Origin of the sequence: Psychroserpens sp. NJDZ02, from assembly GCF_004843725.1 — a bacterium.
Taxonomy (GTDB): Bacteria; Bacteroidota; Bacteroidia; order Flavobacteriales; family Flavobacteriaceae; genus Olleya.
This window is the reverse complement of sequence record NZ_CP039451.1, coordinates 1,102,918-1,218,260: the sequence shown is the minus strand read 5'-3', so window position 1 is coordinate 1,218,260 and position 115,343 is coordinate 1,102,918. Positions and strand designations below refer to the sequence as shown.

General features: G+C 33.5%; 104 protein-coding genes, 1 tRNA gene, 1 pseudogene and 1 riboswitch (2 of these 107 only partly in view). Of the genes and pseudogenes, 44 read left to right on the top strand and 62 right to left on the bottom strand.

Features of this window, described 5'->3' with window-relative positions; all coding sequences use genetic code 11:
• Together E9099_RS05465 and E9099_RS05460 are read right to left on the bottom strand one after the other, a co-directional pair.
• Positions 1-600 carry the 5' portion of a tyrosine-type recombinase/integrase gene (locus E9099_RS05465; RefSeq protein ID WP_136582688.1) on the bottom strand. It extends 582 nt beyond the left edge of the window, so the window shows 600 of its 1,182 coding nt (coding positions 1-600); it begins with the start codon at positions 598-600; the stop codon falls past the left edge of the window.
• Positions 601-764: 164 nt separating this feature from the next.
• The gene (locus tag E9099_RS05460) at positions 765-1,169 is read right to left on the bottom strand and encodes a heavy-metal-associated domain-containing protein (RefSeq protein ID WP_136582687.1); all 405 of its coding nucleotides are present in this window, start codon (positions 1,167-1,169) and stop codon (positions 765-767) included.
• Between the two features lie 98 nt (positions 1,170-1,267).
• Between E9099_RS05460 and E9099_RS05455 the strand changes: the two genes are divergently transcribed.
• Positions 1,268-2,164 carry a DMT family transporter gene (locus tag E9099_RS05455; protein WP_136582686.1) on the top strand — a complete coding sequence of 299 codons (897 nt, stop codon included), beginning with the start codon at positions 1,268-1,270 and terminating at the stop codon, positions 2,162-2,164.
• 32 nt (positions 2,165-2,196) lie between these two features.
• Here the strand turns inward: E9099_RS05455 and E9099_RS05450 are convergent, their stop codons facing one another.
• Both E9099_RS05450 and E9099_RS05445 read right to left on the bottom strand, forming a co-directional pair.
• A complete protein-coding gene (locus E9099_RS05450; protein ID WP_136582685.1) occupies positions 2,197-4,269 on the bottom strand; it encodes a M16 family metallopeptidase in 2,073 nt (690 codons plus the stop codon).
• Between the two features lie 19 nt (positions 4,270-4,288).
• Positions 4,289-5,623, bottom strand: a complete 1,335-nt coding sequence (locus E9099_RS05445) for a M16 family metallopeptidase (protein WP_136582684.1) — start codon at positions 5,621-5,623, stop codon at positions 4,289-4,291.
• Between the two features lie 194 nt (positions 5,624-5,817).
• Here E9099_RS05445 and E9099_RS05440 point away from each other — a divergent pair, with 194 nt between their 5' ends.
• From E9099_RS05440 to E9099_RS05425, 4 genes are all read left to right on the top strand, one after another.
• On the top strand, positions 5,818-6,309 hold the full coding sequence (locus tag E9099_RS05440) for a DUF4199 domain-containing protein (RefSeq protein ID WP_136582683.1): 492 nt from the start codon (positions 5,818-5,820) through the stop codon (positions 6,307-6,309).
• Positions 6,310-6,476: 167 nt separating this feature from the next.
• Positions 6,477-7,136: a 50S ribosomal protein L21 gene (rplU, locus tag E9099_RS05435; RefSeq protein ID WP_136582682.1), complete on the top strand. Its 660-nt coding sequence runs from the start codon at positions 6,477-6,479 to the stop codon at positions 7,134-7,136.
• A gap of 42 nt (positions 7,137-7,178) precedes the next feature.
• Positions 7,179-7,439, top strand: a complete 261-nt coding sequence (rpmA, locus tag E9099_RS05430; RefSeq protein WP_136582681.1) for a 50S ribosomal protein L27 — start codon at positions 7,179-7,181, stop codon at positions 7,437-7,439.
• Between the two features lie 91 nt (positions 7,440-7,530).
• Entirely contained in the window at positions 7,531-8,298 is a 768-nt protein-coding gene (locus tag E9099_RS05425; protein ID WP_136582680.1) for a hypothetical protein, read from the top strand.
• On the opposite strand, the gene E9099_RS19450 is transcribed toward E9099_RS05425, so the two are convergent.
• A complete protein-coding gene (locus E9099_RS19450; protein ID WP_240788957.1) occupies positions 8,299-8,559 on the bottom strand; it encodes a DUF1569 domain-containing protein in 261 nt (86 codons plus the stop codon).
• 498 nt (positions 8,560-9,057) lie between these two features.
• Entirely contained in the window at positions 9,058-10,374 is a 1,317-nt protein-coding gene (ahcY, locus tag E9099_RS05415; RefSeq protein WP_136582679.1) for an adenosylhomocysteinase, read from the bottom strand.
• Between the two features lie 132 nt (positions 10,375-10,506).
• Between ahcY and E9099_RS05410 the strand changes: the two genes are divergently transcribed.
• The 8 genes from E9099_RS05410 (at position 10,507) to E9099_RS05375 (ending at position 17,798) form a co-directional block, all read left to right on the top strand.
• Positions 10,507-11,133: a 4'-phosphopantetheinyl transferase family protein gene (locus E9099_RS05410; RefSeq protein WP_136582678.1), complete on the top strand. Its 627-nt coding sequence runs from the start codon at positions 10,507-10,509 to the stop codon at positions 11,131-11,133.
• Positions 11,133-11,855: a geranylgeranylglyceryl/heptaprenylglyceryl phosphate synthase gene (locus tag E9099_RS05405; RefSeq protein WP_410523971.1), complete on the top strand. Its 723-nt coding sequence runs from the start codon at positions 11,133-11,135 to the stop codon at positions 11,853-11,855. The genes E9099_RS05410 and E9099_RS05405 overlap by 1 nt, the downstream gene beginning before the upstream one ends.
• A gap of 2 nt (positions 11,856-11,857) precedes the next feature.
• On the top strand, positions 11,858-12,118 hold the full coding sequence (locus tag E9099_RS05400) for a thiamine-binding protein (RefSeq protein ID WP_136582677.1): 261 nt from the start codon (positions 11,858-11,860) through the stop codon (positions 12,116-12,118).
• Positions 12,102-12,734, top strand: coding sequence for a nicotinamide riboside transporter PnuC (gene pnuC, locus E9099_RS05395; RefSeq protein ID WP_136582676.1), 633 nt, complete (start codon positions 12,102-12,104; stop codon positions 12,732-12,734). The genes E9099_RS05400 and pnuC overlap by 17 nt, the downstream gene beginning before the upstream one ends.
• Entirely contained in the window at positions 12,695-13,273 is a 579-nt protein-coding gene (locus E9099_RS05390) for an AAA family ATPase (RefSeq protein ID WP_136582675.1), read from the top strand. Before pnuC ends, E9099_RS05390 begins: the two co-directional genes overlap by 40 nt.
• Positions 13,263-14,816, top strand: a complete 1,554-nt coding sequence (locus tag E9099_RS05385) for a DUF4301 family protein (RefSeq protein WP_136582674.1) — start codon at positions 13,263-13,265, stop codon at positions 14,814-14,816. The genes E9099_RS05390 and E9099_RS05385 overlap by 11 nt, the downstream gene beginning before the upstream one ends.
• Before the next feature lies 1 nt (position 14,817).
• A complete protein-coding gene (gene arfB / locus E9099_RS05380; RefSeq protein WP_136582673.1) occupies positions 14,818-15,225 on the top strand; it encodes an alternative ribosome rescue aminoacyl-tRNA hydrolase ArfB in 408 nt (135 codons plus the stop codon).
• 121 nt (positions 15,226-15,346) lie between these two features.
• A riboswitch (TPP riboswitch) is annotated at positions 15,347-15,437 on the top strand.
• Positions 15,438-15,542: 105 nt separating this feature from the next.
• Positions 15,543-17,798, top strand: a complete 2,256-nt coding sequence (locus tag E9099_RS05375; protein WP_136582672.1) for a TonB-dependent receptor — start codon at positions 15,543-15,545, stop codon at positions 17,796-17,798.
• 53 nt (positions 17,799-17,851) lie between these two features.
• Here E9099_RS05375 and E9099_RS05370 read toward each other — a convergent pair whose 3' ends face one another.
• Entirely contained in the window at positions 17,852-18,295 is a 444-nt protein-coding gene (locus tag E9099_RS05370; protein WP_136582671.1) for a hypothetical protein, read from the bottom strand.
• 153 nt (positions 18,296-18,448) lie between these two features.
• Here E9099_RS05370 and greA point away from each other — a divergent pair, with 153 nt between their 5' ends.
• Both greA and E9099_RS05360 read left to right on the top strand, forming a co-directional pair.
• A complete protein-coding gene (gene greA, locus E9099_RS05365; RefSeq protein WP_136582670.1) occupies positions 18,449-18,922 on the top strand; it encodes a transcription elongation factor GreA in 474 nt (157 codons plus the stop codon).
• 134 nt (positions 18,923-19,056) lie between these two features.
• Positions 19,057-19,461, top strand: coding sequence for an HIT family protein (locus E9099_RS05360; protein WP_136582669.1), 405 nt, complete (start codon positions 19,057-19,059; stop codon positions 19,459-19,461).
• Here E9099_RS05360 and E9099_RS05355 read toward each other — a convergent pair.
• Together E9099_RS05355 and E9099_RS05350 are read right to left on the bottom strand one after the other, a co-directional pair.
• Entirely contained in the window at positions 19,453-19,803 is a 351-nt protein-coding gene (locus E9099_RS05355) for a hypothetical protein (protein WP_136582668.1), read from the bottom strand. The genes E9099_RS05360 and E9099_RS05355 overlap by 9 nt on opposite strands.
• On the bottom strand, positions 19,804-20,955 hold the full coding sequence (locus E9099_RS05350) for a sensor histidine kinase (RefSeq protein WP_136582667.1): 1,152 nt from the start codon (positions 20,953-20,955) through the stop codon (positions 19,804-19,806).
• A 121-nt stretch (positions 20,956-21,076) separates the two neighbouring features.
• Between E9099_RS05350 and E9099_RS05345 the strand changes: the two genes are divergently transcribed.
• The 3 genes from E9099_RS05345 (at position 21,077) to aat (ending at position 23,112) form a co-directional block, all read left to right on the top strand.
• Positions 21,077-21,931 carry a flavin reductase family protein gene (locus E9099_RS05345; RefSeq protein ID WP_136582666.1) on the top strand — a complete coding sequence of 285 codons (855 nt, stop codon included), beginning with the start codon at positions 21,077-21,079 and terminating at the stop codon, positions 21,929-21,931.
• A gap of 45 nt (positions 21,932-21,976) precedes the next feature.
• On the top strand, positions 21,977-22,354 hold the full coding sequence (locus E9099_RS05340; RefSeq protein ID WP_136582665.1) for a DUF3127 domain-containing protein: 378 nt from the start codon (positions 21,977-21,979) through the stop codon (positions 22,352-22,354).
• Positions 22,355-22,485: 131 nt separating this feature from the next.
• Positions 22,486-23,112 (top strand): leucyl/phenylalanyl-tRNA--protein transferase, encoded by a 627-nt coding sequence (aat, locus tag E9099_RS05335; RefSeq protein WP_136582664.1) that lies wholly within the window; start codon positions 22,486-22,488, stop codon positions 23,110-23,112.
• Here aat and E9099_RS05330 read toward each other — a convergent pair.
• Complete coding sequence (locus tag E9099_RS05330; protein ID WP_136582663.1) at positions 23,109-23,672, bottom strand: DNA-3-methyladenine glycosylase I; 564 nt, start codon at positions 23,670-23,672, stop codon at positions 23,109-23,111. The genes aat and E9099_RS05330 overlap by 4 nt on opposite strands.
• Before the next feature lie 78 nt (positions 23,673-23,750).
• Between E9099_RS05330 and E9099_RS05325 the strand changes: the two genes are divergently transcribed.
• The gene (locus tag E9099_RS05325; protein ID WP_136582662.1) at positions 23,751-24,368 is read left to right on the top strand and encodes a thioredoxin family protein; all 618 of its coding nucleotides are present in this window, start codon (positions 23,751-23,753) and stop codon (positions 24,366-24,368) included.
• A 176-nt stretch (positions 24,369-24,544) separates the two neighbouring features.
• Here E9099_RS05325 and E9099_RS05320 read toward each other — a convergent pair whose 3' ends face one another.
• The 6 genes from E9099_RS05320 to E9099_RS05300 all read right to left on the bottom strand — a co-directional run bounded on the left by E9099_RS05320 (position 24,545) and on the right by E9099_RS05300 (position 28,405).
• A complete protein-coding gene (locus E9099_RS05320; protein WP_136582661.1) occupies positions 24,545-25,282 on the bottom strand; it encodes an energy transducer TonB in 738 nt (245 codons plus the stop codon).
• An 85-nt stretch (positions 25,283-25,367) separates the two neighbouring features.
• Positions 25,368-26,063, bottom strand: a complete 696-nt coding sequence (gene truB / locus E9099_RS05315; RefSeq protein WP_136582660.1) for a tRNA pseudouridine(55) synthase TruB — start codon at positions 26,061-26,063, stop codon at positions 25,368-25,370.
• 4 nt (positions 26,064-26,067) lie between these two features.
• Positions 26,068-26,862 (bottom strand): undecaprenyl-diphosphate phosphatase, encoded by a 795-nt coding sequence (locus tag E9099_RS05310; protein WP_136582659.1) that lies wholly within the window; start codon positions 26,860-26,862, stop codon positions 26,068-26,070.
• 89 nt (positions 26,863-26,951) lie between these two features.
• On the bottom strand, positions 26,952-27,212 hold the full coding sequence (locus tag E9099_RS05305; RefSeq protein WP_136582658.1) for a DUF3098 domain-containing protein: 261 nt from the start codon (positions 27,210-27,212) through the stop codon (positions 26,952-26,954).
• 43 nt (positions 27,213-27,255) lie between these two features.
• Positions 27,256-27,399 (bottom strand): hypothetical protein, encoded by a 144-nt coding sequence (locus E9099_RS19140; RefSeq protein WP_168800718.1) that lies wholly within the window; start codon positions 27,397-27,399, stop codon positions 27,256-27,258.
• A gap of 130 nt (positions 27,400-27,529) precedes the next feature.
• Positions 27,530-28,405 carry a cell division protein FtsX gene (locus tag E9099_RS05300; protein WP_136582657.1) on the bottom strand — a complete coding sequence of 292 codons (876 nt, stop codon included), beginning with the start codon at positions 28,403-28,405 and terminating at the stop codon, positions 27,530-27,532.
• A gap of 139 nt (positions 28,406-28,544) precedes the next feature.
• Between E9099_RS05300 and E9099_RS05295 the strand changes: the two genes are divergently transcribed.
• The 3 genes from E9099_RS05295 to E9099_RS05285 all read left to right on the top strand — a co-directional run bounded on the left by E9099_RS05295 (position 28,545) and on the right by E9099_RS05285 (position 34,050).
• On the top strand, positions 28,545-31,619 hold the full coding sequence (locus E9099_RS05295; protein WP_136582656.1) for a leucine--tRNA ligase: 3,075 nt from the start codon (positions 28,545-28,547) through the stop codon (positions 31,617-31,619).
• Between the two features lie 189 nt (positions 31,620-31,808).
• Positions 31,809-32,111, top strand: coding sequence for a DUF6370 family protein (locus E9099_RS05290; RefSeq protein ID WP_136582655.1), 303 nt, complete (start codon positions 31,809-31,811; stop codon positions 32,109-32,111).
• 982 nt (positions 32,112-33,093) lie between these two features.
• On the top strand, positions 33,094-34,050 hold the full coding sequence (locus E9099_RS05285) for a hypothetical protein (RefSeq protein ID WP_136582654.1): 957 nt from the start codon (positions 33,094-33,096) through the stop codon (positions 34,048-34,050).
• A gap of 100 nt (positions 34,051-34,150) precedes the next feature.
• Here the strand turns inward: E9099_RS05285 and E9099_RS05280 are convergent, their stop codons facing one another.
• Together E9099_RS05280 and mfd are read right to left on the bottom strand one after the other, a co-directional pair.
• Positions 34,151-35,521, bottom strand: coding sequence for a TlpA family protein disulfide reductase (locus tag E9099_RS05280; protein WP_136582653.1), 1,371 nt, complete (start codon positions 35,519-35,521; stop codon positions 34,151-34,153).
• Between the two features lie 32 nt (positions 35,522-35,553).
• Positions 35,554-38,892, bottom strand: a complete 3,339-nt coding sequence (gene mfd, locus E9099_RS05275) for a transcription-repair coupling factor (protein WP_136582652.1) — start codon at positions 38,890-38,892, stop codon at positions 35,554-35,556.
• Between the two features lie 262 nt (positions 38,893-39,154).
• Here mfd and E9099_RS05270 point away from each other — a divergent pair, with 262 nt between their 5' ends.
• On the top strand, positions 39,155-39,586 hold the full coding sequence (locus tag E9099_RS05270) for a TerB family tellurite resistance protein (RefSeq protein ID WP_090838247.1): 432 nt from the start codon (positions 39,155-39,157) through the stop codon (positions 39,584-39,586).
• A 51-nt stretch (positions 39,587-39,637) separates the two neighbouring features.
• On the opposite strand, the gene E9099_RS05265 is transcribed toward E9099_RS05270, so the two are convergent.
• The 5 genes from E9099_RS05265 to fbp are packed head-to-tail and all read right to left on the bottom strand — an operon-like array spanning position 39,638 to position 43,903.
• Positions 39,638-41,164, bottom strand: a complete 1,527-nt coding sequence (locus tag E9099_RS05265; RefSeq protein ID WP_136582651.1) for an ATP-binding protein — start codon at positions 41,162-41,164, stop codon at positions 39,638-39,640.
• Between the two features lie 10 nt (positions 41,165-41,174).
• On the bottom strand, positions 41,175-41,669 hold the full coding sequence (locus tag E9099_RS05260; protein WP_136582650.1) for a Rab family GTPase: 495 nt from the start codon (positions 41,667-41,669) through the stop codon (positions 41,175-41,177).
• Positions 41,656-42,474, bottom strand: coding sequence for a cell envelope biogenesis protein OmpA (locus E9099_RS05255; protein WP_136582649.1), 819 nt, complete (start codon positions 42,472-42,474; stop codon positions 41,656-41,658). Before E9099_RS05255 ends, E9099_RS05260 begins: the two co-directional genes overlap by 14 nt.
• A 15-nt stretch (positions 42,475-42,489) precedes the next feature.
• Positions 42,490-42,846, bottom strand: coding sequence for a fructose 1,6-bisphosphatase (locus tag E9099_RS05250; RefSeq protein WP_136582648.1), 357 nt, complete (start codon positions 42,844-42,846; stop codon positions 42,490-42,492).
• 49 nt (positions 42,847-42,895) lie between these two features.
• On the bottom strand, positions 42,896-43,903 hold the full coding sequence (gene fbp, locus E9099_RS05245; RefSeq protein WP_136582647.1) for a class 1 fructose-bisphosphatase: 1,008 nt from the start codon (positions 43,901-43,903) through the stop codon (positions 42,896-42,898).
• 119 nt (positions 43,904-44,022) lie between these two features.
• Between fbp and E9099_RS05240 the strand changes: the two genes are divergently transcribed.
• From E9099_RS05240 to E9099_RS05225, 4 genes are read left to right on the top strand one after another with little or no spacing between them, the layout of a single operon-like run.
• On the top strand, positions 44,023-44,502 hold the full coding sequence (locus tag E9099_RS05240; RefSeq protein ID WP_136582646.1) for a GNAT family N-acetyltransferase: 480 nt from the start codon (positions 44,023-44,025) through the stop codon (positions 44,500-44,502).
• On the top strand, positions 44,503-45,753 hold the full coding sequence (locus tag E9099_RS05235) for an aspartate kinase (RefSeq protein WP_136582645.1): 1,251 nt from the start codon (positions 44,503-44,505) through the stop codon (positions 45,751-45,753). It abuts the gene before it with no gap.
• Between the two features lie 44 nt (positions 45,754-45,797).
• Positions 45,798-47,618, top strand: coding sequence for a GNAT family N-acyltransferase (locus tag E9099_RS05230; protein ID WP_136582644.1), 1,821 nt, complete (start codon positions 45,798-45,800; stop codon positions 47,616-47,618).
• Positions 47,608-48,645, top strand: coding sequence for a carboxypeptidase-like regulatory domain-containing protein (locus E9099_RS05225; RefSeq protein ID WP_136582643.1), 1,038 nt, complete (start codon positions 47,608-47,610; stop codon positions 48,643-48,645). Before E9099_RS05230 ends, E9099_RS05225 begins: the two co-directional genes overlap by 11 nt.
• A gap of 2 nt (positions 48,646-48,647) precedes the next feature.
• Here the strand turns inward: E9099_RS05225 and E9099_RS05220 are convergent, their stop codons facing one another.
• From E9099_RS05220 to E9099_RS05155, 15 genes are all read right to left on the bottom strand, one after another.
• Positions 48,648-48,974 carry an ArsR/SmtB family transcription factor gene (locus E9099_RS05220; protein WP_136582642.1) on the bottom strand — a complete coding sequence of 109 codons (327 nt, stop codon included), beginning with the start codon at positions 48,972-48,974 and terminating at the stop codon, positions 48,648-48,650.
• Between the two features lie 116 nt (positions 48,975-49,090).
• Positions 49,091-49,633: a hypothetical protein gene (locus E9099_RS05215; RefSeq protein ID WP_136582641.1), complete on the bottom strand. Its 543-nt coding sequence runs from the start codon at positions 49,631-49,633 to the stop codon at positions 49,091-49,093.
• Positions 49,634-49,682: 49 nt separating this feature from the next.
• Positions 49,683-50,072 carry a VOC family protein gene (locus E9099_RS05210; protein WP_136582640.1) on the bottom strand — a complete coding sequence of 130 codons (390 nt, stop codon included), beginning with the start codon at positions 50,070-50,072 and terminating at the stop codon, positions 49,683-49,685.
• A 311-nt stretch (positions 50,073-50,383) separates the two neighbouring features.
• Positions 50,384-51,322, bottom strand: a complete 939-nt coding sequence (locus tag E9099_RS05205; RefSeq protein ID WP_136582639.1) for a 2-hydroxyacid dehydrogenase — start codon at positions 51,320-51,322, stop codon at positions 50,384-50,386.
• A 20-nt stretch (positions 51,323-51,342) separates the two neighbouring features.
• Positions 51,343-51,708 carry a cupin domain-containing protein gene (locus E9099_RS05200; protein ID WP_136582638.1) on the bottom strand — a complete coding sequence of 122 codons (366 nt, stop codon included), beginning with the start codon at positions 51,706-51,708 and terminating at the stop codon, positions 51,343-51,345.
• 120 nt (positions 51,709-51,828) lie between these two features.
• Positions 51,829-53,199 (bottom strand): magnesium transporter, encoded by a 1,371-nt coding sequence (gene mgtE, locus E9099_RS05195; RefSeq protein WP_240788956.1) that lies wholly within the window; start codon positions 53,197-53,199, stop codon positions 51,829-51,831.
• A gap of 4 nt (positions 53,200-53,203) precedes the next feature.
• A complete protein-coding gene (rsmA, locus tag E9099_RS05190; protein ID WP_136582637.1) occupies positions 53,204-54,001 on the bottom strand; it encodes a 16S rRNA (adenine(1518)-N(6)/adenine(1519)-N(6))-dimethyltransferase RsmA in 798 nt (265 codons plus the stop codon).
• 29 nt (positions 54,002-54,030) lie between these two features.
• Positions 54,031-54,354 carry a DUF4286 family protein gene (locus tag E9099_RS05185; protein WP_136582636.1) on the bottom strand — a complete coding sequence of 108 codons (324 nt, stop codon included), beginning with the start codon at positions 54,352-54,354 and terminating at the stop codon, positions 54,031-54,033.
• A gap of 43 nt (positions 54,355-54,397) precedes the next feature.
• Positions 54,398-54,913 (bottom strand): GNAT family N-acetyltransferase, encoded by a 516-nt coding sequence (locus tag E9099_RS05180; protein ID WP_168800717.1) that lies wholly within the window; start codon positions 54,911-54,913, stop codon positions 54,398-54,400.
• A 6-nt stretch (positions 54,914-54,919) separates the two neighbouring features.
• Positions 54,920-56,704, bottom strand: a complete 1,785-nt coding sequence (locus tag E9099_RS05175) for a tetratricopeptide repeat protein (protein WP_240788955.1) — start codon at positions 56,702-56,704, stop codon at positions 54,920-54,922.
• A 169-nt stretch (positions 56,705-56,873) separates the two neighbouring features.
• Entirely contained in the window at positions 56,874-57,002 is a 129-nt protein-coding gene (locus E9099_RS19605) for a hypothetical protein (protein WP_262710422.1), read from the bottom strand.
• A 146-nt stretch (positions 57,003-57,148) separates the two neighbouring features.
• Positions 57,149-58,426, bottom strand: coding sequence for a serine--tRNA ligase (serS, locus tag E9099_RS05170; protein WP_136582635.1), 1,278 nt, complete (start codon positions 58,424-58,426; stop codon positions 57,149-57,151).
• 176 nt (positions 58,427-58,602) lie between these two features.
• Positions 58,603-59,922 (bottom strand): HTTM domain-containing protein, encoded by a 1,320-nt coding sequence (locus E9099_RS05165; RefSeq protein ID WP_136582634.1) that lies wholly within the window; start codon positions 59,920-59,922, stop codon positions 58,603-58,605.
• Entirely contained in the window at positions 59,915-60,826 is a 912-nt protein-coding gene (locus tag E9099_RS05160; RefSeq protein WP_136582633.1) for a bifunctional riboflavin kinase/FAD synthetase, read from the bottom strand. The genes E9099_RS05165 and E9099_RS05160 overlap by 8 nt, the downstream gene beginning before the upstream one ends.
• Before the next feature lie 81 nt (positions 60,827-60,907).
• Positions 60,908-63,739: a T9SS-dependent choice-of-anchor J family protein gene (locus E9099_RS05155; RefSeq protein WP_136582632.1), complete on the bottom strand. Its 2,832-nt coding sequence runs from the start codon at positions 63,737-63,739 to the stop codon at positions 60,908-60,910.
• Positions 63,740-63,880: 141 nt separating this feature from the next.
• On the opposite strand from E9099_RS05155, the gene E9099_RS05150 reads away from it, so the two are divergent.
• Complete coding sequence (locus E9099_RS05150; RefSeq protein WP_136582631.1) at positions 63,881-66,892, top strand: zinc-dependent metalloprotease; 3,012 nt, start codon at positions 63,881-63,883, stop codon at positions 66,890-66,892.
• A 51-nt stretch (positions 66,893-66,943) separates the two neighbouring features.
• On the opposite strand, the gene pth is transcribed toward E9099_RS05150, so the two are convergent.
• The 3 genes from pth to E9099_RS05135 all read right to left on the bottom strand — a co-directional run bounded on the left by pth (position 66,944) and on the right by E9099_RS05135 (position 69,266).
• Complete coding sequence (pth, locus tag E9099_RS05145; RefSeq protein WP_136585136.1) at positions 66,944-67,510, bottom strand: aminoacyl-tRNA hydrolase; 567 nt, start codon at positions 67,508-67,510, stop codon at positions 66,944-66,946.
• Positions 67,511-67,658: 148 nt separating this feature from the next.
• Complete coding sequence (locus E9099_RS05140; RefSeq protein WP_136582630.1) at positions 67,659-68,273, bottom strand: 50S ribosomal protein L25/general stress protein Ctc; 615 nt, start codon at positions 68,271-68,273, stop codon at positions 67,659-67,661.
• A gap of 51 nt (positions 68,274-68,324) precedes the next feature.
• The gene (locus E9099_RS05135; protein WP_136582629.1) at positions 68,325-69,266 is read right to left on the bottom strand and encodes a ribose-phosphate pyrophosphokinase; all 942 of its coding nucleotides are present in this window, start codon (positions 69,264-69,266) and stop codon (positions 68,325-68,327) included.
• A 145-nt stretch (positions 69,267-69,411) separates the two neighbouring features.
• Here E9099_RS05135 and E9099_RS05130 point away from each other — a divergent pair.
• Positions 69,412-69,491, top strand: a tRNA-Leu gene (locus E9099_RS05130).
• 50 nt (positions 69,492-69,541) lie between these two features.
• Here E9099_RS05130 and E9099_RS05125 read toward each other — a convergent pair.
• Both E9099_RS05125 and E9099_RS05120 read right to left on the bottom strand, forming a co-directional pair.
• Positions 69,542-70,552, bottom strand: coding sequence for a LacI family DNA-binding transcriptional regulator (locus E9099_RS05125; protein WP_136582628.1), 1,011 nt, complete (start codon positions 70,550-70,552; stop codon positions 69,542-69,544).
• An 8-nt stretch (positions 70,553-70,560) separates the two neighbouring features.
• A complete protein-coding gene (locus E9099_RS05120; protein WP_136585135.1) occupies positions 70,561-71,532 on the bottom strand; it encodes a type I phosphomannose isomerase catalytic subunit in 972 nt (323 codons plus the stop codon).
• Between the two features lie 152 nt (positions 71,533-71,684).
• On the opposite strand from E9099_RS05120, the gene E9099_RS05115 reads away from it, so the two are divergent.
• From E9099_RS05115 to E9099_RS05105, 3 genes are all read left to right on the top strand, one after another.
• Positions 71,685-72,275, top strand: coding sequence for a HupE/UreJ family protein (locus E9099_RS05115; protein ID WP_136582627.1), 591 nt, complete (start codon positions 71,685-71,687; stop codon positions 72,273-72,275).
• A gap of 120 nt (positions 72,276-72,395) precedes the next feature.
• Positions 72,396-72,827: a deoxycytidylate deaminase gene (locus tag E9099_RS05110; protein WP_136582626.1), complete on the top strand. Its 432-nt coding sequence runs from the start codon at positions 72,396-72,398 to the stop codon at positions 72,825-72,827.
• Positions 72,827-74,422: a S41 family peptidase gene (locus E9099_RS05105; protein ID WP_136582625.1), complete on the top strand. Its 1,596-nt coding sequence runs from the start codon at positions 72,827-72,829 to the stop codon at positions 74,420-74,422. The genes E9099_RS05110 and E9099_RS05105 overlap by 1 nt, the downstream gene beginning before the upstream one ends.
• Here E9099_RS05105 and E9099_RS05100 read toward each other — a convergent pair.
• From E9099_RS05100 to E9099_RS05090, 3 genes are read right to left on the bottom strand one after another with little or no spacing between them, the layout of a single operon-like run.
• Positions 74,419-75,024, bottom strand: coding sequence for an FAD-dependent oxidoreductase (locus E9099_RS05100; protein ID WP_136582624.1), 606 nt, complete (start codon positions 75,022-75,024; stop codon positions 74,419-74,421). The two genes, E9099_RS05105 and E9099_RS05100, sit on opposite strands and share 4 nt — an antisense overlap.
• On the bottom strand, positions 75,024-75,221 hold the full coding sequence (locus E9099_RS05095; RefSeq protein ID WP_136582623.1) for a hypothetical protein: 198 nt from the start codon (positions 75,219-75,221) through the stop codon (positions 75,024-75,026). The genes E9099_RS05100 and E9099_RS05095 overlap by 1 nt, the downstream gene beginning before the upstream one ends.
• Positions 75,222-75,250: 29 nt before the next feature.
• Entirely contained in the window at positions 75,251-75,832 is a 582-nt protein-coding gene (locus tag E9099_RS05090; RefSeq protein ID WP_101016495.1) for a MarC family protein, read from the bottom strand.
• A gap of 157 nt (positions 75,833-75,989) precedes the next feature.
• Here E9099_RS05090 and E9099_RS05085 point away from each other — a divergent pair, with 157 nt between their 5' ends.
• From E9099_RS05085 to E9099_RS05060, 6 genes are all read left to right on the top strand, one after another.
• The gene (locus tag E9099_RS05085) at positions 75,990-76,559 is read left to right on the top strand and encodes a DUF3109 family protein (RefSeq protein ID WP_136582622.1); all 570 of its coding nucleotides are present in this window, start codon (positions 75,990-75,992) and stop codon (positions 76,557-76,559) included.
• A 611-nt stretch (positions 76,560-77,170) separates the two neighbouring features.
• Positions 77,171-78,151 (top strand): ribonucleotide-diphosphate reductase subunit beta, encoded by a 981-nt coding sequence (locus E9099_RS05080; protein ID WP_136582621.1) that lies wholly within the window; start codon positions 77,171-77,173, stop codon positions 78,149-78,151.
• Positions 78,152-78,366: 215 nt separating this feature from the next.
• Positions 78,367-80,850 carry a ribonucleoside-diphosphate reductase subunit alpha gene (locus E9099_RS05075; protein ID WP_136582620.1) on the top strand — a complete coding sequence of 828 codons (2,484 nt, stop codon included), beginning with the start codon at positions 78,367-78,369 and terminating at the stop codon, positions 80,848-80,850.
• Between the two features lie 489 nt (positions 80,851-81,339).
• Positions 81,340-82,290 carry a hypothetical protein gene (locus tag E9099_RS05070; protein WP_136582619.1) on the top strand — a complete coding sequence of 317 codons (951 nt, stop codon included), beginning with the start codon at positions 81,340-81,342 and terminating at the stop codon, positions 82,288-82,290.
• Between the two features lie 83 nt (positions 82,291-82,373).
• Positions 82,374-82,880, top strand: a complete 507-nt coding sequence (locus tag E9099_RS05065; RefSeq protein WP_136582618.1) for a zinc ribbon domain-containing protein — start codon at positions 82,374-82,376, stop codon at positions 82,878-82,880.
• On the top strand, positions 82,880-83,626 hold the full coding sequence (locus E9099_RS05060; protein WP_136582617.1) for a CPBP family intramembrane glutamic endopeptidase: 747 nt from the start codon (positions 82,880-82,882) through the stop codon (positions 83,624-83,626). The genes E9099_RS05065 and E9099_RS05060 overlap by 1 nt, the downstream gene beginning before the upstream one ends.
• Before the next feature lie 51 nt (positions 83,627-83,677).
• On the opposite strand, the gene E9099_RS05055 is transcribed toward E9099_RS05060, so the two are convergent.
• From E9099_RS05055 to E9099_RS05040, 4 genes are all read right to left on the bottom strand, one after another.
• A complete protein-coding gene (locus E9099_RS05055) occupies positions 83,678-84,535 on the bottom strand; it encodes a flagellar motor protein MotB (protein WP_136582616.1) in 858 nt (285 codons plus the stop codon).
• A gap of 64 nt (positions 84,536-84,599) precedes the next feature.
• A complete protein-coding gene (locus E9099_RS05050; protein ID WP_136582615.1) occupies positions 84,600-85,325 on the bottom strand; it encodes a DUF6503 family protein in 726 nt (241 codons plus the stop codon).
• Between the two features lie 126 nt (positions 85,326-85,451).
• Positions 85,452-87,740, bottom strand: a complete 2,289-nt coding sequence (locus E9099_RS05045; protein ID WP_136582614.1) for an inorganic phosphate transporter — start codon at positions 87,738-87,740, stop codon at positions 85,452-85,454.
• Positions 87,741-87,817: 77 nt separating this feature from the next.
• Entirely contained in the window at positions 87,818-89,020 is a 1,203-nt protein-coding gene (locus tag E9099_RS05040; RefSeq protein WP_136582613.1) for a porin, read from the bottom strand.
• 397 nt (positions 89,021-89,417) lie between these two features.
• Between E9099_RS05040 and E9099_RS05035 the strand changes: the two genes are divergently transcribed.
• A complete protein-coding gene (locus tag E9099_RS05035) occupies positions 89,418-89,777 on the top strand; it encodes a toxin-antitoxin system YwqK family antitoxin (protein WP_136582612.1) in 360 nt (119 codons plus the stop codon).
• Positions 89,778-89,838: 61 nt separating this feature from the next.
• Here the strand turns inward: E9099_RS05035 and E9099_RS05030 are convergent, their stop codons facing one another.
• Both E9099_RS05030 and E9099_RS05025 read right to left on the bottom strand, forming a co-directional pair.
• Complete coding sequence (locus E9099_RS05030; protein WP_136582611.1) at positions 89,839-91,008, bottom strand: multidrug transporter; 1,170 nt, start codon at positions 91,006-91,008, stop codon at positions 89,839-89,841.
• Positions 91,009-91,053: 45 nt separating this feature from the next.
• Positions 91,054-93,858 carry a TonB-dependent receptor gene (locus E9099_RS05025; protein WP_136582610.1) on the bottom strand — a complete coding sequence of 935 codons (2,805 nt, stop codon included), beginning with the start codon at positions 93,856-93,858 and terminating at the stop codon, positions 91,054-91,056.
• Positions 93,859-94,060: 202 nt separating this feature from the next.
• Between E9099_RS05025 and E9099_RS05020 the strand changes: the two genes are divergently transcribed.
• The 3 genes from E9099_RS05020 to E9099_RS05010 all read left to right on the top strand — a co-directional run bounded on the left by E9099_RS05020 (position 94,061) and on the right by E9099_RS05010 (position 100,203).
• Entirely contained in the window at positions 94,061-95,404 is a 1,344-nt protein-coding gene (locus E9099_RS05020) for a deoxyguanosinetriphosphate triphosphohydrolase (RefSeq protein WP_136582609.1), read from the top strand.
• A 92-nt stretch (positions 95,405-95,496) separates the two neighbouring features.
• Positions 95,497-99,498: a thrombospondin type 3 repeat-containing protein gene (locus tag E9099_RS05015; RefSeq protein ID WP_136582608.1), complete on the top strand. Its 4,002-nt coding sequence runs from the start codon at positions 95,497-95,499 to the stop codon at positions 99,496-99,498.
• 6 nt (positions 99,499-99,504) lie between these two features.
• The gene (locus E9099_RS05010; RefSeq protein ID WP_136582607.1) at positions 99,505-100,203 is read left to right on the top strand and encodes a fibronectin type III domain-containing protein; all 699 of its coding nucleotides are present in this window, start codon (positions 99,505-99,507) and stop codon (positions 100,201-100,203) included.
• A gap of 40 nt (positions 100,204-100,243) precedes the next feature.
• On the opposite strand, the gene dxs is transcribed toward E9099_RS05010, so the two are convergent.
• The 3 genes from dxs to E9099_RS04995 form a co-directional block, all read right to left on the bottom strand.
• A complete protein-coding gene (dxs, locus tag E9099_RS05005; RefSeq protein WP_136582606.1) occupies positions 100,244-102,016 on the bottom strand; it encodes a 1-deoxy-D-xylulose-5-phosphate synthase in 1,773 nt (590 codons plus the stop codon).
• Between the two features lie 19 nt (positions 102,017-102,035).
• Entirely contained in the window at positions 102,036-103,034 is a 999-nt protein-coding gene (locus tag E9099_RS05000) for an energy transducer TonB (protein ID WP_136582605.1), read from the bottom strand.
• Between the two features lie 126 nt (positions 103,035-103,160).
• Complete coding sequence (locus E9099_RS04995) at positions 103,161-103,490, bottom strand: hypothetical protein (protein ID WP_136582604.1); 330 nt, start codon at positions 103,488-103,490, stop codon at positions 103,161-103,163.
• A 76-nt stretch (positions 103,491-103,566) separates the two neighbouring features.
• On the opposite strand from E9099_RS04995, the pseudogene E9099_RS04990 reads away from it, so the two are divergent.
• Positions 103,567-103,959 (top strand): annotated as a pseudogene (locus E9099_RS04990) (nucleoside deaminase).
• Positions 103,960-104,280: 321 nt separating this feature from the next.
• Here the strand turns inward: E9099_RS04990 and E9099_RS04985 are convergent.
• Positions 104,281-104,610: a hypothetical protein gene (locus tag E9099_RS04985; RefSeq protein WP_136582603.1), complete on the bottom strand. Its 330-nt coding sequence runs from the start codon at positions 104,608-104,610 to the stop codon at positions 104,281-104,283.
• Positions 104,611-104,674: 64 nt separating this feature from the next.
• Between E9099_RS04985 and E9099_RS04980 the strand changes: the two genes are divergently transcribed.
• Complete coding sequence (locus E9099_RS04980) at positions 104,675-105,124, top strand: nucleoside deaminase (protein WP_136582602.1); 450 nt, start codon at positions 104,675-104,677, stop codon at positions 105,122-105,124.
• 140 nt (positions 105,125-105,264) lie between these two features.
• Here E9099_RS04980 and E9099_RS04975 read toward each other — a convergent pair whose 3' ends face one another.
• The 6 genes from E9099_RS04975 to E9099_RS04950 form a co-directional block, all read right to left on the bottom strand.
• The gene (locus tag E9099_RS04975; protein ID WP_136582601.1) at positions 105,265-105,504 is read right to left on the bottom strand and encodes an MFS transporter; all 240 of its coding nucleotides are present in this window, start codon (positions 105,502-105,504) and stop codon (positions 105,265-105,267) included.
• Between the two features lie 50 nt (positions 105,505-105,554).
• Positions 105,555-107,345 (bottom strand): chloride channel protein, encoded by a 1,791-nt coding sequence (locus E9099_RS04970; protein WP_136582600.1) that lies wholly within the window; start codon positions 107,343-107,345, stop codon positions 105,555-105,557.
• 136 nt (positions 107,346-107,481) lie between these two features.
• A complete protein-coding gene (gene aspS, locus E9099_RS04965) occupies positions 107,482-109,230 on the bottom strand; it encodes an aspartate--tRNA ligase (protein ID WP_136582599.1) in 1,749 nt (582 codons plus the stop codon).
• A gap of 94 nt (positions 109,231-109,324) precedes the next feature.
• Positions 109,325-112,837: an efflux RND transporter permease subunit gene (locus tag E9099_RS04960; protein ID WP_136582598.1), complete on the bottom strand. Its 3,513-nt coding sequence runs from the start codon at positions 112,835-112,837 to the stop codon at positions 109,325-109,327.
• A gap of 10 nt (positions 112,838-112,847) precedes the next feature.
• The gene (locus E9099_RS04955; RefSeq protein ID WP_136582597.1) at positions 112,848-114,017 is read right to left on the bottom strand and encodes an efflux RND transporter periplasmic adaptor subunit; all 1,170 of its coding nucleotides are present in this window, start codon (positions 114,015-114,017) and stop codon (positions 112,848-112,850) included.
• A 22-nt stretch (positions 114,018-114,039) separates the two neighbouring features.
• On the bottom strand, positions 114,040-115,343 hold the 3' portion of the coding sequence (locus E9099_RS04950) for a TolC family protein (protein WP_136582596.1). It continues 7 nt past the right edge of the window; 1,304 of the gene's 1,311 nt are visible here — the last part of the coding sequence; the start codon falls outside the window, past its right edge; the stop codon is at positions 114,040-114,042.

Sequence of the window (115,343 nt, the reverse complement as noted above, 5' to 3'; positions counted from 1 at the left end):
TATTACAGGCAATTTTTTAGATTTTTTTGGTCTTGCTAATGTTATCTCGTTAATTTGTATTCTAGGATAAAATACAATAAACAGTTTTAGGGCGCTTATAAATTGACGTTGTGTGCTGATGCTATAATTCCTTTTTATGTAAATGGTTTCGATAAATAGCTCTACATCCCGATTGGTTAGTGCCTCAGTATCTTTCTCGTTATGATATTCTATAAAATCGGCTATTAATTGTGTGTAGGTGTTAATTGTGCTTACACTGTATCTTTTTCCTTTTAAGTATTTATAAAAATTATTTAAGATCAGCCTATTGTCTTTGCTTATCTTTCTAATTCTTTTATCAGGATATTGATGTAGTGGCATACTAGTGTCAAATACATCTTTAGCATTTATTGCGGTTAAATCTTCAAATTCTGAAAACAATAATTTTAAGTTTTCTGGATTATTTTTAATGTACCAGCTGTTTAATGTTTGACTCCAGTAGGCTTTGGGTATAGCGTTTAAAATAGTTTTTAATTGATCGTTGTATTTAAAACTTATTTTTATTTGATGCGTTTTTTTGAAGTAGATACGCGATAGTGTTATCTCTGGAAGCTTGGACATGTTGTTTGATTTATTTTACTAAAAATAATAAAATAAATTGGCACAAAAAAAAGCATCGACTATGCGATGCTTTTTAATTAGTTGTTTTTTGTGTTTATAAATGTTAGCATTGGGTCTGTACAACCTGTTTTACTACAATTTACTTGATGTATAGTGCTTAGTTGTTATTTTGCAGGTGTAAAAGCGTCTACAGTATGCATATCTTTTACTTTGTAAGTGTCGGCTACGTTTGTTACTGTAGTTTCTAAAGAGGCAGGTGTGACTATAGCTTCGTCATATTCTACCATAGCTAATTCGCGTTCAAAGTCTACAGTTGCAGATTTTACGCCTTCCATTTTAGCCATTTTCTTCTCGATAGTTTTTGCACAACCCATGGCGCAGGTCATCCCTTCAATTTTAAATTCGGCTTTAGCCAATTTAGCATTAGGGTTAATGGTTTTTTTTGCGACTACTTCTGTTTTGCTAGTTGCTGCTGGAGCAGTTTTAACTTCTGGTGTAGCATCGTTTTTACAACTAAGGGCAAAAACGCTTACTAAAGCTAGTGCTAGTATGTGTTTAAATGATTTCATTTTGTATGGTATTAATTTATAATATTATAGATACAAAACTACTAATTTATATGCTTTATTGCCTTTAAAAATCGATTTTTGTACCCTAAAACAATGCTATGCGGAGTAACAATACTAAAAAATGGGTGTATTTAGTGGTTTTGTCCTTGATATGGGGGACGTCTTTTATTTTAATTAAAAAGGCTTTGTTAGGGTTAAGTGCTTATCAATTAGGTGCTTTACGTACAGTGATGACTGGTTTGTTTTTATTTGCTGTTGGTTATAATAAGATAACAAGTATAAAGAAAGCGCATTGGAAATGGATCGCCATATCTGGTGTTTTTGGATCGTTTATTCCTGCTTTTTTCTTTGCAATTGCAGAAACAGAAATAGATAGTGCTGTTGTATCTGTCTTGAACAGTTTGGTACCTTTGAATACGGTCTTACTTGGTGCCGCGATTTTTAAAATTGCTAGTAGTACAAGGCAAGTTATCGGAGTAATTATTGGGTTTGTAGGGACATCAATTTTAATTTTGGAAGGAGCAGATTTAAACCCTGATCAAAATTATTTATATGCAGGTTTTGTAATTGCTTCTACTTTAATGTATGCGATTAATGTCAACATTATTAAGCGCTATTTACAAGACGTCAAACCATTAGCTATTGCAGTGGGTAATTATGTAGTTATTTTTATTCCTGCAGTATTGGTTTTAATTTTTACTGATTTTTTTAATATTGATAATTTTGATAATCCTGTTTTTAGTAAAGCGATAGGGTATGTTGTTATTCTTGCTTTTTTCGGGACAGCTTTGGCTAAAGTGTTATTTAATACGTTAGTACAGCTATCGACACCTGTTTTTGCATCTTCTGTAACTTATGTTATGCCAATTGTTGCTTTAACGTGGGGTTTATTGGATGGCGAAAGTTTTAGTTTGGCACAGGGTTTTGGTACGTTTATTATCTTAGTTGGGGTGTATTTAGCAAATAGGAAGACAAAAAAAATCCGAAGCAATTAAGCTTCGGATTTTTTTATTAATTGTAATAGATCTTAATTAAAATCTGCATCTGTAACTCCTTCGTTTACTTTTACGATTTTAATATTCATAGACATGGTTTGTGGCCCAGCTATGATTGTTTGAGCGTAAGGGAATTTAACACCGTTTACTTCAGAATAGTTGTCATATTTAACTGTTGTTGTTATTTTTTGACCTTGAGCTTCAGAGGTGCTTTCTTCTTGTACTAATAAGTTTGTTGCAACATCATAATAACGGTAAGAGCTATCGTCTCCTGTCATTACTTTTACTTTGTAGCTGTCTGCACCATCAATATCTACAATGCTTTCTAAGGTTACATTAGTGATGTCGTATTTAGTTTCTGGGAACATACCAAGGTCAGACTTTTTATCAGTTATTTCAGTATCTGATAATGTGGTTTTTTGACCGCCTTGTTCTCCATATCCAGTAGTTCCATTCCATTTAGACTTCATCATTACCATACCTTGCATAGCAACTTCCATGGACTCTTTATTATCTTTAGTTTTCTTTATTTCTACAGTTAATGCTGGAGCGCCTTGGACAACAAAATCACCATCCATTTTTACAGTATTTACATTGTTGATGTTGTTAACACCTCCAATTGCAGTGATATAGCTATCTAAAACAGATTTAGCAGTGACACCATCAGGGATAGGTTTTGAAAATTCTGGCTTAGCAACCGGATTAGCAAACTTGTCGTAATACTTGATAGGAATTCCTGTTTTTTCTAATCCAGAGATTACTTCACTACCTTTTCCAATAATGATTATTCTCGCGTTTTCTGGTTTGAAATATTTGTTAGCAACGCGTTGCACGTCCGCTGCTGTTACTGCATTTATTTTAGCTAAATACGTTTTGTAAAAATCACCTGGTAGTTTGTTTAACTTGATGTTTAAAGCATATCTAGCAATTGTTTGAGGGCTTTCTAGGGCTAAAACAAAATCACCAACATATTTAGCTTTTGCATTTGTTAATGCTTCTGCAGTTACAGGTTCGTTTTTAATTCTGTTAATTTCTTTTAAAGTTTCTATAACAGTACTGTCTGTAACCATGTTTCTAACAGCTGTACTAGCAGTAAATCTAGAGGCGCCATAACGTGATGTTCCTATGCCTGAGCGTGCACCATAAGTCCAACCGTTAGCTTCACGTAAATTCATGTTTAAATAACTACTAAATCCACCACCTAAAATTTTGTTTGCAATTAATACAGCGTGGTAGTCAGGGTTGTTCATTTCTAACTTAACATTGTTAGTTAAAGTAACGTTTGATTGTACCGCATTTGGCATGTCCACAAAGTCAATTTGTGTACTTGCAACATTAGGGTTAGGCGTTACTAAGTTTGTCGTAAAGTCAATCCCTTCGTCCCATTTTTTGAAATTCTTTTTTACTTGCTTTTCAACCGTTTTAAAATCTACATCACCAATAATTACTAAATAAGCATTATTAGGATTAAAGTATTTTTGGTAAAAAGCACGGACATTATCTAATGTAATATTGTTTATTGTTTCTTCTGTAATAAACTCTCCATATGGGTGTTTTGATCCATAAGATAAGGCACCTCCAACGCGACTTGCTACCGCATCAACACTTTTTTTGTCGTTTTTTAGTCCTTCTAAAACACGAGCTTTTTCTTTTTCAAATTCTTCAGCTGAAAATAAAGGGTTAATAGCAGCATCTGCCATTAGCTCTAAAATACGGTCTGAATATTTTGATAAGCCACTAGCGTAAGCGCCGTCAGAACTAAAACCAAGTCTAGCACCTAGAAAGTCGATTTCTTCGTTAAATACATCTTTAGTTATAGACGTTGTTCCGTTACCTAACATAGCGCCTAACATTGCAGATGTTCCTGCTTTGTCACCTTCTGTAATAGGTTGGTTGTCTATGGTTAAAGAGTAAGATACTCTTGGTAATTTATGGTTTTCTACGATTAGGACTTTAAGTCCATTTTTTAATTCAAATTCTCCAGGTATTTCCAGTGTAATTGCTGGAGCTGGACCTGGTTTTGGTTGTTTAGATCTGTCAATTTGGGCTGATGCCGAAATTGATATAAACAATACCGCTATTAAGGCTGTTATTTTTGTTTTCATATCTATTTAAAATTTCTTTTTAGTTTTCGTCTTGTTTAGGTAAGTACTCTAAAACAACACGTTGATTTGGGTTTAAATACTTTTTAGCAACTGCTTGAATGTCTTCTCTTGTTGCTGTTCTGTAAATATTAATTTCAGAATTTATTAAATCAATATCCTTGTATAACATATAGTTTGTCGCTAATGATACAGCGATACCTTCAACACTTGAATTTGAATTTACAAATTGATTTTCAAATTTGTTTTGAAGTTTCTCGAAATCTTTTTCAGAAATTAATTCTGTTTGAAGCTTTACAACTTCTTCGTCCATTTCTGCAAGTAAAGTTTCTAAAGAGGTTTCACCTAATGGTAATCCATAAATCGCATAAATACCATAATCTTGTTGTGGTATGATAAAAGCACCTGCTTGCAATGCCATTTTTTTGTCATCTACTAGTTTTTTGTATAGTTTAGACGATTTACCATCACTTAAATATGTCGAGATCATATTTAGAATATATGAGTCATGCTCTGCAAAACCAGGAGTTCTGTATCCTGTTATAATCGCAGGTATCTGTATGTTTGGATCGTAAAATTTAGCATCTTTAGCTTCGGTAATAGGGTCTTCTTTAGGGAAGTTTCTAACCGGTACTTCTCCACTTGGAATGTCTTTAAAATAAAGTTTAGCTAGTCGTTTAGCTTCTGTTACATCAATGTCTCCAGCAATAACTAAAGCAGCATTATTAGGTCTGTACCATTTTTTGAAATAGGCTTGAAATTCTTCTAAAGTAGAGTCGTCTAAGTCAGACATCTCACCAATATTTTTATTTTTGTAAGGGTGCTTTGAAAATAAATTATCGCTTACAGCAAATAAAAATTGTCCGTAAGGTGAGTTATCATAACGCAATCTTTTTTCTTCTTTAACAACTTCGTTTTGTGTGTCGACCCCAATTTGATCGATAACAGGATGCAGCATACGTTCTGATTCCATCCATAATCCTAATTCTAAATTGTTTGATGGAAACACTTCGTAATAATAAGTACGGTCTAAAGAGGTGTTCGCATTATTACTTCCTCCGTTAGAGGCTACTATTTTAAACCACTCACCGCGATCAATATTTTGTGTGCCTTCAAATAAAAGGTGCTCGAAAAAGTGAGCAAATCCGGTTCTTAGTCCTGTCTCAGGAGTACCTCCTAAATCTTTACCTCCAACGTCATACATTACGCCTACAGTTACTACTGGTGCGGAATTGTCTTGATGTAAGATAACGTGTAAACCGTTATCTAAATCAAACTCTTCGTATTTAACTTCTTGTGCGGTAGCGGAAAAACCGGCTAAAAGCAAAGCAGCTAATGAGAATAAACTTTTTTTCATGTTTTGATTATTTAATTTATCAGTTTAAGTATTAGTATACCGTTGCAAGGTTTTGTTACAACAGTTATTACAAAAATAGCAATAGAAACTAGTTTTTGATGGCTAAAGTGCTAAAAATTAACATCAAATTATAAAAACTTTGTTTTGTTTTTACGAAATTTAAAAGGATTATTAACCAATAAAATTTAGATAATATGAAAAATGTTACACTTCCAATACGTTTTGGAATAGTTATAAGTGCTTTTTTGATAGCTTACTTTTTATTTTTAGCATTGTTTAATCTCCACACCAACGCTATTTTTAGTTTAGGTAATGGGTTGATTACTGCTTTTGGTATTTATGAAGTTATTAAATATTACAAATTAAAAGTTGGTAGGCAATTTACATACGGTAATGGTTTTAAGCAGGGGGTAATTGCTGGATTTGTTGCGACTTTTATTTTTACCGCTTTTTTTCTGTTGTACGCCACCGAAGTTAATCCTTTGTTTTTAGCACAGTTATTAGAGGTTTTTGAAGGACAATATAATGTAGGTGCAGGAATGGTTAGTTTTGTAGTTGCAATAATGGGCTTTAGCACAACGGTTGTGCTGACTTTAACGTTTATGCAATTGTTTAAAGATAGCCGAAACACGCCCAATGCTGAAGGAAAAAGAGATGGAGAAATTATCTTAAAGAAGGTGGCTTAAGTCATTAATATTATGCGTTTTATTACGTTGAATGTTTTATGGATAAAAAATATTGCTAGTAAGTACACAAAACGTTTGTATATTAATTAATTAGAAGTATATTTGCATCCGTTTTCTCAGGAAAATGAGATTATTTTATATAAATTAATTAATAAAAACGTTACGCTATGTACGCAATTGTAGAGATAGCAGGGCATCAATTTAAAGTTGAAAAAGACCAAAAAGTTTTTGTTAACCGTTTAGCAACAGAAGAAGGAGAAGCAGTGTCTTTTGACAATGTCCTTTTAATTGCAGATGGTTCTAACATAACTGTAGGCGCCCCAGCTATAGGCGGAGCACAAGTAAGTGCAAAAGTCTTAAAGCACCTTCAAGGTGATAAAGTTATTGTTTTCAAGAAGAAAAGAAGAAAAGGTTACCGTAAGAAAAACGGACACAGACAAGCCTTAACTGAAATTATTATTGAAAATATAGTAGCTTCAGGAGCTAAGCCAGCAGCGAAAGCTGAGAAAGCTGCTCCGAAAAAAGAAAGTAAAAAAGTAGAAGCTAAAGCTGCACCTAAGAAGGCTGCTAAAGCAACTGGAAAAGCTGACGACTTGAAAAAAGTTGAAGGTATTGGACCAAAAATCGCTGAAACATTAGTGGAAGCAGGAATCGCTACTTTTGCTGAATTAGCTAAAACTGATGCAGCTAAAATTTCTGAAATCATCGCAGGTGTACGTGGTAATCACGTAACTGACACATGGCCAGCACAAGCTCAATTAGCAGCTGATGGTAAGTGGGATGAGTTGAAAAAATGGCAAGACGAATTAGATGGTGGTAAAGCGTAATTGCTAAATCACTTTAAGTATAACAATTAAAAACTTAAGATCATGGCTCACAAAAAAGGGGTTGGTAGTTCGAAGAATGGTAGAGAATCCGAATCAAAACGTTTAGGCGTTAAGATTTTTGGAGGACAAGCTGCTATGGCTGGAAACATTATCATAAGACAACGTGGTAATACGCATCACCCAGGTGAAAACGTATACCAAGGAAAAGATCATACTTTACATGCTAGAGTAGATGGTTTAGTAAAATTTACAAAGAAAAGAGACGATAAGTCTTATGTTTCTATTGAGCCTTTTTTAGCTTAATAATTTTATTTCCTATAAATTATAAAAACCCTTTCCTTTTGGAGAGGGTTTTTTGTTTGTAATAAAACTAATTGTTTTTCGTTATGTTATCATGAAAAACCTACTGCTATTCTTAATTGTTCTTCCTTTTTTATGTTACTCTAAAATAGAACAAACCCCTAAAACTATTCATGTGTTTGTAGCGCTTTGCGATAATGCTAATCAAGGTATTGTTCCTGTTCCGGCTAAATTAGGAAATGGGCAAGATGCCAGAAATAATTTGTATTGGGGAGCAATGTATGGTGTTAAGGCTTACTTTAAGAAGAGTCAGGATTGGGAAGTATTAACTACTGTGGTAAATCCAACAGACCTTATTGTAGAACGGGTATTGTTTAAGCATAAAACAACAAATACCTATTTGTTGGCGGATGCCTATAACGGAAAGTATATACAACAGGCAACTATTAATTTTTTAGAATCTAATGCAGGTAATAATAGTTTGAAAATAAGCAGTAATCAAACAGAGTTATGCTTTGGAGGTGATGCTGATTTGTTAGCCTATGTTGGTCATGATGGTTTAATGGAGTTTGATGTAGAAGGTGATTTTGAAGGTAAAGACACAAGTACAAAGGATACTATCATTTTAGCTTGTGTAAGTAAAACCTATTTTAAAGCGTACCTAAAATTGACCAAAGCTAATCCATTAGTTTGGACTACTGGTTTAATGGCGCCTGAGGCCTATACTTTAAAATCGAGTATCGATGGATGGATTTTAAATGAATCGGATTTACAGATCAGAGAACGTGCAGCACAAGCATATCATAAGTATCAGAAATGTGGTATCCGTGGAGCAAGAAAATTATTAGTAACGGGATATTGACTACTTATTTACAATATCATTTATAATCTTTATATGATGGTTGGTGTGCATTACAAGAAAACGAGAGACTCTTTTTTTGTTAATATGACCAAATAGTGGGTGTTTAAAAAAAGCGTTCTTATCTAGACTTGCAATAGTACTAACATTAGTTTTTGCGAGTTGCATTTGCGAAATTATAGCTTCTTTAGTAATTACTTCTGGTGGTTTAACATGTTCTGGCGCTTTAGCTTTTCCTCTTGGAAAGAAGCCGAGTGCAAACAATAGCTTTCCTAAAAGACTAAAATCGCTTTTATATAAACTGGGGTCAGATTTTTGAAGCGCAATACAAACATTATTAATAACCTTTAGGCTATGGTCTATATGCCAAGCGACATTGCTTTTTGATACTTTTGGATTAGAAATAGTATGGTTTTTAATAGCTAACTATAATTTGTCTAGTGTCTTATTTACAGTGTGTAAACTCATAAAAATTGTATTTAAAGCGTTGAAGATAAATATTTATAATTTATAACGTAGCTGTTTCTTGTGATAGGATTCTTTTCGTTTCTACTTCTGCGATAACGATTGATGCGGCATCCTTTTTTATTTTTCTTAAAAAAGATATAGCGGAAAGCGTGGTTGGTTTTTGCTTTTTTTGCGAAAAACAAATTGCCAAAAAAAGTAAAAATCCCAAACATTGCTGCTTGGGATTTTTAGTACTATAAGTTTTAATTAATAAAATTACATGTGGCTAAAAAGCGCTATGCAATAGTATTGTAATTAGTAACGGTAATGTTCTGGCTTGTATGGTCCTTCAACCTTTACACCAATATAATCAGCTTGGTATTCTGCAAGTTCTGTTAACTCAACACCAATTTTTTCTAAATGTAATTTTGCCACTTTTTCATCTAAATATTTTGGTAACATGTATACGTCATTTTTGTATGCTGCGCTGTTTTTCCAAAGTTCGATTTGTGCTAACGTTTGGTTAGTAAATGAGTTACTCATTACAAAACTAGGGTGTCCTGTTGCACAACCTAAGTTTACTAAACGTCCTTCTGCTAAAAGAATAATATCTTTTCCGTCAATGGTGTATTTGTCAACTTGAGGCTTGATAGTATCTTTTGTATTACCATGCTTTTCGTTTAACCAACCGACTTGGATTTCGTTATCAAAGTGACCGATGTTACAAACGATTACTTTGTCTTTCATTGCTTCAAAATGCTCTGCACGTACAATGTCTTTGTTTCCTGTAGTAGTAATTACAATATCACTATTACCAACAACAGTTTCCAGTTTTTTTACTTCAAAACCGTCCATTGCAGCTTGTAAAGCACAAATTGGGTCAATTTCTGTTACGGTTACAATACTACCAGCACCTTTAAAAGAGGCAGCAGTACCTTTACCAACATCACCATAACCACAAACAGTAACACGTTTACCTGCTAACATAATATCTGTAGCACGACGTATAGCATCTACAGCAGATTCTTTACATCCGTATTTGTTGTCAAATTTAGATTTAGTTACAGAGTCGTTTACGTTAATAGCTGGCATTGTTAATGTACCATTTTTAACACGCTCGTATAATCTATGTACTCCAGTTGTAGTTTCTTCAGATAATCCTTTGATTCCTGCAGATAATTCTGGGTATTTGTCTAATACCATGTTAGTCAAATCTCCACCATCATCTAAAATCATATTTAATGGCTTACGATCTTCACCAAAAAATAAGGTTTGTTCAATACACCAGTCAAATTCTTCTTCAGTCATATCTTTCCAAGCGTACACAGCAGTTCCTGCATCTGCGATAGCAGCAGCAGCTTGATCTTGTGTAGAGAAAATGTTACAAGAACTCCAAGTCACTTCTGCTCCTAAAGCTTGTAATGTTTCAATTAAAACAGCAGTTTGTATCGTCATGTGTAAACATCCAGCAATACGTGCTCCTTTTAAAGGCTGCTCGTTTTTATACTCTTCACGTAAACTCATTAAACCTGGCATCTCTGCTTCAGCTAAAATAATTTCTTTTCTTCCCCAAGCCGCAAGCGACATGTCCTTTACCTTATTAGGTACGTAAGCAACGTTTTTTGTACTCATATTATTTATCTCTTTTTTTTATAAATGAAACACCTTTGGGAATTAGTAGTTAAAATGGTTAAATTCGCTTAACAAAAACTGATAATTCGCCTCAGGCGATGCAAAGATAACTAATAGATTTTAGAATATTAAATGCCTCTATATAAAACCATTACTCCTAATTCACAAACTACTGTTAAAATCTGGAAGATTGACGAGTCTTACGATCATTTAATCAAGGGTTTAGATTTAAAACCAGAGAGCTTAACTCGTGTTTTAGGTATGAAAAGCGAGCTACACCAACGCGGATTTTTAAGCGTACGTCACTTATTAAAAGCATTTGGCTATAGCGATCAAGATTTGTTTTACGATGCGAATGGTAAGCCGCATTTAAAAGATGGAAAACAGATCTCTATTACCCATAGTTTTACGTTTTCTGGTGTCATTATAAGTGATAATGAAGTGGGTATAGATATAGAGCGTCAGCGTGATAAAATTGCTGTTATCGCAAAGAAGTTTGTGGATTATGAGTTTGCTTATCTAGACAAATATGCTTCAGACTATATTAGTAGGCTAACTGTTATATGGGGAATTAAAGAATCCTTGTACAAATTATTTGCAACTCCAGGGATGTTATTTAGAGAACATTTTTTAGTGATTCCATTTACGATGAAGGATACTCAGACTGTATGTTGGATAGATTATGAAGGATTAAAGAAAAGATACACTGCAAACTATTTGGAGTTTGAAGGGTTTACATGTGCTTATGTTATAGAATAATGACGGTTTACAACGACATACTTTCCGCGAAAGCGACAAAAAAAAAACTATTAGCAATTTTAATAGATCCTGATAAGTTTGATCTTAATTTAATATCGCAATTTGCCAATAAAATTGAAGAGTCTATAATTACGCATATTTTTGTAGGCGGAAGTACGGTGGAAGTAGAGGTGACGCAAAAATTAGTATCAGCTTTAAAACCATTAACAAAATTACCAATAGTATTATTCCCCGGAGATGTGACACAAATTTCAAAAGATGCCGACGCTATTTTATTTTTGTCATTAATTTCTGGACGTAATCCAAAGTATTTGATAGAAAAGCAAATTGAGGCAGTATCCGTTTTGAAAAACACAAATTTAGAGGTGATTCCAACGGGGTATATTTTAATTGAAAACGGAAGAGAAACAGCTGTTCAAAGAGTCACCAACACGTTGCCAATACCAACAGCATTGCAGAGTTTAGTGGCAGATACAGCAAAAGCTGGGGAGTTATTGGGTAAAAAGTTGATTTATTTGGAAGCGGGAAGCGGTGCTTTGTATCCAGTCCCTTTGCAAATGATTAAATTTGTGAAACAAGATCTAGTCATTCCGTTAATTGTTGGTGGTGGTATAAGAAGTAAGCAGCAGTTAGATGATGCTTATAAAGCAGGAGCAGACCTTGTTGTAATTGGTACGGCTTTTGAAAAAAACATTGATTTTTTTAACGAATTAAAACTATAATTATGAATATTTCAGTAGACTTAACTTTGTCTCCTTTAAGTGACGATTTTGAGCAACACGTCATTGATTTTATTAAAGCTTTAAGAGCGTCACAATTTACGGTTTTAGAAAACCCGTTAAGTACACAGATATTTGGTGAGTTTGATCAACTAATGCCTTTTCTAAATGAGAAAATTAAGGCGTCTTTTGAAAATCAAGACATTTGTGTGCTAACAATGAAGGTTATTAAAACGGACAGAAGCACGTATGAGCCACATTTTTAATTTCTTTTTTGAGCAATATTTCGAGTATGACACTGTAGATATTATTCTAGAAATTATCGCAGTCATTTTTGGATTTTTATCTGTTTGGTATTCTAAAGAGAATAAAATTTGGGTATTTCCAACAGGTATGATTAGTACCATTATTTTTGTCTATCTTTTGCTAAAATGGGGATTGTTAGGTGATATGATGATAAATGCCTATTATTTTATTATGAGTGTTTATGGTTGGTATATTTGGACAAGGCAAGTAGATAAAAGTGATGTTACACCAATAGCTAGAACAACACAAAAAGAAAAAAAAGCGAGTGTTGTTATATTTATAGGGACGTTGTTTTTTGTATATTTTGTTTACCAATGGTTTGATAAATGGACTAGTTGGGTGGCTTACGCGGACACCATTACAACTGCTATCTTTTTTGTTGGTATGTGGTTAATGGCGAGACGTAAGATCGAAAATTGGATTTTTTGGATAATCGGTGATATTATCTCAGTGCCTTTGTATTTTTATAAAGGGTTTACATTTACATCTTTCCAATATTTAGGGTTTACAATAATTGCCATTTATGGATATTTAGCATGGAAAAAACACTTACGCAACAACCTGCAAATTGTATAAAAATAGTATTGTTTGGACCTGAATCTACAGGGAAAACAACATTGTCAAAACAATTAGCATTACATTATCATTCGGTTTGGGTGCCAGAATACGCAAGAGATTATCTTCAAAATAAATGGGATAATGAACGGGGAATTTGCGAGCCTAAGGATTTATTACCCATAGCTAGAGGGCAAATGGCATTGGAAAACAAGTGGGCTAAAAAAACAGATTCTGTGTTGATTTGTGATACAGATTTATTGGAATATAAAGTCTATTCTGAAGTTTATTATTCTGGCATGTGTGATCCTTTACTTGAAAAATATGCATTAGAAAACATCTATGACTTATACTTTTTAACGTATATTGATACACCATGGGAAGCGGATGACCTTCGCGATAAGCCAGAAGAACGAGAAACTATGTTTAAGGCATTTGAATCAGCGTTGATAAAATATAAAAAACCATATGTTTTATTAAAAGGTGATAAAAAGTCAAGATTGCAATTAGCAATCAAACATATAGATTTATTATTAGCAAAATATAACGATGCAGTTTAACCAAACAGACACGGATTTTATTAATCAAAAAGGATTAACGCTTAAAAAAGTAGAGCAACAGTTAGAGCTATTAAAAACAGGGTTGCCTTTTATTAATTTAGAAAGAGCAGCAACTATTAATGACGGAATTTTTCAATTTTCTTATGAAAGAGCATCAGAATTAATTACCAGTTATGACTCTAAAAAAGAGGAGTTGGATATTGTCAAATTTGTACCCGCGTCCGGAGCAGCGACTAGAATGTTTAAATTTTTATTTGAATTTTTGAATGCTTATAACCCCAAAAAACAAAGTATAAATGCCTATATTAATAAAAATAAGGCGTCAGAATTATCTCTGTTTTTTATAGGTTTAGAGAAGTTGCCATTTTATAAACTAGTAATTCAATATCTAGAAGAGAATAGTAAGATTGATAACAAATCTAGTAACGATCAGAAGTTATTTGCTTTTATAGAGGCTGTTTTGGGGGAGGATCAGTTAGGTTTTAGTGATTTTCCTAAAGGATTACTGCCGTTTCATAGGTATAAGAATCATTTAGCAAGTGCTTTTGAAGAGCATTTATTTGAAGCAGCCTTGTATGCTGAAACGAAAAGTAAGGCTGTACTTCATTTTACGATTTCTGACAAACATAAAGTTGAATTTGACGAAGAGTTTAAACGAATACAGAAAATCGTAGAGCAAAAAACAAATACAATATTTGATATTTCATTTTCATATCAAAAGGAGTCAACGGATACTATTGCTGTAACATATAAGAATGAGATTGTAAGAGAAGATAATGGTCAATTATATTTTAGACCATCAGGGCATGGTGCTTTACTTGAGAATTTAAACGCGCTTGATGGCGATATAATTTTTATAAAAAACATTGATAACGTTGTTGTTTATGAATATGAAATAGAAGTTGCAAAGTCAAAAAAAATGCTTGCTGGTCTACTAATAGAAATAAAAGAAGAAGCTTTTAAATATGCTAAAAATTTAGATAAAAAAGTGTTATTGGATACTGACATAGTTGAAATAGCAGAGTTTTTAATTACTAAAATGAATGTGGTCATCTCTCCAGAGTTTGAAAAATATTCTAAACAATATCAAATCGAGTATTTAAAAAGTAAGTTAGATAGACCAATTCGTATTTGTGGAATGGTACAAAACGAAGGTGAACCTGGAGGTGGTCCTTTTTGGGTGAAAGATGAAGGCGCAAATCTATCGCTACAGATTGTAGAGTCTGCACAGATAAATAAAAAATCTAAAATTCAGAAAAATATACTTAAAAAGGCAACACATTTTAATCCTGTTGATTTAGTATGCAGTATTAAAAATTATAAAGGAGAGGTTTATGATTTACAGAAGTTTGTAGATCCGCAAACGGCTTTTATTACTATGAAAACAAAAGTAGATAAAGAAATTAAAGCTTTGGAATTACCAGGACTTTGGAATGGTAGTATGTCTAATTGGAATACTATTTTTGTTGAGGTGCCATTAGTTACTTTTAATCCTGTTAAAACAGTCAATGATTTATTAAAATCAACACACCAAGTCTCTTAAAATGTTAAATAAATTAGCTTTAGAAAAAGAATTTAAGTTAAAAGGTATTAGAAGTTCTGGCAGTGGTGGTCAACATGTAAACAAGGTCGCTACAAAAATAGAACTAAGTTTTGCTGTAATGGCGTCTTTAGGATTAAGTGATGATCAAAAAGAATTAATTCAAGTAAAACTGGCAAATAGGTTAACTAAGGACTTTGTTTTAATATTACAGTGTGGAGAAAGCAGAAGTCAACTTAAAAATAAAAGTATTGCAATTAAACGCGCATTTTCTATTTTAGAAGGAGCTTTAAAAGTTCAGGCTAAGCGAAAACCAACTAAGATTCCAAGAGCAGTCATAAGAAAACGCTTAAAAAATAAGAAGTTTAATGCAGAGCGTAAGTTAAATCGTAGAAAACCAAACTTTGATTAACTTAATTTTAGTTGTGGGTAATCGGTTTTTTGCAATATTAAATTATTTGATGTTTTATTATATTAAAAAAATATCAAAGACATATTTCATAAATCAAAAATTCTAATCTACCTTTGTACCGTTCTCAAAAAAGGGGTGCCTATATCGGCTGAGATCATACCCATTGAACCTAGAACAGGTAATGCTGTTTAGGAATTTGAAACACATTTATTGTGTTCTTGTAGTGTGCTAAGTAAATCTAAGTATAATACAAAATTTATTTAATTTTAATAGTAAAGAATAATTACCTCTTTTTGTTCGATTAACATATAATCGTAGTGAAAAATTTATTTCTTTTTTTAACATTCTTGGTATTATCTGTTGGTGCTAAAGCGCAACAAAACAATATTGAAGTGGATTCCACAAAAATCACAACACTAGATGAGGTCCTATTGTCTGCTACTAGGGCAAAAGATAAAACGCCTGTTGCTTTTTCCAATATTACAAAAGAAGAGTTAGAGTCAATCAATCTTGGTCAAGATTTACCAGTATTATTAGATCAATTACCATCAGTCGTTACCACGAGTGATGCTGGTGGAGGTGTCGGTTATACAGGGATTAGAGTAAGAGGTAGTGATGCAACACGTGTTAATGTTACTATCAACGGAATACCTTATAATGATCAAGAAAGTCAAGGTACGTTTTGGGTTAACATGCCTGACTTTGTTAGTTCTGTAGAGGATATTCAATTACAACGTGGTGTTGGAACATCTACTAATGGATCTGGTGCCTTTGGTGCAAGTTTAAACTTAAAAACACTTAATCCATCTACAGAAGGTTATGCTACAACAACTAATGTAGTCGGTAGTTTTGGTACTAGAAAGCATAATATTAGTATAGGTTCGGGAATTAAAAATAATTTTTATGCAGAAGCCAGACTATCTAATATACAAAGTGACGGATATATTGATAGAGCTAGAGCAGACTTAAATAGTTATTATGCTGAAGCTGGTTTTGTTAACAAAAACACATCTATTAAGGCTATCGTTTTTGGAGGTAAAGAAGAAACTTATCAGTCTTGGTACGGGACTCCTGAAGCTGTTGTTAATGGTGATTTAGAAGGTGTTCAGGCATTTATTGATAGAAATTATTCAAGTGATGCAGAAGCCGAAAATTTATTAAACTCAGGAAGAACATATAACTTTTATACTTACGATAACGAGATTGATAGCTATCAACAAACACATTACCAATTGCATGCTTCACACCAATTTAACGCGATGTTTTCAGGGAATATTTCTGGAAATTTCACAAGAGGTAAAGGCTATTTTGAGCAATATAAAGATGATGAAGAATTAGGAGACTATTTTCCAAACAATGCTAATGCTTCAGACGAAGGCGATGTTATTAGAAGACGTTGGTTAGATAATAATTTTACTGCAATAGTGTATTCGTTTAATTACAAAAAGGATGAGTTGAATTTATATTTGGGTGGTGGTTATAATTCTTATAAAGGTGATCATTTTGGCGAAGTTATTTGGGATTCATTTGAAACACCAATACCAGTAAGAAGCAATTACTATTTTAGTTATGGAGATAAGGAAGATTTTAATACTTACTTAAAAGCAGAGTACAATATCAATTCAAATTTATTTGCGTTATTGGATTTACAATACAGAACGGTAGATTATGAGTCCGTTGGAACAAGCTCAGATTTACTAGATATTAATGTAAAGGAAACATATAATTTTTTTAATCCAAAAATGGGATTAACGTATAGGATTAATAACAATAGTAATGTTTATGGGTCTTATGCTGTGGGTAACAGAGAGCCAAATCGTGATGATTTAACTAAAAATCCAATCACACCTGTGTCAGAACAATTACATGATTTTGAGGTTGGGTATAAACTGCAAAACGCTAATTTTTACTTAAACGCTAATTTATACTACATGGATTATAAAGATCAATTAGTGTTAACAGGCGATTTAGACGATGTTGGTGACCCAATTAGACAAAATGTTGCTGATAGTTACAGAGCAGGGATAGAGATACAAACAGGATATAAATTATCTGATCAATTTAGAATAGATGCCAACGCAACTTTTAGTCAAAATAAAATTAAAGCGTTTGACTATATTGTTTATGACACACAGTACGATCCTAGTACATATGATACAGTATCTTATGAGGCAGTAGTGACAACGTTTGAGGATACAGATATATCATTTTCTCCAAACGTAATATTTGGTAGTACATTGACATACTCGCCAATTAAAAACGCTAACATCGCTTTGCTATCTAAGTACGTAGGACAGCAATATTTAGATAATACATCAAGTGAGAGTAAAAATATGGATGGTTATTTTGTAAACAATTTAAATGTGTCATATAGCATTAAACCAACATGGATTAAAGAAATCGCATTTAACGTTTTAATTAATAATGTTTTTAATAACAAATACGTTTCTAATGGTTATACGTATAGTTATTATTACAGACCTGAAAATTCAACGGATACACCAATCACAGAAAATTTTTATTACCCACAAGCAACTACTAACTTTTTAGCAGGTGTAACCTTAAAATTTTAATCACTAATTTTTAATCAACCGTTAAAAGCATCTCTTTTTTGGAGGTGCTTTTTTTAGTTATTAAACACTCTAATAACGTTTCCGTTAACTTCTACAAAATAGGGTTTTAAACTAAATTGACCATTAGTGCCATCAAACGGAACTCCATTTACAATGTTATAACTATTGCCGTCTTCACAATTACAGGTGGCAGAAATGCCTTCTACGTTTAGTGATGAGCAGTTGGAAGGTGCATGATTAGGGTCTGTAATTTCAAATGCGCTATATTGGTTGTTTCCTGCACTATATATAACAATACCATTATAACCAAACCCATTTAATACCAAATGGCCACTAGGAAATTGTAGATCGTTATACTGCGGTAATGTTGTGTTTATCGAGTTTAAAGTGTCAAAAGCGATATTGGGGATAAAGTTATTGGTGTTGTCATCATCATTTTTTTGACAAGACAAAACTAAAATAGAACAGAAAATAAGTGTGAATAAAGGCTTTAACATATAAAGTTTAATAGTTTTTAGAAATGCAATTTACAACAATTACAATGTTGAATTAATTATTTTGTATATTTGTAACACTAAATCTCGTGTCGACGAGATTTTTGTGTTTAGCGCTAAATTGTTTTAGCGTCTTTTTATTTAAACGAAATAAATATGAGTAAAGTATCTTATTATACAGCAGAAGGATTAAAAAAGTTGCGTGCAGAGTTAAAGCAGCTTAAAGATGTCGAACGTGTTAAAGCATCCAGAGCTATTGCGGAAGCAAGAGATAAAGGTGATTTGAGTGAAAATGCGGAATACGATGCAGCTAAAGAGGCACAAGGTATGCTAGAAATGCGTATTTCTAAATTAGAAGATCAAATGGCTGGTGCGCGTGTTATTGACGAGTCACAGATGGATGCATCAAAAATACTAGTATTATCTAAAGTGAAAATCAAAAACCAAACTAATGGTATGGAAATGAACTATACGTTAGTTGCAGATGGTGAAGCGGATTTGGCTTCTGGGAAAATATCTGTAAATAGTCCAATTGGTCAAGGGTTGTTGGGTAAAACTGTTGGTGATGTTGCTGAAATACAAGTGCCAAATGGGACAATAAAATTTGATATTATTGAAATTAGTAGATAATAGCCCTATTTTAAATTTTCGCTATAGCGGAAATAATGAATAATATAATAATTTAAAGATTCCTGTTTATTCTGATATAAATTTCAGTTTAGCAGGAATCTTTTTTTATCTTTAGTTTTTAAACCGAAACAAATATGGCTTCTATTTTTACAAAAATAGTCAATGGAGAAATCCCGTGTTACAAAGTAGCAGAAACAGAATATTTCTTAGCGTTTTTAGATGTTAATCCAAATGCAAAAGGACATACACTGTGTATTCCAAAAAAAGAAGTTAATAAAGTGTTTGATCTAGACGAGGAAACTTACATTGGTTTAATGCGATTTTCTAGACAAGTAGCCATTGCTTTAGAGAAAGCAGTGCCTTGCAAACGTGTAGGGATGAGTGTTATTGGTTTAGAAGTACCACATGTACACGTGCATTTAATTCCTTTAAATTCGATGGATGACGCTAGGTTTATTAATAAAGTGTCTTTGGAAAAAGAAGAGTTTGAAACGTTAGCAAAAGCTATTAGTGCTAACTTAAAAACTGATTTAAGTTAAAGTCATAATAATTAAAGCTGCTACAGCAACAACTATAACAACCGCCGCAATAATTAAAACCCAAAAACGACTTTTGTATTTTTTTGATGGTTTTTTAGGTTGGAAAGCCTTCATTTGATAGTCGTAAACACGCTCAATTGCATCCGTCCATCTTGCAGGGTATATTGGTGTATTGCATATGGTACAGTTCATTTCTGTATTTACTTCCTGAGTAATACTTTTATAAAAAGAAGTTTCAATAAAAAGTTGTTTAAAAGTCAACTGTAAGCCTTTAGTGCTAAAGCACTCAGGGCAATTGTTGTTTAAATCAATCGTTTTTATTGTTATTAATCTTTCTGACATTTATGTTATTTTTAAGCTAATCTGCATAGTTGTTCCTTTGTCTTTCTCAGAGTTTAAAACTTTGATGCGTCCATTGTGGAAATCTTCAACAATTCGTTTTGCTAAAGACAATCCAAGTCCCCAGCCACGTTTTTTTGTCGTATAACCGGGTTCAAAGATAGTGTTAAATTCGTTTTTATTAATCCCTTTTCCAGTATCTGTTACAGTAATCTTTACTTGTTCTTCAAGTTGACTTATAGTCAGCTGTAAATCACCTTTCCCTTTCATAGCATCAATGGCATTTTTTACTAAATTTTCAATGGTCCAACCATATAACTGTTTGTTTAGGTTAACATAAATTGGGTGTTTTGGGGTTTCAATATTAAAGTTTACCAGTTTAGAAGATCGTGTTTTTAAATAATCATATGCCTCTCGAGTTTCTTCTATAATATCTAACTTTTCTAAAGTTGGAAGTGATCCTATTTTGCTAAAACGCTCGGTTATGGTTTGTAAACGATGGATGTCTTTTTCAATTTCTAAAATATATTCTGGATTTGTATCTTCCATTTTTAAAATCTCTGTCCAACCCATTAATGAGGATAAAGGGGTTCCTATTTGATGGGCGGTTTCTTTCGCCATTCCTGACCATAATTTATTCTGAGTTGCTATTTTCGAACTGCGGTAAAAAAAGTAAACGACTGCGGCAAACAGTACTATAATTAATAAAAGCGCTAGAGGGTAATATTTTAATTTGTTTAATAATGGCGAATTTCCGTAATATAATGTGGATAAGATTTTATTATTATATTTGATTTCAATGGGCCTGTTTTCGCTCTTAAACTGTTCTATTAACTGCTTTAGATAGTTTGGTTTTTTAGCTTTTTGTTCATCTATATTTCTATGATCTAAACCGCCTTCAGCAAATTCTATAATCATGGGGGTTGTCGTATTGCTTTCTAAAATTTGAAGAGGTAAGTTGCCCATTGTACCATTTAAATCTATGGTTTCTGCAATATCTTTTTGAGCAAAAGACCAATTTTGCATTTTAATACGTTCTTCAGCTTTAAATTTTTGAAAAAACACATAGGTATTCCATAAAATTAAGGAGATGATAGCAAACGAGGCAATAATAATAATCCAGCGGATAAGCTGGCGATGTTTTGTAAAAAACATGATGTTAATTTTTGTTGTTAATATAATGCAATTCTGTTAATAATATTGTGGAGGTTGAGTAGTAATTACCTTTTAGTTAGATCTTAGATTATGTATTTTTGTGTAAATTAAATTGTCAACTATGTTATCTTTTACTCCTCAAGAATTTTCGACTGCTAAATTACATGGGTATTTACTTAGTGCTGTGGCACCTAGGCCGATTGCCTTTGCTAGTACAATAGATGCTGATGGTAATCCAAACTTATCACCATTTAGTTTTTTTAATGTTTTTAGCGCCAATCCACCTATTTTAATTTTTTCGCCAGCAAGACGGGTTAGAGATAATACAACAAAGCATACATTGCATAATGCAGAGTTAACTAAGGAGGTTGTAATTAATGTTGTTAATTATGACATTGTACAGCAGATGTCTTTAAGTAGTACCGAATATGGAGAAGGTGTCAACGAGTTTGATAAGGCTGGTTTAACAATGCTTAAATCAGATTTAGTAAAACCATTTAGGGTAGCAGAGAGTCCTGTGCAAATGGAATGCAAGGTTAACGAGATTGTAAAGTTAGGAACAGAAGGAGGGGCAGGAAATTTAATAATCTGTGAAGTAGTTAAGATGCATGTTTCAGAGGCTGTTTTAGATAAAAGTGGAGCAATTGACCAAAATAAATTGGACTTAGTATCTAGAGCGGGAGGTAGCTATTATAGTCGTGCTAAATCTGGTTTTTTCGAAATTCCAAAACCACTATCGACATTAGGAATAGGTGTTGATGCTTTACCGAAAGCGATCAGAGAAAGTACTGTTTTAACAGGAAATGATTTGGGACTTTTAGGGAATGTTGAAAACTTCCCTGAGGAAAAAAGCGTTTTGGCTTTTAAAACCCAACATAATTTAAGTTCTTTGTCGACTGATAAAAAACATCAAAAAGCAAAAGACTTTTTAAGTTTTAATGACGTGGAAAGTGCTTGGAAAGTATTATTATCGTAAATTAACGATACCAAATTAGACGAATATTTAATAATTATATAGAAAATGGAAGTACAAGGGAAAGTAAAGTTATTAGGAGAAACACAAAGTTTTGGTAGCAACGGGTTTAGAAAAAGAGAATTAGTAGTAACTACAGAAGAACAATATCCACAACATATTTTAGTAGAGTTTGTTCAAGATAAATGTGATTTATTAAACAATTACCAAGTTGGACAGGATGTTAAAGTAAACATCAATTTACGTGGTAGAGAATGGGTTAATCCTCAAGGAGAAACTAAATATTTTAACTCGATCCAAGGATGGAGAATTGAAGGAGTACAAGCTGGAGCAGCACCTCAAGGTATGCCGGAAGTGCCACCAGCACAAGCTTTTGAGCCTGCTAAAGATGTTAAATCTGAAGATCACGACGATTTACCATTCTAGTATGATCGGTTCTGTTTAAACAGAATGCTTATAAATATAACCTCAATACATCAAGCTATTGAGGTTTTTTTATTTTATACCTTTATCTTTTGGATTTCTATTTATGCATTAGCTTATAATATATTTTATACATGGACTTTTTAAATAACAACAATAGCTTTCCTGATGTGTCCAAAGCAACCGAAGATGGTTTGTTGGCAGTTGGCGGGGACCTAAGTGCGGTACGTTTATTATCAGCTTATAAAAAAGGAATTTTCCCTTGGTTTGAAGACGATAATACTATTTTATGGTGGTCTCCTGATCCTAGATTTGTATTGTTTCCTGAAGATTTAAAAGTCTCTAAAAGTATGAGACAAGTGTTGCGTAATTCTGATTTTGAAGTTACAGTTAATAAGGACTTTGGATCTGTGATTAAAGCTTGCGCCGCATCTAAAAGACCAGGGCAAGATGATACTTGGATTACTAAAGGAATGATAGAAGCATATACGACACTGAATGAATTAGGTTATGCTAAATCTATAGAGGTTTGGTTAGATAAAGAGTTGGTCGGTGGTTTGTATGGTGTAGATTTAGGTAATGGTGTTTTTTGTGGAGAGAGTATGTTTACAAAAGTTAGTAATGCTAGTAAAGTAGGTTTTATTAGTTTTATTCAAAATACAGATTACAAACTTATAGATTGCCAGGTGTATACTAATCATTTGGAGAGTCTAGGGGCAATTGATATGCCTCGCGATCAGTTTTTGGAGTATTTAGGTTAAACTTGGTCATATCTAAAACAGGCGGTTTCATGGTCGTTAACCATTCCGACAGCTTGCATAAAGGCATAAATAACGGTTGAGCCTACAAACTTGAAACCTCGTTTTTTTAAATCTTTACTTAGTGCGTCACTTAAGGGCGTGTTTGCTGGAGCGTCTTTATAATATTCAACTTTATTTTTGATGGGTTTTTCGTTGACATAGGCCCATAAATAAGTACTAAAACTTCCAAATTCTTGTTGGATGTCCATAAATAATTGGGCATTGGTAATTGTTGCATTTACCTTTAACTTATTCCTTATAATACCTGCATTTTGAAGTAATTCAGCTTTTTTGGTGTCATTATATTTTGCTATTTTTTTATAGTTAAATTGATCAAAAGCATCAAAAAAGTTAGTACGTTTGCGTAAAATGGTAATCCAACTCAAGCCTGCTTGAAAGGTTTCTAAAATTAGAAACTCGAAAAGTGTGGCATCATCATAGACGGGACTTCCCCATTCTTTATCATGATATGCCTCGTAAAGCGGGTCTCCAACACACCATCCACATTTATGTTTTGTCATTGTAAGGTTTTTTTTATAATCTCTACTAATGTAACAACAGTAACTTAAAAATCATAATAGTTACTGTATTTTTATACAATGGAAACAACAACACACTCAGATATTAAAAAAATTATTCAGGATAGCTTAACTAGAAGTATGAGTTATGCTGATTATAGAACTTTAGTTTCGACTTTAGTCGAAAGCAATGCTAACACAGGAAACGAAGTGACTGAAGCTTTAGCAAACTATACTATGTTAAATGATAGACGCATGAAGCGTTGGGATAAAACGGTTAAGATAGATGAAGGATTAACAGATTCTATTAAAAGTAAGACATTAAACCAAACGTGGATCATCATTACCGAAAGTTGGTGTGGAGATGCTGCGCATGTTATGCCGGTAATTAATAAGATAGCCTCACTAAATGATGGTATTAGCTTTAGAGTGGTCTTAAGAGATCAAAATGAAGCATTGATGGACCAGTTTTTGACTAACGGTTCTAGGTCTATTGCTAAGTTAATTATTTTGGATAACACAAGTGATGAGGTTTTAGCCACTTATGGCCCAAGACCAACGACAGCAACTGCATTGGTAAAATATTATAAGGCAACACATGGTAGTTTGACACCAGAGTTTAAAGAAGACTTACAAAAGTGGTATAATAAAGATAAAGGACAAACGGTTATTGCTGATTTGGTCCCTTTATTGGGGTAAACAATATTTGATTTAAATCTATCTATTTAATTTTAGTTTAGGGACTTTAATTTTATGGTGCGGAATTAAATGGAATCAACGCTCCTCTTATTTATTTAAGGGGAGTTTTTATTTTAATCCTATAGTAAAACGCGCGAAATCTGTTTTTAGAGGATTTTAAAGCTTAGTTATAGTAATTATTTTCCTTTAAATTCAAAAGTAATAGATCCTGTCTGTTTAGGTTTTGACGAGTTATCAAACTTTGCTTCTTTTGCGTATTCTAAAGCATGTTCTTTTAAGCAAGCATTTTTTGAAGTAGACGATTTACTGATAGAGGCATTCACAACAGTACCGTTATTATTTACAGTAATATTTACTACTATTTTACCTTTGGCATCACATAAATAAATGGGGATGGGTAAAGATCTATCAGATCTTCCTTCTAAAGAGTAGTAAATCGAACTATTTGTGTTTGCAAGGTTACTTTGTTTTGAGTTTTTACTTTGAGAACGTTTATTTAATATCTCATTAACACTATTAAAATCAGTTAACGTTTTTTCTGAAATGGACGAGTTACCAGTGGTCTTTTCAGAAGATTGGTCCTCTTCAATACTATTTTTATAAGTTTCTAATTTAGGATTGGTGTAGTCTTCCGGAGGCGCAATGGGTTTGTAGGCATCTGCATAATGTTCGAAATTTTCAGATTTATTAAAGGCTTTGTTTGTCGATTGGCTATTTTCTTGTGGCGCAAGATCTTCTTCTGTTGCCTCTTCTACATCGTCAGTCATGACCTCTGCGACCATTTCAGTCTCATATCCAGTTTCACGTTTGTCAGTATTCATTTTAAGAGCAGTCATATTTATTAATGACAGGATTAAAGTCCCGATAATTAAAAAAGTAATAGCTAGCGCTTTTTGAGAATTGTTAAGTGTCATTTAAGATGGAGTCAAATAAATATAAAGGTGTTCATCAGGGTGTTAGTATGTTATATACGTCAATTAATGATGTTAAGGTTGTAAATTAATCTTTTTTCGGGAGTTTTTGGATAAAATCTTCTATAGAAAGCCCGTCTTTAACATCAAAATCTCCAATTTTAGTACGGCGTAAAGCTGATAAATGGCCACCGGAATTTAGTGCTTTTCCAAAATCGTTTGCTAATGATCGGATATAAGTTCCTTTACTGCAAACCGCTCTAAAGTCTATATTAAGACCGTCAATTTTAGTAATCTCGAATTGCTCGATAGTTATTTTTCTAGACTTAATGTCGACAGTTTCTCCAGCTCTTGCGTATTCATATAGCCGTTTGCCTTCTTTTTTAAGGGCGGAAAATATTGGTGGAAATTGATCGATCTCTCCAATAAACCGTTGGGTCGTATCGTGTATTAGTTGCGCTGTAATATGAGTCGTTTCAAAAGTCTCGTTAATTTCAGTTTCTAAATCGTAAGACGGTGTTGTGCTACCTAATACAATAGTTCCCGTATATTCTTTAATCTGACCTTGAAAGGAGTCGATTTGTTTGGTCATTTTACCTGTGCAAATCACTAATAATCCTGTTGCTAAAGGATCTAAAGTACCGGCATGACCAACTTTTATTTTTTTAATATTGAAAGCCTGACGAATTTCCCAACGTAATTTATTTACCGCCTGAAACGACGTCCAGGTTAAAGGTTTGTCTATTAATAATACTTGTCCAGCTTGATAATCGTCTCCAGTCATTTGTTTAGTTTAAAAAAGAAAAAGTGATAGCAATTACTCCAACAATGGCACAGTAAATAGCAAAATAAGACAGTTTGCTTTTCTTAACCAAGCTAATCATCCAAGTGCAAGCAAATAAACCAGCAACAAAAGCAGCAATAAAACCTGCGGACATTGCAGTGATGTTTTGACTTTCAAAGTTGAGATCGCCACCTAAAATATCTTTAGCTATTTTTCCGAAAATTAAAGGAACAACCATTAAGAAAGAAAAACGCGCCGCTTTAGTTTTATCGTTTCCTAGTAACACAGAGGTTGATATAGTCGCGCCGCTTCTAGAAATACCTGGTAGCATGGCGATGGCTTGAGAAATCCCAATTATAAAAGCATTTTTAAAAGAGACATTTTTTGTTGTATTCTTAGCTTTGTCAGCAAAATATAAAAGGACAGCTGTAACTAATAACATGCAACCTACTAATAGGATGCTACCTCCAAATAGTTGTTCTAATTGTTCTTCAAAAAACAAACCTACTAAAACTGCAGGAAGCATTGAGATTATAATTTTGGTAACAAATTTGGTATCTTCATTCCATTTAAAAGAAAATAACCCTTTTAGTATTTCTAAAATGTCTTTTCTAAAAATAACAATGGTACTTAGTGCAGTTGCAAAGTGAAGTACTACTGTAAACAAAAGGCTTTCTTCAGGTATACTATTATCACCTAAAATAGCTTTACCTAATTCTAAGTGACCACTTGAAGATACGGGAAGAAACTCGGTTAATCCCTGTACAATACCTAATATAATTGAGTCGATAATATCCATTGGACAAAAGTATTAAAATACTATGACCAATTGGTGGTTTGACGTTGAAATTTAATAATGAAACTCAGTTAAGACTAAGTCGGAAATGTTTAGTCTGATTTAGGTCTTGACAGTATAGCATATACTTGTACACCAAATCCAATGATAACTAAAGCAGGTGCAAGACGTATACGTCTCCAGCTAAAAATAGCATCACTAAACACGTTAGGATCATCGCTACCTCCTCCAGACATTAAAATAAAGCCTAAAGCAATAATAGCTAGGCCAATAAACATAAATTTATAATTATGCTTTCCAAATATTGGTTGTTGGCTTACAATAAGTTTATTGTTTTCAGTTTTTTGTCTCAATGTTGTGTCGGTGTTAATTCATTACAAATTTAAACTTTTTAAGTTAATCGCTAATAAACTTAACATGTTGTTTTTTTACAATTGCGGTTTCTACTTGTGCAATTTTAGTTTCAAATTTAGGTGTAGATGTTGCTATATAAGCAACAATAGCGACCATACCTATAAATACAAATGTGATTCGTCTCATAATCGTTAGTTTTAGATTAAATAATCAGTTAGAGTATTAATTGGTCAATAGCGAATTGTTTTATTGGTTATGTAAATATAATGTGGTTCAGTGTAAAGTAGTGTTAATGATTTAGTTAAACAGTGTTAAATTAGTACAGTTGGTCTGTTTTTAGATTTAAAAAACGCTGTGTGGCAAAATGAGTGCTTATCCAGGTGATAATAATACCTAAGAAGAAAATTATTAAAAATAAACCTCCAATTAATATTGGGCTTTGGCGTAAGTTTAATTCAGGAAAAGCTTTGTCGACGTAAAATACAATAAACCCTAAACCTATTAAGGCTATAATTGCACCTAAAACGCCAAGTTTAATGCTTTTCCAAACAAAAGGGCGGCGTATAAAGCGTTTGGTTGCACCCACCATTTGCATGGTTTTAATAGTAAATCGTTTAGCATAAACAGATAATCTAATGGAACTATTAATAAGTAACACTGCGATTAAAGTAAAAATGGCACTTAGTAATAAAACCCAGAAGCTTATTTTCTTAACGCGACTATTCATTAAGGTGACCAAGTCTTTGTCGTACCTAACCTCGTCAACAAAACCTTTTTCTAGAGCCGTTTCTGCTAATTCTTCTAATTTTTCAGCAGTTACAAAGTCTGCTTTTAGGTTAACATCAATATTATTCTGTAAAGGATTAAAACCTAAAAAAGCCATAAAATCTTCGCCGTTTTCTGCTTTCATAGACTCGGCAGCTTGCTCTTTAGAGATATAAACAGTCGATTTTACGTAATCTGCCAAGGCTAAGCTTTTTTCTAGCTGCTTAACTTCGACCTCTTTGGCATTATCTTTTAAATAGATAGTAACCGTCACCTGTTCTTTAAACAAGTCTGCAACCTTTTTAGCGTTTAGTACTAAAAGGCCTAGTATACCTAGTAAAAATAAGACTAAAGCAATACTTAGTACTACAGAAAAGTAAGACGAAATTAATCTACGTTTTTGATATCTTTCAAAAGAAGAGCTCATAAATTGATGTTAGTTTATAATGTAAAAATACAAAAGAAAAACGAAACCTATTCATATAATCTATAATTACAACGTCAAACTTTTAATAGTCTTATAATAAGTTTAAATTTGTTGCTTAATTAAGCGGAAAAACACAAAAATGCAATACCATTTTAACGACATCGAAGCCAAATGGCAAAAATATTGGGCAGAAAACCAAACGTTCAAAGCCTCAAATAATAGCGACAAACCAAAATATTATGTTTTGGACATGTTTCCTTATCCTTCTGGAGCGGGATTACACGTGGGACATCCATTAGGTTATATTGCTAGTGATATTTATGCCCGTTACAAACGTCATAAAGGTTTTAATGTATTGCATCCGCAAGGGTATGATAGTTTTGGTTTGCCTGCAGAACAATATGCGATCCAAACGGGTCAACATCCTGCAATTACAACAGAAACGAATATAAAAACATACAGAAGACAATTAGATCAAATTGGTTTTAGTTTTGACTGGAGTCGTGAGGTGCGTACATCAACACCTGAGTATTACAAATGGACACAGTGGATTTTTATTCAATTATTTGAATCTTGGTATAATAACGATTCTAATAAGGCGGAAGACATTTCTACATTAGTTGCTCAATTTTCTACTGAAGGAAATGCTAACGTTAATGCCGTTTGTGATGATAATATCGAGGTGTTTACTGCGGAGCAATGGAATGCTTTTGATTCTAAAAAACAACAAGAAATACTATTACAATATAGACTAACGTATTTAGCTGAAACGGAAGTCAACTGGTGTCCTGCTTTAGGAACCGTTTTAGCAAATGACGAAATAGTTAATGGTGTGTCAGAACGTGGTGGTCACCCTGTAATGCGAAAAAAAATGACGCAATGGAGTATGCGTATTTCTGCTTACGCAGAACGTTTGCTACAAGGATTAGACACTATAGATTGGACAGATTCACTTAAAGAAAGTCAACGTAATTGGATTGGGAAATCTGTTGGAGCATCCGTGACTTTTAATGTTAAAATGACTAGTGAGATGCTGAAACAAGTTCAGCATGACGCACCGCAACGTCATTCCGAACTAGTTTCGGAATCCCATCCTCTAAAAATTGATGTATTCACAACAAGACCTGACACCATTTTCGGAGTAAGTTTTATGACACTGGCTCCAGAGCATGAGTTAGTGCAAACCATAACTACACCAGAACAAAAAGCAGAGGTTGATGCTTATATTTTAGCAACTGCAAAACGAAGCGAACGGGATCGTATGGCAGATGTAAAAACCATTTCTGGTGCATTTACAGGGGCTTATGCAGAGCACCCTTTTAGTAAAGAGCCAATTCCAATTTGGATTGGAGATTATGTTTTAGCAGGTTACGGTACAGGAGCAGTAATGTCCGTCCCTTGTGGTGATCAACGTGATTACGATTTTGCTAAGCATTTTGATATCGCGATTCCGAATGTGTTTGAAGACGCTGTTATATCTAAAGAAGCATTTGCGTCTAAAGATAATGTGGTTATCGCAAACAGTGATTTCCTTAACGGGATGAGCTATAAAAAAGCATCAAAACGTGCTATTTACGATTTGGAGCAAATGGGGCAAGGTGAAGGGAAAACAAATTACAGATTACGTGATGCTGTATTTTCTAGACAACGGTATTGGGGAGAACCTTTTCCTGTATACTACGTCAACGGAATGCCACAAATGATTGATAAAGCACATTTACCAATTACATTACCTGAAGTAGAAAAATATTTACCAACCGAAACTGGAGAGCCACCATTAGGTCGTGCAGAGGTTTGGGCTTGGGATACTAATACCAATACAGTGGTGTCAAATGACAACCTGAGTGCAGTCGAAGGTGAGGATAACGGGATTTACCCTTTAGAACTAAATACCATGCCGGGTTGGGCAGGAAGCTCTTGGTATTTCTTTAGTTATATGGAAGAAAAAGCCAAAAGAGGCGAGGACTTTGCTAGTCAAGATGCCCTTAACTATTGGGAAAATGTAGATTTATATATTGGTGGTAGTGAGCATGCCACAGGACATTTATTATACTCTCGTTTTTGGACTAAGTTTTTAAAAGATAGAGAATTTGTTGGAGTAGATGAGCCTTTCAAAAAGTTGATTAATCAAGGAATGATTCTTGGGACTAGTGCTTTTGTTTATAGGCTACATTATACAGGGACATATCACAAAAGCACATTGCAATTCGAAATGGGATCTAATGTTTATGTACCTTTTACAATGATTGAAAGTCTAAAAAATGGCTCAAGTTATAAACGAGTTCATAAAAATGATAATAATCCATTATTAGAAGAACTTAAAATTCACTTAAAAAAAGATTTATCAATACTGTCTGATATTGAAATATTTGAAATACAGATTGCACTAATTCACGTAAAAGTACAATACGTAAATGCTTCAGATGAATTAAATATAGAGGATTTAAAGAATGATGCCGAATTTGGAGCAGATTATAAAGATGCTGAATTCATTTTAGAGGATGGTGTTTATAAAGTCGGTCGCGAAGTCGAAAAGATGTCTAAATCCAAGTATAATGTTGTTAGTCCAGATGCTATTTGCGAGCAATATGGAGCAGACAGTTTACGTTTGTACGAAATGTTTTTAGGACCATTAGAACAAGCTAAGCCTTGGAATACTGCGGGTATTACAGGCGTTCATGGTTTCCTTAAAAAGCTATGGAAATTATATATTGGAGAAACGGGGTTAATTGTAAATGATGCAGCGCCAACAAAAGACAACTTAAAAACATTACATAAAACCATTAAAAAAGTACAGGAGGATATTGAGAATTTTTCTTTTAATACGTCTGTATCTACCTTTATGATTGCTGTTAACGAGTTGACTGCACAAAAATGTACAAGCAAAGAAGTGTTAGAGCCTTTATTGGTGTTATTATCGCCTTATGCACCACATATTACTGAAGAATTATATAGTCAATTAGGTAATCAAGACTCAATTGCTACTGCACCATTTCCGATATTTGAGGCGAGTCATTTAGTAGAAAGTAGTAAGAATTATCCAATTTCGTTTAACGGAAAAATGCGTTTTACGTTAGAGTTACCAATGGATATGTCTAAAGACGAAATTGAAAAAGCAGTTATGGCTAATGAAAAAACCATTGCGCAATTGGATGGACGTACACCTAAAAAAATAATTGTAGTGCCAGGTAAGATTGTAAATATAGTTGGGTAATTAGGAGGCAAACGTCATTGCGAGGCACGAAGCAATCTCTTTATTGAGATAACAATTAAGATAATTAATAGAATAAGACAGGCCTGAGTAATCAGGTCTTGTCAGTTCGAGTCAAGTGCTTTTTCAGTATTTTGTATCGAGAATCAACAGAATAACACAATTTCAAAAAAAAATAAAAACCTACAAGTCATGAAAAATATAAGTTTAGTTTTTGCCTTGTTTTTATGCTTAGCATGTAACAAAAAAGAGGAAGTTAAAGTTGTTGAAATCTCCTGTGGTCAGTGTCAGTTTGGCTTAACTTCTGAGGATGGTTGTAGTCTAGCTGTTCGATTTGATGACAAAGCCTATTTTGTTGATGGTGCAGATATTGATGATTTTGGAGATGCGCACGCTGAAGGGACTGGTTTTTGCGAAGTGATTAGAAAAGCTGAGGTCACGGGAGTAGTAATGGATAATCGTTTTAAAGCAAATAATGTAAAAATGTTAGACTAGTTTTTTATTTAACCGTCATTACGAGGATCGAAGTAATCTTATAAATGGAAGAGGTGAAATATCGCGATACAATTTGCTCGTGCCTCACAAACCACTTGATGTGGCGTTTTGTTTATCGGTGTATTAGTGTTTGTGGTCTTGTAATAGTTTAAGCTTTATATTAGATTCAGTAAGACCGGGTAATGACCGCAAGAGTAATCAGGTCACGTCAGTTCGAGTGAAATGCTTTTTTTGCATTTAGTATCGAGAACTATTGTTTTGAGGACATCTCGATACAATTTGCTCGTGCCTTACAAACCACTCGATGTGACGTTGTGTTTATCGATATGTTAGTGTTTGTGGTCTTGTAATAGTTTAAGCTTTATGTTAGATTCAGTAAGACCGGATAATGACCGCAAGAGTAATCAGGTCACGTCAGTTCGAGTGAAATGCTTTTTCAGCATTTAGTATCGAGAACTATTGTTTTAAGGACATCTCGATACAATTTGTTCGTGCCTCACAAACCACTCGATGTGACGTTATGTTTATCGTTATGTTTGTTTTGGAGTTATGGTTATTAGTGAAGTTATATATCAAAGTCTATATTAGATTGAGTAGAACAAATTGAGTAGAAAAAGATAACAGAAGCGAGAGTAATCAGGTCACGTCAGTTCGAGTGAAATGCTTTTTTTGCATTTTGTATCGAGAACTATTGTTTTGAGGACATCTCGATACAATTTGCTCGTGCCTCACAAATCACTCGATGTGACGTTGTGTTTATCGTTATGTTAACATGTTAGTTATGTTGAGTAGTGATGTAATAACTTAAAATCTATATTAGATTAAGTAAGACTAGATAACAGAAGTAAGAGTAATCAGGTCACGTCAGTTGGAGTGAAATGCTTTTTCTGCATTTTGTATCGAGAACTATTGTTTTGAAGACATTTCGATACAATTAAATACTACCGAGAATTAAAAAGAACTAAGTTTAAAAAATATTTTAATGAAAAAGAAACTCATCTTACTACTTTTCCCTATTATAACGTGGTCACAATCTTATGTTGGTCATGTTGGTGATTTACCTATTCATTTAGAATTAGATATTGATGAAGATCAAAATAATGATGGTTCAGGACAAAGGGTAGATGGCTTTTATTTTTACGATTCTAAACTAATTAGTATTCCGTTAAGAGGTGTTTTTAGTCAGGATACTATTACGGTCGTTGATGGTTGGTTCTATTTTGAAGATAAGGTTGGTGACGCCAAGGAGGTGTTTAGATTACAAAAAAAAGAGACTCAGTTAATTGGTGTATTACAGCTTAAAAAACAAGCGTATAGTGTTGTTTTAACCGAAACAAAACAAGATCCCATTGCTAGTTTTAGAATCCCAAGACTAACTTTTGAAAAAGATAGTGTCAGTACTTATCAAGAGAAACAACTTATCTGGTTTCATGAGAAATTTTCTAAGACACAATTTTTTAGATTGGGTAATGGGTATAGCAAAGCACAGAGAGCGATGTTTAATCCTATTTTAGATTCACTACATCTTAAAGATGCAAAAGCTATGTTAGATTGTAACTCTTTTGAATTTTCAATAGAAATTAATCGTAGTGATAATCGCTTTATAAGCTTCACAAAATACTACAGTGCTTATTGTGGTGGAGCGCATCCATTTCGTGGAGGTATTGGCTATACTTTTGACTTAACAACACTTCGAGAGGTTGATAGTATTGAAACATTATATCCTGATGTTGATTTTTTTCAAGTATTAAAAACTAAATATTATGATCCAACTGACGAGAATCAAGATGAGTGTGATGAATTTGTCGATGAGTCCACTTGGGATTATAAACGATGGAATTTGACAGCAGAAGGTGTTTTGTTAACGCCGACTTATCCACACGTTATGAAAGCTTGTGAAGGGGATTATTTTTTAAGTTATGATGAAATAAAAAACTAATAAACAACTGCGTTTCAAAAAGTGGATAAAATAAAAAATGACAGTCGATTTAATTAAATCAACTGTCATTTTTTTTAATATTAAAATAAGTAGAAGTTACTTATTCTTTTTTTGATGGTCCTTCTTCGATCTCTTTTTTAGGTTGAGGTAAGGTTTTGAAATAGTCCTCAAACGCTTTAACATTATAAGGCTTGTTGATTATTTTTTTGTTCTTATCTAAAACAAAATAACTTGGGGTTGCCTTTACATTATAATTGTCTCCAATGGGGTTGTCCCATTTTCCTTCGCCAAAAACATGATAAAATTCTGGAAATTTATACGTCATGTCTTTCCATCTGTAGCGGTCTTCATCTAAAGCAATTGCTATGACTTTTAATTGACTATCTTCTAGAGTTTCAACTAGCTTATGCAGTTCTGGTATCTCGTCTAAACAATGTGAACATGTCGTACTCCAAAAAACAACTAGATAGTTGTTAGCTTCTTCTAAATCATGCATTTTTTTTGTAGTAGCTTCACCGTCTTCATCATAAATAATAATTTCAAAATCAGGCCCGATATTACCAACAGAAGCATTTTTGAAGTAATTTAGATCATTAACCAGTTCGGTGTCATTTGCTGTTTTTGCAATATCTAATAAATAAGCGTTTGCAATGTGATTAGCTACAGGTTCATTTTCTTCAATTGCAAATTGGGACCATAAAATTTCTAATAGAATTTTCTTTACTTTAGGATTATTTCCAATAGCTTTTTCTACTGTATTAATATTAGTGATGTAGGATGCGTTTTTGTCCTCGTTATCAACAAAATTAAATACATAGTTTAAGGTCGCTTCAATTAAAAAATTTGAATTTTGAAGTATCGGATTACCAAAATTGATATGCTTAAAATAGTTGTTTTTAGCATTTTCCGTAAAGGTCTTAGCATCTATTAAATTTTCTGGTATATAAGGTTGACTGGCCGTTATAAAGTTAAGGACTAATTTGCCTTCGGCTGCTTTTTCAAATTCGGACTGTGTTGTACTAAGTATCTCAATAATTTTTTTAAAATCTCTCTGTTTTTTTCCTCCGGAAGTGTAAAAAGCATTTAGGCTCTGACCAATCATAGACATGCTGTTGTTGTATGAGTCCCATAGTTTGTTTTCGTCAGAGGTTATAAACTCTAAACCTTTTTCTAAGTCGAAGGTCAATTCAATATCCTCATTATTATATAACAGGTCAAAATTATACTCATCTTGAGGTTGCGCATAAACAATGCGGTAGGTTCCTGGTGCTTGATTTTTTTTTAGATTGAATACAAAACTCCCATCTTCTGAAATATCGGTATTGTCCACAAAAATTGAGGTATCAGCTGTAACGTGATATAAAAACGCGAACTTAAATTGTTCTGCTGGAGTAAAAGTTCCTTTTATTGTGTTTTGTGCCGCTATAAAATTGGGTAATATAGCTAATAAAAAAAATATTTTTTTATACATTATTTATGGTTTTTCTATTATAATTTCAAAAACTATTCCAAAATTGGATTTAAGGCGTTTAGGGCCTTTTTTACTGTTTTAATGTTGTCAAAGGTAAGTAATAAACGCAAGCCATTTCTAGTCTGTTTTTCTTTCATTTTACAAGCCTGAGGGTGTGACTGTACGTATTTTAAGAGTTTGGTGAAATTAGGACTTTGGTAAAAGCTACTTTGTTGGTCATTTATAAAGTAACTAATAAGTTTACCTTGCTTCATTATTACTTTTTCCATACCTAATTTAGTCGCGATCCATTTGATGCGTACACTATTAATTAAGTCTATAACTTGGATTGGTAACTCTCCAAAACGGTCTGAAAGTTGTGTTTCAAATTCTGCTAATTCCGCTTCAGTTTTGAAATTGTTTAATTGAGTATAAAGGTTTAAACGCTCTGCAATATTATTAACATAATCGTCTGGGAATAGTAGCTCAAAATCGGTATCTATTGTAATATCTTTAACGTATTCTTTGTTTTCTAAAGGTTCGTTGTAAAGGTCTTTAAATTCGTTTTCTTTAAGCTCTTCAATCGCTTCGTTTAGTATTTTTTGGTAAGTATCAAAACCGATTTCATTAATAAAACCACTTTGTTCACCTCCCAATAAATCTCCAGCACCACGGATTTCTAAATCTTTCATGGCGATATTAAAACCACTACCTAGTTCTGTAAACTGCTCTAATGCTTGGATACGTTTTCTGGCGTCATCAGTCATTGCCGAGTATTCTGGTGTTATAAAATAACAGAATGCTTTTTTGTTACTTCGTCCAACACGTCCACGCATTTGGTGTAAGTCACTTAATCCAAAATTATTAGCGTTATTGATAAAAATAGTATTGGCATTTGGGACGTCTAATCCACTTTCTATAATGGTAGTACTGACTAAAACATCAAAATCACCATCCATAAAGCCTAGCATTAAGCTTTCTAGTTTTTTACCTTCTAATTGCCCATGTCCAATACCGATTTTTGCATCTGGTACTAAACGCTGTATCATACCAGCAACTTCTTTAATGTTTTCTATACGATTATGAATAAAAAAGATCTGGCCACCACGTTCTATTTCATAACTTACAGCATCCCTAATAGCTTCTTCTGTAAATCGTATAACATTACTTTCTATAGGATAACGATTTGGTGGAGGCGTGGTGATCACCGATAAATCTCTAGCTGCCATTAAGCTAAACTGTAATGTTCTTGGTATTGGTGTGGCTGTAAGCGTTAAAACGTCTACATTATCTTTTAGCGTTTTTAGCTTTTCTTTAACGGCAACTCCAAACTTTTGCTCTTCGTCGACAATTAATAATCCTAAGTCTTTAAATTTTACATTTTTACTTGCTAGTTGATGCGTACCTATGATGATATCTACATGTCCTTTTTCTAGCTTTTCTAAGGTGTCTTTTTTCTGTTTAGCTGTTCTAAAACGGTTGACATAATCCACCGTTACAGGAAAGTCTTTTAAACGTTCTGAAAAAGTTTTATGATGTTGAAACGCTAATATGGTTGTAGGTACTAAAATAGCAACCTGCTTTCCATTATCAACAGCTTTAAATGCGGCACGTATCGCAACTTCTGTTTTTCCAAAACCAACATCACCACAAATTAAGCGATCCATTGGACGCTCGCTTTCCATATCGACTTTTATGTCTGCTGTCGCGGTAATTTGGTCGGGAGTATCTTCATAAATAAAAGAAGCCTCTAATTCGTGTTGTAAATAGCTGTCCTGTTTATATTGGTATCCTTTCTCTAGTTTACGTTTAGCATATAGTTTAATTAAGTTGAAAGCAACGTGCTTAACTCTAGATTTTGTTTTTTCTTTAAGTGTTTTCCAAGCTTTACTACCTAGTTTATAAACTTTTGGTGGTTTACCATCCTTACCATTAAATTTAGTTATTTTATGAAGAGAGTGTATGCTTAAATATAAGACGTCGCGCTCTCCGTAAACCAATTTTATAGCTTCTTGTTTTTTACCTTCGACATCTATTTTTTGAAGTCCACCAAATTTTCCAATTCCATGATCTATATGTGTTACATAGTCTCCAATATCAAGATTAGTTAAGTCTTTTAAGGTGATGGCTTGCTTTTTAGCGTAACCATTTTTTACATGAAATTTATGATAGCGTTCAAAAATTTGGTGATCTGTATAAACGACTAATTTATTGTCATGGTCGACAAACCCTTGGTATAATGACAATGTTATTGTTTGGTAATGTACATCTTGTTCGACATCGTCAAAAATATCATGAAAACGTTTTGCTTGCTGCTCGCTAACACAAGCAATATAATTGGTGTAATCGTTATTGTGATTACTGTTTAAATTGTCTATTAATAAATTAAACTGCTTGTTAAAAGCAGGTTGAGGCGAGGTGTTGTGTTGTATGGTTTCGGTAGTGTTAAAAACGGTATCTGTACCAAACTCTACTAAGGTAAAGTCTAACAGTTGTTTTTTAAGTTCGGCAGCATTACAGAATAACTCTGATGGTTTTGCGTGTTTTATGTCTGGATTGAGGTTTACAAAAGCAGCAATTGCTTTATCAAAAAAGTCATCAATCCTATCAAAAGTCAAATCGAAGTTTTTACCAAAAACGACAGTTTTTTGTGCAATATATTTTAAAAAGCTTTGCCTGGACTCGTCCATTAACTTATTAGCAACGTTGGGAATGACGCTAATTTTTTTTATCTGTTCTGTTGATAATTGCGTTTCGACATCAAAAGTTCTAATACTGTCTACTTCGTCTCCAAAAAACTCGATACGATAGGGCTCGTCATGAGAGAAAGAAAATACATCTACAATTCCACCACGTACAGAAAATTCTCCTGGTTCTGTAACAAAATCAACGCGTTTAAATTTGTATTCAAACAGAATTTCGTTGACAAAATCTATTGATAAGCTATCGTTTACTGTAATTTTTAGGGTATTACGTTCTAGTTCTTTTCTGGTGACTACTTTTTCAAATAGCGCATCAGGATAAGTAACTATAATTGCGGGTTTTTTACGCGAGTTAATACGGTTTAAGACTTCAGACCGTAACAATACATTAGCATTATCAGTTTCTTCTATTTGATAAGGTCTACGGTAGCTCCCTGGATAAAAGAGGACGTCTGTTTTGTTTACGAGTTGCTCTAAATCGTTGAGGTAAAAGGCAGCTTCTTCTTTATCATTAAAAATAAGTAAAAAAGGAAGGTCACTATTTTTAAACGTTTGTGTTATAGCGTAGGATAGGGAAGAGCCTACTAAACCTTTTAAATGTGTCTTACTTTGGGTTTGGGCTATAGCAGTATGAAGTTTTTGCAATTGCAAAGACTTTAAATAGGTCTGCGAGATTACGTTTTTACTCACTTAACTTTAGTTTATGCAAATATAAGCAATGCAAAAAATAATAGCTTTTAGATTTACAAAATTTAACTTTTTAGTAGTATTGTTTAGTAAATGCGTTAGGGATGGAGTGGTTTGTTTGAGCTCCTCGCAGAGAGCGAGCCGCGAGAGCCTGTTATTTAACACCTATTAAAAGGTGTTAATTAAACGCCCAAAAAAATAAACTTTTAATTTTAAAAGGTGTTGGGTTTAACTATATTTGCAGTATAAAATTAAACAAAAAAGTATGTCATTTTCAGATTTATTCGATAGTGGATTTAAAAAGCGTAATGAAGATCATTTTGCTGCAATAGTACGTGTAGCCATGAGTGATGGTGTGATTAGTGAGGCTGAGAAAGCGTTTTTGGATCGTTTAGCACGTAATTTAGATATTAGTGAAGAGGAGTATAAGCAGATATTGGTTGATTATAAAGAACACCCAATTAATCCACCAACTTCTTACGATCAACGTTTAGAGCGTTTATACGATTTATCAAGAATGGTATGGGCTGATCATATTGAAGGTCCTAAGCAAACGGCTATTTTAGAGCGTTTATGTGTTGGTTTAGGGTTTAAATCTAGCAATGCACAATATGTAACGCATAAAGCTTTAGAGCTGGTACATGAAGGTGTTGATTTGGATACGTTTACTGATGAGATTAAAACAATGAACAGATAATATTTCTGTTTTTATGATATAAAAAAAGCGAACTTAATAGTTCGCTTTTTTTTATTTTAGGTATTCTTCAATTTTTGTTATTAGTGTCTCCTCGTCAAATGGTTTTTTTATGACGTCATTTATTCCCGCTTTTTTATAGCGTTTTAAATCGTCTTTAAATACCCTAGCGGTTAGTGCTATTACAGGTACTTTTTTATGTTCGCGCTCTGGCATTTGTCGTATCAGTTTGGTGATCTCGTCACCATAACTGTTAGGAAGTTTAATATCCATTAGGACTAAATCAAACTCTGAGTTTTCTATTCTAGGAATCACATCTTCTCCGCGTGTTACAATATCCAAAAAGTAGTTACCTCTAGACGCTAAGATTTTTAAGATAGAGAGTTGAGTGATTTCAGAATCTTCAACTAATAGGATACTGTATTTTTTATTAGATTTTGGTTTGTCTGCAACCTTGGTTTTCTTTTTAGTTTCTAATTTGTAGTTATGATCTAACTTGAAATTAATATTGGTGGAAAAGGCACTACCTTCTCCTAAAGTCGAGTCTACATTAATTACACTATTTGTTAAACTAACTAAGTGTTTTGCAATAGCTAATCCTAGTCCAGCACCTTTATTATAGGATTGACTTGTGTTAAGTTGCGTGAAACTGGTAAAAATATCGTCTAGATTATCTTTATCCATACCTATTCCAGTATCTATAATTTGAAAGTGTATGTTGGCTTTTTGCGCTCTTATTTGGTTTAATGAGACGTTAAACGTTACTGTTCCCACCTCTGTAAATTTGATCGCGTTTTCTAAAAGATTACTAAGGACTTGTCTTAGTCTTAACGTATCACCACCAATTACTGCTGGTAGGTTGTCATTAAAATTTGTAATTAGTTCTATACCTTTTTGTTCGGCTTTGATTTTAAAAACGTGTTCTATGTCTTCTAATAATTCTCTTAAATCAAAAGGTTCGATAACAAGTTCTAACTTTCCGGCTTCAATTTTAGAGATGTCTAATATGTCCTCAATTAAATGCTTTAGGTAGCTTGAAGACGAGTCAATTACTTTTAAGTAATTAAGTTGTTCGTCATTTAAATTAGTCTTTTTTAGGATGTCCGAAAAGGTTAAAACACCAGTTAACGGATCTCTTAATTCGTGACTAAAGTTTGCGATAAAAGCATTTTTAAACACTTCTTTTTCTTGAAGGTATTCGTTTTTTAGTTCTAAAATCTGCGAATTTATTACAGATTCGTTTCTTACTTGAGCAGTTGTTTGGTAATTATCGTAATGTACAGTTAGGTCTAAAATAACCACTAGAGCTGGTTTTTTGCCATCAAATGTTTTTACAATAATATCTGTAATTATTGTTTCGTTTTTTTGATTGGTCAAATGTATACAAGAGAAAACGTGTTTTTGATTTTCTTCTTGAAGCGCAACATGTATACTTTCAAAAAAGGGGTGAATGTTTGATATGTTTTCACCAACTATATTAGTAAAAATAATATCGTCAGATTCTTTTACGGTTCCATCTAAATCAATAACAATGTATTGATTTACAGATTGGCAATATTCTTTTTTGTAGTGCTCTAGCATTTGTTTTGGCTTATTTGGTTAAGGCTTCCGCTAATTTAGTAAAAACATCCTCAACATTTTTACCTGACTTTGCACTTGTATAAAAATCGACAAAGCGTCCAAAAACGTCTTTGTTTTGCTTAATAAATTCGTTTGTGACTAAATCTTTTTTATTACCAATAACTTTTATCGGTGTTTTTGGGTAGCGGTCTTTAATATAATCTAAGTCAGATTCTAGTTTTTCGTAGGTTGCTGGTCTAGTCATATCAAATACATATAAAAACCCATTTGTACCAAGTAAGTACGACGGTCTTGTATTAGAGATGTCATCGTTTCCTTCTAAATCCCAAATAACTAGTGTAATGTCGTCATTAGTTTTAGGTAGTGTAATTTCCTTTTTTAAGACATGTACACCAATGGTTACTTTATAATCTTCACTAAAGGTGTCTTGTACAAATCGTCTTATTAAAGAAGATTTTCCTACACCAAAATGACCAATTAGAACTATTTTTTTAGATATTTTCATTTTCAAAGTAATCTTTTAATTTAGTGCTGAAAACCTCACTATTATTTAAATCTGTTTTATTTATTACATTTTGTGCAAAATCTAAGAGCTTATCTTCCAGTTTGCTTCTAAAGGTTGCTGTAAATGCACCTGACACCGTTACTGCAATATAGTAATTTGAAAAGTTTTGTAGGTGTATATGGTAATTTTCGTATTCTATATATTCTAAATTTTGAACATCAGTAGTAAACGCATCTTCTGCAAAACTTTTTATAGCAGTCAGCATTCCTGCGACTGTATCTTGATCGATGTTATTTGTTTTGGTGTACTCAGAGACAATTAAACCTGAGCCACTTTCAATAACCATGATCTGCTCTATTTTAGATTTAAATTGGTCTTGGATTAATAAATCCGCTTCCGAGACGCCTGATCTTTTGGATCTAAATTTTCTTTTAAAATTTTTAAAAGAGAAAGTATTGCTTAAACTAGCATTGATGTTTTCTGAGAGTACTTGTATCTCTTTTTGAACATAACGTTTTATTAACTTCCCTATAATTGGGAATAAGGCCTCTACAATTGCATCTTGAGAGTTTTTAATTTCCGATTTTAATGTTTCGGTAATTGTAGGTCCCAAAGTTTCTGGCATATCCTTAATAAACGTTTCTAGTTTTTTGTCTAGAATAGGGTCTATATGTTCTGATAAATTATTTTGCTTAGTAATTAAATTTTCAAGCGTCTTAATTTTTTCTTCTAATGATGTCACATACTCGTGCTCATCTTTAAGTAAGATGTCTCTAAGGCTTTTTAATTTATCGTCTTGATTCATTTGTAAATCAAGGTTTTACTGACTTATTTTTTCGCCTAATTTTGTAAAGAGTTCACCAAGTAATTTTCGGTCTACCTTTTTTTCGTTTAATGCATCCGCTTTATCTTCAAAGCTGTTTTCAAGCTCAGTAATTCTAATATTAATATCCGTACTTAGGTTATCAATATTTTGAAGTATTTCAGACTTTACATCGTCCATGAGTGCTTCTAATTCTTGCTTTTTGGTAAGAATATCTTGTTTTAGTGTTTCAAACTCGCTGTCATAAGCTTGCATGTTTTCACCAAAAATAAGCTGTTTTATGGCGTCGATCTTTGAAGTTGCTTCCGTAGATGATTGCACTGTTTCTTCCTTAAGTTTGTCTGTGTTTGCCATTAGGATAATTTATGTGTCAAAAGTAGCAAAAAAATAGATACCATGGTATTTAATCGGTGTTTTGCATGAATTCTTCTGCTTTTAAGACCATGTTTTTGCTTCCACAGAAAAAAGGTACTCTTTGGTGCAGTTCAGAAGGTTCGATATCCATAATGCGTTTAAAACCATCACTTGCTTTTCCATTGGCTTGTTCTGCAAGATAGGCCATAGGGTTACATTCGTAAAGTAAACGTAATTTTCCGTCTTGGTTTTTTGAGCTTTTAGGATACATATAAATCCCCCCTTTAATCATGTTTCGATGAAAATCTGAAACTAAAGAACCGATATATCTTGAGGTATACGGTCTATCCTCTTCCTCCATTTGGCAATATTTTATGTAATTCTTGACACCTTGAGGAAAATGTGTGTAGTTACCTTCGTTTACAGAATAGATATTTCCGTCTTCAGGAAATTCCATATCTGGATGAGATAAGTAAAAGGTTCCAATAGCAGGGTTTAAAGTAAATCCATTAACACCGTGCCCTGTAGTGTATACTAGCATAGTTGACGTTCCGTATACAACATATCCTGCAGCCACTTGTTGGTTACCTGGTTGTAAAAAGTCCTCAATAGTAACAGGAGTTCCTACAGGAGTAACACGTCTATAGATAGAGAAAATAGTACCAACAGAGACATTAACATCAATATTGGAAGACCCATCTAAAGGATCTATTAAAACAATATATTTGTTTTGATTGTTGTCGTCCTGGCTATTTATCGTGATAAAATCATCTTCTTCTTCACTAGCAATACCACAAACAATGTTACGGTTGGTAAGGGTTTGTATAAATTTATCGTTAGCGTAAACATCTAATTTTTGTTGGTCTTCACCTTGGATATTTGTGTCTCCTGCGGCACCAATAATATCAACTAATCCCGCTTTGTTAACTTCATGGTTTACAACCTTGGCAGCTAAGCGAATAGAGTTTATTAAACGAGATAACTCTCCAGAAGTAAATTTGAAAGACGCTTGGTTTTCAATAATAAATTCTCCTAAAGTTTGATTTTTCTTAGACATGGGTAGTAGTTGTGTTTATTTTCACAAATATCGTATTTTTTAGTAATTATAACGTTGTAGTTTGTCTTATTTTGGTTTAACAAAAATTCTTAAAGTATATTTGGTTAAATTTAATATCTATGGACTATACTATTCGTTTTGCTGAAAAAAAGGATGTTTCAGCTATTTTAGGCTTGATACAAGAGCTTGCTGTTTTTGAAAAAGAGCCTGATGCGGTTATTGTAACTGAGGCAGATTTATTAGAAAATGGTTTTGGAAAACAACCATTGTTTACTTGTTTTGTTGCTGAAAAGGACAATATAATTGTAGCGATTGCTTTAGTTTATATTCGTTTTTCTACTTGGAAAGGTAAAACAGTACATTTGGAAGATTTAATTGTTAGTAATGATTACAGAGGAGAAGGTCTAGGGACTTTACTTTTAGACGAAGTTATAAAATATGGCTATAGTTTAGGAGTTAAACGTATTTGTTGGGAAGTTTTAGATTGGAATGAACCAGCGATTAAATTTTACGAAAGTAAAGGAGCGACACTTTTAAAAGACTGGTATTTGGTGCAAATGGATGAAACTAGTATAAAAAAATATATCGAAAATTTATAAATGAGAGTATTTAAGTTTGGTGGTGCTTCTGTTAAAGATGCCAAAGGGGTAAAGAATTTAATTTCGGTATTAGAACAAGTCGGACATGAAAAGACAATAATAGTTGTCTCAGCAATGGGTAAAATGACTAATGCTTTGGAATTGGTGGTTGGAGCTTATTTTGATGATAAAAAAGAATTGAATAATGCTATTCAAAGTGTTATCGACTATCATAATGCTATTATGGTGGATCTTTTTGTAAATAGTGATCATCATGTTTTTAAATTATCAGAATGTTTATTCAATGAGCTTCGGAATTTCCTAAACACAAATAAATCTCCCGATTATAGTTTTGTTTATGATCAAGTTATTGGTTTTGGAGAATTATTGTCAACCAGAATTATTAGTCAATATTTAATGTTTAAAGGTTTTGATAACCATTGGTTAGATGTTAGACAATTAATTAAAACAGATAATTATTACAGAAGTGCCAATGTCAATTGGGAAGAGACTCAACAGTTAGTTACTAAGCATATAGACTCGAAAAAACTCAATATAACACAAGGGTTTTTAGGTAGCGATGCAAACAATTTTACAACGACATTAGGAAGGGAAGGTAGTGATTATACCGCAGCCATTTTTGCGTATTGTTTAAATGCGGCAAGTGTTACTATATGGAAAGATGTACCTGGTGTTTTGAATGCAGATCCTAGATATTTTGAAAACACCCAATTACTTAATTCTATATCGTACACAGAAGCTATTGAATTAGCCTTTTACGGGGCTTCTGTTATTCATCCAAAAACATTACAACCATTACAACGTAAAGAAATTCCGCTGTATGTTAAATCTTTTTTAAATCCTAAAGCGGAAGGGACTGTGGTCAATAAGACGCCAGGTTTAGTACCTAAAGTGCCTTGCTTTATTGTTAAGCAAAATCAAATATTATTATCGTTGTCAACATTAGATTTTTCGTATATCGTTGAAGATAATATTAGCGAAATATTTAATTTGTTGTCCAAGTACAAAATGAAGGTTAGTGTTATACAAAACTCTGCTATTAGTTTCTCTGTTTGTTTTGATGATAATTATACTAATTTAGAAACTTTATTATTGCAGCTAAAAGCTAAGTTTAAAGTAACCTGTAATATTGGCGTTTCTTTATACACTATAAGGCATTATAATCATAAATCAATTGTTGATTTAGAGCTAGGTAAAACAGTTTTATTAAAACAAATGTTTCAAGAGACCTTACAAATAGTAACTAAATAAATCTAAAGAATTACATTTGTAAATTCTAATATGAATAAAATTAAATGGGATTAGTCACAGCAAAAGAAGTTTCAAGCGCTATAAAACTCAGTAAATACGGGTTTTTAGGCACATTTGTTGGGTGGATACTAATGAAAGTATTGAAAATTTCGAGCTTAAATAATGTCTATAATCGTAACAAACATTTGTCAGACATAGAGTTTTTGGACGGGATTTTAGATGAATTTCAGATTAAATTCGAAATTCCGGAAGAAGATTTGAAGCGTTTACCAAAAGATGGTGCTTATATTACCGTTTCTAACCATCCGTTAGGAGGTATTGATGGTATTTTACTTTTAAAATTAATGCTAGAGCAACGCGAAGATTTTAAAATTATAGCCAATTTTTTGCTACATCGTATAGAGCCGATGAAGCCTTATATAATGCCTGTAAATCCTTTTGAGGATAGAAAGGATGCTAAATCTAGCGTCGCTGGGTTTAAAAGTGCGATTTCTCACCTTAGAGATGGACATCCCTTGGGTATTTTTCCTGCAGGAGAAGTGTCTACTTATAGAGATGGTAAATTAGTTGTTGATAAACCGTGGGAAGAAGCAGCTATGAAATTAGTTAAAAAAGCTAATGTGCCTGTTGTCCCAATATACTTTCATGCTCAAAATAGTAAGTTGTTTTATAAGTTGTCAAAAATTAGTGACATTTTTAGAACAGCAAAATTGCCTTCCGAATTATTTACACAAAAACGAAGAGTTATTAAAGTTAGGATCGGGAAACCGATATCTGTAAAGAATCAGGCCGAGCATGAATCACTTACAGATTTTTCAGAATTTATTAGAAGAAAAACATATATGTTGTCTAATGCTTTTCAGCCTAAGGAGAAAATTATAGATAGTATTTCATCTAGTTTAAAATCTCAAAAATCAGTAAAAGCACCTAAGCAAATCGTAACTCCGGTTAGTCAGGAAGCGATGATAAAGGAGGTTGATGCATTACGAGCGCAAGATTGTAAATTGTTGACAAGTAAAAATTATGAGGTCTTTTTATCTACTGCTGCGGATATGCCAAATTTGTTGCGCGAGATAGGACGTTTAAGAGAAATTACTTTTAGAGCAGTTGGAGAAGGAACAAATGAACCTATTGATTTAGACGAATTTGATAATTACTACCACCATTTATTTTTATGGGATAGTGAAGCTAATGTTTTGGCAGGTGCGTATAGAATGGGCTTAGGATCCCAGATATTTGCTAATTATGGTATTAATGGCTTTTATTTACAAGATTTATTTGGGTTTGAACCTGAATTATATAAAATGATGGGCGAGTCGATTGAGATGGGACGCGCATTTATTATCAAAGAATACCAACAAAAACCAATGCCTTTGTTTTTGCTTTGGAAGGGTATTGTACATACAACTTTACGTCATCCTGAGCATAAATATTTGATTGGAGGGGTTAGTATTAGTAATCAGTTTTCAGAATTCTCTAAGTCCTTAATGATTGAGTTTATGAAATCACATTATTATGATCCGTATGTCGCTCAATATGTACATCCTAAAAAAGAATTTAAGGTTAAGCTTAAAGATGCTGATAAAGACTTTGTTTTTGATGCAACAGAGGCTGATTTAAATAAGTTCGATAAGATTATTGACGAGATCGAGCCAGGTGCTTTAAGATTGCCTGTATTGCTTAAAAAGTATATTAAACAAAATGCACGCTTAGTCGCTTTTAATGTAGACCCATTATTTAATAATGCGGTGGATGGTTTAATGTATATCAAGATTGCAGACTTGCCAGAAAGTACGGTTAGGCCGGTAATGGAGGAGTTTCAAGCAGAATTGGAACGTAAGTTTACAGAGCAGAATGAGGAATAAATTAGTAATACTATTTATTTTTTTTGTTAGTTCAATTGGATTTGCGCAGACTTTTACTGGCACAATATTAGCTGCGGATACAAATATTCCTTTACCCAACGTAACGGTTTATTTTGATGGGACTACAATAGGAGTCATTACAGATTTGGACGGTATATTTACTATAAGCTCTAATCAAAACATTAACGTGCCTTTAGTAGTTAGTTTTATAGGGTATGAAAGTCAAATTATTGACAAAAACATCCTCCAAACCAATCCGATAATCAAATTAAAACCTCAAACGACTAATTTAGAAGAGGTTATTCTGTCAGATGATGATTGGTCAAGATCAAAAAAGTTGAGTTATTTTAAGCGTGAGTTTTTGGGTCATTCCATCTACAGTAAAGATTGTAAAATAACTAACCTTGATAAGATTAGGTTTCGATATAGTAAAGTAGATCAAACCATGTACGCCATGGCGGATCAACCAATAATTATAATCAATAAGTATTTAGGATATAAGGTAGAGTATAACCTTGTAGACTTTGAAATAGTATTTAAACACCCACCTTCTGGTTTAAAGTATGTTAGTAAAGTGCTTTATAGCGGTACAAGTATTTTTTCTGAATTGAGTAGAAAGAAGATTAAGAAACGCTATATCGAAAACCGAAACGTTGTTTTTAAGACATCTTTATTATATTTTATGCGAAGCTTGGCAAAAAGTGCACTTAAGCAAAATGGTTTTAGATTGTTTAAAAGAGAAAGCGCGGATGACTCTGAACCGCTATTTGAAATAACCCAGACCTCTGTTTTTAGAGTGGTTAAAACAGAAGGCGATTTAACAGAAGTATCTTTTTTTGATTCTAATAAAGTAGTGGTTAGTTTTGATAACTTAGACCAAGCTTTTCTGTTACCAAATGCGGAGGATCACTTGTTTTATATAGATGCTTTTGGTATACATTCTCCTGTAAATGGCGTCTTGTTTGGTGGTGTTTTTGGTAGTAATAGAATAGTCTCCATGTTACCAATTAATTATAATCTTAATTAGTATTACTTATTACAATTAACCTGTGTCTTAACAAAAAAGTCATTGACAACGCGTCTACATTCGTTTAGCTGTTCCAAATCTATAGAATAGAATAGGTTTTTACCTTGTATCTTTTGTTTAAGTAATCCTATTTTTCTAATCTCACCTAAGTGTTGTGATATTGTTGGCTGTGACAATCCTGTGCTTTTTACTAAAGCATTGCAATTACAATCTTTATGTTCACTGATGTGTTGGATCATTGCTATTCTAGCAGGATGTCCTAAAACTTTAGTGTAATTGGCAACTTGATTTTGAGATTGATTAAACAATTGTTTTTTTGAAAAGCCCATAATAAAACTCAGTGAATTAATTTTAATAAAACTATATATTGCAATATCACGTTTATAAAAGTACGTAAAAAAGATAAAATCAAAAAAGACTTTACTTTTAATTTGTGTAAAATTAATTATTTACCAAATAACCTTTGGAAAAAAGTCTTAGTCTTCTTGGTGGTTTCCTCAATAACTTCTTTGGCATCCTCCGCTAAATCTTCTAATTTATCTCCAGCGTCGTCCGCAAATTTAGAAGCCTTTGCTTTGGCATCGTCTATAAGTTCTTTAGCATCTTCGTTATAAAACTCCGTGGCTTTAGCCTTTACTTTTTCGTAAGTTTCTTTAGCATCATCAGATAACTCGTCAAATTTTTCTCCTGCCTCTTTGGCTATCTTTGATGCTTTTTCTTTAGCGTCATCCATAAACTCTTTGGCATCTTCATTGTAGAATTCTGTTGCTTTGGCTTTTGCCTTTTCAAATGTCTCTTTAGCTTCCGTTTTGATATCTTCAAACTTGGCTTCTGCTTTATCTAGCACTTCTGATGTTTTATCATTAGACGTATTTGCAGTGTCGCTGGTTGCTTCTTTTGCGTCTGTAGCTTTTGCATTAACTGATTCCTCTAAATTGTTCACAGTTTGTTCAGCGTCGTTCTCTATATTTTTATGATCTTCACTCATGGGGTTTTTGTTAGTTAGTAGATTACTAATATATTACATTTCTAAATAACTACTTTAAAAATATTTTATCGATTGGCTCCCAAAGTTCAATTTTATTACCGTCGTTATCGAGTATCCAGCCAAATTTCCCATAGTCATATTCTTCAATTTCACCTAAAACAGTGACACCTTCTTCTTTTAATACTTTTATTAATTCCTTAAGATTCTCTACACGATAGTTAAACATAAAGTCTTTTTTTGAAGGTTCAAAATGTTTAGAATCTTCAGGAAATGGACTCCATTGTGTAGAGCAATCATTACCGTCTTTATCCTTCCACCAAAAGGTAGAACCGTAATCGTCTGTATTAAAATCTAAATGTTTGTTATACCAATCTTTTGAGGCTTTTGGGTCTTTTGTTTTAAAAAATAGACCTCCAATTCCTGTGACGCGTTTTTTCATTTTTTAAATTTAATGTAGATTCATAAATTGCTATCCATTCTTTAATACTCATTTTTCCTAATAATTGGACGATCAAAACATAAAGAATGTCATCTGTTTTTATCTGATACAACTTTTATCCATGTCTAATTTGTATTTACAGTGTTTTGGGTATTCTGATACAAACCAATTATAAAGTTCTTTTTTTTGCATATAGACCAGTAAGGTAAATTACAAAACAGTTTTTTGAGACGCAACATTTATAAACGGTAAATGCGGAAATGGTTTACAATGGTAACCCATAGGGTAAATGGACTTTGAAACAAAATAGGCTAATAAAATTTTGCTTTGATTTTATCCACGATAGTTTGTGCTAATTTTCCTTTACTTTGAATAGTCCAGCCAGCCACATGCGGTGATAGTAGTACTTGGTCAGACTGTATCAGATACTTAAAAGCTTCGGGCATGTTGTTGTCACTAAACAGATTTTCGAAAGATGATTTTTCATATTCTAAAACGTCTAAACCAGCACCTAGTATTTGTCCTGATTTTAAGGCAGAGACTAGGTCTGAGGTAACCACACTTTTGCCACGTGCTGTATTTATGAGCCAAAATGGGTTTTTAAACCCGTTTATTAGGTCTTTATTGACCATTTTTATAGTAGACTCTGTTTCTGGCGTATGTAGACTTAGTACTTCTGCTTTTTCTTGAAGTTCTGTTAGGCTTACTTGTTTAGCGTTGTCATCTCCCATATTGGGTTTGAGATCATAACATAAAACAGTGACATCAAAACCTCGTAGTTTTTTTGCAAATGCTTTTCCCATATTACCATAACCAATTAGACCAACGGTTTTACCGTCTAGTTCTAAGCCTCTGTTGTCTTCACGTAGCCATTTGCCTTCTCTAACTTCTTTGTCGGCTTTATTTAGCTTATTAAATAGCGATAGGAGCATTGCTAAACTATGTTCTCCAACTGCGTTACGATTGCCTTCTGGAGCAGCGATTAATGTTATGCCTTTACTTTGGGCGTAGTCACAATCGATGTTTTCTAAACCTGCACCGACACGTCCTATAAATTTCAAATTTGTAGCCGCATCTAAAAATGCAGCATCAATACTAAAGCGACTTCTGATTATAAAACCATCATATGCTTTGATTTTGTTTTGAATGTCTGCTTTAGACGACGTGAAATCTTCATGGTTTGTATAACCTAGGTCATTTAGTTGATTTATTAGTAAAGGATGGTTGGAGTCTAGATGAAGTATTTTCATTTTCTAAAGTATGTTGTTATTTAAATTTTTGGATAGTTGGTCTGCGTTAATTCGTGTTTTACTTTGCCAGTATGAGCAGTGTTTAGTTTTTCGAATAGTAAGACGTGGACTTCCTCATTGTTTTTTGTGGCAGGATTATGTTCTACGCCTTTAGGAACGACTATAATTTCTCCAGCGTTAACAATTTCTGTTCGGTCTCTAAATTGCATGTAGAGTGTGCCTTTAATGACCTGAAAAAGTTCGTCTTCATTATCATGGCTATGCCACACAAATTCGCCTTTAAGCTTGGCTAACAATACTTGCATATCGTCTACGATAGCTATTTGATGTGGTTGCCAGTTATCTGTAAACTTAGATAGTTTTTGAGTAATGTCTAGTGCTTTCATAGCTTAAAAGTAGTGTTTTTAAGCGTTAGTGGTAGAAATGGCATCCTTTTTTTTGCTGCCATAAATGGCAAAAAAAAGATATAATGGATGGCACGACCTTTAGGTAACGCCCAGATTATATTAAAACCCTAAAATGGATTTTGCTATTAGAAAGTACAGTAGTATCCCAAAGACATCGTTACTTGTGGTAATAAAAGGACCAGTTGCTACTGCTGGGTCTATACCTCTTTTGTCTAAAAATATAGGGATAAATGTACCTATTAATGCAGCCATAATAATTACGGCAACTAGTGCAATGGCTATAGTGATCGAAATTAAATAGGGTGTTTTAAAAACAAAATGGGTGACTACTATTGCAATTAATGCTATTGCTAAACCATTTACTAATCCTAAAACGGCTTCTTTTAAAAGACGTTTTAGAATGTTGCCATCAATACTATTATTAGCTAATCCTTGTACTACAATTGCAGACGATTGGACACCAACATTTCCGGCTGTGGCTTGTATTAGAGGCACAAAACTTAGTAGGATTATAAATTCTCCCATGGACCCATTAAAACCTTCTATTATGCTTGCTGCTCCAAGACCACCAAACATACCAATAAGTAGCCATGGTAGTCTTGCTTTTGTCAGTTTTAAGATGCTATCATCAGCTTCTACATCCTGAGATATACCGGCTGCCATTTGATAATCTTTATCTGCTTCTTCACGGATAACATCGACAATATCATCAATGGTAATGCGTCCTAAAAGTGTTTTATTTTGGTCTACAACAGGAATGGCTTCTAAATCATACTTTTGCATGATTTTTGCTACTTCTTCTGCATCTTCTTCTACATAAACGTAGTCTACGTTAGAATTGGATAATTCGGCTATTTTTTGATCGCTTTTTGCCGTTAATAGATCTTTTAAAGATAAACGACCTAGTAATTTTTCTTGTTGATCAACGACATATATAGAATGCACGCGACTTACATTTTGTGCTTGACCTCGGATACGACGTAGGCATTCTGCAACGGTCCAGGTTTCATAAACTTTAACAAGCTCCTTGGCCATTAATCCACCTGCGGTGTCCTCGTCATACGCTAAAAGTTCTTGGATTTCGGCCCTGTGTTCTTTATCTTCTATTTGCGAAATGACTTCGGCTTGGCGGGCTTCAGGTAACTCAGCAATAATATCTGCTGCATCATCGGTATCTAGCTCTTCAATCTCTTCCGCTATTTCTTTTGCAGATAAGTTTTTTAAGACTTTTTCTCGATTATCCTCGTCCAATTCCATAAGGACATCAGATGTGGTTTCGGAATCAAGAAGCTTAATAACATACATCGCTTCGTCTAAGTTGACTTCATCAAGAATTTCGGCAATATCAGCGTAATGAAATTCTTCTAAAAGTAACTTAAGAGCAGCATCGTTTTTTTGTTCGATAAGTAGCTCTACGCGCTCGATGAGCTCGTCTGTAAGCTGAAACTGTATGTTTTGATTGTCTTCCACTAGATTATTTGTCGTTTTCTATTAAGCTAGTTAACTCTAAAAATTGTGTAACACTAAGCTGTTCTGGTCGCTGGTCAAAGATAGCGTTTGCTTTTAGATTATCTGACAATTCAAATGTTTTTAAACTGTTACGCATGGTTTTGCGACGTTGTTGAAACGCTTGTTTAACCACTCTGAAAAATAATTTTTCGTCACATGGTAAACTGTAGTCTGCTTTTCTTGTTAATCGTAAGACCCCAGATTCTACTCTTGGTGGTGGATTAAAAACGGTAGGTGGTACAGTAAATAAATATTCTGCATCATAAAAGGCCTGAGTTAAAACCGAAAGGATTCCGTAAACTTTACTCCCTTCTTTAGAGCAAATACGTTGTGCGACTTCTTTTTGAAACATACCTGAAAATTCTGGTATTTGGTCGCGTAGCTCTAACGTTTTAAAGACTATTTGTGTTGAAATATTATAAGGGAAGTTTCCAATGATAGCAAAAGGCTGGTCATTAAAAGTCTCAGTTACATCGTACTTTAAAAAATCTTTTTCAATTATCCTATCTGCTAAAGTTAGATAGTTGTTTTTAAGATATTCTACACTGTCGGTATCTATTTCTATAGCGTAAGTCTTAACGGGCTTATCAAGTAAGTATTTTGTTAAAACACCCATTCCTGGACCAATTTCTAAGACGTTTTTATAACCATTTAAGGTCAATGAATCTGCAATGTCTCTAGCAATACCTTCGTCTTCTAAAAAGTGTTGTCCTAAGAATTTTTTTGCTTTAACCTGATGGTTGTTTGGTTTGTATTTTGCCATAAAAGGTGTGTTTTTTAGCTTAAGCTGAATTATTTGAACGTTACAGAATACTCATCAACAATTTGAAGTTCTGTTCTAAAAGCTAACATTTTGTCGGCAAACTTCTTTGAAGCTTCGTTTCTTAAGGTGTCGGCATCTTCTTTGTAATAGGCATCTAAAGCTTCTCTTGAGTATGATTTGTATTGGATAGAATAGGTCTGTCCGCCCATGTCTTCCTCTACAAGAACCTTGGTTAAGGTTGCTTTTTCAAATTTTCCAGTCGCTAGAACTTTAGGGATATGTTCCTTAATCCAGGTTAACCACTCGTCATGAGCGCTTTCGTCTATGTTTACAGTGACGTTATATATGTACATTTTTATATGTTTAATGTATTCCTAAATTTAAACGGAATGCTAATTACAGTAAAGTTTTTGCAAATAACATAAGTTCTGCATCATCCTCAAAGGGTTTTACTCTTTTTTCATAAGTTAATCCTAATTTTTCTATTAATTTTATGGATCCAGTGTTATGTTCTGATGTTATTGCGCCTATTTTAGGGATTTTGAATACATCTTTAGCCAATTGTAGTATTAGTTTTGAAGATTCTAATCCATAACCTTGACCTTCATATTGCGGAAGCATTGCAAAGCCAATGTCAGGAAGTTCTAGAGTGTCACGTTGTGTTATACCACTAGTGCCAATAGGAATGTTATTTTCCGATTTTAAGAGCAATTTGTAAAAGCCATAACCTAAGTCTTCGTAATTTTTTAAATGGCCATTTTTAATACGGTCTTCTGCTTGCGCCACGGTTTTTACGTTACGGTCACCGACATACTTTTTGAATTTAGGTGTGTTTATCAATTCTAAAAAGAAGGGTGCATCTGCAAGAGTAAATTTTGAAATTATAAGACGTTCTGTTTCGGCTAAGATCATATTTTTTTAATTTAGTGCGTCCCCACGAAGTGCTCTAAACTTTTTTCGGGCATCTACAGCATAAATACTATCGGGATGATTAAATAATAAATCTTCGTATAATTTTTTAGCATTTTCGGTTTCTACTAAATGATTGACTGAGAGTTCTGCCAAATTATATAATGCGTTGTCAATTAAAATACTGTCTTTATAGTCTTTTATAATACGTAAGTAATTTGCTTTAGCATTTTGGTAATCTTTTTTCCGTTCAAATAGTAGCGCTTGTTTTAATAATGCTTGTGGTATAATGACTTCTGTTTTATGTTCTTCTAAAATGGTATTTAACATTGAAATGGCGTCGTCGTTTTTATTCTGAAAGGCTAATAAATCTGCTTTAGCATATTTTGTTAAAGCCACTTGTAACGAATCTTCTGCTCTATTATCACTAATTAGTAGTTTTAAATCTAAAGCATCATTTGCTGTTAGTTGTGAGGTGGACGATTTTAAAATTTTTAGTTGAGATTCCGCCCATTTAAAATCACCTTTATAATAACTTGCTTTTGCGATTCTAAATCTTGCATCTTGCGCTAATGTGCTATTTTTTAAGTTGCGTTCGATTTGTGTGTAATAAATTAAAGCTTCATTAAATTTTTCTTCGAGTACTAAAATATCACCTAATTCTAATTTGACTTTGGCTAAGTCGTATTTAGAAACATTATATTTTAGAGTGTTTTTTAATAGTGAAATGGCGCTGTCTTGATTGTCTAAATAAAAGGCTAGAAAATGAGCGTAACTTACTTGCAAATCTAGCGTTTGAGGTGTTTTATCGTAGGTTTCGAAAATGGAATTGTAAATTTGGTCAATCTCTGCATAACCTTGTGGTAGTGCAATTTTGGTCATTATGTCTAAGCTTTTTAAGTGCGCAGATAATTTAGTGCCTATTTCCTGAGTGTTTTCAATTATAAAATTGAAAATTTGTAACGCTTCTTCATATTGCTTTTGGTTTTCTGCAATGAGAGCTAACTCGATCATTCGTCTTAAACTTTTGAGCTGCCTTTTGTAGATTGCCTTTTCTTGTATAAATGCTTTGTTGTAATCTTTTTGTTGGATAAATAACCAGCTTAGCATTTCATTCCACATTAAATCTTGTGATTGTTGCGTCTTCTTGAGCAGTATTTTTCTTAAAAAGATATTATTTTCATTACTATCGTCTTCGGATATAAATTCGCTAACATTTCTTTTAATAGTGTTTAAGTAGTTAGAGTTGTCTTCAACAAAATCAATATAGCTAACAAACATTTTTTCAACTTCACCTTGCTCTCCATAAATTTTGGCCAATTGCATATTAAAATTAAGCGTTGGTTTCAATTCCATTGCTTTATTATAAGTTGTGATAGCTTGATTTAAAAGCGAAAGTGTTTCAAACGTACGACCAACGCGATAGGCATTGCTTGTATTTTTATTTAAAGTTGCAATAGCTTGATTGTAATAGTTTTTGGCGTTAATAGTGTCGTTTTGTAATTGATAGTTGTAACCTAGCTCTATTAACAGATCAGGTGTTTCTTTTTTTTGGAGGCTTTCTAATAGCCTTGTTTCAGCATCTTTATACCGCTCTAATTGTTGTTCAATCTTTATAATTTGCAGTAAATAGTTGTTGTTTCCTGGTTTCTTAATATATAGTTTTTTGTATCTAATCAGTGCTTTTTCAAATTCCCCATCTGAAAAATACTCGCGTGCAACTAAATCTTCTTGAGCATTAAGAGCAAAAGAGAATGTAAATAGTAGGAGTGGTAATAAGCGTTTAATCATCATGATTGTAAAGATACCAAATACAAAAGTTAGTAAATGTAAATATTATGCAAAAAAAATGCCCGAACAAAGTTCAGGCACTAATCCAATCTAATAAATTTGTTATTAGTAATATATATTCAGTATAAGATGTAATTACTTGATTGTGGTTTATTCAGGTAATTTTAATTTCTTATTTTTGTGCTTGTGCTTGTGCTATAGTATCTTTATTGCTATTCTGTTGGTCTGTGTTTTTGTCTAAAACTTTGACCATAACAGTTAAAAGTACGACGAAAAGCAAGAGTCTTGCGATGGTTTTCATAATTAGTAGGTTGTTGTTGTTGTATCAAATTAAACTGTTTTTTGTCTAATTACAAAGTAAAACAGAGAAAAATGTGCTAAACAACGCTTTTTTTAACGTTTAATCGGTTTTTTGACGTTAAAAAATAAGTTAAATCCTACAATTTACTACTTAATGTATTCAAAACCAGTGTAGGGAATTAAAACGTCAGGAATCTTTATGCCATTCTCCGTTTGATAGTTTTCCAGTATACCGGCTAGTACTCTTGGTAAAGCTAGAGAGCTACCGTTTAAAGTATGTGCTAGTTCGTTTTTACCATTACTATTTTTAAAACGTAATTTTAAGCGATTAGCCTGAAAGGTTTCAAAGTTTGAAACACTAGATATTTCTAACCAACGGTCTTGAGCTGTGGAAAACACTTCAAAGTCAAACGTTAGGGCAGAAGTGAATCCGGTATCACCACCACAAAGTCTTAAAATTCTGAATGGTAATTTAAGTTCGTTAAGTATCTCTTTTATGTGATCAACCATGCCGTCTAAAGCTTTGTATGAATTATCAGGATGTTCTACACGTAAAATTTCTACTTTATCAAATTGATGTAAACGATTTAATCCACGCACATGTGCTCCATAACTACCTGCTTCTACTCTAAAACACGGTGTGTAGGTGGTCAAGCATTTAGGTAAATCTTTTTCGTCTATTAATTCATTTCTAAAAATGTTAGTAGCAGGTACTTCACCTGTTGGTATTAAATAGAGACTTGGTGTTACATTAGTGGCGTGATACATTTGCCCATCTTTATCTGGTAGTTGCCCAGTGGCAAAAGCAGATGCTTCGTTTACTAAATGTGGCACTTGTACTTCTTCGTATCCTGCAGCAGTATTTTTGTCTAAAAAGTAAGCGATTAAAGCACGTTGTAACCTGGCTCCTTTTCCTTTGTAAACAGGGAATCCTGCTCCCGCTATTTTAGTTCCTAATTCAAAATCAATAATGTCGTATTTTTTTGCAAGTTCCCAGTGTGGTAATGCGCCATCATGTAATTTAGGAATCTCACCTTCAGAAAATACCTCTTCGTTATCCGCTTCGCTGTTACCCTTTGGTACAGACGCATGTGGGATATTTGGTATTTTGTAAAGTGCTTGGTTTAAAGCTTCGGCAGTCGTTGTTAGCTGGTCGTTTAATTCCTTAGATTCTTCCTTAAAATCAGCTGTTTTATTTTTTAAAGCATTTGCTTTTTCGGCTTGACCAGATTTATATAAAATACCAATTTCTTTAGAGATAGCATTGGATTCTGCTAATATTGCATCCAATTTAGTTTGTAAAGCACGACGCTCTTCATCTAAATTTATCACCTCTTCAATCATTGCAGTAGCATCAATATTTCTGACTGCAAGTCTGCTGATTACTAAATCTTTGTTTTCTCTAATAAATGGTACTTGTAACATAGGTTTTGTTTTGGTTGTTATCTAAAGGTCAGGTGTTTTTGTTATATCTTTTTAAACAAGGTATTAACACATGTTTCTATTTTTTTTTTGATATAAGAAAGTAAACCTTAACGCTAAAGGGTAACTTCAAATTATAAGATGTAAAAGTAGTAAGATTTTGTGTAGTTAAAAATAAATTATTTATCTAATTGAGATGGTAATAACCATTGGCTGTGTTTAAATGTATTCCAATGGATTGTAGTTAAATCTATTTGAGGATTAACCAAAGTTGTAAATGGTCTGCCATTAACGCTTGCTTTACAGTTTACATATACAGCTATGTCTTGACCTTTAGCTTTAAACTCTTTTTTTAAATGCTGTGCAAATTGCCAAATAACATCTGGTTTTGTGGCAATCATGCGTTTTTGTTTTTTAGACAAATAGTCATTTAGGTTTATAATGGTTGTTTTGTTGGTGTTTTTGTCCACGACTTTATAGGTTGCTAATCCGGATTTTGACCTAAGCATCATGCGCCATGATAAACGATGCCCTTCTTCTGTCCATAGGACGTTATCGTCAATAAAATGATGTCTAATAGGTAGGATAACTTGAATGGCTATATAAATACTGGCTACTGTAATTAGATAAGGCTTGTAGCTTAATACTTTAATTTCAGCTCGACTGTAATACGTTTTGCTTTTTAAAAAGATATTTCTCACTGTTTCTGGTTCGAAGAAGAACAATGAAAAAGCTAAGGCTAAATAAGGGAATATACCAACGCCAAATACAATGGAATTAAACAGGTGAAAAAAGATTGAGCCTATAAAAGCTAACTTTCTTGTGGGTTTAAACAGTAATAAAGGAATAATTAAACCATCGTATAAGATACCACCATAACCAACTAAATAAGGAAAGAAAGGGTGTTGTAATGCGCTACCTATAATAGGATAATTTGCTTTGCCTTGCATTAATTGTTTAGGTACAGTTAAATCTAACCAGTCTGAATAAAATTTTGCAACGGACGCGTAGGTGTACATTATAAAAAGTTGGATGACAAATATCCACTTACACCAACTAGGCATGCTTATTTTTTTGATACTGGGATTTAGTTTTGCATCTACGGAGGCGTATGTGTTTGCTGGCAGGAATATCATTATTGTGCTTAATAAACACAGTAAATAGTAGTGATTGTTGTAGGATGCTTTTTGCATAAGGTAGGTGCAAATCCACATTGTGGTAAAAGCAATTATGCTTAATCTGTATTTGTAGCCAACCATTATAAGTAGGCCAAAAAGGCCCATAATAGCATAATAACCATACATCCAATTACCAGGTAGTGGCTGCAAAAAGTCTAATCCTATAAAGTTAAACGTAAATTTTGGATCTATTAAGGTGTATTTGACCCAACCTGTAAAAATGGCTCCAACGGATTCTAAAAAACAAAGCAGACCAAAAATAATTCTGAAAACTATTAATGCGCTATTATCAATTTGTTTAAAAAGAAAGGTATTAAGCATGTTGTTTTAAAAATTCCTGAGCTTGTGCTTTGTCTTTATCTAATTGCTTTGTTAGCTGCTCTAAGTTATCAAATTTGTGTTCGTCTCTAAGTCTATGTAATAATTCGATACTTAATTTTTTACCATAAAGTGAGCTGTTATAGTTAAAAAAATGAGTTTCGATAGTTTGAGATTGACCATTTACTGTTGGGTTGGTCCCAATATTCATCATTCCGAAAGTTTCGCTATTATCAATTAAAGCTTTAACGACATATACGCCCTGTTTAGGAATTAGTTTGTATGATTCTTCGATATATAAGTTAGCTGTCGGGTAGTGTATTGTTTTGCCTAATCCTTTACCTTTTACCACGGTTCCGGTTAGCATAAAACTATAGCCTAAATAACTGTTGGCTGTTTTTATATCACCTTTGGTTAAGGCGCTTCTTATTTTTGTAGATGATATGGCGACATCGTCAATGTCTTGCATTGATATTTCTTCAACTTCAAAGTCAAAATTAAGTCCAAATTGTTTTAAATCTTCAATATTGGCATTTCTGTTGCGGCCAAAATGATGGTCGTATCCAATGATAACATACTTGGATTTGAGTTGGTTGACTAAAATATCTTCTACATATACTTCGGCAGTTAGTCTAGAAAACTCCTTTGTAAATTTTTTAACTACTAGATTAGTAATTCCAAATCGTTTTAAAAGTTGCTCTTTTTCGCTAATAGTATTGATTAGTTTTATATTGGCATCTTTCTGTAATACCATGCGTGGGTGCGGAAAAAAGGTAAGCAAAGAGGGTTGTAAATCTTTGATATGGGCAACTTCAACTAATCGTCTAATGATTTTTTGGTGACCAATATGTACACCGTCAAATGTGCCAATGGTTAGTACGGTATGTTGCTTTTGATTTGTTTTCAATGAGTCGTTGTTATTTTACAAAAGTAAAAAAGCCAATTGAATAAAATCAATTGGCTTTTAAGTTATTTAGAAAATACTTTTTTATTTCTTAATAAATGGTAATGTTATTGAATTACCTGTTTTTGAGATTTTAATAAAATACATTCCATTACTGAAAGGTGTAGTATCTATTGTTAAGTCTTGACTATTATTAATTTGACCTTTAGTAATTAACTGTCCAAGCATATTATAAACTTGATACGCATCTGGTAAATCCTTGTTGTCTACTTTTATGGTTAAAGCACTAACGGTAGGGTTTGGATAAATTGAAAGTGAATTAGCTAATTCAAAGTCTCCAACAGATAGAAAAGCGGTTTGTTTACCAAAATAATAAGTACCACTTAATCCGTTTGTAAATGTGGCCGCAAGTTTAGAATCTGTACCAAATCCTGTTATTATTACGGGGATAGCTTCATTAGTGTCACCGTTTATAGCATATAAATCAGTTCTGCTTTGTCCTGTTATAGCTTCCCATGAAGCAAGTTCTGCCTCTGTGAAATAGAAATTAACAGTGACATCTCCCGAACCAGAATTAGTAGATGTTATATCAAAAGTTTTAGCAGTAACATAATTAGCAGGGGTTGTACCGCCGTTATAGGATACAGCTCCCGTTCCGGCAGTCGCTAAATCTCTAGATACAGCTACAGTTGTACAGCCGTAGTCATATGCTCCTGAGTTATCGATGTCTAACATAATGTTATTTGAAACAGTGTCAGTAGCGTAGGATTGTCCTATTCCCAATATGTTAAATTGATCTGCAGTTGTTGTGTTTGCATCAGTTTGAATAAACGTGGTTACATTAGCTGTTACTGAGATGTCATCTAGCAGAAAAACAAATTCATCTGCGGATACAACGTGAATAGCGATGTATATGTTTTGTCCATCGTAACTAGAAAGATCATATGTGTACTCTGTCCATGTTAAAGGGGGTACTTCGTATGGAGCAGGACTTATAGTTGTGAAGCTAGCAGCGTTTGTGTTAGTAGTTGAAATTTCTACTTTAAAACGTTCTCCACCATTATAGCTATCTGTTAGTGATTTTGCCCAAAATTTTAACTCACTACCAGTTCCACTTAATGCAATTTGAGGAGTAATAGCGTAATCATCATTTTCTGGAGTTCCGCTTACTGAACCATCAGCATTAAAGCAATAATAGCCTTTTCTTCCTGAGTGTGCATCCCAACCTGTATTTGATGCAGGTGTTGTTGTTGAAGGATTAAAAACGATAAAAGATCCGGTATAGCCTTCATTTAAAAAATCAGAAGCGTCCGAAACAAATGTGGTATCACCATCATTGTCAATTAAGGTCCAGCCTCCAACAGGTGTTATTGCAAAATCAGGATAAGTTTCAAATCCATCGCTAAATAATATGGTGTTTCCTTGGTTAATTACGATGTTGTCATCATTCCCAATAATGTATTCGTAAGTGTTAGATTGTGCTATGGCGTCGCCCGTTGTGTTTACATTGATAGACAATGTAATTGTTTCATCACTTTCTGTAAGTTTATCATTAAAAACTCTTAATACTATAGGGTTACTAGGTATTGTTGATCCAGTTGGAAAAGTTACTGAGTTATTTATTAGTGTGTAGTCTATATTCTCAGTTGCTGTGCCGGAATTTGTTAATACAGCAGTAGCAGTTGCATTTGCAGCAATAGTCATACTTAAGTCAATAACATACTCTGTATACCCACAGTCACTACCTTCTGCAACTTGAAAAGGAGATATAGTTCCGGGAGCAAAATTTATGTAAGGTGTTGTTGGGGAGTTACAAGCATTTGAGGACGTCAAAGACGCTCTAGTGGTCGCTAGTACTGCTTGTACTCTTGTTTTTTGGTCTAATGTAAATGTATCCATGCATGCATCAGTACTGTAATCCATGTAGTTTTCAACCATATCTAAGCCGGGATCTCCAAGGCAAGAATCATTTCCAGTATTGCACGTACTACCGTTTGAGTCACTATTTGCTACAGCAGGTGTATCAGCACAAAAATCTCCAGCATCAGCACCAGTTCCAGCACATCCTCCTTCAAAAGTATGAAATAAACCTAAAAAGTGTCCTACTTCGTGGGTCATTGTTCTACCTAAATTAAAGTTTCCAGGGATTGTAACTCCTGTAGCATCATTGCTACCAAAAGATGAATGTCTAGACACTACTCCATCTGTAGTTGATGATCCTCCAGGAAATTGAGCGAAACCTAATAAGCCTCCGTTGTTAAATTTTACAGACCACATATTCATGTAAAGGGATGAGTCCCAAATAGTGCTTGGTTTTAAGGCATTAACTTGGCTTTGTAAATCATTTGTTATTGCATTACTATCTAAACCATTTCCAGTAAGTCCATCTTGACCAATGTTTACGCGATCAATTCCATTTGTCGGAAGACCATCTGGGTCTGTTTGAGCCATGCAAAATTGGACTTCCACATCAGCACCAATAGGATTAGTGTTGTAACCCCTTGTCCCTAGTGTTCTTCTAAAATCTTCATTCAAGACTTCAATTTGAGATAAAATTTGTTGGTCTGAAATATTGGCATCAACACCTTCAGCTTCTCCATTGTTAAACACATGTACTACAACAGGAATAGTTAAAACTACCCTTTGCTGTGAGTTTCTTTGTTGACTTAAGGCATTGATTTTTGATTTTAATCGTTTTTCAAAAGCGATACTTCCCATCATATCAGGATTGCTTTTTAGTATGCCAGCGTTATATTGATCTGCATGACATCTAATGAGGTCATCAGAATTATTATTATTATTATTATTATTATTATTATTATTATTATTATTATTTATTTTTTTTGAAGTCTGTCCTATGGTTGTCAAAGAACAAGCTAAAAACATAGTGAAAAGATAGAATGTAATTTTTTTCATTAAAGAGATAGATTTAAATTATGGTTAAATTTATGTAAATTTTTACAATGAGTCTGTTAAAATCCGTAAGTAATATGTGTTTTTTTAATGTTTTAACAATAAACCTGTTATTTTCGTAGGAAATTTTATATTATCCATATTATGAAAAAGCTGTTGATTAATTTTTTAGGAGCATTAGCTATGTTTACGTTTACGCTTACATATGCTCAGCAAGATTATTGGATTAAATCAACAGAGGGTAAATTAGGAAGTTTAGAAAAAGTACGACGAGTTTCTTTTCCATCAAATTATCAGGTTTTTTATTTAAATATAGATAAATTGAAGCAAGCTATAGTTAATGCGCCTGTTAGAGGTGAGGATATAGGAAAGTCCAGTGTGTTTGCTTATTTTCCTAATGCCGAAGGTGACCTTGAACGTTTTAGTGTGTCTGAAGCTCCAATTATGGAGCCGGAATTAGCTATAAAAAATCCAATGGTAAAAACGTATAAGGCTGTAGGTGTCGATGATCCAACAGCAACTATGCGTTTTAGTTTAACTCAATTTGGATTGCATACCATGTCATTATCTGGGAAGAGAGGCGCTTTATTTATAGATCCGTATACCAAAACAAGCGATTTTTATATTGTTTATGAGAGAAGTGCTTTGGGGCAAGATTTGCAAGATTTTGAATGTTTAACGGATCAAAATGTTGAATTAAGATCATTAAAAAATGAGACTTCAGATAGGAGAGCGGATACAGATGATATGCAATTAAGGACATATCGTTTGGCACAGTCCTGTAATGGAGAATATGGAGCAATATTTGCAGGAACGGGAACGGATGCTCAAAAAAAGCAAAATATACAAGCTCAAATGGCTATAACTATTAACAGGGTAAATGAGGTTTATGAAAGAGATTTAGCAATTACTTTGGTTTTTATAAACAGGAATGATGAATTAATATATTATGATGCAGAAACGGATCCATGGGGTATCGAGTTTAATACTAAGACACAAGAAACAATTTCAACGACATTAAATGATGAAAGCTTGTATGATATTGGGCATAACTTTAATACCTCTGGTGGGGGTAGTGCTGGTTGTTTAGGGTGTGTTTGTATAGATGGAGTTGCACCTTATGGTGGTAATCAAAAAGGAAGAGGGTATACAGGTAGGGCTAATCCAACAGGAGATCCATTTGATATTGATTTTGTTGCGCATGAAATGGGTCATCAATTTGGCGGTTATCATACTATGAATACTTGTAGCCGTTCAGGAAACGGCATAACAGAAGTTGAGCCTGCTTCTGGTAGTTCTATTATGGGGTACGCTGGTATTTGTACGACTAACGTACAGTCCAATAGTGACGCTCATTTTAATTTCGTAAATATTAGGGATATATCTGAAAATATACAACCAGGCGGGACTAGTGATTGTGGTACAACTATGGCATTAAGTAATCAGCCGCCAGTTGCAGATGCTGGACCTGATTATTCTATACCACCAAGTACAGCTTTCGTGTTAAGAGGTTCTGCTACGGATCCAGATGGATTAGCGAGTTTAACCTATAATTGGGCTCCAAATGATCCGTCTCAAGCGCCAACTAATGGAGCGCCACAACCTGATTGGACTTCGGGACCGATGTATAGGTCTATAAATCCTACAGCATCCCCAGATCGATTTATGCCTAGCTATAGTGATGTTGTTGCAGGAAATTTGTCACCAACTTGGGAGGTTACTCCAGCAGTAGCTAGAACTATGAATTTTTCTTTTATAGTTAGAGATAATGCCAGTGGTTTTGCTAATGGTATTGGTCAGACGGACGCCGATTTAATGGCTGTAAATGTTGTAGGAAATCAACCTTTTGTTGTGGTTTCTCCTCCGGCTTGGGCGTCTGGAACTAGTCAGACGCTAACTTGGAATGTTGGATCGTCAAACGGAGTGGTTATTAATTGTCAAACGGTGAATATAAAATTTTCTACGGATGGAGGCTTAACGTTTCCGACAACATTAGCTTCTGACGTTGCAAATGATGGTTCAGAAATAGTAATGGTTCCTTCTATAGCGGACACAGATAACGCAAGAGTAATGGTAGAAGCAGCAGACAATATATTTTATGCTTTAACAGATGTTTTTCCAATAAATAATACACCTTCTTTTGTTTTAAATAATGCTTCAGGTTCGCAAATTGCTTGTTCGATAGATGTAGTGGATTATAGTATTGATATGATGACAGTAAATAGTTTTTCTGAAACAACTAGTTTTTCAGCAAGTTATAGTCCTGCGTTACCTGCAACTGCGGTGTTTTCAGAAGTTAGTTTAAATGCGGATGGGACTACTGTAATTAGTGTTTCTGGTTTGACAGGAGCAAGAGCAGGAGATTACACTATAACAGTAACAGGGACTTCTGCTAGTCAAATAAAGACTGTAGATTTGCTGTTAACTATTATTGATGGATTATGTACTTCTGTTGCTAATACGGCATATACTACAGCTACAACTTTAGTAGCGTTTGGAGAAATCAATAATGCATCGGAAAAACCTTCAGGTTATAGTGATTATAGAGTGAGTCCTACTTCAAGTCAGATTACAGATGTTATTACTGGTGCTTCTTATTCTATAACGGTAAATCAAAATACAGGTGGAGATTATCTCTGTATAACTAGCGTTTGGATTGATTGGGATCAAAATTGTATTTTTGATTTGGAAGAAACGTATGATTTAGGTACAGCTGTTGATGTAGCTGATGGGCCTACAAGTAATTCTGGATTAAATATAGAAGTGCCGTCTGATGCCGTTTTGGGTACTACAACTATGCGGGTGTCAACAAAGTATGCTTTAGTCTCATCTTCTTGTGAGGATGGTTATGATGGCGAGGTTGAGGATTATAGTATAAATGTGTTGAATTTACCTGTAGGTGAATTTGGAGTGTTTAACGTGTATCCTAATCCTAATGAAGGAGTATTTGTTATTCAATCGAAGGGTAATAGTTTGGAGACCATTTTAGATGTAATGGTTTATGATATAAGAGGTAGACGTGTTTACACGAATTCTTTTGAAAATTCAAATGACTTTAATCAAACAATCAAGTTAGATAATGTAGACTCTGGATTATATTTATTAAAGGTAACAGATGAAAAATCTACAATAACAAAAAAAATATTAGTTAGATAGAAGAGTGTTTATTATATAATAAAAAAGGAAGCTATTTTAGCTTCCTTTTTTTTATTTACCATTATAAGTATTCATGGTATTATTTATGCCTGCTGTTCCGAACGATTTTATAACTTCTGCTGCTTTTTCTAAGCGTTCTGGTAGTTTTTTGTTTTCTTCGGCTTCCCATTCTCCCAATACGTAGTCCACTTGTCTTCCTGTGCTAAAGGCATCACTAATTCCAAATCTAAAACGATTGTATTTATTGGTGTTTAATTTGTCTTGAGTGTCTTTTAAGCCATTATGACCACCATCACTTCCTTTTGTTTTTATTCTTAAGCTTCCAAAAGGTAGATTTAAGTCATCTGTAATGACAAGTAGGTTTTCTAATGGAATTTTTTCTTTAGTTAACCAATATAATATAGCCTTCCCGCTTAAATTCATATAAGTGCTGGGTTTAAGAAGTATAAATGTGCGTCCTTTAAACCTAAAAGTAGCAATGTCTCCTAGTTTTTGAGTTTCGAAGGTTATGTCCTCTTTTTCGGCTAAAAAGTCCAATATTTTAAAGCCTATGTTATGACGTGTATGGTCATACTTTGTTCCAATATTTCCTAAGCCAACAATTAGAAATTTTTTCATAGGGTCTTGTTCTTCAATAGTGACCGCCTTATTAATTTTAAAAAAGTTAATAATCCAATCAAACATAATGTGTGTTTATTTTTTTTGTAAAAATAAAAAAGCATCCTGAATTAACAGAATGCTTTTTTTTATTATTTGAATAAAGATATTATTCTTGAGTCGCTTCTGCTGCATCTGCACCTTCTGCTTCTTCATCATCTTCGTCAACTGTAATAGCAGCTCTAGAACGTCTTACTAAACATACAACCGTGTTGTCAGGGTGCATGAAAGTAAAATTGTCGCTAGCTAAAGCGGTAATGTAAAGTTTGTTACCAATCTTAAGGTCTTCAATATTTGCATCTATAAAATCAGGTAAGTTTCCTGGTACAGCTTTAACTCTTAAGCTACGTGTGTTTTTACGTAAAACACCACCATTTCTAACACCACGAGGGTTTCCGATAAAGTTTAATGGAATATCCATTGTTACTTCTTTGTCAGCAAATGTTTGGTAGAAATCTACGTGTAAGATTCTATCTGTTACAGGGTGAAATTGGATATCTTGTAAGATAGCATCAAATTTTTCACCACTTTCTAACTCAATAACAACTGTATGCGCATTTGGTGTGTATACAAGTTTTGAGAAGGCTAATTCTGCTGCTGAGAAATGCACTTGGTTGTCTCCTCCGTATAATACGCAAGGAACCTGACCAGCATTACGTAAGGCTTGTGTTACTTTTTTGCCCACGCTTTCTCTTTTGGATCCGTTGATTGTAATTGACTTCATTTTTATTTATATTTAATTATTTGAATTCTAATTTTATTTTGCTAACTAAGTTTACATTAAAAACTTAGAGCTAATAGACTTATTATAATGTACGTTTTGCATGACCTCTGCAAATAAATCGGCACAACTTAGTACTTTAATTTTTTTGCTTTCTTGTCTAAGTGGAATAGAGTCCGTAACTATTAGTTCTTCTAATTTAGAGTCCTCTATACGCTGATAAGCATCTCCTGATAAAATTGGATGTGTGCAGATCGCTCTTACACTAAGTGCGCCACGTTCCATCATTAAATCAGCTGCCTTTGTTAATGTTCCAGCGGTGTCCACCATATCATCAACTAAAACCACATTTTTACCTGTTACATCTCCAATTAATTCCATGTGAGAAATAACATTGGCTTTAGCACGTTGTTTGTAACATATCACGACATCACTTTCTAATGCTTTTGAATAGGCATACGCACGTTTTGATCCTCCCATATCAGGAGAAGCAATTGTTAGGTTGTCAAGATTTAACTCTTTTAAGTATGGTAAAAAGATCGTTGAGGCAAATAAATGATCAACAGGCTTTTCGAAAAAACCTTGTATTTGATCAGCATGCAAATCCATGGTTACAATTCTAGTCGCTCCAGCTGTTTCCAACATTTTAGCTACTAATTTTGCAGCAATAGGTACTCTAGGTTTGTCTTTGCGGTCTTGTCTAGCCCAACCAAAGTAAGGTAATACAGCAGTAATGTGTCGTGCGGATGCGCGTTTTGCAGCATCAATCATTAACAACATTTCCATTAAATTTTCAGAACTTGGATTAGTTGATCCAATTATGAAAATACGTGCTCCTCTAATAGATTCTTCATATGATGGTTGAAATTCTCCATCACTATAAGTCGAAGTAATTACTTTACCTAAATCAGACCCGTAAGCAGCAGCAATTTTCTTTGCTAAAGCTTTACTTTGCGTTATTGAAAATATTTTAGCTTCTGGCTTTGTATTTGGCATTGTTAATCTGTTGTTAGGTAGGTTTTTACGCTACGTTATTTTTAATGAGGTGCAAATTTACTATAATTTTTCATGTTTAGATGATATTAGAGGCGATTTTTAAAGGATTTGTCCAAAATATATTTATTTTTGTAAAATCAAAATTGCTCAAGTGGCGGAATTGGTAGACGCGTCGGATTCAAAATCCGATTCTTCGGAGTGCGGGTTCGATTCCCGCCTTGAGTACTTAACAACCTTCAACCTTTATAAGTTGAAGGTTTTTTGTTTTCAAACGTTTACTTAGAAGAATCCCTTACCACTATATCGGTCTCAACCGTTTCTGTTGTGGTGGTGGTAATTTTGTTTTCAAGTTTATTTATTAGCAAAGTGGCTGCTTTTTCTCCTATAATTTCACCATGTTGACTAATAGTGGTTAATCTTGGGTTTGAATGTCTCGCTAAAATTCCGTTAGAAAAAGCTAGAACAGATACATCTTGCGGTATTTTTATACCTTTGTCTTGCGCTATTTTTAAAGCTGCAATTGCCACAGACTCATTTGAGGCAATTAAGGCATCAAATGTATGATCGAATAAAGGTTTTACTACTGTTTCATGATTTTTATAATACATTTCATGTGTCGTAATAATGATATTGTTATCCTTTTCAAGGTTGTTATTTTTTAAACCAGCTAAGTAGCCTTCATGTCTTAGTTTGCCAATACTTAGGTCCATGTTGGCGCCAACAAAAGCTATTTTTTTACAGCCTTTGTTTTTGAAGTAATTAACAGCATTTACAGAGGCCATAAAATCGTTAGTAATTACCTTATCGCAATCTATATCCTCTACAACGCGGTCAAACATGACTAAGGGGATTTCTTTTTCAATACACGAACTAAAATGACTATAGTCTTTTTTCGTTTCTGTTTCTTCGGCAGCGGATAGAATAAAACCATCAACAACGCCAGTAGATAGCATTTGTATGGTTTCTATTTCTTTTTGTAGAGACTCGTTAGAAATACAGGTGATAATTTTATATCCTTTTTGGGTTGCTATTTTTTCTATTCCTTTTAAAACTTGAGCAAAATAGTAATTAAGCATATTAGGAATAATAATACCAATCGTTTTAGTGCGTTGGTTTTTTAAACTTAATGCATTAAAATTAGGGGTGTAGTTTATTTCTTTAGCATATGCTTTAATGTCCTCGGCAGTAGCTTTACTTATTTCTGGGCTATCATTTAGCGCTTTCGAAACAGTCGAAATAGAAACGCTAAAGTGAATAGCAATGTCTTTTAAGGTGATTTTTTTCATAGCTTATATTATAAATAGACTTCTAGTAATTGACAATCTCTTGAAGATAAAGAAATGTTTTGAATAGTTGCTGGAAGTAATATAGTTTCTCCTTTTTTTAGATTAAAGGTCTCGTTTTTCCATTCTATGGTCATACTTCCATCGACGCAAATGTAAATAATAAAAGAATCTAAGGTTGAGTAGTCTTTTTTTAAAACGCCTTCAATTTGTAAGAAGTTTGTTTTGAAATAAGGGCAGTGTACTAAAGTGTTTGACGTGTTGTTAGTTGTTTTATAGGTCGTTTTGTAATTTTCATGAACCGAAAAATCAATCACATCTTTAGCAAGTGTAGTATGTAGTTCTCTTTTAATCCCAGTACTTTGATCTATTCTGTCGTAATCATAAATACGGTAGGTAATGTCAGAGGTTTGTTGTATTTCTGCGAGTAAAACACCAGATCCTATAGCATGTACCATTCCTGTAGGTATGTGAAAAGTGTCACCTTTTTCTACTAGTTCGTGATGCATGACATTTAATATGGTGTTGTTTTCTAAATGGGTTTCGTATTGCGTTAAATTAATTTCTTTTTCAAAACCAATAATTAGTTCTGCTTCTTTTTCAGCCTGCATAACATACCACATTTCATTTTTTCCAAAGGAGTTATGACGTTCTTTTGCTATTGTATTGCCTGGGTGAACCTGTATTGATAAAGGTGTTTTAGCATCTATAAATTTAATAAGTAAAGGGAAGTTGTTGCCAAATGTGTTGTAAACAGAGTGCCCTAAAAAGTCACCTTTATATTTATTAATTAATTCTTTTAAAGTAAAACCTTTTAATGGACCCTGTAAAACTTTGTTTTCATCATTTTCAACGTCAGAAATCTCCCAAGATTCACCAATGTTTTTCTCTGTGAAATCTTTGCCAAGTTCTGTCTTTAGTTTTTCACCTCCCCATAATTTTGTTTTATATATGGGTTGGAATTTTAGAGGGTATAATATCATAGTCATAGTTCAGGGGTCAAATTTACCAAACTATCATTATACTTTATAGTTTTTTGCGAAATCCTTTTTTTTAACATCCAAAAATACTTTCCGTTTGCAATGCGTTTTTTGTTTTTATGTATCTTTACAGCAACCCTAAAACTTAAATATTTATGCTTCAAGACTTTTGGATACATGTGCAATATGGAATTAATCATGTATTAGATATTAATGCGTATGACCATGTGTTATTTTTAATAGTTTTAGCTGTTCCTTATCTTTTTAATGATTGGAAACGTGTGTTTTTGTTAGTAACGATGTTTACTGTTGGTCATACTATTTCTTTGGTATTAGCAAGCTATGGGATGGTGAAAATAGATGGTAATTTAATCGAGTTTCTTATACCTATTACCATTTTTATTGTAGCGATTTATAACGTGTTTACTGCAGGTAAAACGGCTAAAAGTCAGAAAATAGGTCTGTTATTTGTGTCTACATTGTTTTTTGGACTTGTTCACGGTTTTGGTTTTGCAAGAGAGTTTAGAATGAGCCTGGATAAAGGAGATAGTAAATTACTTAGATTAGTCGAGTTTGCTTTAGGTATTGAAATAGCGCAAATTATAATTGTTTTTATAATTCTTTTCTTAGGTTATATTTTTCAAACAGTATTTAGATTTTCTAAACGAGATTGGGTTATGGTGATTTCTGCAATTGTCATTGGATTGGTTATTCCGATGCTTTTAAATAGCCCTTTTTTAAATTAGTTTTCACTAAAGTTTTCATAAAACTTGTTATTTAGAATTGTAATTGAAATATGAAGCGAGTATCTTCGTTTTGTATTCAAACGCGTCTTTAAGCGTGTTTTCATTTCTATTTAACTAAATATGTCAGAACAGAAACAACTAAAATATGATAAAGCTTATCTGAGAATTGCTACGGAATGGGGGAAATTATCTTCTTGTAAGCGTAAGCAGGTTGGTGCTTTAATTGTTAAGGATAGAATGATAATATCCGATGGTTATAATGGTACACCTAGTGGTTTTGAAAATTTTTGCGAGGATGAGGAGGGGTATACCAAATGGTATGTGTTACATGCAGAGGCAAATGCAATCTTAAAAGTTGCCTCTTCCACCCAATCTTGCAAAGGTGCTACGTTGTACATAACGATGTCACCATGTAAAGACTGTAGTAAATTAATACATCAGGCTGGAATCATACGTGTGGTTTATAATCAAGGTTATAAAGACGATTCGGGTCTTAAGTTTTTGGAAAAGGCAGGTATCGAATTGCAATTAATTGAACAATTAGAAGAATAATGGCTAAAACCAAAATATATTTTCCATTTATCATTGGTGCTGCAATAGCGGTAGGTATTTTTATTGGAGGTAAGTTAAATTTTGGAGATACATCGGATAGGTTATTTACGTCTAACAGTAAAAAGGATAAATTAAATAGACTTATTGACTATATTGATTACGAGTATGTTGAAGAGGTTAATACCGACAGCATTGTTGATATTACGGTTAATGGTATTTTGAATAATTTAGATCCACATTCGGTATATATTCCTAAAGAAGATATGCAGAAAGTTACCGAGAATATGAAAGGTAAGTTTGTGGGTATTGGTATAAATTTTTACACGTTTAAAGATACAATTACGGTTATAAAGACTATAGAAAATGGTCCTAGTGCTTTGGTTGGGATTTTGGGTGGTGACAGGATTGTGTCTGCTAATGGTGAATCTCTTTTAGGAGGGAGCTATAGCAATGATACGCTGGTAGATAAGTTAAAAGGCGAACGTTACTCTGAGTTGATACTAAAAGTTTTTAGGAAAGGAGAGCCTAAATTATTAACATTTAATGTAACACGAGACGAAGTGCCTATTAAAAGTGTAGATGCGGCTTATATGCTTACGTATAATCTAGGGTATATAAAAGTTAACCGTTTTGCAGAAAGTACTTATGATGAATTTAAAAAAGCATTATTAAAATTAAAAACGGAGGGAGCTACTAAATTAGCCTTGGATTTAAGAGGGAATCCAGGTGGTTTTTTAGAGATAGCAGTCAATATCGTGGATGAGTTTTTAGAAGACGATAAGTTAATTGTGTATACCAGAAATAAAAAAGGGAAAGAAGATCGGAGTTATGCAACAAAAAAAGGGGATTTTGAAAAAGGTCATGTGTATGTTATGATTGATGAAAATTCTGCTTCTGCTTCAGAGATTATAGCAGGTGCCTTACAAGATAATGACAAAGGAACCATTGTTGGAAGACGCTCCTATGGAAAAGGTTTGGTGCAACGTGAAATGACTTTAGGAGATGGGAGTGCTGTGCGTTTAACAGTTTCTAAATATTATACACCTACAGGTCGATCTATTCAACGCTCTTACGAAAACGGAAATAGAGATTATTATGATGATTTTTCTGACCGTTTAAATAGAGGGGAGTTGTTAGACGAAAAAAAAATAGAGGTATCGGACTCTTTAAAGTTTACGACGCCAAAAGGAAACATTGTTTATGGTGGTGGTGGAATTATTCCGGACGTGTTTGTGCCTTATGATGAGCAAATGCAAAACGAAACGTTGACCTTTTTAGAAAGAAGAGGGTATTTAAATAATTTTATTTTTGAAGAGTTAGAAAAAGAAAGAGCGGCTTACAGTGCTATATCAAAAGAAGATTTTTTTGAAAACTTCACAATTAGTGATGAGGTAATACGTTCTTTAGAAGATTTCTTAAAACTAAAAACGAGATCAAATATTGTTTTTGTCGCATACAAAGATGAGGTTAAGTATTACTTAAAAGCGACTTTAGCGGAGCAATTATACGGTTATGGTGCTTATTTTAAAATATTAAATAAACATGATATTATGATAGATAAGGTTGTGGAGTTAAGCCAGTCGTCTAATAATTAATGTTTATCGTGTATTTTGGTGTGCTTCCCATTATTCCAAAGGGTTAAAATATCTGTGGCAACATGTGCGCCACTTCCAGAAGCAATCGCAAATTGACTTCTCCAACCGGCTAACGTTCCAGCGACATATAGGTTGTTTTTAATTAAATGATCGGTGTTTTCTAACCAAATTCTATCTTTTTCTAAAGCAGCTTTCGGGTGCGGTTTGATGTAGTTTTCTAGTCCTTTTATATTTAATAAGTTAGTATAGCCAACAGCTATCACAACACGTTTTGTTGTGTAAGTGGTTTTGTTAGTAGTGACTTTAAAGTCGAATTCGGTTTCTGTTATCTCTTCAACTTTTTCATTATCAATCTGTATAACGTCTGGGTACAAATTAGCTAACTGTAATTTTCCGTCACTTAATAGGTCTTTTCCTAAAGTGCCAGGTGTTAGTCCTAGAACGTTATTAAACAGGGCATTTTGTAAATGCGAAGTTTTTTGATGGGTAATTATGGCAACCTTTTTACCGTCAGCAAATGGTTTGCTTAATCCAGAACCTAAAACTAAAGCGCAAGATAATCCCGCTGCGCCACCACCAATTATTAAAGTATCAAATAGCATTATTGTCTTGTTTTAGCTTCTATTTTTTTAGAAATTCGTAAAATTTGAACTAATGCAATAGCGCAAAGTGACGCTAAAATAGTAATCATTGCTATGGTGCTTTGTTTGTCAAACAGCGATGAGAAATTTAGTTGTGTCGAATTGTAAATAATTAGAGCAGCAGCTAAAAACGTTATGATATAAATAAATGGTTTCATGATTAAAATTTTTTATAAAAATACAAAAATTAGGCTAAAAGGACTTTGATATTGTCTGTAAACAGCTTTACGGCTATGGCTAGTAATATAACACCAAATACCTTTCTGATAATGTTTATTCCGTTTTGTCCAATTAGGCGTTCTATACGTCTAGATGTTTTTAGTACAAAATAAATAACAAGTACATTTAATATAACAGCTATAATAATATTTTTGATGTCATATTCTGCACGCAAGGATAATAAGGTTGTTAAGCTTCCTGGTCCTGCGATTAGTGGGAAGGCTAGAGGGAATACAGATGCTGTTATTGGGTTTGTTTCTTCTTCCTTATATAAGGTGATGCCTAATATCATTTCTAGTGCAATAAAAAACAATATGAAAGAACCTGCTACCGCAAAAGAGCTTACGTTAATACCAATTAGTTCAAGTATGCTATTTCCTAAAAACAAAAAAGCAATTAATATGGTTCCAGCAATAATAGATGCTTTTTCACTTTGTATGTGTCCTACTTTTTTGCGTAAATCAATGATTATTGGAATGTTACCTACAATATCGATAACTGCAAAAAGAACCATGAATACCGTAAATATTTCTTTAAAATTTATAGTCATGATTTTATAATTTAAATTATCTTAAAATTTTCGGCAAAAGTAGGCTTAATTCATTGAACTACAATATTAAACTTACAGTTACTTTCTTGTTTTTAGATAAATGCGTCCTACTTTGGTTAGATGCTTTATCTTTGTTTAAAAATAATTAAGTTGTAGTATGTTTCAATTAGGCAAAACAATAGTATCTGAAGCGATAATAGAAAAAGACTTTGTGTGTAATCTATCTGCATGCAAGGGAGCTTGTTGTGTGGAGGGAGATGCAGGTGCGCCTCTAAGTAAAGAGGAATCACAAATTTTAAAAGATATTTATCCTAAGGTGAAGCCTTATCTGCGTAAGGAAGGTATTGCTTCTATTGAGGCGCAAGGGGCTTTTATTGTTACTGGTTTTGGTGATCTTGAAACGCCTTTGGTTGATGGTGCAGAATGTGCTTATGTTACTTTTGATGATAACAAAACGGCGATGTGTGGTATTGAACAAGCCTATAATGCAGGCGAAGTCGATTGGAAAAAACCAGTCTCTTGTCATTTATACCCTATTAGAGTTAAAGAGTATACAGAGTTTTCTGCCGTAAATTATGATAAGTGGGATATATGTGATGATGCCTGTTCTTTAGGTAAAGAATTACAGGTGCCCGTTTATAAGTTTGTAAAAGAAGCTTTAGTTAGAAAATTTGGTGAAGATTGGTATACTGAATTAGAGAAAGTAGCAAGTAAAATGTCAAGATAATAAGAGATGTTTATTTTTGTTGTTTTTATAAAAAGTAGCGCTGGTTATTGTGTTGTTTGATGCCTAATTCTTATTTTGTAAATTAAATCTGACAGGTTAGTTGTCGTCTATTATTTTCTCAAATAATAATTGTGTTCGTTAAGGCTAGTAATCCATAAGTATTTTACGCGTAAATTCATAAAAATCAGACATTTTAATATTTATGGAGGAGTCAAAATGGTTCTTTTTTAGATTTTTATTTTATGTAATTCGCTATTTTGTAGCGCTATAACGTTTGTTTTTTCGAAGCAAGTTTGTTTGTGTTTAAGGGTCAGTGTATTGCGGATTTCTGAAAAACAACATTGAAAAAGGAGTTATAAAGTAGTTCTTTTTTTTTGTTATTTAAGGGTTTTTGAAGTTAAATTTTTATAATAAAAACTTATCAAAAACTTAATAATTCCGAAACACCAACAACAGCCACTTGTAGACCTACATTTTAACAATCAATGTTAAAAACTTTGAGAAAATTTAGTGCAAACTACCTTTTAAAATCATAGATTATTTCCAATCTTTGTTGACCCCCAAGTTATGGCCACAAACCGCAAACTTAAATCATAGAAAAACCCAATATAATGTCACAAGAAGTAGAGCCAATTTTAGCAGAGAATAAAGATAGATTCGTGATTTTTCCAATTCAACACCATGATTTATGGGAGTGGTATAAAAAGTCAATGGCTAGTATTTGGACTGCTGAAGAGATTGATTTACATCAAGATATTTCAGATTGGACTGAGAAGTTAACAGATGACGAGCGTTACTTTATCAAACATATATTAGCCTTTTTTGCTGCTAGTGATGGAATTGTTAATGAAAACTTAGCTGAAAACTTTGTAAATGAAGTGCAGTATAGCGAAGCAAAATTCTTTTATGGTTTCCAAATTATGATGGAAAACATACATAGTGAAACGTATTCGTTATTAATTGATACTTACGTTAAAGACGAAAAAGAAAAAGATGGATTATTTAATGCTATCGAAACCTTTCCTGCCATTAAGAAAAAAGCAGATTGGGCACTTAAATGGATTGAATCTCCAAGTTTTGCAGAACGTTTAATTGCGTTTGCAGCAGTTGAAGGGATTTTCTTTTCAGGATCATTTTGTTCTATTTTTTGGTTAAAAAAACGTGGTATTATGCCAGGTTTGACGTTTTCTAACGAATTAATTTCTCGTGACGAAGGAATGCATTGTGATTTTGCAGTACACCTTCATGAAAATCACTTGGTTAATAAAGTGCCAAAAGAACGTATTAAAGAAATTATTGTGGATGCCTTAAACATTGAAAGAGAGTTTATAACAGAGTCTCTTCCTGTAAGTTTAATTGGTATGAATGCTAATTTAATGACGCAATATCTTGAGTTTGTAACTGATAGTCTTTTAGATGACTTAGGTTGTGATAAGGTATATAATACCGCTAATCCATTCGATTTTATGGAAATGATTTCACTTCAAGGTAAAACCAATTTCTTTGAGAAAAGAGTGGGGGACTACCAAAAAGCTGGAGTTATGAATAAGGAAGTCGATGAAGATAAATATAATATGGATTTCGATTTTTAATATCGACTTCAAATCGTAAACAATTTTTATTGGAATACTAAGTTGTATTAGCATTGTGTGTGGTGCTTGGCAATCTTTTGCCCCAATCCTAAATAAATTAATTAATCCCCTAAATGATTAAGGTTTTGAAAAACAGCTTAATCTATAATTTAGACAAAGAAATTAACGCTTATTCTGAATGGTGATTCAGAATAGAAATTAAAAATGTGTAAAGTATGTATGTAATCAAAAGAGACGGAAGAAAGGAACAGATCATGTTCGATAAAATAACTGCCAGAGTGCGCAAATTGTGCTATGGTTTAAATGAACTTGTAGATCCTTTAAAAGTAGCCATGCGTGTTATTGAAGGGTTATATGATGGGGTGACTACTAGCGAGCTGGATAATTTGGCTGCAGAAGTTGCTGCAACAATGACGACGTCTCATCCTGATTATGCACGTTTAGCAGCGCGTATCTCTGTGTCTAACTTACATAAAAACACAAAGAAGACGTTTAGTGAAGTAATGCATGATTTGTATGTATACGTTAACCCAAGAACAGGAAAGGAAGCACCTTTGTTGTCGGATGAGGTGTATAAAGTGATTATGGATAATAAAGAGAAATTAGACTCTACTATTATATATAATCGTGATTTTAGTTATGACTATTTCGGGTTTAAAACTTTAGAGCGTTCATACTTATTAAAACTTAATGGACAAATTGCCGAGAGACCACAGCATATGTTAATGCGTGTCTCTATCGGAATCCATTTAGACGATTTAGATTCAGCTATTGAAACGTACGAGCTGATGTCTAAAAAATATTTTACACACGCAACACCAACTCTTTTTAATTCAGGAACACCAAAACCACAAATGTCATCTTGCTTTTTATTAGCCATGCAAGACGATAGTATTGATGGAATATATGATACCTTAAAACAAACCGCAAAAATATCACAATCGGCAGGAGGTATTGGATTGTCTATTCATAATGTGCGTGCTACAGGAAGTTATATAGCAGGAACAAATGGAACTAGTAATGGTATTGTGCCAATGCTAAAAGTGTTTAATGATACAGCACGTTACGTAGATCAAGGCGGAGGAAAACGTAAAGGAAGTTTTGCGATGTATATCGAACCTTGGCACGCAGATATCTTTAGCTTTTTAGATTTAAAGAAAAATACAGGTGCAGAAGAGCTACGTGCACGTGATTTATTTTACGCCATGTGGATGCCAGATTTATTTATGGCACGTGTGCAAGACAATGCAGAATGGACGTTAATGTGTCCAAACGAATGTCCTGGTTTAGCAGATGTACATAGTGAAGAGTTTGAGGCATTATATACTAAATACGAAGCAGAAGGAAAAGGACGTAAGTCTATTAAAGCTCGTGAACTTTGGGAAAAAATATTAGAATCTCAAATTGAAACGGGAACACCTTATATGTTGTATAAAGATGCAGCAAACCGTAAGTCTAACCAGAAAAATTTAGGGACTATTAAGTCATCTAACTTATGTACGGAGATCATGGAGTATACCTCTAAAGATGAGGTAGCTGTTTGTAATTTAGCATCCATTGCTTTGCCAATGTTTATTAAAAATGGCGAGTTTGATCATAAAGAATTATTTAGAATTACGAAGCGTGTCACAAAAAACTTAAACAGAGTTATAGATCGTAATTACTACCCTGTTAAAGAAGCAGAAAACTCTAATTTCCGTCATAGACCAGTTGGTTTAGGTGTGCAAGGATTAGCGGATGCTTTTATTAAACTACGTATGCCTTTTACTAGTGATGAAGCAAAAGCATTAAACCAAGATATTTTTGAAACACTTTATTATGCTGCTTTAACAGCGAGTATGGAAGAAGCAAAAGTAGATGGGCCATATCAAACGTATGAAGGTTCTCCAATTAGTCAAGGACAGTTTCAACATAATTTATGGAACATCCAAGAAGATACTTTAAGTGGTCGTTGGGACTGGGAGAAATTACGAAAAGAGGTTAAAAAACATGGGGTACGTAACTCACTGTTAGTAGCGCCAATGCCAACAGCATCTACTAGTCAGATACTAGGTAATAACGAATGTTTTGAACCTTATACTTCTAATATTTATACGCGTCGTGTATTATCAGGAGAGTTTATTGTTGTAAACAAGCATTTATTAGAAGATTTAGTAGATTTAGGGTTATGGAATGATGATCTTAAAAACGAAATCATGAGAGCTAATGGTTCTGTGCAAGATGTGGATATTATTCCTCAAGATATAAAGGAGTTATACAAAACAGTATGGGAATTAAGTATGAAAGACATTATTGATATGTCTAGACAACGTGGTTACTTTATAGATCAATCACAATCGCTTAACTTATTCTTGGAAGGTGCAACTATGGCTAAACTGACTTCAATGCATTTTTATGCATGGAAAAGTGGTTTAAAAACAGGAATGTACTACTTAAGATCTAAGAGTGCTGTAGATGCAAAGAAAATGACGGTTACAAAACAAAAGAAAGCTGAGCCAGTTGCTGTTAAAGCAACCGTTGAAGTTATAGAGAACGATGGTGTTGCTCAAAAACAACAAAAAGCAGCAGATACAGCAGCTAAGTTGGCTAATACTTCTAGTAGTTTAGAAGGAGAAGCAATGACAGCAGAAGAAATGAAAGCATTAATTGCCCAAGCTAAAGAAGCGGAAGGTGATGATTGCCTAATGTGTGGTTCTTAAAAGGAATAGATAAGATTGCTGAGCTTATCTAAATTAAAGTGTTATAATCTAAAAAAGTGCCTTGATAATTTCAAGGGACTTTTTTTAGCGCCTTTTTTTTAAACGAAAAACACTGTTAGTGTGTTGTTAAACAGGTTTTTATGTGTTTAATTTCTAAAAAGTCAAAAATAAAAAGAGTATGAAAGTATAAATAGAAACGCTGAAGAATAGTACAAAAAAAGGGACATCGTGAAATATCCCTCTTGGCTATATGTTTTTTACAATAATTGGTTCCGACGCCTATTTTGTAATTACAAAAATATGAGAATTTATATTCTCTTACTTTCTTCTTCAAAGAAACAAAATAAGTTTCTACCTGCCAAGTTAAATATTTCTATAAAATATTAATAATCTCTTAGGTACTGTATTATATGCGGTTTGAGAGGTTAAATAGTTATTAACTAATTTAAGTGTTTGTTAATAACTAGAATTATTAAAATCAATAGAGATATGTATACATATACAATTTATCGAGTGGCGCTCTTAAATAAAGCCAACGAAGAGCAAATATTAAGTCGTTTTAATGGAGAAACTGATTTTCTGAAAATTTGTAATCAATATTATAACGCTTTACAGAAACAGAAGATTGATTATTCTGATAAAAAGGGTAATAAAAGAGCTTTTTCAATAACTTCTGGAGTTGAATTTAATGAAAGTCAAAGAAGTGTGATATCGTATTTAGATTCTGCTTATAGTGGCGAAAGTCTAGACATACGAAGTCAGTTTAATAAACTTAATTATGTAGTTGGAAAAGAAGAACTACAGAGTAGAAAAGTGTTTTCATGCATTCATATTCCAAAAGGATCGAAATTTGGGTATATAATATTTGAAAATAAATCAAATCATGGTGTGAAAGTCATTTTTGAAAGACAGTTACAAAAATTTTTAAAGGAATCCGGTTTTCAGGATTTTAGAGTGCAAATAACACCTGGCTTAAATTTTAATTATTTATCGAATATGATTGATAAAGGGAAGCTTAAAAAAGTAAGATTAATTAATTATGGTCTATTACACGATGTACAATTAAACTTGTTTGATAATCTTGACTTGTATTCTGATGATCATGACGTGAGAGAGTTAAAGTTTAAAACTAAGACTGAAAACAATTCGATTAAGAGTAGGTTAGGTAGATTGTTTTTCTCTAACTTAAATAAGAAAGAGAAGATTTCTTTTTTTAACCAGTATTTAGTTGACGAAATTGCTTTTGAGATTTGTCATAATGGCTCCTCTAAAACGTATTATATTAAAGATAATTCTAAAATGAGATCAAATATTGATGTCTCGGAACGGTTAAATTTCGGAAATGGGCAACCCACTTATTCCTCCATGAAACGGGCAGCTTTGGATTTGATTGATGAAATGTTAGGGTATGATGCTCTAGATTTAAGTCAAGCAGCTTAATAATAAAGCATCCAGAAATGGATGCTTTTTTTATTTAAAAACTACAATAATATAGTATCTTTCTAATTCGAATTTAAATCTTAATGGAAGCTCCAGAAATTACTACTATAACATTAACGTGTATTCATTGTGATACTCCAATACACGAAACGTATATGTTTTGTGAAGAATGTGGTTATCCATTAAAAGGAAGTGAACAAGACGTTGCGAAGTTTTATGCTAAGCGCGTTATGGATAAAAGGAAAACGAATAATGCAGAAGAAAAGATTAAATCGGCTAGAAATACATTGTATGTCATGGCGGGCATTATTGTAGTATTTGGATTGTTTTTGTTTTATAAAAATGCGGATATTTCGGGACTGATAATTAATATTATAGTTGGGGTTATTTATGTTTTACTAGGTGTTTGGTCTAAGCAAAGACCTTTAATTGCTTTGCTTTTAGGGCTTCTATTATATGTTACTATTGTGGTTGTAACAGCTATTGCTGAACCACATACTTTACTGTCTGGTGTTATTTGGAAAGTTTTAATTATTGCATATTTGGCCAAAGGTATTTACTCCGCGTCCTTAATTAATAAAGTTACTTAATGAGTTTGTCATGTAAGCATTGTAATAATAGTTTTGAAACGCAAGTAAAGTTTTGTTCGCAATGCGGGGTATCTGTTGTTAAAACTGCAACCACTAGGAAAATAAAGGATGTCAATGTCATTATTAGTTTTTATGTTGTTATGTTGGTGTTTATGGTCTCTGTTTATTATGTGGATATTACGTTTCCATATAATCTAGAGGCAGAGTTTATTGTTGAATTAGGTTTTATTTGTATTGTAATTGGGTTTGCCTCTTTGGATTTGAAACCAATTTTAAAACTATATAGCTTTAAAACTATAAATCTTAAGCTGATAGTTTTCTCAATTATAACACCCGTTTTAACTAGTTTTTTTGTCTATTTTTTTATTGAATTTATTAATGACCTGTTTTCAGTATCAAATAATTCTAACTGTTATCAAAGTTATTTGTATTTAGATTACCCTTTGTTTTGGTCTATTGTGTTTATAGCTATTTTACCTCCTATTATTGAAGAGCTTGCTTTTAGAGGTGTGCTTTTTAATCAATTACAAAAAGTGACTAGTGATAGAGTGACTATAATTGCGACCGCTTTTTTGTTTGCTTTAATACATTTTTCTGTATTATCTTTTTTATGGATTTTTCCTTTTGGTTTGTTGTTAGGCTATTTGAGAAGTCGGTATAGTACGTTGTGGTTGGGTATTATAATTCATTTTATTCATAATTTGTCCATAGTCTTGTTGGATTACTATAATTTCTATTCTTTTTAGAGCAAAAAAAAAGCATCCATTTCTGGATGCTCTTTATATAAACTGTTTTAGTTACTCTTGGTTTGATCCCATTAAAGCAAAAAACTTATCAATGTTTGGTAATAAAACGATACGAGTACGTCTGTTTCTAGAACGTCCTTCTCTTGTATCATTATCTGTAAGCGGTTGGTAGCTACTTCTTCCAGAGGCAATTAATTTTTCTGGAGCAACACCAAAGTCTTTTTGAAGCTTTCTAACAACAGAAGTTGCACGTAATACACTCAAGTCCCAGTTGTCAGTTACTTTTGCTGTACTAATCGTTCTAGCATCTGTATGACCTTCGATCATTACATCAATACTAGGCTCTGAATTGATAACGTCAGCAAGTTTTTTTAAGATCTTGTCAGCTTTGTTGCTTATTCTATAACTTCCACTGTTAAATAACATTTTGTCAGAAATTGAAATCATAACAACTGTTTCATCAATACTGATTGCGATATCATCACTTTCGTCTAAGTCTGTAGTGTCTACAAAACGCTTTAAGTTTAATGATAAAGCAAGGTTCATAGAGTCCTCAAGAGTGGTGTAATATTGCATCACATCAGGACTTACTTTGCTTAAAGTTTCGCGCATCTCAACTTTCATTTTTTCAGAAACGACAGCTTTGTTACCAACAGCATCAAATTTAGTGTGATTCTCTTCTGTTAAAACACCTACTTCATCAGTAAGGTTGTTGATTTTTGAATTATACTCAGTTACTCTAGCTTCAATTTGTGAAAATTTAGTCTGTAAGTCTTCGTTTTCGACTTGAGTCTTTTGTAATTGACTAGCTAATTCAGATTTTTGTTCTTCAAGTGCAACATATTTCTTTTTCGATACACAAGATGTAAGTAAAACTACAGTACCTAGTACTATTGATATTTTTCTCATAAAGTAATTAATTTATTTAGTTAATGTATTTACGTTAATTACTGTTATTTGGATGTTTTGTATCCTATTTTTTTAAAATATCGGTACCTAAATACGTGTTGTTTTTATTGTAATACCAAGCACGTTGCTTGGGAATCAATATGTTACTTATTATTTCGGTTTCTGATAATAAAATATATTCTCCAGTGTCAAGTTTGATGTTTCCATTGGAATCTGTCTTGAAAAACTGATACACTTCCATTGCATAGGTGTTAGGGTCAAAATAAAAAAACCAAATATCACTACCGACAGTTATGTCATAGGATACTTGAAGCACTAAGTATGATTTGCCTTTAAAGGTTTTCTGTTCTACTTTTTGATTTATGATCGTTCCTTTGTCTTTTAGTTTCATTGGTAAACCATAAAGATAGGTGTAGTAGTTTTTTAGTAGGGTACCTCTGTCGCAGCTTAAGTTATTGGCTTTAGCAATAGCTTCTGATAGTTTTGATTGACCATTAAAAGAAATCTTGCAAGTGTCTTTTAAAATAGTGTACTCTGTAATTGTAGTGTCTTTAATTGTTTTAAGGTAAAAAGTTTCTTTTGGTAGGTTAATGATAATTTTGCTATCTCTATTTGGGCTTTTAGGAATCTCCATAGTGACTTGTAAGGTGTCGTTAAAGGTGTTCCAATTATTGCTAGGATCATGATATTTGATCGCTTTGTTTAATAGGTTTGTACCTGTGATGGTTTGCGCAAAAGTAGTATTAAAGCTAATTAGTGCAAATAGTAATATAAGGTGTGCTAGTTTCATGAAAAATCAATTAAAGACTAAAAGTACAAAAGAAACTATAGGTAGGTTTGTTTTAGTTATTAAATAATTTAAAACAAAAAACCATCAGCATAACTGATGGTTTTAAAATATAATGGTTGTTTTTTGTTATTCAGACTCCTCGATAGAAGCTGGTGTTACAGAGCTATCATGAGCGTTATGATATTCTTCTAAAAGATTCATCGTACCACTAAGTAAATCTTTAGTTTCTGATAATAAATTAAAATATAAAGTAGTGTTTTTTGGACTAGATTCTTCTGTTCTAGTACGCTCTACCTGTTTTAGTATTTTAGAAGTTACAAGTTGCATGATTTCTTTCTTTCTTCCTAAAATGTCTCCAATTTGCTCGAAAGAACCAGAATTAAACGCGTTTTGTATGTTGTTGAATAGTAAATCAAAACGACTATCAATTTCTTTTAGCTCTTTAATTTGACTAAATTTTAATTTCTTATGATTGTTGTTCACGTGCTTATGACTCATTTTAGTAATGTAGTCTAAAGATTGTGTCATATCTTGAAGGTATCCTAAGATGTTGATGTAAAAATTACTTGCGTTTAAACTAGACTCGTCTAAGTTTTTAATAAAGTAGAAAATATTATCTCTAAGAGAATCTACTTCATCAGATAGTTTAATGACTTGTTTTTTATTCTTCTTTAGAAGTACGCTATCTTGTTTGGCTAAACCATTGATTGCATTAGTGTAAATCTTGTTTCCTCTTTTTACAACGTTAGCAATGTTTTTTGCGCTTTCGTGAATAACACCTTGCACAGAACTGCTTTCTGAGTCTGTTAAGCTATCTTCTGCTATAGTTTTGTTAGACGATTCTTTATGTGCTAAAAAGTTTCTTACTAATAAAATAGCAGTTAATAATAGTAAGATTGGCGCCATTACTTTCGGGTTCCAATTGATCAAAAAGACTACTGTTCCTGCAGCAAAAAAGGCTCCAAAAGCAGTTCCAAACCAACCACCAATAACATTTAATACACCAGCAACTCTGTATACAGCACTTTCACGACCCCAAGCGCGATCGGCAAAAGAAGTCCCCATAGCGACCATAAAAGTCACATAAGTTGTAGATAAAGGTAACTTCATAGAAGTCGCAACAGATATTAATACTCCAGCAACCATTAAGTTTACAGAGGCTCTAATCATATCAAAGGCCGGTAGGTCCTTGCTTTGTGTTTTTGTTAGGGCTTTTCCGCTTGGTTTTTGAAAACTTTTACCTATTTTTTCTTGTGTAGATTTTGGTACAATAACACTAAAATAATCTGATAACGCAGAGGTGCCTTTAACGATACCTCTAGATAACATGTTAGGTTCAAATTTTTCGTGTGTATCACCTTGGCTCGATAAGCTTAATTCCGTTTCTGCAACCGTCTTTGCTTTTTTAGAAAACCATAAGGTTAATACCATAATGGCCCCAGCTATAAATAGTAACAATGGTTCTGCTGGTACTTTCTTATCTAAAACAGCCATTGGGAAATCAGCAGGTAATGTTCCGAAAGTTGTGAACGCATGTTGCATGGCTTCAAAAGAATGGAAAGCAGCCATAGGGACACCAATAAAGTTAACTAAATCATTTCCTGAAAAGGCTAATGCTAGTCCAAAAGTACCAACTGCAATAACTATAATAAGGACACTTTTATTGGTTAGTTTTTGAAATACATAAGAAAATAATGTCCAGATGACTATACTAGCTAGTATAATGTAAAGTTCGTTACCATCAATCACACCACTTATATTCTTATAATATGGTGTTCCTTTTAATCCTTTTAGAAAGATGAAATAGGTTATGGCAGCTAATGAGATACCACCAAATATAGCACCAAAGTATTTTGATTTTTTCTCATATTGAAACGTGAAAATTAAACGAGAAACCCATTGTACTAAAGCACCAACCGTAAACGCAATAAAAACAGACATAACTATTCCTGATATTATTTCGATTGCTTTTTCAGTGTTTATATACTTACCTAAATCTGCGAAAGTTTGACTGTCTGTTGCACTAATTTTAATTAAAGACATCACTACAGCTGCACCTAATAAATTAAAGACAATGGAAACTGTTGTAGATGTTGGTAACCCTAGAGTGTTAAAAAAGTCAAGTAGTAAAATATCGGTAATCATAACAGCCATGAAGATGTACATGATCTCTTCAAAGTTAAACATGGTTGGTACAAAAATACCTTTTCTAGCCACTTCCATCATTCCACTAGAAAATACGGCCCCGATAAAAATCCCTAAACTGGCTACTATCATTATAGTACGCATAGAAATTGCTTTCGAGCCAATAGCAGAGTTTAAGAAGTTGATAGCATCATTACTGACTCCAACAACAATATCAACTACCGCCAATACGATGATGGCAATCAACATAAATAAATAAATATTATCCATAATTTTTAATTAAAATAAGTTTGCAAATATCTTGACTGTTTTCGATTGCAATGTTACGACAATGTTATGTTTTTTACTTAAAAGTGGATGTCAAATCCAAGTCTAAAGGTAATATTATCTTCATTACCGTTAAGTGTTGAATAGCTTAAATCTGTTTGGACTTTTAGTTTGTGTCCTACAATATATTTGGAGCCACCTAAAGTGTACTGCTTTCTTGGAGAGCTTCCTGTTATAGCGTCAAAAGTTAAAGAGGTAAAACGACCAGCGATTTCATAATTAGTTTTAAATAAATACCCTGCTTGAAAATTTACGGCATTTCCCGTTAAAACAATAGCTCCTGTTGGAGTAATACCGTCATTATCTATTGCTATGGGTTGATCAGCTTCTCTTTTTGCATATTCTCCCATAAAAGAGAAGCCTTTGTATTTAAACATGGCGTCTGCAAATAGTGTGCTGATGTTAGTTTCATATAGTGTGCCATCGCTTTTAAACATGTAGTCTCCTAAACCACTGCGTTCTCTAACAGCATTTTGGTTATAGTTGTACGTAAACCCAACCATTAGTTTAGGGCTGGTTTCTCGTTTTAAATCGGCTTGTACATAATCGCCTTTGGATGTAAAGTTGCCTAGAGGTAAAAATTCTAATCTTGCAGTGTATTGCAAGCCGCCTTCGTTACCTTCTGAAACATTGCGACCTTCACCTTGAGAAATGGCTATTTTTTCGCGCATTAGAAATCCACCACCTAAATTTGATTTATGTCTAAGTTGGATACCTAAGTCACGATCTAAATTAAAATTACTATTTAATAATGAACGATCTATAAGTTGAAGATTTGCAGAAGAAACAACACGCTCCACATTGCCAGGTAATTTTGTTTGTCCAGCCCAAAGTTCAAAATTTTCGGCAAAGTTCCACATGATAACGGCGTCCAGTATAATACGGGGCGTGTTTCTATTAAAGTCATTAGCACCAGAAATATCTCTGTTGGATAAGCCTAACTCTATTTTGTATTTTAATTTTGGAGTGTACGCAAAACCATCAAACTTTAAACGTGCGCGACGTACTATAAAGTTGTGTTCTGGACTGGTGTATTGTGATCCATCATGATCCCAAGAAGAGATTGACCTAACTTGGAAGCGAGGTGCGAATCTGATACTAAAAGAACTGTCTTTTGCTGTAAAGTTAATTAGGCCTTTACCAAAAGAGGTGTCGCTAATTTCTTGGGCATTAATAGAGTGCGTTATGCACAGTAAAAGTGCAATACTTAAAATAAATTTCATGTAATCTTTGTTAGTTTTTGTCGCTGCAAAGAACCAACATAGATGTTAACTTAATGTTTCCTGAATATTAATATTTTATGATTTTTTTAACAAAAAAGAGACTGCTTCGGCCAAAAGCAGTCTCATTAGAAATCATAATAATGTAGTCGACAAAAACTAATAGATTATATGAAATACTAATTGTGTTGTCTTAAGACAGTAACAAATATGGTGATGTAAAGTGATTTTAATATCATGCTAATATTATCTAATTATTAACAATCACCATGGTAATTTTTTTAATTAAAACACTTGTTTTTAGTGGTTTATGATTTCAATGTTAATTTAATGTTACGTAAATGTTGCATAAACGTTATCTAATTTGTATATTTGAGATATAATATTAAAACCCATAATTATGAAGAAATCAATCTTAGTATCAGTTGCTTTTTTATTTACTGTGGTTTCTTTTGCACAAGACAAAAGGGATTTAAAGCTTAATGAAAACACTAATTTAATAGACGTTGTTTATTATCACGACAATGGAGCTGTAAGCCAGACAGGCGCTTATAGTACAGATGGTAAATTACAAGGTGAGTGGTTAAGTTTTAATGCACAAGGTAAAAAACAGGTTTCAGCAAATTATGATAATGGTAAAAAAGTCGGCAAGTGGTTTTTTTGGAATGAAACCACTCTTAAAGAAGTAGATTATAATAATAATCAAATTGCAAATGTTAGCGAATGGGAAGTTAAAAACTCAGTAGCAACTAGTAATTAAATTATTACACAAAAAAAAAGCCTTGCAATTGCAAGGCTTTTTTTTTGATGTATATTTTGGTTTAGTTGATTGTCCAACCAGCTCCCCAGGTTGCGTAATCAGTCCCTGTTGCTGTTCCTAATCCTGTTAAGAAATCTGCTTCAGTAAAAGTAGCTCCTGTGTCATTTTGCATGTTAGTTGTAACATCTGTAAAAGTTACGCCTGTTATTTGTAAGTCATCGCTAACAACACCATTACCAGTATCTAAATCATCTAAGTCAAAACCTTCAGCGTATCCAGTAATCATGATGTTATTAAAGATCCCTTGTGTTCCTGCTCTTAATCTTACAGCTTCAGAAGAGTTAGCAGAACCTTCACCAATAATAGTAGCATTGTTTACTGTTGGTTTAGAGAAAATTCCTGTTGCGTTACTAAAATCAGTATTGTAACCATCTGCTTCTATAGCTTTATCGTCAGAGCCTCTGTTAGAAATGTATACATTTTCTAATGTTCCAGAAAATCCTTCTGTCCAGTCTACAGAATCATCTTCTGCATTGATAACAGAAATGTAGCTAGCGTTAACTGTTCCTCCAAAAAACTCAACACCATCATCTTTTCCAGCATATGCTTGGATATAGTTTACAGACGTTGCATTTCCTACACCATAAAAAGAAAATCCATTGTTTTCTGATTGTCCATCAGCAGCACCACCAGAATACTCAACACGTACATAGTTTAAAGATCCAGAATTATCGTTTGCTGTATTACCTCCGTAAGGTAAACTTGCAATTTCTGAAGTTGCAGTGTTTGTTCCTGTAACAGAGTTTATTGGTGCTTTTCCTAATAATATTATTCCTCCCCAATCTCCAGCAGCAGGACTTGCAGCGTCAGAAGTAAATACTATAGGGCAATCTGCAGTACCATTTGCGATAATTTGTGCGCCTTGAGATATTGCGATGTAAACATCAGCTCCAGAAGATAATGCTTTAATAGTCATACAAGCTGGAATTGTTAATGTCGTACCACTAGTCATAATTAAAGACCCGTTAAGCTTATAGGTGTTGTTTGCATCTAAAGTTAAATCTTCGGTATACGTACCAGATAAGAAAATAGTAGCAGGGTCTGTTGTACCTCCGTCAGAGTTATTGTTTGTTACACTATTGTCATTGATAACAATATCAGATGTGTCGTCTGTAGAGCATGAGAATACCATAGATACTAATGCTAAGCCTAAGATTATTTGTTTTTTCATTGTTTTTTTTGTTTTTAGTTGTATTTTTTAATTATGTTCAGTTTGTTAAAATTTGTATTTAAGTTGTAATCCTATATCTAATCCTCTTTTATAATCTGTAACTCCTTTACCATTAGCTGAGACAACCAAAACATCTCCTTGGTTTTGATCTTCTCTTACGTATTGTATTGTTGGATTTAGTAAGTTTTTAGCACTAAAGTTGATTTCAAAATTATCGCTGATAGTATTTTTCCAGATGAAGTCTAATGTTGGAACGCTTTTTTCAACAATGTTTCCAAGATCTCCAGAACCTAAAGCATCAATTCTATCTGAGAAATATGAAAAGACTAAGTTAGCGACAGGTTTGTATTTTTTGAATACTGGAGAGTAACTTACGTCTGCATTTAAAATAAATGGAGAGGCACCTTGTAGTTGGTCTTCAGTTTTGTTAAAAGCTAAATCGAATGTTCCGTCTATATTATTATATAGATCTTGTTTTGTGTGCATGTAAGTGGCATTAACTCCAAAAGAAAGATTAGTGTTGTCATTGTCATCGACTAAAATGTTTTTTCTTAATTCGACTTCGATACCATACACTGTAGCTTTGTCTCCAGTTCTAACATAACGTTGTGTTCCAGTCGCATCTCCAACAACAACTAAGTTAATTGGGTCTTCAATTTGTTTTGTAAAAGCACCTAGAGAAAATACTTCACTTCTGCTAAAAAACCATTCGTATTTTAGGTCGATATTTAAGACATTAGAATAACCAAGTACATCAGGATTCCCTCCAATACGCGTGGATACATCTTCGTATACAAATGGTGCTATTTCTTTAAACTCAGGCGTCGAAACCGTTTTACTTGCTGAGAATCTTAGGTTTTGGTCTTCGGTTAAGCTATATTTGATGTTAATGCTTGGTAATACAAAAGTCTCTTTGGATGTTTTAGAGTCTTCTCCGTTATTACCTAAGTTAATAACGTTGTAATCTATACTTTGCTCAAAGCTTTCTAACCTTACGCCTGGTACAAATAGCCATTTTTCTCCAGCTTTAATTTCTGCGTCAACATAGCCTGCGTAAATATTTAACGCTCCGTTGTAAGTGTTTTCATTAAGTCCTGGTCTGTTGGTGTTAGATAATGTAGGGTATGGTTTTAAAACTTTGATTTCGTATAATCCAGAATCACCAGTGTTTAAATTTAAGTTGCTTAAGTTGAATACAGAGTCGAAGTTGTTGACATCTGTAATTTGATACCCGTTTTCGACAATATCGTAACCATATCTAACATTGTTAAATTGTCTTGTTTTATTACGACCATTATATCCAAAGTTTAATTTTAGATTGTCATTAATTTCATAAGCTAGATTTATGCGTCCATTGTACTCGTCATCTTCAATTTTTTGAAAGTAACGTTGGTTATCAAATACGACATTACTATAAAATGTCGGGTTTGTTGTAGGATCGTTATCTAAGGCATAGTCGTAATTTTCTACACTAAAACGTTTTCTGTCTGGTTGATCAGAAAATACTTTATTGTAACCAAATCCCCAATCTAATTCAAAGTCACCTGATTTGTGGTTTCCCATTAATTGGTTTACAAACATTTTTGTTTGGTCAAACTGAATATTTTGTTGGTAAAAACCTTTGTCTGTATTAAGAATAGCATCTCTGTTTCTTCCGTTTCCATCGGTACCATAATACCCTACTACATCGGAAGAACTATTGATAAAAATAGAGTTATAACTTAAGCTATTGTCACTATCTATTTTATAGTTTAAGTTAGCCATAGCAGTTGTAGTTGTGGAGTATTCGTATTCTTCGGCCGCTTCAAAAGCTTTTTTCTCTACAGTAGAGAAATCTATAGATTGTCCTTCTCTATATTCGTAATTATTTTCAAAGCCACCCGTTAAGAAAAAGCTTAATCTAGATCCATTTTCAAAATTGAAAGAACTACCTCCTGAAGCACCGTAAGAGACATTAATAGGTGTGTCTACGCTTACTGCGTCTACACCATGAGATAATACTATTGCAAAAGGGTTGTGCTCTCCTCTACCGTAAAATCCAAAATAACCAGTACCCTCACTTCTAACAAAATTTTTGTCAATTGCATTAGTGTTTATCCCTGTGCCAGAATAAGCTTCTACAAAGCTTCCTCCTTTATGTTCTTTAGATGAAATATCTACATTACCTGCAGCAAAATCACCATAAAATTGAGAGGCGTAAGCTTTGCTTATAGATACATTTTGAATAACGTCTGACGAGAATAAATTTAAATTAATATTCTTTTTACTAACATCGTTAGATGGCAATGATAGTCCGTTTATTGTAGTGTTTAAGTATCTGTCACCAAGTCCTCTCACGTAAACATTACTAGAGCCTTCTTGTTTAGAAACCCCAGATATTTTTGAAACCGCACCAGCTGCATCGCTAACCCCTTTGCGTGATAACTCTTCAGCTCCGATGATTTGCTTGATTTCTACTGCTTTCTTTTGTTCTAATAATAAGGCTGTTTCACTTTCACGTTTAGTGGTCACCGTTTCAAGGACTATTTCATCTAAAGCAGCAGCACTAGCACTCATAACGACATTAATTTCTGTCACTTTTCCCGTTTGTACAGTTGCAGAGATTGTTTGTGTTTCGTAACCAACAAAACTAAACTCGACAGTATACGTTCCTGGATTTAGGTCTGAGAATGTATATTGTCCGGCATTGTCGGATGTTGTTCCAGTAGTTGTGCCTTTAAGTAATATGTTGGCATAAGCTAAAGACTCGTTGTTAAACTCTTTGTCTGTTAATGTTCCAGAGATAGAGCCTGTTTGAGCGAAAGTAATTGCGCTGAATAAACTAAAAAATAGGTATGTAAACTTTTTCATTTTGACTATTAAAATTCTTGATGCAAAGAAACCTTGATATTGTAAAGTCAAGGTTAACTAGAGATTAATAGTTGGTGACTAAAAAGTTAGCTAAAGGTTATCGGATAAGTTTGATTTTTGTATTTGCTAAACATTAAGTTAACATTAGCAATTGCTTTTGGTTATCTTACAAATAGTTATCTTGCATTTCAAAATTTTGATTATGATTTGGGAACAGTTGCTCTCTTTAAAACGCTTTGGCGATACTAATAAAAGATTAAGAAAAGAAGAAGACGAAACACGTTTAGGGTTTGAAGTTGATTATGATCGTGTTATCTTTTCTTCGGAATTTAGAAGTCTGCAAGATAAAACACAAGTAATACCATTATCTAATACCGATTTTGTCCATACAAGATTGACACATAGTTTAGAGGTTAGTGTTGTTGGACGCTCTTTAGGAAGAAAAGTAGGTCAGAAGATTTTAGAAAAGCACCCACATCTTCAAAATATTCATGGTTATTTGCCAAATGACTTTGGTGCGATTGTAGCATCTGCTGCATTAGCGCATGATATAGGTAACCCTCCTTTTGGTCATTCTGGAGAAAAAGCTATAGGTGAATTTTTTATTTCAGGGGAGGGACAACATTATAAAGCAGAATTAACAGATAAAGAATATCAGGATCTTTGTGATTTTGAAGGTAATGCTAATGGTTTTAAAATTGTGACGCAGAGCAGAGCAGGACGTGAAGGAGGTCTGAGATTGACGTATGCAACATTGGGGGCTTTTACAAAGTATCCTAAGGAGTCCTTGCCTAAAAAACCAACAAAACATATAGCTGATAAGAAGTATGGCTTTTTTCAAACAGAAAAAGAAGCGTTTAAGGAGGTTGCAGAAGAATTAGGTTTGGTCAAGCGTGGTAGTGCAAATGATTTTAGTTTTTCTCGTCATCCATTAGCTTTTTTAGTTGAAGCAGCGGATGATATATGTTATACTATAATAGACTTTGAAGATGGAATTAACTTAGGGCTGATTCAAGAAGAATATGCTTTGGAGTACCTTATTAATTTGGTTAGAAATTCAATAAACACGGAAAAATATCATAAACTTACTAATACGAAGGACCGAGTAAGTTATTTGAGAGCTTTAGCCATTAATACCTTAATTAATGAAGCGGTGACTATTTTTATGGATAATGAAGACGCTATTCTTAATGGTGATTTCAGTATTAGTCTTTTGGACAAAAGTAAATATGAAGCTCAAATTAATGATATTATTAAATTAAGTATAGAAAAGGTCTACCAGTCTAAGGATGTAGTGGATAAAGAGATTGCGGGCTATCAAGTTTTAAATACTTTGTTGCAGACATATAGTAAGGCAGTAAACAATAATTATTTGGATAAGGTTTCTAATTATGATAAGCTAATATTGAAAGGTTTACCTTCAACTTTAGACTTTAATACAGATAGTCTATATGCTAGGCTGCTTAACGTTTGTCATTTTGTGTCACTGATGAGTGATAGTCAGGCTATTATAGAGTATAAGAAAATAAGAGGATTTAGTTTATAGTTATTTTTAGGGTTCTAAGATTGAATTATTAATAATAAAACTCTTAAAAACTTGTTAAAAATTACTATTTTTGAGTACTTAAAAAATATTAAATGAAAAAGAAAATTACTATCCTAACGTTGTGCGTTTTAGTGTGTATCGCTTTATTTACTTTATCTAAAAATAATGATATTGAGATAATAGAGCAATCAGAGACTAGAAGTATCCACAAAAAAAACTTAGAAAATAGTCCTTTTAAGGATGTTCTTAAATTAAGTAAGCCTGAAAGAAGAGCAGCAGGTCTTACGCCTAATAAGTATTATGAACAAGAATGGGAGTTGACAATGAATCCTGTTTTAGGAAGGCCGACTTCAGAAGGTTTAAAGCAAATTAAAGCTGATCAGCAATTAAAGCGACAGGCTTTTTTAGCATCTGGCAGGGTGCCTGGTGATGGTCTTGATAATAGTTGGTTAGAAAGAGGGCCAAATAATGTAGGAGGAAGAACAAGAGCTATAATGTTTGATCCTAATGACGCAACTAACGAAACGCTTTTTGCAGGAGGTGTTAGTGGTGGTTTATGGAAAAACACAAATATTTCAAATGTTAATTCAAGTTGGATTAGAGTTGATATTGCCGAAAATTTAGCGGTTACTTGTATTACTTATGACCCTAATAATTCTAATATATTTTATTTAGGTACTGGAGAGTCATATGTTTCAGGTGATGTTAATGGTGATGGTGTATGGAAGTCGGAAGATGCTGGAGTATCATGGACTAAAGTCCTTGGAGGGATATCAGGTCCAACTACAGTTGAGACTATAATTAATACTGTTACGATTAACAGTCCAAGTGGTATAGCTGGAGAATATGTAAGTAATCCTACTACTCTTTTTGGGGCAGAAATTACTTCAGTTATTTCTGGAGATTTAATTTTGGCCAATGGAACAGTACCTTTTACGGGGAGTAATGGTGTCGAATCTATTATTGCATTAGAAGGTTGTGGTCCTTCTACAGTCGATATGACAGGTAAAATAGCTTTAGTTCGTAGGGGGGCATGTTCCTTTACTGAAAAAGTAAAGGCAGCTCAAGTTGCTGGAGCGATTGGAGTTATAGTAATGGATAATGTGGACGGTGCATTAGTAAATATGTCGGGTGATGATGGTAGCATTGTAATTCCGGCAGTTTTTGTATCAAAAGTAGATGGGGATATTCTTGAGGCTGCTGTTAGTACAGAGGTTGTTACTGGGTCATTAAATCCGCAAATAGGAACATTAAATGCGACTTTAGTACCAGGAATACAATTTGTTAATGATATTAAAGTCAGAGATAATAATGGAGTTTCTGAAGTATATGTTGCAGCAGGAGATAGTTTTTATAGTGCAGCAAACACGGGAACAATTTTATCAGGAGCAGAGTTTGGTTTGTACAAATCTGTAGATAACGGAGTTAGTTGGAATGAATTAAGTTTACCATTAACAACAGATGGTAATAAACATTGTCCTAATGATATTGAAATCGGAGCTGATAATAAACTTTGGGTGTCTACAATTAATAGTACTATTTTTGGTGATGGAGGAGGAGAAGTATTTAGCTCTATAGATGGTAATACTTTTACTATGAGTCATACTGTAGCTGAAGCTTCTAGAACACAAATTGCGGTTTCTGAAACGGACCCAGGTGTAGTTTATATATTAGCTGAGGGTAATGATACTGATCCAGTTATCATGGAGAAGACTATTGATGGTTTTGTAAGTACGACTTCAATGAGTCTTCCTAATGATGTAGATACAGATATTGATGCTAATGATTTTGCAAGAGGGCAAGCCTTTTACGATTTAATGTTAGAAGTCGATCCAAATAACGATCAAATCGTTTATGCTGGAGGTATTGATTTATTTAAATCTTTTGATGCGGGAGTGTCTTGGGTGCAATTTACACATTGGTATGGATGGTTTGGTTATCAAGAAGTACATGCAGATCAACATGCCATGACTTTTGCTAATGGGTCATCAACAATAATGGCATTTGGTAATGATGGAGGCGTATATTACTCTGCTAATGGAAGTGCGCTTACAGAAAGTAGAAATAAGGATTTTAATACGTCTCAATTTTACACGGTTGGTGTAGCGCCAACAACTGCCTTTACTGGAGATTATTTTGCAGGAGGACTACAAGATAATGGAACACATTTATTTGAAGACGCTAATACAACTCAAGCAGATGCTTCGAGGGAAGCCTATGGAGGTGATGGTGCCTATACTTTTTTTGATCAAGACGGTACAGATCAGTACTTTATAAGAAATTATGTATATAATTCAGGAGTGTATCTATATGATTTATCAACAGATACAGATGTCGTTATTAATGATGAATCGGATCGTAATGGTGCTTTTATTAATCCTCAAGCACTAGATTCGAACTTAGATATTTTGTATTCTAATTATTCTTCGGATGGAAACAGTATTATTAGACGATACTCAGGGATTAAATCTCAAGGGACTTTAGAAGCAGTAAGTTTAACAGATCCAGAGATGGACTCTACACCTACAGCATTTACAGTTTCTCCTTATACAACAACAACTTCTACGCTTTTAGTCGGGACAGTTTTGGGAGATATATTTCTTGTAGAAAATGCAGATGGTGCAACACCAGTATTTACAGAGTTAGATTTGAGTAATGTTATTGTAGGTAGTGTTTCTGATTTAGAATTTGGTAGATCAGAAGATGAAATATTTTTAACTGTTCATAATTATGGTGTTCAAAGTATTTGGTATACTGATGATGGTGGAGCTGTTTGGCAAGAAAAAGAAGGTGATTTGCCTGATATGCCAGTTAAAGCTATTTTGCAAAACCCATTAAACACAAACGAAGTTATTATAGGTACAGATTTAGGTGTTTGGTCTACTACTAATTTTTCCGAGGCTAGTCCAAATTGGAGTCAAGCTTTTAACGGAATGACAAATGTTAAAGTAACAGATTTAGATTTACGAGATGATAATATGGTTTTTGCGGCAACTTATGGTCGTGGTATTTTTTCTGGAGAGTTTAAGCTGGATAGCAATGGGGATGAAGATGGTGATGGTATATTAAATGGTGTAGATAATTGTGTTTATACAGCTAATGCTGATCAGACTGATGCAGATGGTGATGGTGTTGGAGATGTTTGCCAGGATTCGGATAATGATGGTATCTTAGATAGTGAAGATAATTGTGTCAATACAGCTAATGCTGATCAAGTGGATACAGATGGTGATGGTGTTGGAGATGCGTGTCAAGATGATGATGGTGATGGTGTATTTGCAGATGTAGATAATTGTTTAGACATTGCTAATCCAGGACAAGAAGATACAAACGGAAACGGAATTGGAGATGTTTGCGATACAAGTCATTTAAGTTCTGATAATATTTCATTAGAAATTATTTCAGAAAGATGTGAAGACCAAGACAACGGGACAGTCATTGTAAATGTTAATGAAACGTACGTAACTTATACCGCTACTGTTGTTGGAAATGGAGTGAGTTTATCAGAGCAGATTACAACGAATACATTTGCTTTTGAAGACCTAGCGGTAGGTTCTTATACCGTTTGTGTATCGATAAATGATACAACTTACCAACAATGTTTTGAAATTAGTATTGAAGAAGCAGATGTTATTGATTTACAAATTGTGAATAACAATAACGATTCTGGTATTACTTATGTAGAAGTTAGTAGAGGTACGGCTCCTTATACAGTCGTTTTTAATGGAGAAGTCGTGCAAATTACTAGTATTCCAAATTTTGAATTAGAACTTATTGGTTCTGGTGAGTTAGAAATTAAAACAGCAAAAGCTTGTGAGGGAACTTATAAAACTTCAATTGAAAATACGTTTAATATAATAGCAAGTCCAAACCCAGTAATTAATAATCTTAAAATTACCCTGCCAAACTCTGTTACTCAGTCAGAGGTAGGTGTTCATGTTTTTGATGTCAATGGTAGATTGGTGATTGATAAAAATTATGCTAGAGGTGGGGTAAACTTTATTGAGGTGCCTTTTTCAAATTTAAATAAAGGAATTTATTTTATTAAATTAGATGTGGAGACTTCGGAGGTTTTTAAAATTATAAAAAAATAAAAAGATATGAATAAGTTAATAAAAGTAATACCTATATTATTATCCGCATTGGTGTTCGTTGCCTGCGGAGGAAGTGATGACGGAGGAGAAGCTCCTGTTCCTAATACAGCACCAACAGCTGTATCAAACTTAGTGTATCCTAGTTCAGATTTATTATGTATCGATACTACTATTTTATTTGAGTGGTCTGCCGCTACAGATGTTGATAATGATGTTATAAATTATAGATTGACCGTAGCAACAGATAGAAATCTAACTAATATTGTTGAGCAAATACCAACGACTAGTACGACAAGGTTAATTACGTTAGAGCCAGCAACAGCTTATTATTGGAATGTCGTTGCGTTTGATGGTGAAGATGAAGCAGAAGCTTCTCCAACCTTAGCATTTTACACGGAGGGTACAGGTGTTTCAAATTATGCGCCGTTTGCAGCTTCTATAAATGCACCAGGATTAGATGCTTTTTTGGATGCAGGAACAACAGTCTTAGATTGGACTGGGAGTGATGTTGATGCTAGTGATGCATTAACTTATGATTTGTTTTTTGGAGAGACTGCAGATCCTGTTTTAGTGCAATCGGGTCTAGCAACTTCTACGTTTGATGTTACAACAGTAGCTGCTACAACATATTATTGGAGAGTAGATACAACAGATGATAGTGATGTAAAAAGTATTGGGCAAGTTTGGTCGTTTAGCACAAACTAAGAACATGTTAAGTTATAAATATAAATGGCAGACTAATTTTTTAGTTTGCCATTTTTTTTAGAAATAAACTTAAACTTATGGGGTCTAGCTCTATAGATTGCTGTAGCTCTAGGATAGTACCATGTTCTATAAATTGATCAGGGATTCCTTTTATAATTAACGTATTGTGGTAGTTGTGTTCTGCTGAAAATTCAGCTATTGCACTACCAAAACCGCCGATAACAGAGGCGTCTTCAATTGTAATGATCGTTTCGTGAGATTTTAAGACTTCATGAAGCATTATTATGTCCAAAGGCTTTATAAAGCGTAAATCATAATGGGAAAAAGTAGAGATATCTTCCATTAAATCAAAAGCTTCAGTTATATTTTTTGCAATACTCCCTATAGATAATATTGCGATTTTACTTCCTTTTTTAAGACGTTGTCCTTTTCCTATTTCAATTTTAGAAAATGGTTGCTGCCAATCTAAAGTTATACCACGTCCTCTAGGGTATCTAATAGCGATAGGGTGTTCTAATCCTAATTGTGCAGTATACATAATGTTACGTAGCTCAATTTCGTTTCTGGGAGCAAACAAGATGAGGTTTGGTACACATCGTAAATAAGCGATGTCGTAAACACCATGATGTGTTGCTCCATCTTCTCCTACTAAACCGGCGCGATCTAAACAGAATATAACAGGCAGGTTTTGTAAAGCAACGTCATGTATAACTTGGTCGTAAGCACGTTGTAAAAAGGTGGAGTAGATATTGCAAAAAGGAATCATGCCTTGAGTGGCTAATCCTGCAGCAAAAGTAACCGCATGTTGTTCTGCAATACCGACATCAAAAGCACGGTCAGGCATTTGCTCCATCATATATTTTAAAGAACTACCAGTCGGCATTGCGGGGGTTATTCCAATAATTTTTTCGTTTTGTGTTGCTAACTCAACGATAGTATGCCCAAAAACATCTTGATATTTAGGCGGTTGTTTTATGTCTGATTTTGGGTTTAGTTCCCCTGTGTCTTTGTTAAATTTTCCAGGCGCATGGTAAGTAACTTGATTTTCTTCTGCTTGACGTAAGCCTTTACCTTTAGTGGTAATAACGTGTAAAAACTTAGGGCCTTTTACGTTTTTTAAACGCTTTAATTCTTCAATTATTAGTGGTAAGTCATGGCCATCTATCGGTCCAGAATAATCAAAATTTAAAGCTTCAAAAATATTGTCTTGCTTTTCTGTGCCTTTTTTTACATTAGTCAAATATTGTTTTAATGCACCAACACTTGGGTCAATACCAATAGCATTGTCGTTTAAAATAACTAAAAGGTTGGCATCTGTAACGCCTGCGTGATTTAAGCCTTCAAAAGCCATCCCACTAGCAATAGAGGCGTCTCCAATTACCGCAATATGTTGTATGTCTAAATCGCCTTTTAAATTAGAAGCAATTGCCATACCTAGGGCAGCCGAAATAGAGGTAGAGGAGTGACCAACGCCAAAAGTGTCAAACGGACTCTCTGATCTGTTAGGAAAACCACTGAGACCGCCTAGTTGTCTATTGCTTTCAAAATTATCGCGTCTACCGGTTAATATTTTGTGTCCATAGGCTTGATGTCCAACGTCCCAAACGAGTTGGTCTTTTGGTGTGTTGAATACATAATGTAAAGCAATAGTTAATTCGATTACGCCGAGACTAGCGCCTAAATGGCCTTCTTTAGTGGCAACGATATTAATTATAAAATCACGTAGCTCTTTAGCAAGAATAGGTAAATCGTCTTGTTTTAATAAGCGAAGTTGTTCTGGAGAATCAATGGTATGTAGGAGTTTGTTTTGCACTTAGCAAAAATACAAGATTTTATTCTTCTTCTGTATTAAATAGTATGGGTAAAGTATATCGTGAAACAACGATTTCACCATCTTTTTTAGCAGGGATAAGTTTTGGTAGTTTTTGTATTACACGCGTTGCTTCTAATTCTAAAGATTTATGTGGAGATTTGATCGAAATTATTTTTATCCCTCCATTTTTTTGAATTTCAAAATTCACATAAATACGCTGCTTTCCTTTTAGTTCAAGATCAGCCTTTGATGGTTTGATAAAATTGGTTTTTACAAATTGATTTAATTCTGATTCAAAACGTTTTCTACCATCTTCTTTTGATAGTGTATGTAGTGTGTCTTGGAATGTAGGGTATTGGTCAACATGGTGTAAAGTGTAGGCTTTAGTAGTGGTGTGATCTATAATTGATATTTCTCCTTCAATATCTAAAAAAGAGTCATCTGTTTTTAGAGAGTCTATTTTTACAGGATCAGGATGCATAACTAATTCTCCAGTAGTTGTTGTGTTGGCAATCATAACGCCAGTAATTGGAGAGTGTGGTGTTGGTCTAACTTTTACCGGTTTTAATATCTCCTTTTTAATAATAGTACTATCCCTTTTTTTAGGAGGTGCAAGATTGCCTAATACATCTATGACTTTATTACTTAAAGTGTCTACAACTTCGACGCTATCAATTTTTTGTGGTTTTCCATTTTTGGAAGAGCAGCTAAAAAGTGACGTGCCCATGACTATTAGGACAGCAAAAAAGAAGGTTTTATAAACATTATGGTTTTGTTGAATTAAACTTAGTGGAACCCTAAGGTTTATGGAGTCTAGTTGCGTTTGATTAATATGTCCGCAAATGCGTTGCTCTTTATTTTCTTGCAAGAACTCTTGAATCTGATGGGAATCCATTTTAGTAAAATCGACAACCGTTTTGTTACAAGATCCACAAAAACGTCCTTTATCTTTAGGGGACATGCTATCCCAGTCTTTATGACAAGGTTTTGGTATTTTAATTGAATAGTAGTTAGGCATAGTGTTGGTTTTATGTATAGCATCAAAAGTCTTGCCGAATTATTTGTAAACAAGAGTTTTAGGATAAAAAAAAGGAAACTATTTATAAAAAACAATTTCCTTTAAAGATATTTTTTAGTCTGAAATTTACTCCATTCCCATAGCTTTTGCCACCTCTGGGCAAGACGCTTTAACTAATCCTTGCATTTTTTCTCTGTATGCTTTTTGTTCTTCAGGAGTCTTTTCTCCTTCTTGCTTTTCCATTTCTCCATCTGGATCGACACACTTTTGGAATTCTTCCATTGCTTTTGTATAAGCAGCGATATCCATAGAAGCAGGATCTTCTTTCATTTTTTTTGTTAATTCAGCAATATCAGTTGAGCAGTTGCAAAAACGTTTTGCAGTTTCTTCTTCTGGCGTTCCTGCACAAGACAGAACTGTTACTGCTATTCCTGCTAATAATAATTTGATTTTCATTCGTTCGGTTTTTTAAGTTGAAATCAAATATATAGTTTTCTTTATTAGTTGTAAGTTTGATTTATGATAAATCCTTATGATAAATCCTTATGATGATACCTATTTTATGAAAAAAGCGCTTCAGGAAGCTGAAGAAGCTTTTGATAAAGGCGAAGTTCCAGTAGGTACTGTAATTGTTATGTTAAAGACCGCATTATTGCTAGAGCACATAATTTAACAGGGCTATTAAATGATGTGACTGCACATGCCGAAATGCAAGCGATTACTGCTGCTGCTAATTTTTTAGGAGGTAAATGTTTAAGCTTGTACCTTATATGTGACTTTAGAGCCTTGCCAAATGTGTGCTGGTGCTTTATATTGGAGTCAGATTTCTAAAATTGTATATGGAGCAAGAGATGACGATCGTGGTTGTATTGCGTTAAATACTAAACTACATCCAAAAACTAAAATGGAATCTAGTTGCGTTTGATTAATATGTTCGCAAATGCTTTGGTTTTTATTTTCTTGCAAGAACTCTTGAATCTGATGAGAATCCATTTTAGTGAAATCGACAACCGTTTTATTACAAGATCCACAAAAACGTCCTTGTATCTTTAGGGGACATGCTATCCCAGCCTTCATGACAAGATTTTGGTATTTTTATTGAATAGTAGTTAGCCATAGTGTTGGTTTTATTTACAGCATCAAAAGTCTTGCCGAATTGTTTGTAAACAAGAGTTTAGGATAAAAGAAGAGAGTTATTTATAAAAAAAAATAGCAACTTCCTTTAAAGATATTTTGTTGTCTTAAATTACCACAATCCCATAGCTTTTGTCGCATTTGGACAAGACGCTGTAACTAAAGCTTTCATTTTATCTCCGTATGCTTTGTTTTCTTCAGGAGTCATTGCTTCTACTTTTTTTGTGAATTCTCCATCAGGGTCCACACATTTCTCAAATCCTTCCATTGCTTTTGTATAAGCATCGATATCGGTAGAAGCAGAAGATTCTTCCATTTTTTTTGATAATTCGGCAATATTGGTTGCGCAGTTGCAAAGACGTTTTGCAGTTTCTTCTTCTATTGTTCCTGCACAAGACATAACTGTTACTGCTATTCCTGCTAATAATAATTTGATTTTCATTCGTTCGGTTTTTTAAGTTGAAATCAAATATATAGTTTTCTTTATTAGTTGTAAGTTTGAAATTATGATAAAACCATTTGACGATACTTATTTTATGAAAAAAGCGCTTCAGGAAGCTGAAGAAGCTTTTGATAAAGGCGAAGTTCCAGTAGGTGCTGTAATTGTTATTAAAAACCGCATTATTGCTAGAGCACATAATTTAACAGAGCTATTAAATGATGTGACTGCACATGCCGAAATGCAAGCGATTACTGCTGCTGCTAATTTTTTAGGTGGTAAATATTTAAAAGATTGTACCTTATATGTGACTTTAGAGCCTTGCCAAATGTGTGCTGGTGCTTTGTATTGGAGTCAGATTTCTAAAATTGTATATGGAGCAAGAGATGACGATCGTGGTTGTATTGCGTTAAATACTAAACTACATCCAAAAACTAAAATGGAAGGTGGTGTGCTGGCTGAAGAGGCATCAGCATTATTAAAACGTTTTTTTATCGAAAAAAGAAACTTAAATTAATAGATTGTTGTTTGTCGTTTAATGCATTAGGGATAGTAACGACATCCTTTTTGTTTTACTAAAAAAAACAAAAAGATACAGTGGATAGCGCGACGCTTTGTAGCTTTTTGCGGAAAAGGGGAATGCCCAAATGACTTGAATTATAGTTTGCGTTTATCGCCTTCTTTTTTACGCATGTCTTCAATCTTTTCTTTAGTCAAGATGTATTCGTTAGCATCTCTGTCTTTCCACCTGTGGTAGGTAAATAATGGGATAACTACAAAAAACAAGCCTAGGACACCAAAACCTATTAGTTTTTGTGCATAGTTTACATCAAGCCAGTAGCCGCAAATAATACTAGTAACTGAGGCAATAAAAGCGAGTGCGATAAAGTATTTCATTTTTAAAGTTGTATTAATTTAGTAAATTTAAAATAGCTAAATGTTTTTGGCTAAGATTTGGTAAAATTAATTAATTGACGTCTATAAGCGGTAAGTAATTTTGATTTAGATATAAAACCAACATATTTTCCGTTTTGTACAACGGGTAAATTCCAAGCGCTACTATCTTGAAATTTTTTCATAATATCTACCATTTTATCATGTTCTAAATCAATTATTTCTGGTGGGTTTTGCATGACGTCCATTGCAAGAACTTCTTTATATAACGTTTGATCAAACATTATTGGACGGATATCATCCAATAAAATAATACCTTTTAATGTTTTAAATTCTTCATCAATTACCGGGAATATGTTTCGGCTAGATTTAACAACGGCTTTGTGAACAATTTCGCCTAGATTCATGGTTTGATAAATGGGAACAAAATTAGTCTCAATAACTTTGTCAATGTCCATTAGTGTTAGTACAGCGTGGTCTTTGTCATGAGTGATAAGCTCTCCTCTTCTACCTAATTCCATGGTGTATACAGAATGTGAATTGTAGTATTTGGTGATACTAAATGAAATGGTAGCGGTTAGCATTAGCGGAATAAATAATTCGTAACCGCCAGTGACTTCTGCTATTAAGAAAATTGCTGTTAATGGAGCGTGCAATACACCAGCCATTAATCCTGCCATTCCTACGAGTGTAAAATTACTTTCTGAAACTTGATTTTTAAAGAGACCAATGTTGTTTATTATTTTAGCAATACAGTTTCCCATAATACTTCCCATAAACAATGTTGGTGCAAAAATACCACCAACACCTCCTGCTCCAAATGTAAGGGCGCTAGCAATAATTTTAAAAAAGACTAAGCCAGCTAATAAGGCTATGACAACCCAAATATTTGTGAGGTCCATTTGTAGGAAGTTATTCTCTAATGCTTTTTCTGGATTTCCGGCAATAAGATTATTAATTACAGCAAAACCCTCTCCGTATAGAGGAGGTATGAAATAAACTAAGATTCCGATGCAAGAACCACCAACGAGTATTTTTTTGAAAGGTGAATTTAAACGATCGAATAGCTTTTGAATCCGTTCGTAAATTGCAGTGAAATAGATAGAGGTTATGGCTGAAACTATTCCTAAGACAGCATAAAAGGGAACATCTGAAATAGTAAACGTATCTTCTATTCTGAAGGGTAACAACACGTCTCCACCAAGGAAAAAATAAGAGGTTAATATCGCTGATAATGATGCTAGTAAAAGGGGAAGCATGGAGGCGATCGTTAAGTCTAAACTAAAGACTTCAATTGCGAAAATGATTGCTGCAATAGGTGCTTTAAATATCGAAGACAAAGCGCCTGCAGCTGCGCAACCAATTAATAAACTTCTGGTGGTCTGATTCATGTGAAATATCCGTGCAATGTTTGAGCTAATGGCAGCTCCTGTTGCAACAGATGGACCTTCCAATCCAACCGAACCACCAAAACCTATGGTAATAGGAGCTGTTAGAAGCGAACCAAACATTTGGTAGCGTTTCATAATCCCTTTTCGTTTTGAAATAGAGAAAAGGGTCGAAGGAATCCCGTGACTTACTTTGCCTTTAACGACATATTTTATAACCAGATACACAAGGGTAAACCCTACAATTGGAAATAAGAAATAAAATGCAGTGTGATAATATTTAACTAGTTTACCTTCTAGTAAATGCTGAATAAAATGTGTTAGGTTTTTTAATATAACAGCACCTATGCCAGACGTAAAACCAACCAATATACTTAGCATATATACAAATTGTCTTTGTGATATATGCTTAGCTCTCCAGATTAAAATACGTTTTAATATAGTATGTTTTGGCATACCCCAAAATTAGTCAAATCTATAGTAGGTTTTGTATTATTGTAAAGATTGTTTTAATTGATTTAAGTCTTTTTCTAAATAAAAAATCCCACGTAAAGTGGGATTTTTTTATAAATAGTAAACTTGATGGTGTAAACTACAAATCAAGCTTTAAATTTAATTCCTTTAATTGCGCCTCATCAATTGGTGCAGGGGCATCAATCATAACATCTCTACCGGAATTGTTTTTAGGGAAGGCAATAAAATCTCTAATCGTTTCTTGACCTCCTAAAATTGAGACTAATCTATCAAGACCAAAAGCTAAACCTCCGTGTGGTGGTGCGCCATATTCAAAAGCATCCATTAAGAACCCAAATTGAGCTTTAGCTTCTGCTTCGCTAAATCCTAAATGTTTAAGCATGATGGCTTGTGTAGCTTTATCATGGATACGTATTGATCCACCACCGATTTCATTTCCGTTAAGGACTAAATCGTATGCATTTGCTTTTACGTCTCCTGGGTTAGTGTCTAATAATTCTATTTGACCTGGTTTAGGAGATGTAAATGGGTGGTGCATAGCGTGGTAATGCCCTGTTTCTTCATCAAGCTCTAATAAAGGGAAATCAATAACCCATAATGGTGCAAATACTTTAGGGTCACGTAATCCTAGACGTGTTGCTAATTCCATACGTAACGCACTTAATTGTGCACGTACTTTATTAGTGTCTCCAGAAAGCACGCAAACTAAATCGCCTGCTTTTGCGCCTGTTTTTTCTGCCCATTTAGCTAAATCGTCTTGGTCGAAAAATTTATCTACAGATGATTTGAATGTTCCGTCGTCATTACAACGCGAGTAAATCATACCCAAAGCACCAACTTGTGGACGTTTTACCCAATCAATTAATTTATCTATTTCTTTACGCGTGTAGGCATTTCCGCCAGGAACAGCGATACCAACGACTAATTCTGCCGAGTTGAATACACCAAAGTCCTTGTGTTGTGCAACGTCATTAAGTTCTCCAAACTCCATTCCAAATCTAATGTCTGGTTTGTCGTTTCCGTATAAACGCATCGCATCGTCGTATAACATACGTGGGAATTTGTCAACCTCTACACCATTAACTTCTTTAAGTAAATGACGTGTTAAGTTTTCAAAAACATTTAAAATATCTTCTTGCTCTACAAACGCCATTTCGCAGTCAATTTGCGTAAATTCTGGTTGTCTGTCTGCACGTAAATCTTCGTCTCGAAAACATTTTACAATCTGGAAGTATTTGTCCATTCCACCAACCATAAGCAATTGCTTAAAGGTTTGGGGAGATTGTGGTAAAGCGTAAAATTCACCTTCATTCATTCTAGAAGGCACGACAAAATCTCTAGCACCTTCTGGTGTAGATTTGATTAAGTATGGTGTTTCAACTTCTATAAATTCATTATTTGATAAAAAGTTTCTAACCTCTTGCGTTACTTTGGCTCTAAAGATTAAGTTGTTTTTTACAGGATTACGTCTAATATCAAGGTAACGGTATTTCATTCTAATATCTTCACCACCATCAGTTTTGTCTTCGATAGTAAAAGGAGGTAATAGAGATTCGTTTAGAATGTTTAATTCTTTTACTAAAACTTCAATCTCACCTGTCGGGATATTTTTGTTTTTAGATTCACGTTCTATAACGGTACCTTTAATTTGAATAACAAATTCGCGACCAAGCTTTTGTGCTTGTTCTAGTATGATTTTAGAAGTACGTTCCTCATCAAAAATAAGTTGCGTGATTCCGTAACGATCGCGAAGATCGACCCAAATCATAAATCCTTTGTCTCTTGATTTTTGAACCCAACCTGAAAGGGTTACTTCTGTATTTATATGTGATGCTGTTAACTCACCACAGTTGTGACTTCTGTACATAGTTTTTTATTAGAAATGCAAAAGTAAAAAATCCGAAGTAAAGACTTCGGATTTTTTGTTTAAATCATTTGTACTATTTAGTTGAAATAGAAGATTACTCTTTAAACGTACTTTCAATAGCTATTATGTCTTCTTTGTCTTCAGATGAAAACTTATCTCTTAACCACATTTTGAATTTTACAGATAAGAAAAATAAAATCGGCACCACAATTAAAGTTAAGAATGTTGCAATTAGTAACCCGTAAATTACGGTCCAAGCTAATGGCCCCCAAAAAACAACATTATCTCCTCCCATATATATGTTTGGATTAAAGTCTGCAAAAAGCGTAAAGAAATTAATGTTTAACCCTATCGCTAACGGAATTAAACCGAAAATGGTTGTAATTGCTGTTAATAATACGGGGCGTAAACGGGCTTTACCTGCTCTAACAATACTTTCAAAAAGATCTTGATTAGTTAGGTAATCTTCTTTTTCTAAATCTAATTCAGCTTTTTTCCTGTCAATAAGTAATTGGGCATAATCTAAAAGTACCACACCGTTATTAACTACAATTCCGGCTAGGGATATAATTCCAACCATGGTCATCATAATTACAAAAGAACTTCCTGAAATGACTATACCACCAAAGACACCAATGAAACTAAGGAAAATAGCAATCATTATTATTGTTGGTTTTGAAACGGAGTTAAATTGGAATATCAATATAAAAAAGATTAATCCAAGTCCTGTGAAAAAGGCACCAACAAGGAATAACATTTGCTTGTTTTGCTCTTCAATCTGACCGGTGTAATCAATTTTAATTCCGTTAGGTAAGTCTTCATAACTTTTCATTTCGTTCTGGATCTGACTAACAATGGCAGAGGCATCTGTAAAACCAGGTGATAATGCGGAATACACGGTTACGACTCGTCTTGTGTCTTTATGCTTAATGGCGCTAAAACCAGAGTTGTTTTCGTATTTAATAATAGCAGAAATCGGAATGCTTTTTATTTGTCCAGTGTTATCTCTAAACGTAATGTTTTGATTAAACAAGGCACTTTTGTTGTATCTGTTTTCGGCATTAAAACGTACGTAAATATCATAATCGTCACCATCTTCTTTATAGACACCCGCTTTAGATCCAAAGACCGAACTACGTAGTTGTTGTCCCACTTGTGCAGCACTAATACCTAGTTCTCCAGCTTTTTCTCTGTCGATAGTAACACGCATGGTTGGCTTGTCTTTATTAACATCAATTTTAAGCTCGTCAATACCAGCAATGCTTTTAGTATTAATAAACTCACGCATTGCTTCTGCAGTGTTAATAAGCTCGTTGTAATCATTTCCTTCAATTTCAATATTAATAGGTGGTCCAACAGGTGGTCCATTAACATCTTTTTCTACAGAAATTAATACACCAGGATAAATACCAACTAAAGCAGCTTGCACTTTTTGACGCAGTAACTCGCTATCTTCTCCTTTTCTAAATTTGTATTCACGCATAGAAGCTGTGATCTTAGCTTTGTGTGGCATTTCTGCAGCAGATCCTCCATCTGTTTGTGGGTTTCCAGCGCCTTCACCAACTTGAGATACTGTGCTTTCTACTAAAAAGTTTTTACCTTTAGACATGTATAAGTCCTGATTAAGAACGGTAAAGACACGTTTTTCAATTTCTTTAGTAATACCGTTTGTTTTCTCGATAGCAGTCCCTTCAGGATATTCTATATAAACAATAATCTGATTAGGTTTGTTATCAGGAAAAAACTCAACTTTAGTTCTTTTAGCGCTTAGTGATATACCAAATGCAATAAAAGAAGCAATAAGTAATAAGAATGTACCAACACTTAACACATAAGGTCTCCACCCAGATAAGGCGCTACGCAATTTACGTTCGTACCAGTTTTCTAGATTGACTAAGGCTTTGTTTTGGAAAGAATTGGCCCATTTTCTGATAAAGAAACGGTAAGCCCAGAGCATAATGGCTGTAAATATCATAACAGTACCTAAGCCTCTGTATGTACCTCCAAAAGCAAGTATAAGGATACCAATACCCGCGACTATTATTGACGTACGTATAATTTGTTTTAAAGGCATGTCTTTATCTTCGATAGTCATGAATTTAGAGACTAATACCGAGTTGAAAAAGATGGCAACAAATAATGATGACCCCAGTACTACGGATAGCGTGATAGGTAATATTTTCATGAATTCTCCCATAATCCCTGGCCATAAACCTAGTGGGATAAAAGCAGCAACTGTTGTGGCTGTAGAGATAATTATAGGAAAAGCAATTTCTCCAATTCCTTTTTTGGCAGCTTCTATGCGCCCCATGCCTTCGTCTTCCATTAAACGGTAGACGTTTTCGACCACTACAATACCATTATCGACCAACATACCAAGCCCCATAATAAGACCAAAAAGGACCATTGTATTTAAACTCTGTCCAAGTAGTTCTAATATCATTAATGACATAAACATGGACATTGGTATTGCAAAACCAACAAATAAGGCATTTTTAAATCCTAAAAAGAACATTAAAACCGCAACGACTAGTATCACACCAAAAATAATGTTGTTTACTAAATCATCTACTTGACCAATAGTTTTAGAGGATTGGTCGTTAACAATAGTTACCGTTAAATCTGGTGGGAATACATTAGCTATAGCATCCGCAACAATAACCTGAATTTGTTCTGCTGCAGCAACCATATTTTTTCCAGCACGTTTTTTAACGTCTAACATTACTACTGGATGACCATACTCTCTAGCAAATGTTGTTTTATCTTCTTCTTTAAAAGAAACGGTTGCTAAATCTTTTAGATAAATAGATTTTCCTTTTTCAGATTTTACAACAAAATTTTCAAGTTCTGATGGTTTTTCAATTTCACCTAAAACTCTAATAGTACGTCGTTGGCCACTCGCTTTTAAATTACCTGCAGACATAGTCAGGTTTCCGTTATTAATAGCTCCAATAATATCGTTAAAAGTAACTTCGGCAGCCATCATTTTATAGATGTCTACAGCAACTTCAACTTCTTTTTCTTGTGCACCACGGATGTCCGCTTTTTTAATTTCTTGTAAATCTTCAATTTCATCTTGAAGAAATTCAGCAAATTCTTTTAATTTCTGAATAGGGTAATCTCCTGAAATATTAATGTTCAAGATTGGCATTTCTTCCGAAATGCTTAACTCAAAAACATCAGGTTCTACTTTAGCGCCATTAAACGTTGGCCAGTCTTCTCCAGAAGTTTCGGTATCAATTTCATCCTTTACCTTTTGCTTGGCTTGATCGACGGTAATCCCATCATCAAACTCTACAATTAACATAGAGTAATCTTCTTGAGAGGTTGAGGTGATTTCTACAACATTACTAACCGTTTTTAGTTTGTCTTCTAAAGGGTCAGAGATTAGTTTTTCTATATCTTCTGCAGTATTTCCTGGGTAAATAGAACTAACATAAATTTTAGTTTCATTAACTTCTGGGAAATTTTCTCTAGGCATGCTAAAGAATGAAGAAATCCCTAAATAAAAGATTACTGCAATCAGGACATACATTGTGGTTTTATTGTTAATTGCCCACGATGATAAACCAAATTCGGTATCGACTTGTTTTTTCTTTTTAGTCATATTGTTTGGTTTAGTAGTTTATTACCTTAACAGTTTGTCCATCTTTAACACTACGGGCACCTTCTAAAATTAATTCGGCCCCATTAGGGATACCGTCTAGGACTTCAATAACATCGCCTTGTGTCTTTCCTGTTTTAATGATGACCTTGTTTACAACACCTTCATTATTCTCTTTTTTGTCTGAAACAATATAGACGTACTGCTCACCTTCTGCATTTTCAGAAATAATACTTTGTGGTACTAAAATGGCTTTGTCGTTGGTGTAATCGTTAATTTTAAGTCTAGCTGTTAAGTTGGGCTTGATGCTTTTGTCTTTATTTGGTACATCAATTTCTACTTTAAAAGTTCTGTTAGCTGGATTAATTACGTCTCCTGCTTGACGAATTTTAGTATCTATTGTTTTCCCTAAAACGGCAAATTCTACATTTACATTTTTACCTTTAATAACTGAAGAGACATAACTTTCTGGAACATCTGTTTCAATATACATATTGTCTAAGTTTACAATTTGCATAAGTGGTGTTTGTCCAGCACCAACAACACTTCCTTTTTCTGTAATAACATCGTCAATGGTTCCGCTAAAAGGTGCTCTAACTGTTGTTTTGTTTAATTGTTGTTGTATTTGATTGATGGCCTCTTGTTGAGATAGGTAAGACGATTGCGCTTGCAAAAACTGAATTTCGCTACCAATTTTTTGATTCCATAATCTTTTCTGACGTTCAAAAGTTGTTTTGGCTAAATTAGATTGTATTTTATATTGTGCTAATTGTTGGCTTAATCCACCATCATCAATTTTTGCTAAAACCTGCCCTTTAGAAACACGTTGCCCTTCTTTGACATATACATTAGTTAGTATACCGTTGTATTCAGGTGTAATGATTAATAGGTTTTTAGTTGTTACGTTACCTTGTAATTCTAAAACATGATTAAATACTTCTTCTTTAGCTTCAAAAGTGGTAATTAAAGGTGTGTTTTGCGTGCTATCTAATGTTTTAATTCTGTCGTCTAATAATTTTATTTTAGAGTGAATAGCATCCTGTGCTGTTACTAATTCTGCTCTTTTAGTTCGTATCTCTTTTAGATTGTTTTTTTCTAAAACTTTTTCGACTGTATTTTTTTTATCTCCATTGCAAGAGGCTAATAAAATAGCTAAAAAAGAGAGTGTTATTATATGTTTCATAAGTAGTGTTTTGTAAAGTTGATTAGTTAGTCGTGTTTAGTAAAGTCTCTAGTTCTGCTTTTTTTGTAATAACATCTAACATGGTTTGAAGAAATTCTTGTTGAGCAGTATATAATTGAGTTTGTGCTTGTCTTAAATCGAAACTTGAGCCAATACCTTCAAAAAATTTAGTTTGATTTTTTTGTTCGATACGTTCAGCAAGCGTTAGGTTTTCTTTTTTGTTTTGGTACTCTTCAATTGCAAATTGGTAATCACTTTTAGCAGAGTGTATTTTCAGGTTAAGGATTTGTTCCGTCTCCGTAAGGTTTATTTCTGCTTTTTCTAAATTGATTTTTGCACGTTGCGTTGCTGCACTTCTCATGCCTGAACTAAAAATTGGGATATTTAAACTGACACCAAATATGGAGGAACCAAACCATTTTTCTCCGGTATCACCAAAGTTGAAAGATTCTCTGTTTCCTGCGTAAGCACCATTTATAAATGCATTTAAGCTAGGTAAAGCTTTGCTTTTTTCTAATTTTACTAATAGTTCTTTTGATGTTTTATCGTTTTCTGCGATTTTATAATCTATAGTATTTTCTACATTATTATCAGTGGTTAATAATTCTAACTGAATGTTTTGAAGTGTTAACGCGTCTAGGTTTTCGGTTAATACAGTTTTGTCCTCTATAGGTTTTCCTATATTAAGGTTTAGCATTTGATAGGCCAAAACCTTTAGGCGGTTAGTGTTGTTTAGCCTACTTTGGACACTGGATAGTGTGATTTTTATTTGCTCTACACTTTCTTCTTCTTCTAAACCATTTTCAAAAATCTTAGTAATTTCATTTAAGTTTTTTTCTAAAACGGTAATGTTTTTTTCCAATATAGAAACGCTTTCTTCTGCTAAAAGGACATTTCCATAAGCATTGATTACAGCTTTTCTAACTTCTAAGTCCGTCTTTGTTTTTGCATTTTTAGAGATCTCTAAGTATACTTTTGCAGATTGTAACCCTACAATATAAGAGCCGTCAAAAAGTAATTGACTTAGGGTGGCGGTACCTGTTAATGTGTGTCTTGATCCAACTTGGATGATTTGATCTCCAAAAACAAATACATTACGTTTTAATGCATTTTGATAATCTACTGCAGCGCTAAGTTGAGGTAAACCAGTGGCGGTTGTTTCCCATTTTTGTTTAATAGCAGCATCAATATCTAAAGCAGCATTTTTTACCGATCTATTGTTTTCTAAAGCATAATCAATTGCTTCTTGTAAAGAAAACTCGGTTGGAGTAGTTTCTTGTGAAAAGGCAAAAGTGCTAAGAATTAAACTAAATACTATTAGTATGT

Bases quoted from the DNA above. Each gene is read 5' to 3' on its own strand.
- E9099_RS05460 (WP_136582687.1), bottom strand. From the start codon at position 1,169: ATGAAATCATTTAAACACATACTAGCACTAGCTTTAGTAAGCGTTTTT.
- E9099_RS05455 (WP_136582686.1), top strand. From the start codon at position 1,268: ATGCGGAGTAACAATACTAAAAAATGGGTGTATTTAGTGGTTTTGTCC.
- E9099_RS05450 (WP_136582685.1), bottom strand. From the start codon at position 4,269: ATGAAAACAAAAATAACAGCCTTAATAGCGGTATTGTTTATATCAATT.
- E9099_RS05445 (WP_136582684.1), bottom strand. From the start codon at position 5,623: ATGAAAAAAAGTTTATTCTCATTAGCTGCTTTGCTTTTAGCCGGTTTT.
- E9099_RS05440 (WP_136582683.1), top strand. From the start codon at position 5,818: ATGAAAAATGTTACACTTCCAATACGTTTTGGAATAGTTATAAGTGCT.
- rplU (WP_136582682.1), top strand. From the start codon at position 6,477: ATGTACGCAATTGTAGAGATAGCAGGGCATCAATTTAAAGTTGAAAAA.
- rpmA (WP_136582681.1), top strand. From the start codon at position 7,179: ATGGCTCACAAAAAAGGGGTTGGTAGTTCGAAGAATGGTAGAGAATCC.
- E9099_RS05425 (WP_136582680.1), top strand. From the start codon at position 7,531: ATGAAAAACCTACTGCTATTCTTAATTGTTCTTCCTTTTTTATGTTAC.
- ahcY (WP_136582679.1), bottom strand. From the start codon at position 10,374: ATGAGTACAAAAAACGTTGCTTACGTACCTAATAAGGTAAAGGACATG.
- E9099_RS05410 (WP_136582678.1), top strand. From the start codon at position 10,507: ATGCCTCTATATAAAACCATTACTCCTAATTCACAAACTACTGTTAAA.
- E9099_RS05405 (WP_410523971.1), top strand. From the start codon at position 11,133: ATGACGGTTTACAACGACATACTTTCCGCGAAAGCGACAAAAAAAAAA.
- E9099_RS05400 (WP_136582677.1), top strand. From the start codon at position 11,858: ATGAATATTTCAGTAGACTTAACTTTGTCTCCTTTAAGTGACGATTTT.
- pnuC (WP_136582676.1), top strand. From the start codon at position 12,102: ATGAGCCACATTTTTAATTTCTTTTTTGAGCAATATTTCGAGTATGAC.
- E9099_RS05390 (WP_136582675.1), top strand. From the start codon at position 12,695: ATGGAAAAAACACTTACGCAACAACCTGCAAATTGTATAAAAATAGTA.
- E9099_RS05385 (WP_136582674.1), top strand. From the start codon at position 13,263: ATGCAGTTTAACCAAACAGACACGGATTTTATTAATCAAAAAGGATTA.
- arfB (WP_136582673.1), top strand. From the start codon at position 14,818: ATGTTAAATAAATTAGCTTTAGAAAAAGAATTTAAGTTAAAAGGTATT.
- E9099_RS05370 (WP_136582671.1), bottom strand. From the start codon at position 18,295: ATGTTAAAGCCTTTATTCACACTTATTTTCTGTTCTATTTTAGTTTTG.
- greA (WP_136582670.1), top strand. From the start codon at position 18,449: ATGAGTAAAGTATCTTATTATACAGCAGAAGGATTAAAAAAGTTGCGT.
- E9099_RS05360 (WP_136582669.1), top strand. From the start codon at position 19,057: ATGGCTTCTATTTTTACAAAAATAGTCAATGGAGAAATCCCGTGTTAC.
- E9099_RS05355 (WP_136582668.1), bottom strand. From the start codon at position 19,803: ATGTCAGAAAGATTAATAACAATAAAAACGATTGATTTAAACAACAAT.
- E9099_RS05350 (WP_136582667.1), bottom strand. From the start codon at position 20,955: ATGTTTTTTACAAAACATCGCCAGCTTATCCGCTGGATTATTATTATT.
- E9099_RS05345 (WP_136582666.1), top strand. From the start codon at position 21,077: ATGTTATCTTTTACTCCTCAAGAATTTTCGACTGCTAAATTACATGGG.
- E9099_RS05340 (WP_136582665.1), top strand. From the start codon at position 21,977: ATGGAAGTACAAGGGAAAGTAAAGTTATTAGGAGAAACACAAAGTTTT.
- aat (WP_136582664.1), top strand. From the start codon at position 22,486: ATGGACTTTTTAAATAACAACAATAGCTTTCCTGATGTGTCCAAAGCA.
- E9099_RS05330 (WP_136582663.1), bottom strand. From the start codon at position 23,672: ATGACAAAACATAAATGTGGATGGTGTGTTGGAGACCCGCTTTACGAG.
- E9099_RS05325 (WP_136582662.1), top strand. From the start codon at position 23,751: ATGGAAACAACAACACACTCAGATATTAAAAAAATTATTCAGGATAGC.
- E9099_RS05320 (WP_136582661.1), bottom strand. From the start codon at position 25,282: ATGACACTTAACAATTCTCAAAAAGCGCTAGCTATTACTTTTTTAATT.
- truB (WP_136582660.1), bottom strand. From the start codon at position 26,063: ATGACTGGAGACGATTATCAAGCTGGACAAGTATTATTAATAGACAAA.
- E9099_RS05310 (WP_136582659.1), bottom strand. From the start codon at position 26,862: ATGGATATTATCGACTCAATTATATTAGGTATTGTACAGGGATTAACC.
- E9099_RS19140 (WP_168800718.1), bottom strand. From the start codon at position 27,399: ATGAGACGAATCACATTTGTATTTATAGGTATGGTCGCTATTGTTGCT.
- E9099_RS05300 (WP_136582657.1), bottom strand. From the start codon at position 28,405: ATGAGCTCTTCTTTTGAAAGATATCAAAAACGTAGATTAATTTCGTCT.
- E9099_RS05295 (WP_136582656.1), top strand. From the start codon at position 28,545: ATGCAATACCATTTTAACGACATCGAAGCCAAATGGCAAAAATATTGG.
- E9099_RS05290 (WP_136582655.1), top strand. From the start codon at position 31,809: ATGAAAAATATAAGTTTAGTTTTTGCCTTGTTTTTATGCTTAGCATGT.
- E9099_RS05285 (WP_136582654.1), top strand. From the start codon at position 33,094: ATGAAAAAGAAACTCATCTTACTACTTTTCCCTATTATAACGTGGTCA.
- E9099_RS05280 (WP_136582653.1), bottom strand. From the start codon at position 35,521: ATGTATAAAAAAATATTTTTTTTATTAGCTATATTACCCAATTTTATA.
- E9099_RS05270 (WP_090838247.1), top strand. From the start codon at position 39,155: ATGTCATTTTCAGATTTATTCGATAGTGGATTTAAAAAGCGTAATGAA.
- E9099_RS05265 (WP_136582651.1), bottom strand. From the start codon at position 41,164: ATGCTAGAGCACTACAAAAAAGAATATTGCCAATCTGTAAATCAATAC.
- E9099_RS05260 (WP_136582650.1), bottom strand. From the start codon at position 41,669: ATGAAAATATCTAAAAAAATAGTTCTAATTGGTCATTTTGGTGTAGGA.
- E9099_RS05255 (WP_136582649.1), bottom strand. From the start codon at position 42,474: ATGAATCAAGACGATAAATTAAAAAGCCTTAGAGACATCTTACTTAAA.
- E9099_RS05250 (WP_136582648.1), bottom strand. From the start codon at position 42,846: ATGGCAAACACAGACAAACTTAAGGAAGAAACAGTGCAATCATCTACG.
- fbp (WP_136582647.1), bottom strand. From the start codon at position 43,903: ATGTCTAAGAAAAATCAAACTTTAGGAGAATTTATTATTGAAAACCAA.
- E9099_RS05240 (WP_136582646.1), top strand. From the start codon at position 44,023: ATGGACTATACTATTCGTTTTGCTGAAAAAAAGGATGTTTCAGCTATT.
- E9099_RS05235 (WP_136582645.1), top strand. From the start codon at position 44,503: ATGAGAGTATTTAAGTTTGGTGGTGCTTCTGTTAAAGATGCCAAAGGG.
- E9099_RS05230 (WP_136582644.1), top strand. From the start codon at position 45,798: ATGGGATTAGTCACAGCAAAAGAAGTTTCAAGCGCTATAAAACTCAGT.
- E9099_RS05225 (WP_136582643.1), top strand. From the start codon at position 47,608: ATGAGGAATAAATTAGTAATACTATTTATTTTTTTTGTTAGTTCAATT.
- E9099_RS05220 (WP_136582642.1), bottom strand. From the start codon at position 48,974: ATGGGCTTTTCAAAAAAACAATTGTTTAATCAATCTCAAAATCAAGTT.
- E9099_RS05215 (WP_136582641.1), bottom strand. From the start codon at position 49,633: ATGAGTGAAGATCATAAAAATATAGAGAACGACGCTGAACAAACTGTG.
- E9099_RS05210 (WP_136582640.1), bottom strand. From the start codon at position 50,072: ATGAAAAAACGCGTCACAGGAATTGGAGGTCTATTTTTTAAAACAAAA.
- E9099_RS05205 (WP_136582639.1), bottom strand. From the start codon at position 51,322: ATGAAAATACTTCATCTAGACTCCAACCATCCTTTACTAATAAATCAA.
- E9099_RS05200 (WP_136582638.1), bottom strand. From the start codon at position 51,708: ATGAAAGCACTAGACATTACTCAAAAACTATCTAAGTTTACAGATAAC.
- rsmA (WP_136582637.1), bottom strand. From the start codon at position 54,001: ATGGCAAAATACAAACCAAACAACCATCAGGTTAAAGCAAAAAAATTC.
- E9099_RS05185 (WP_136582636.1), bottom strand. From the start codon at position 54,354: ATGTACATATATAACGTCACTGTAAACATAGACGAAAGCGCTCATGAC.
- E9099_RS05180 (WP_168800717.1), bottom strand. From the start codon at position 54,913: ATGATCTTAGCCGAAACAGAACGTCTTATAATTTCAAAATTTACTCTT.
- E9099_RS05175 (WP_240788955.1), bottom strand. From the start codon at position 56,704: ATGATGATTAAACGCTTATTACCACTCCTACTATTTACATTCTCTTTT.
- E9099_RS19605 (WP_262710422.1), bottom strand. From the start codon at position 57,002: ATGAAAACCATCGCAAGACTCTTGCTTTTCGTCGTACTTTTAACTGTT.
- serS (WP_136582635.1), bottom strand. From the start codon at position 58,426: ATGTTACAAGTACCATTTATTAGAGAAAACAAAGATTTAGTAATCAGC.
- E9099_RS05165 (WP_136582634.1), bottom strand. From the start codon at position 59,922: ATGCTTAATACCTTTCTTTTTAAACAAATTGATAATAGCGCATTAATA.
- E9099_RS05155 (WP_136582632.1), bottom strand. From the start codon at position 63,739: ATGAAAAAAATTACATTCTATCTTTTCACTATGTTTTTAGCTTGTTCT.
- E9099_RS05150 (WP_136582631.1), top strand. From the start codon at position 63,881: ATGAAAAAGCTGTTGATTAATTTTTTAGGAGCATTAGCTATGTTTACG.
- pth (WP_136585136.1), bottom strand. From the start codon at position 67,510: ATGAAAAAATTTCTAATTGTTGGCTTAGGAAATATTGGAACAAAGTAT.
- E9099_RS05140 (WP_136582630.1), bottom strand. From the start codon at position 68,273: ATGAAGTCAATTACAATCAACGGATCCAAAAGAGAAAGCGTGGGCAAA.
- E9099_RS05135 (WP_136582629.1), bottom strand. From the start codon at position 69,266: ATGCCAAATACAAAGCCAGAAGCTAAAATATTTTCAATAACGCAAAGT.
- E9099_RS05125 (WP_136582628.1), bottom strand. From the start codon at position 70,552: ATGAAAAAAATCACCTTAAAAGACATTGCTATTCACTTTAGCGTTTCT.
- E9099_RS05120 (WP_136585135.1), bottom strand. From the start codon at position 71,532: ATGATATTATACCCTCTAAAATTCCAACCCATATATAAAACAAAATTA.
- E9099_RS05115 (WP_136582627.1), top strand. From the start codon at position 71,685: ATGCTTCAAGACTTTTGGATACATGTGCAATATGGAATTAATCATGTA.
- E9099_RS05110 (WP_136582626.1), top strand. From the start codon at position 72,396: ATGTCAGAACAGAAACAACTAAAATATGATAAAGCTTATCTGAGAATT.
- E9099_RS05105 (WP_136582625.1), top strand. From the start codon at position 72,827: ATGGCTAAAACCAAAATATATTTTCCATTTATCATTGGTGCTGCAATA.
- E9099_RS05100 (WP_136582624.1), bottom strand. From the start codon at position 75,024: ATGCTATTTGATACTTTAATAATTGGTGGTGGCGCAGCGGGATTATCT.
- E9099_RS05095 (WP_136582623.1), bottom strand. From the start codon at position 75,221: ATGAAACCATTTATTTATATCATAACGTTTTTAGCTGCTGCTCTAATT.
- E9099_RS05090 (WP_101016495.1), bottom strand. From the start codon at position 75,832: ATGACTATAAATTTTAAAGAAATATTTACGGTATTCATGGTTCTTTTT.
- E9099_RS05085 (WP_136582622.1), top strand. From the start codon at position 75,990: ATGTTTCAATTAGGCAAAACAATAGTATCTGAAGCGATAATAGAAAAA.
- E9099_RS05080 (WP_136582621.1), top strand. From the start codon at position 77,171: ATGTCACAAGAAGTAGAGCCAATTTTAGCAGAGAATAAAGATAGATTC.
- E9099_RS05075 (WP_136582620.1), top strand. From the start codon at position 78,367: ATGTATGTAATCAAAAGAGACGGAAGAAAGGAACAGATCATGTTCGAT.
- E9099_RS05070 (WP_136582619.1), top strand. From the start codon at position 81,340: ATGTATACATATACAATTTATCGAGTGGCGCTCTTAAATAAAGCCAAC.
- E9099_RS05065 (WP_136582618.1), top strand. From the start codon at position 82,374: ATGGAAGCTCCAGAAATTACTACTATAACATTAACGTGTATTCATTGT.
- E9099_RS05060 (WP_136582617.1), top strand. From the start codon at position 82,880: ATGAGTTTGTCATGTAAGCATTGTAATAATAGTTTTGAAACGCAAGTA.
- E9099_RS05055 (WP_136582616.1), bottom strand. From the start codon at position 84,535: ATGAGAAAAATATCAATAGTACTAGGTACTGTAGTTTTACTTACATCT.
- E9099_RS05050 (WP_136582615.1), bottom strand. From the start codon at position 85,325: ATGAAACTAGCACACCTTATATTACTATTTGCACTAATTAGCTTTAAT.
- E9099_RS05045 (WP_136582614.1), bottom strand. From the start codon at position 87,740: ATGGATAATATTTATTTATTTATGTTGATTGCCATCATCGTATTGGCG.
- E9099_RS05040 (WP_136582613.1), bottom strand. From the start codon at position 89,020: ATGAAATTTATTTTAAGTATTGCACTTTTACTGTGCATAACGCACTCT.
- E9099_RS05035 (WP_136582612.1), top strand. From the start codon at position 89,418: ATGAAGAAATCAATCTTAGTATCAGTTGCTTTTTTATTTACTGTGGTT.
- E9099_RS05030 (WP_136582611.1), bottom strand. From the start codon at position 91,008: ATGAAAAAACAAATAATCTTAGGCTTAGCATTAGTATCTATGGTATTC.
- E9099_RS05025 (WP_136582610.1), bottom strand. From the start codon at position 93,858: ATGAAAAAGTTTACATACCTATTTTTTAGTTTATTCAGCGCAATTACT.
- E9099_RS05020 (WP_136582609.1), top strand. From the start codon at position 94,061: ATGATTTGGGAACAGTTGCTCTCTTTAAAACGCTTTGGCGATACTAAT.
- E9099_RS05015 (WP_136582608.1), top strand. From the start codon at position 95,497: ATGAAAAAGAAAATTACTATCCTAACGTTGTGCGTTTTAGTGTGTATC.
- E9099_RS05010 (WP_136582607.1), top strand. From the start codon at position 99,505: ATGAATAAGTTAATAAAAGTAATACCTATATTATTATCCGCATTGGTG.
- E9099_RS05000 (WP_136582605.1), bottom strand. From the start codon at position 103,034: ATGCCTAACTACTATTCAATTAAAATACCAAAACCTTGTCATAAAGAC.
- E9099_RS04995 (WP_136582604.1), bottom strand. From the start codon at position 103,490: ATGAAAATCAAATTATTATTAGCAGGAATAGCAGTAACAGTTCTGTCT.
- E9099_RS04985 (WP_136582603.1), bottom strand. From the start codon at position 104,610: ATGAAAATCAAATTATTATTAGCAGGAATAGCAGTAACAGTTATGTCT.
- E9099_RS04980 (WP_136582602.1), top strand. From the start codon at position 104,675: ATGATAAAACCATTTGACGATACTTATTTTATGAAAAAAGCGCTTCAG.
- E9099_RS04975 (WP_136582601.1), bottom strand. From the start codon at position 105,504: ATGAAATACTTTATCGCACTCGCTTTTATTGCCTCAGTTACTAGTATT.
- E9099_RS04970 (WP_136582600.1), bottom strand. From the start codon at position 107,345: ATGCCAAAACATACTATATTAAAACGTATTTTAATCTGGAGAGCTAAG.
- aspS (WP_136582599.1), bottom strand. From the start codon at position 109,230: ATGTACAGAAGTCACAACTGTGGTGAGTTAACAGCATCACATATAAAT.
- E9099_RS04960 (WP_136582598.1), bottom strand. From the start codon at position 112,837: ATGACTAAAAAGAAAAAACAAGTCGATACCGAATTTGGTTTATCATCG.
- E9099_RS04955 (WP_136582597.1), bottom strand. From the start codon at position 114,017: ATGAAACATATAATAACACTCTCTTTTTTAGCTATTTTATTAGCCTCT.